Source organism: Pseudoalteromonas sp. SR43-7 (assembly GCF_014163785.1).
GTDB classification, from domain to species: Bacteria; Pseudomonadota; Gammaproteobacteria; order Enterobacterales; family Alteromonadaceae; genus Pseudoalteromonas; species Pseudoalteromonas distincta.
Window position 1 is genome coordinate 1 of sequence record NZ_JACJDY010000017.1, and the last position, 101,833, is coordinate 101,833.

Below are 101,833 nucleotides of genomic sequence, written 5' to 3' on the forward strand. Positions count from 1 at the left end.
CCCAGATAAACCCGATTCACCTGATGACCCAAAACCAACACCTGACCCAGATGCACCTAAACCACCAGATGATGCAGATGATACTGATAAAGATAATTCTTTAGATGGCATTAACCAGATTAATGATAATTTAAAAGTCATTAACGATAATATGAATATTGGTATTGAGTCACATACAGAACGCTTAGATAGAATGGCTAAGGAAACCCAAAATTCAAATGAATTATTATCTACCATAAAATCTAATACTTTAAATACTTACAAAGGTACTAAAGAAGCAACTGATGTAATACGCGACCAAATAAAGGAAACAACAAAAGTTACTACGGCTGTCGGTACTGCTACAACGGAGATAAAAAAAGGCAATACAGAAAGCACTAAACAAACAACCCTTTTAGAAGGTATTAAAGAAAATACAAAAACAGAATCTATATCAATTACTTCTTCACGTAAGAAAGGCGGGCTTAATGATATTTTTTCTGCTGACGAACTTGCTCAAGTAACTGCTGAAATAGAAACTAAAAAAACTGAATTAACTGATTATATAGAAACAATAAAATCAGAATCTGAATCAATTTTAGATTTAGATCCGAATATCTCAGGTTCTTATACTGACCACAAAGAAATAATTAAAGGTGTTGAGGTTGATTTGGGTATTGGTAGGTTTTCTAATTTTTATCAGATGATAGCCCCAGCTATTATTTTAATAGCATCGATTTCAGCTCTTTTTATAATATTAGGCGGTAACAAGGAATGATAAAAAAAACTATATTTTTAATTTTGCTTTTTTCACCGTTTTTCTTAATGGCCACTGCAACAGCTTCCACTCTTACTGGTGCCCAAGGTGCTGCAACAACTGCGGGAAATTTCATATCTGACTTTTGGGATTTCTTTGATAATGACGTTCCTAATTTTTTTGAAAGAGCTTTATCTTATGTATTTGAGAAAATTGTTTTGTTTAAAATCACAGCACAAATTGAATCACTGAAATTAGCTTGGTCTATATCAAAAAATATTATTGAAAGTTTTCAAGTAGGTTCAAAAATCGCAAGTGCTGCAAGTGGTTTACCACAAGACGTAAAAGCCGCCTTAGTAGATTTACGTTTATTTGATGGTTTAAATATTATCGTTCAAGCATTTATAGCTCGTTATGTAATGAGGTTCTTTTAATGTCTAGTTCAATTTTTCATGGTGCCCCAGGTTCTTTTAAATCTGCTAGTGCAACTTGGTTTGAGGTTTTACCAGCTCTAAGGAAAGGCCGTTTAGTTGTTACTAATATTGAGGGTATTTTACCTTTAGATGAAATTGAAACTGAGTTACAAGAAACTTTCCCTGAGAGCGCTCAGCTTTGGCGTTTATCTTCTCAGAACGAGGAAGGCCAATCACTTTGGCGTAATTGGTATCACTGGATGCCAACAGGCGCTTTAGTTTTAATTGATGAGGTTCAAGACGTTTACCCAACTGAATCCACTTTTAAACCTGAATCTTGTAATTATAAACATGTTGATAATTACAAAGATTTGATACCCGAGCATTGGTATAAATATCATTATGAACAATTAGAAAAGTTTAAACCTGAAAATTTAACTAGTGGCGATACTGACGATTTAGGAAGGGAGTTATTCAACGAACATGGCTACATTATATACCCCAAGACACTCAAAGAGTGCTACATGCGACACAGAAAATACAACTGGGATATTATCGTCTGTACTCCCGACATTACCAGTGTTCACAAATACATTAGAAACGTCAGCCAATACGCATATTCACACAAATATTTTGATGGGCTCGCAGGAATCCCTTATTACTACAGAAGGCCGAGAATCTTCGACCACAACCCAAAGCTTGACGGAAAAACCCCGACCAAAGCAAATACAATCACTTGGAAAAAAATCCCAGTTGAAGTACACAAGTGTTACAAATCAACAGCGACCGGAGGTATTACAAAAGGACAAGGTAAGAATTTCATTTACACTCCTATTTTTGCCTTTCCGCTTCTTGCTATCATTTTGTGCATATCTTATTGGTTATGGTATTTTACCGATAGTGAAACCGTTACTAATAATGATGAAAAGCCCAATGCAGAAATTGTGGAAGGTGTTAAAAAGGGTTCTAGTGTTACTGGCCCTAATGCTTCTATTCAGATTTCTAATGTTAACCCTGATTTTGTAGAGTTACCTTATGGTGCAACTGATATTTTCGTCACTGGTATACAGATAGTAAAACGAACTGATAGAACTCATAGGGAATATGTTTTTGAATTTATTACTGAAAAGTTTGGGGTTTTTAGTATTGATTCTTACGAGCTTGCGGGTATGGGTTTTACTATTCAATATTTTAGTTCTTGTAATGTTCTTATAAAAAATAAAGAAATATCTTATAGGGCACTATGTAGCCCTAACCCTTATGAACAACCAAAATCTGAATCTAATAAAAATTCTTTAGAGGTTGATACTTTATTCACATCGTTATAATAAAAATAAGCCGCCAAGCGAAGCCTGAGCGTAGCGGCTTATTTTATTAATAACCTTATAATCTTTGTGGTTACGTAATAATTTATTGCAATTATTACGTACCACTGGATAGCTTACCTTAGGAACTTATGAAACTTGTTTCATGGAAGGCCACAAACTAATGCTATTATTCCCAAAATGCTCGCTGGCCGAATCCAAGCGAAGCGCAAACCAGCTATTTAGTCTCTCAAAACCCGCGCTTGCGCCATTGATAAACCAATACGGAATTTCGAGTAATGATAATGCCAAGAAAAACACCCCTCCCCCCATATACTAATAGGGGGGGAGCGAAAATTAACACCTATGCCGATTTTGCATTGAGATTTTTTTAAAAGGAGTAAAAATCACAATGTTTAAATCAGAATTTCATAAGCAGTTTCTTTCTTTGTTTGGCTATGATTACGCAAAAGGTGCTAAAGAACTTGGTGTTAGTGAGAGGCAAGTAAGGCGCTACATAAAAGCGGGTAAAGCAAGTTTACCTGTAGAAAAATTAACAGCTATTATTTATCGGGGTTATTTACCTGCAACAGGTGCATGGGCAGACTGTAAAATTTCCGTAGATGATCATACAATGAGTACACCTTGGGGGAAGGTTAATCCCTCTGATGTTCAGTTAGTCCAACGCTATAAATGGTCTGCTAGAAAATCAGAATCTATGTACAAAATACTTAAAGAAAATCATAAAACTCAAGATGTATACTTATCAAATTTGCAGGACCAGTTGTTAGCAATTATTGGAGAGATAGCACATAGAACAGGTAGTTAACTGTCTATTCTTCATCTTCTAATACACTGTGTTCTGTAACTTAAACTAAATTTTTAAGGAACAAAAATGAAAGAACCAATCGTAATAGGTAAGTTTTCTATATCAGATCCAAAATTTAAATTTATTTCTTCTGGTATAATTGAAGACTTTAATCAAGCTCCTCAAATCGAAGGTAAACAATTAGAATCAATCAAAGTTGTGTGTTCATCGCATACACCACCTCATTTATTTACAGCCTATTTGAATAAAAATTTAGAACCATCAGCAGGTGGCTTTTATTATATAACCTGTAATGATGAGGATTGTGGTAACGCAGAAAATTTCTCTATTAAAGATATTTGTTAATTAACAATTATTAACTTGATAGGAACATATAAAGGGGCTTTTGCCCTTTTTACACACTTATAAACTCGTAGTCTCGTTTACAAAAAAAATTACTGGCTATTGTTTTCTAACTTTCAATATAACAGGGATTTAATAATGAAATATAGTAAGCTCCCCTCTGATAATGTACCGCTCAATTTATCTTTAATTTTGTCAATATTAATTGATATAATTATTTTACTATTTTCAAAAAACATCCCTAATCTATTCATTTGGGGTGATGAATTTGAAAAATTATTATTTAATTTATCTTTAGCTGTTATTTCTAGTTATATATTTTATGTAATTGTTGTCCATAGTAAAATTAAAAAAGATTCTGAAAACATTAATATATTTCTAGCTAAATTGACGATTAACCTTCTAAATTCTTATGAGTTCTTCATTGATTCAATAAAAGACAATGCAAATATAAAGTCTAATAATATAGACATTACAGTAGATGATATGAAAAAAATTTGTTCTGCTTTAGTTCTAAAGGAGCTGACGGATATTTGCCTCGATTTAAACATATCAAGCAGAATGAATTGGCAACAATTTGTTTATTTGTTTTTATCTAAGCAACAAAAAGATGCTCATGATATATATGTTTTAATGCCTTTTTTGGATAGTGTCTATATTAAGTTATTATCTGATTTCACCACTAACGCTTTATTCGATAAACTTCAAATTTTTGAACCAAATACATCTATTATTACCAATGAAAATTTTTCTAATTTCCATACCGAATTTTATGAATTGCATAGCTCATATGTTTCATTAAAAGAATATTATAGTATTAATTTATTACCCTAGCTTTCACAACAAAGACATTATCATTTATCAAATGTAGTAACCAAACTGTCAAACGTAAGAATCTAGTTAACTTATTAAAATAAAAGGGCTTTTCGCCCTTTTCTTATTTACTACATACCGTAATTTATGGGTTGTTATATACTAGCCTTTCTCTGGCTAAAACAAATTCATTAACTTCATTATTAAAATTAGTTCATAGATAAATAGTACTGCTATCTATCTTAAAATCGACTAGTTTAAAATTTTCAGCTTTTCTAATGCAGAGGCTCTTATCTTTTAGTGAGATACTGAATACTTTGTTATCAATTACTTCGATGTACTTATACTTTTCATTTTTAGTTGAGGTACAAATACCCTTTTCAAAAACGACATACTTCCCAGATGCTCTATCATTCAATATTTCATCCGACTTTAAAGTACCTCCAAAGAAAAAAACTGTTGGTAGAAATACCGCTGTAAACAACCCTATGTGAGGTAAGGTTTTTATATTCGTCTTTCTAAGATTCAACATTACAACAATATAAACTAGACATGATATAAACGGATATATTCCTTTCAACTTTTCATAGCCGCTTGCTGTAGTACCTTGTTTAATCATGATGAATATTATTAATGATGTATTTATAATAAAAATTATAGCTACAATAGAGTTTATTACTCTTTGTATTTTATTAGGGCCTTTTTCTAATCTTGTATTTTCCGTAATTGAATTACTACCTGCCGCTGTGCCTAAAAACAAAAGAAATATAAATACTGCAGGTAGCGCTGGGTATACGGTATTTTTTGCTATTTCAGTCAGTGTTATATAGGATAAAATATTTATATCAAATTTGAGCCAAAATCCCCATTGATATGAGATTGAACAGAATATTACATAAAAATATAAAATGGCTGTGATTGTTATTTTATTTTTTTCGATCATTACAGGATAACTCTTCAATTTATTATTTCCTATTATCGCAATAGTCTATATCTAGAACATTTTCTCTTACAGTTAATTTTTTATCAAACGCCTCGGCTAACTTTTCAGTTTCACTAAGCACGGTGTTCCAATATTTAATACGCGTATCTGCATCAAGATCGGTAAAGTCGTTTCTGTCTGGGATTTTTCCGTACGGTAAGCTTGCTACAAATTCTTTTGATGGAGTAATCATTACCACGTTGTCGTAATTAAGTGGTGACACTTTACGTTTTAAATTTTTATCGAACCACCCTGCTTTTGGCTCGCTATTAAAATGCGGATATAAAATAAGTCCTGGATTATTAATTTTTAAATCAAAGTGGTAGTCAATTATTCCGCCGTCGCGATATATTCCTTGCGGCGAGCCTGCAATATTTTTTATGCCTTGCATAACAAGTGGTATTGAACCCGATGCAAGTAATGCATCTTTTAAATTATTTTGAGTAAGCGCTATGTTTTGCGTTTTAAAATTGTAGCTGTCGGTAATTGATAAGTCACTTGTTGCTGGGCCAAATATAAAACGCTCATATTGCGAGCCTAATAATTTTCGGTTAACGCGGTTTAACATATAACTTTTTGATAAACCCATTAACTGTATTAATTTATTTTCGCTGGCGATAAAGCCATTCGATTTTGCTACTATAAAGTGCGCTTTAAATGTTGGGTTATTTATAATTTCGGTTACGCCGTTATCGCCAAAAACATCTTCAAGTAATGCGCGCGCTTTTATTGTTATTTCACTAGGTGTTGGTTTATTACTTGAATACCTAGTTTGCGAATACGATTTTGCTAAGCGCTCAATCGCAGCAACAGGATCGTTTTGTGCAAAACACGCAGAGCGAAAAGCGCCAGCAGATGATCCAATTAAATTAAGTGGTTGGGTACGATTTTTAAAAAATTCACCAAAAATATACTTATCCAACCCAAATAAAGTAAACCATTTAGGGCCGCCACTTGCACCTAAAAAAGAGGTGAAAAGTTCAGGTTTAAAGCCCTGTTCGTTAATAATTTTAGCCGCTGTTTTCCCTGCGTGAATCTCGATCATCTAAAAAATTGTGCCTTTTATTTTGATTGCTTTAGTTATTTTACAACACTGAAAGTGAATACTTATGCAAAACAAAAAGCGATTTTATGTTGCCATAAAACCGCTTTTTGTAGTTAAGTGTGCTTAAAATACGTGAGTTAGTCCCAAATGCCGTCTTCGCATTTGCCCTGTACTTTTACATCTTTTACTTTAAATTCGGGCTCTAAACCTTTGTCTCTTTGTGCGTGGTAATCGCTCGTGACAGACAAAATAGTCGGCGTTAACAGTATAATAGCGATAACGTTAACCACTGTCATTAACCCTAAGGCAATATCGGCTAAATCCCAGACTTCTTTTAATGTGGCCGACGCGCCCCACAACATCATTGATAAATAAAGCAAAGTGTAAATGCCGCGCCCTACTTTGTTGTCGAGCTTAAAGAGGTGCAAGTTACTCTCTGCATAGGCGTAGTTTGCCACCACCGATGTAAAAGCAAATAAGGTTATAGCGGCTGCTACAAAGTAAACACCACCTTGTGCTAAGTGAGCAGTCATCGCGCTTTGTGTTAAACGAATGCCTTCCATTTCACCGCTTATGTCTATATCGGCTAATAAAATGATCACCGCGGTACAGCTACACAGTACGATTGTATCGAAAAATACGCCTAGCATTTGTATGTAACCTTGCGTTACAGGGTGATTAGGAATTGGGCTGGCACTTGCTGAAGCATGCGGCACACTACCTGCACCGGCCTCATTAGAATATAAACCACGTTGAATACCGTTTTTAATGGCAGCGCCCATTGCACCGGCGCCTGCTTCTTGTAAACCAAACGCTGATAAAAATATATCTTTAAGCATGGCGGGTACTTGCGTGAAATTTATAATCGTAATAATTACCGCCGCAAGTACAAACACAATGCCCATTATTGGCACAACACGCTCTGCAAATCGGGCAATTGCTTTAAAGCCACCGAGTATAATTGAGCCTGCTAATACGGTAATAACCAGGCCTGAATAAAATGTAGGAACTTCAAACGCGTAGTTAAGTGCGTCGGTAATTGTGTTAGTTTGCATTGCGCTAAACGTAAATCCGTAACCTAAAAACAAACACGCGGCAAACACAATGGCAAACGCCCGGCTACCCAAACCTTGTTGAATATAATACGCAGGGCCGCCTCTAAACTCGCCGCCACTATCACGCACTTTATATACTTGCCCAAGTACACTTTCGGCAAAGCCTGTAGCCATACCCAATATGGCTATAACCCACATCCAAAATATAGCGCCGCTGCCGCCAAGTGAAATTGCAACCGCCACACCGGCTAAATTACCGGTACCTACTCGTGCACAAAGCCCTGTACACAACGCTTGGAATGAGGAAATGTCGTCTTTTTTACATTTGCTACTGCCTTTTAAAAGGCTAAACATATGTTTAAATTTAAGTATTTGAATTGCTTTTAGTCGTACTGAAAACCATATACCTGTAAACAAGAGTATATAAATAAGTACTTGCCCTTCTCCCCATAAAAGGTTGTTTACGCTTTTGACGACGGTATCGAACATTGCTAATTCCTTCTTATATTTTTTATATTAATACCCTTTTTGGGTATAACGGCATTTGCTTGCGACATCGACTAAAAATTTAATGCAAATAAGGCAGCTAAGCTGCCTTAAAAATATACATTATTTATTTTGCAAATGAACTCCTGCAATCATGCACCTAACTGAGCCACCAGCCGACTCAATAGTTGGTATTGGTAATGGCACAAGCTTAGCCGTTTTTTGTATAACTGTTATTTGTGCCGGTGTAATTGCATTAAACGCAGTTTGCGATAACGCTAAAATACGACCATTTTTACCCTGTAGCTCAATAGCATTGCCACAAAAGTTATTAATTTGCTCAAGCGTTAAATCGATAACTTGATGATGGCTTTTCAAAAAATGTTTAGCTAACTGCGCACGTTGATTAATTGGCACCATATTTAAACTGATCATTACAAATTTTGTAGCGATACACATTAAAACATTAGTGTGATAAACCGCAGTTCCCTGTTCGTCATATGCGTTAAACACTATGGGTGATAGTTTTAATTGCTCACATATTGTATTAACCACCGACTTTGTAGTTCTTTTTGATTCTACCGCGTAAGCGAGTTTATTTTGATGATCGATAACCAGTGAACCAGTGCCTTCAAGAAATGAATTTTCTTTCGATAAAAATGAATAATCAGTCACTGAAGACACTTTATAGTGATCCGTTAAAAAATCAATAATATCTTTTCGATATTCTAACCTTCTGTTTTCTACAAACATTGGATAGATTATTAATTGGCCACTTTGATGAGTTGAAAACCAATTGTTAGGAAAAACTGAATCGGGAGTGTGTGTTTGCTCATCTTCAAAAAGGTGAACTGTTACCCCTTCATTTTTTAATATTTGTACGGCATTAGTCACTTCTTTAAATGCTTGTTCACTTTGGTTTTGTGCTAAGCATTCACTTTGAAATGCGTTATCGAGCATTGTGTGTGGGTTAGATGTAAAGTGATGCGGTCTTAGCATCACTACAGCTCTGGGGGCTTGGTTTACTTCGCTCATGCCACGTGCTCTTTTACTAATGGTTGATCACTAAGCACTGAAAATAAATTACGAGGGTCCGCTTGTTGTGTAATTAAATCAAGCAAAGCAAACTCGCCCGTTTTAATTAACTCATCGCGTATAAATACCAGTGCTGTAAAGTCTTCGCTCGCAAAGCCAACGCCGTCAAAAATGGTTAATTCATCTTGGCTAGTACGACCAAGCGACTGCTTATTAATAACTTTATGAAACTCAGTTACTGTAAAGCCTGGACTCATTTGTTGAATTTCGCCCTCTATTCGAGTTTGCGGCTCGTACTCAACAAATACATTAGCACGCTCAAGCAATCTAGCATCTAACTCTGTTTTACCTGGGCAATCACCACCTATGGCATTAATGTGCACACCTTGTGGGATCATGTCGTTTGTTAAAATAGTGGCGTTAGTTTTATCAGCAGTACAGGTAGTGATAATATCAGCCCCTTTTACTGCCTCTTGTACACTATTACAAATAGCCACGTTTAATCCGCATGCACTTAAATTAGCAAATGCTTTTTTAGAGGCGCTTTTATCTATATCGTATAAACGAATATGCGTAATACCTAGTACCGCTTTAAAAGCGAGTGCCTGAAACTCTGATTGAGCGCCATTGCCTATTAAAGTAAGGGTTGTTGAGTTTTTAGGTGCTAAATATTTAGCTACCATTGCAGAAGTTGCGGCTGTACGTAGTGCTGTTAGTAAACACATTTCGCTTATCATAACCGGATAGCCACTATCTACATCGGCTAAAATACCAAATGCAGCGACTGTTTGAAGTTCTCTAAAGGTGTTTTTTGGGTGACCATTTACATATTTACAGCTGAACATTTGGCCATCACTCACTGGCATTAGCTCTATTACACCCTCTGGTGAGTGTGCTGCATAGCGAGGTGACTTATCAAACTCCGTCCAACGGGCAAAGTCGGTTTCTAATTTATGTGTTAGATCTAGCAAAACGTTTTCGACCCCTAAGCTATTTATATGCTTAGCCATTGCCTGAACGCTAATAAATGGAACGCCTTGTTTTGGCTGTGCTATAAAATGACTCATGTTAAAACCTCTTGAATAAATGTATTAGTTAATTTAAAACAAGTTTAGCGAGGCTTCGTGCTATTTAATACGGTAATTAATTACACAAATAGTACTAATTTTTATCATTTTGCTATGCAGTTATGTGCAATTTATGTATTTTGGTCAGTAACTTCTTTTAAAGGTTTGATTTATGACTCCCTATATTTATGACTCTCTTGATAATGCTTTAATAGCAGAATTACGAAAAGACGGCCGCGCTTCTATTTCAGCTTTAGCCGGATCTTTAAATGTATCACGCGGGACAGTGCAAAATAGATTAGATAGATTAGTTAACTCAGGCGCTATATTAGGGTTTACTGTACGCGTTCACGAACACATAGAAACAGAAGCCGTGCGCGCAATTATGATGATAGAAGTCGTTGGTAAATCTACCTCACAAGTAATTAAAACAATGCGCGGAATACCCGAGCTTATAAAATTACATACCACTAATGGTGCATGGGATTTAGTTGCAGAACTACAAGCTGCAAATTTAAGTGAGTTTGATGGAGTGCTAAGGCAAGTACGTGAAATTGACGGTATTTTAAATAGTGAAACAAGCATATTACTTTCATCAACTTAAGTTATTTTTAATATTTCAATTTAAAAATTTTGGAATGAATAATACTGCAACTTCAAGTTCCAGTATTATTCATGATTTGGGTATCCGATTGGCTTAATTGTAACGATACTCGCTTTGTGAGTAGTTATGCGTATTGCTGATCTCAAATTGGCTTTGCTTCGCTAAATAAGACCGACCTGCAGCCAAGCCTAATTTATGATCAAAACGTAAATCGTTATTTGAACTACCTAATAATTTGCTATGCAGTTTTTCGTCTGCAAAAATTTGTATTATTTCCACATCACTTGGTGGATTTGCAATAAACTCAAGCTCATCTAAATACGCTTTTTCGTGCTGTATTAAGTAGTCCAATGTTTTTGGACAATAGCCTGATGCTATAGCAAATGCTCTTAGCTTTTGTACCCATGCAGATTGCGCTTGAAAATTAGCGTCAACCGTTCTTATTACAACAATTTTACGAGCGCCTCGGTTGTAAGCTTCACGCACTGGTAATGGAGCGGCTAAACCACCGTCTAGATAAAAATCGTTCTGTGCTTGTTCTTCAACAAGATGTGTTTCATTCGCTGCTTTTGCGTTTAACCAAGGTGTTAACTTTACACCTTGTTTGTATAAAAACGGGAGTGCGCTAGAAGCCTTTAACAAATCACGCCATTGACCGCTATCACCTGTAGGCGATAAGTAATAAGCTTTTCTGTCTCGTGCATTTGTGGCTGTTATAAGTAGTTCACGCTCACCTAAACTAGTTTTCGCTGTTTTGAAATCTATAGCTCTGTTTACTTCAGTGGTTTTGTCAAAGTACCAATCTAGATCAACTATATGCTTACCCACTAATCCGCGACCAAGCTGAAAAAAACGCTTATTACGCGAAAGTCCTCTAATCAGGCGTTTAGCGTAGCCTTTTTGACGCGCTAAGTAGCTAGTTAAGTTTTGTGAACCCGCTGAAGTACCAATGAATAAATCAAAAGGGTCATAGCTTTGCTCTAACCACGCATCAAGTACGCCAGCTGTGAATATCCCTCGCTGCCCGCCACCTTCAGCAATCAGAGCAACTTTTGGCTGCGCTGTTTTGTTAACTGAATTAGCTGTTGCGGTGTTTAGAGAGTTCACGGTGTACCTGCCTTTAATTTTATGATGTCTGGTTTAATAGCTACATTATAAAAAACAAAAGTGATATCTTAAAATTGATTGTTTAAATCAGTTCAATTGAAAAAACAGAACGGTATATAAAGCAAAATATGTACTAAAAATAGCAATCAAATTTACTTCGAATATTTAAATAACAAATACAGACATCACTTAAAGTTAATAAAATGAGTTAAAAAAATTTAACTTTTGATGATGTCTGTATATTAACAAGCCCAGAGTGTACGCTTGCTTAACTAACTATATTTTAGTGTTTTATTTCCATTAAAATTTCGAGTGCACGGTGGCGTTTTTCACTATCAAACACATCATTCGTAAATATAAACTCATCAACTTCTAGCTGTTTAGCTATCATCTCTAACTTGTGTTTAATACTTACATGTCCGCCTACTACGCTTAGACTTAAAAAGTTCTCTACATGAGCGCGCTCTTGTTCGCTCCATAACCCGTCCATGCTTTCAACAGGTGGTTTTAGCCACAGCTCATTACCGCGTATAAGTTCGAGTACACGTTGCTTAGAAGTAGTCGACAAGTATTGCGCTTCATCGTCGGTGTCTGCTGCCACTAAAGGCAGTGCAAGCATTACGTATGGCTTATCAAGTACGCTTGATGCTTTAAATTCGCGCTTATACAACGCTATTGCATCGTGTACAAAGCGCGGTGCAAAATGCCCTGCAAATACGTACGGTAACCCTTTTTGCGCCGCTAGTTGCGCGCTAAATAAACTCGAGCCTAATAACCAAATCGGAACGTTTGTGTCCTCCCCCGGTATAGCACGTATAGGATGCGTACCATTGTAAGGACCTAACAATGTTTGCAGCTCAGTTACTTCACCTGGGAAGTTTTCTGCACGGCTCATATCGTTATTTAGTGCAAGACTCGTTACAGGGTCGCTACCTGGGGCACGCCCGAGTCCTAAATCTATTCGCCCTGGATATAAGCTCTCTAATGTACCAAATTGTTCAGCAACAACTAATGGGGAGTGGTTAGGCAGCATAATACCGCCCGACCCAACGCGTATCTTTTTGGTATTACCTGCAATGTGACCAACCAAAATTGAAGTGGCCGCACAAATTATACCTGGCATATTATGATGCTCAGCAAGCCAAAAACGGTTAAAGCCAAGCTCATCTGCACGTTGAGCGTATTTAGTACTTTTATGAAGAGTGTTAGTTACGCTGTCCCCTTTGATCATGGGGGCAAGTTCTAATAACGAAAAAGGAATGGAATTTAACAAAATAGCAGCTCCTAAAAATGCATGCTAACAATGTATTACATCATTAGCATAAAACACTTAAATGGGTCTGCTATTAGATCAATTCAAGTTACGCAGTGGTATTAGAGCAAAATAGGTATATGTTATTTTGCTCTAAGGTATTCAAGCAAGCTGTGCATCACGTTGGCGCAGCTTTTTATAGCCTTCTGAATCCACGCCTTTTTTCCAATACCCTGAGGAAACAATATTACCGCGTGGTATATTAAATTGCTCTGTTAGCAGTGCTTTTGCTTTACGAACAAGCCCAGCTTCCAATGCCATAAATACAATGGGAGGCTCTGCTGTAATGTGCAAATTTTGAAGCGCGCTAAGTAGCGCTTCGTCAGCATTGTCGGTAACAAGCCAATTAACATCGCGGCTTGTTTCTAAATCAATAATGTCTTTTTCGGTGGGTACATGTACAAAGGCATCAATTTTTGAAAATAAAGGTAATTGCTGTATATACCCCTTTATTGCATTTACCGAAGTTAAATCCCCTAGCAACACATAATGCGAATGCCCATAATTATCTAGCTTTTTAGGGCCTGGGCCTGCAATACCTACCTCATCACCTACTTTTGCAATTTTAGCCCAGTCAGTTGCCGGACCTTGGTGCATATTTATAACAAAATCAAGTGTTAACGCGCCTGTTTGTGCATCTACATGCCTTATTGTGTAAGATCGCATACACGCTGTTTTTAAGTTAAAATCTACTTCACCATTTTTTGGGATCAGTACTTTTACATAGTTACCAATGTGCTGTGAGGTTAAGTCGTTAAAATCATCAGAGCCTACAACAATGCGTTGTAGATGTGGTGTGATTTGCTGCGTACTTAATATGTTAGCTTTGCGAATTTGTTTACCCATGCATTACCTCGTTTTACAAAACTTGGACTTTAATACCAACTTGCATAAATCTTTGATCAATTTAATTAATTAAATTTCACTATAACGTTGTTAAAATTTTTTATTTAGAACAACTAGATACAAAAATTTTAGCCTAGTTCTAGCGTAATTTTCTTAACCTTAAATAGACCCCATATATAAGCAGATTGGTATAATAATTGTCTGCTATAAAAGCAGACATTGCACAACGCCCCATTGGTTGATAAAATCAACTATAACAAATTGATTGACTTTGTCAACTACATTGAGAGTTTTATGAATACACTTTTATCAAATACGCTGTTTGAATTGATGCAAAATTACCGCGTCACAATTCGTGAAGCAATTAACGCAGGCGAACTTGGTATTAATGCTATGCACGTACGCTGCATACATATTATTGCGAACGTAAATAACTGTACGGCTAACGATATTGTTACTAAAACGCAGCGCGACAAAGCGCAAATAGCACGTTTAATTAAAGATCTTATTGGCTTAAATTTAATAAATAAACAGGCAAGTGAGCACGATAAGCGCTGCTTTATTTTGTCGCTCACAGAGCAAGGTAAAGTTCTTTTTGATAAGTTATTAGCCTCAGAGCAGAAAATAAATAATCAAATGTGTAAAAACTTAAACCCTCAGCAAATCAAAGACTTTTTAGATATCGCACAGCAAATGATCAAAAATATGGATTGATCGGTTATACATTTCTTGGCATAACTTACACAAAACGAATATACTGTACACTTATACAGTATATGCGTTTTAGGTTGTGTTATGTTTGTCATTCCCATTTATATAGAAGCAGGCGTGTGTGGTTTTGAATCACCCGCAGCGCAGTACACCGAGCTAGGTGTAACCCTTGACGAGCTTTTAATAAAGCACCCAAATGCTACCTTTATTGGCCTAGCATCGGGTAACTCTATGCAAGAAGTCGGAATTTTTGAAGGGGACTTATTAGTTATCGACCGTGCAGAGCCTGCAGAAAATGGTGACGTTATTGTTGCTAACTTAAATGGTCTTTTTGTATGCAAGCTGCTTGATAAAACCAATGCGCGGCTGCTTTCAGCGTCTTCTTTACATAAGCCTGTACAACTCACCTCTGCAGACGAATTTCAGCTCGAAGGCGTAGTAACGCTATCAATAAGAATGCACAGGCAAAGCCCAGAGTTACTAAAATGTATGCCTTAGTTGATGCTGTGTCGTTTTATGCCAGTGCCGAAAAAGTATTCGACCCTGCTATTCGATCCAAACCCGTGGTTGTACTTACCAATAACGATGGCTGTGTATGCGCTATTTGCCCTATTGCTCGGCGCTTAAATATTCCTAAATTTGGCCCGTACTTTAAAGTTAAGCATTTACTTGAGCAAAACAACGTTGTTATTCGCTCTAGCAATTACGAGCTTTATGCTGATTTAAGCGACAAAATGATGAATATCATCGCTCGCTTTTGCGATACACAGCACATATACAGTATTGATGAATCGTTTTTGCACTTTAATGGCTACACATCATTAATTAAAGACTGGCATGAATACGGTCATACAATAAGGCGCACAGTATGGCGCGAAACAAAGCTTCCTGTAGGTGTTGGTTTTGGCCCGACCCCTACTTTAGCAAAAGCCGCTAACCATGCCGCTAAAAAGCTCAGTGGTTTTAATGGTGTTGCAGTAATAAATAGCGAACAAACTCGCCAAGCTATTTTACAAAGAATGAGCTGCGAAGATGTGTGGGGAATAGGCCGGCGGCTAGCTAAAAAACTTAAAATAATGAATATACACACCGCCTGGGATCTTGCTCAGCAAAACCCTAGAGCAATGCGCCGTGCATTTAGTGTGGTTGTTGAACGCACAGTAAGCGAGCTTAACGGAATAACATGTTTAAACTGGGATGATGTAAGACAAGATAAGCGGGAGATTTATTCGACCCGTAGTTTTGGAGAGCGCATATGTGAGCCAACAGCACTTAAAACAGCGCTAATTAACCATGTAACCACAGTGGCTAATAAATTAAGAGCGCAACGTTCGCTCACTCACCAGCTTTATATTTTTGCAGCCAGTGGCGCGCACGAAAATAAATATTATAAAAAATCGTTTGTGTATAAGTTCCCCTCACCCACTAACGACACCTGCGTGATGGCTAATGCTGTATCTGAGGTATTTAATAAGATTTACCAACCCGATATACGGTTTTATAAATGTGGTGTGGGCGCGGTAGAGCTAATATCAGAACAGTTTCAGCAAAATGACTTATTTAATAAAAGCCCTGATAATCCTAAACTTATGCAATGCTTAGACACAATTAACAATCGATACGGAAAAGGAATGCTAAGCCTTGCAAGTAGTAAATTAAATGACCGGTGGCACATGAACCGTGATTTTTTGTCGCCGCAGTACACTACGCGTTGGCGCGATATCCCTAAAATATACTGCGAATAATTTGCTACTTACTAGATGCTTTATTTGCTCTCATCTGCTTTTTTAAATGTGCACTCTACATTGGGTTCGCTCAATGTGTATTTGAGTGTGTTATCAGCTAAAAATTTGATACTTTGACTGATTGTTTTTTCGTTTGCTGGGCTTTCACAACGGCTCATTCTTAAGCCGTTTTCAAGACCATCACTTTTATATTTAAGCGTGCTGGTTATAAAGCAAAAGTTTGGTTTTTTAATGGTTCGGGTACCATTGTGGAGCGATCCAAATACAATTTGCTCACCAAGTTTAAAACCCGCACTTAAATCACTTTCATCTGTCAAACTCAAATTGCTGTTAACGCATAACCCTGAGTTGCTCGACACAACTTCGTAGGCACCTAATTTTGACTTTAAAAGCGGTATAAATCGTGTTTTATTACTCGGCTCAGAAAAAGCATTTGCACTTGTAAAAGCGACAGTTAATAAAGCGAGTGTTAAATATTTCATTTCGTGGGTGTATCCTCGTGAGTCAGCGTGTTAGATAATAGCAAAATGCCTAATCACTTAGCTTTTATAACTTTTAACAACTATAACAGAGATTTACTATAAAAGGAGAGAAGTCGTATTCAGGAACCAAGACACGAGCAGCTAAGGGAGCTTTGCTCGACTATTACTGATTTTTACATGTGGTGTAAGCCAGTAAGATAACGCAAGAGCAATTACCGAGCCCATTAGGTCACAAACCTCGTGCCACAAATAAACCCCTTAGATTGAACACATTTAAATCCACAAAGATTCCTCCTAGATACCACATTACAAACCATTTTGCTGTTAAGTACTTTAGTTAATACGTACTTAAACAACAAAACGATTTATATCAATGCGCTTACTTGTAGGGAAATTGAACTCATTAAATTGTTTAAATAGCACACAAATTACTATTTATTTTATTGCCAGTACTTTGCAAATAATAAAGGGTAGCTTTGCTTTAAAAACTTAGGTTTGTCTTTAAAACGTTTACCTTTGGGTTCATCACTGCCTGATGGAATAAACGGTAATTCATCTTCGCTGCGTTCTTCAAATAGTAAACCGGCTATTAAATCATACTCATCAATATACGGGTAAGGCTGCTCATTTAAGTAATAAACAGGTGTACACTGCGCTAACGAATCAGCATTTTCTAAAGCGTTTTCAAATACTGCTTTACCACGCGAAATTAACCAACATCTAAACTCGCTAAAACCGTAATCGTCGTTACATCCAGCCATCACAAAAGCGGCACCAAACAAATCCCAGGTAAAACATTTACGCATATGTATGCCAAAGTGTTTATCAAAATCAATAAGGTGCTGATCGCTTAAATCATTCAGTTTGTTTTTTAGGTTATCGCTCACACTTTGTGGATCGAGCCCTAAATCCGGCGTTGTTACCAAATCCCAAAAAGCCTGCTCTGTTAACGTTGCCATTATAAAATCTCTTTTACTCGGCCAACTTGACCATCTTCTAAACGTACTTTAATACCGTGTGGGTGATTTGGGGATTTTGTTAAAAGGCGCTCAACCACACCTTCTGTTAATGTGCCGCTGCGTTGATCTTCTTTTAATACAATATTTACTGTGGTACCTGGTGAAATTTGCGAACGCGAAGGAACAGCCATAATTTAAACCCTAAAAATAATTTATCTAATTATAACGTCCATGTGATGTCATACCAACTAAACCGCTGTTAATTGGCTAAAAATGAGATGTGTGCTGGTTTTACGTTCAACTTAATAGTTGCTAGCTGGCTAAGTATAATCTGCGTTAACTCATCAAGTTGCGGTTTTGCATCTTCACGGGCTATCTCATCAATAAAGTAACATTGTACTTTTAACGTGTTTACTTCATTATTTAAATCAACTGTATGCGTTAGATAATCAAAACCAATTACCATTTCTTTTATTGCTTCGCATGCATTAGTAAGCGCTAAGCGAATTTGCTTATCGCGCTGTTTTTGAGTTTTAGTCATAAATATAAAGGTTACTTATTTAGTCTGGGCTTGTTGCTGTTTTTTAAACTCTTCGTAGTTAGAGTCTTGTTTATCTAGGCATTCGTAATATTCTTTGTCAGCTTTATAGTTACACTCATCAAGGCGCGCCGATTGCAATTCATGAAAACGTGCATCAGAGCTGCAGCCAGCCAAAACACATGATCCAATAATAAGTAATGCGCTGCTTTTTAGTTTATTGATAAACATTAAATTTCCTTACACTTTCTATATCGAAAAAGCGTTAAATTATTACGATACTATTGTATATTAGCGCCATAAAATCTTAATATCCAAAGGATCTATTACTATGATGTCGCAGTTACAAAAGTTGTTTCAGCGTATAGACAAAAGCAAGATATTTCAATCATTTGTTATAGCTGTAATTATTGTTTCTGCCCTTACAGTAGGTGCACACACTTACTCACTACATCCTACCGTAGAGCTTGCTCTAAATTGGATGGACGTTGGCATTACTGCATTCTTTTTAATTGAACTAATAATCCGCTTTGTTGCAAGCAAAGGCATTAAAGACTTCTTTTCTAAGGGATGGAATATATTTGACACTATCATAGTATTGGGCAGTTTATACCCTGCTGCTGGCTCTACAATGTTAATTGCTAGGCTGTTGCGCATATTTAGAGTGTTACGATTGGTTTCGATGATCCCAGAGCTGCGCTTATTGGTTAACTCATTGCTTAAAGCAATTCCGCAAATGGGTTATATAGCCCTGTTAATGTTTGTTATTTTTTATATATACGCTGCAATGGGTAGCATGATGTTTGCTGAAATCAACCCTGTACTTTGGCAAGACGTCTCAATATCAATGCTTACCTTGTTTAGAATAGCAACGTTTGAAGATTGGACCGACATAATGTACGAAACAATGGCGGTGTACGAATTAAGCTGGATTTATTACCTTACGTTTATATTCTTAACTGCATTTGTATTTTTAAACATGATGGTAGGTGCAATACTTGAGGTAATGAGTGAGGAACACCGAAATGCCCGAGAAGAGCTTGCGGATAACGATTCTCTACCTGCAACACAAGGTCAGGTAAATGAGCTACAAGTTCAAATTGCAGAGCTTAAAGCGCTATTAAGTAAAGACAAATAGAAATATCTGAACTAAGTAACACCAACATCAATGATGTTGGTGTTACTTTGAGTTAAACGTTTAATTTGGGATATATAAATACATTAATTACTTTTATTACTTAAAGATTCATCACTCTTTGGATCTTCAAAAGAAATAACATTATCCACTTTCATTTTAAACGCATCAAAAAAAGCATTTTTTAAAACCGAAATAACGGCTTGGAAAGTCGAAACATCCGTATTATCTAATTGCCCCTCTATAGGAATGCGTGCAGCAACAAGTTTAGACTCATCGTTTTCAAGTATAGAGCCCAGTAAATCTACACTGCCTTCAAATATAGCAGTAAAGATACCGTCATCATCTTTTTCTATATCTTCTCGCCAAGAAAATACACTCAGGTTTTGAACACCCGCTTTTACATAACCATTTAAGTTATTATCTTTAGCCACAAGTTCCATTGCGCCATCAATACCCCCCGCTTCAATATCAAACGGTGTATACACTTTAAATACAGTGTCGAGATTTTTAACTGAGAAGCGCTGTACCTCTGCGTTAAAATCAAAATTAGCGTGTTTGCTAAAAGGGTCTAGTTTGCCATCAAGTTTTAATACGGCCTCCCCCATTAATGCCCCCTCTACGTTTAGAGTAGTCACAAGTGTTTTTGATAGGTTTTGCGCATTCGTTATATTTTCAATTTTGGCATTAATATTTGATATAAAAGTGGGTTTTTCACCGCTATTGGTAGAGTTAACTAAGGTTAACTTGCCTTGCTCAATTATTAAGGTATCAATAGAAAACAGTACTAAGTCATTCGCCAGTCCCACCCAAGTGGTTTCATCTTTTACTTGTTTATTTTGCTCAGAAGCATTGGGGTCTTTATCGTAAATAACTATCTGAGGACGCGTAAAAGCCATATTTGTGACTAAATTCCCTTTTAAAAGGGCTGACCACGCAAGTGAAAAATCGAGAGTTTGAATACTCAGTAAAGGCTTAGGAGCTGAAGTTGCATCAACAGCGTAAATTTCAACGTCGTCAATCGCGTAGGCACCGCGATATAAAAACAAATCTACATCACCAACATGCCCCGTAACACCTTGCGTATGTTTTAGCTGATAATTTACGTACTGCTGAAGCGCATAAGGTGCGGCTATTCTGGCAATAATAAGGACTAATAAAATAACCGCAAATGAGTTAAACCATTTGCTATGAAATACATTAGAAACCGAGCTCATTGTAATTTCCTTTACCTAATACTTTCAAATGAGCATTTTAAACATGTAAGAATTACGCAAAATTGTAACAACACTACGTAAATCGTATTTAAAATACATCGCTAATAGCCTAAGTGAAGTTAAAGTGGCTAATTTAAGTATTAATAGCAAAGGTTATACCAATTTAAAATTGCTACAAAAAATTGGGTTTATGCAGCAATGCTTAACTAAATAAAAACAGCGAGTACCTTTAATATATCAAGGATAGTGCTTGATCAAATCTAACTGGTTTACTGAATATAAAACCTTGGTATTTATCAATTTCTAAGCTTTGTAATAACGTTAACTGAGCGGAGTTTTCTACGCCCTCTGCTATTACTTGGCAACCAATCATATGCGACATGTTAGTTACCGCAGAAACAATACTTTTGTCTTTTGAGCACTCACAAATATTATCAATATAAGATTTGTCTATTTTAATGTAATCAACTGATAGCTCTTTTAAAACCGATATAGAAGAAAACCCAGTACCAAAGTCATCAATAGAAATACGCACACCGGTATTTTTTATGGCCGTAATCACTTTTGACAAATACGGTAAATTTTTAATCATGACTGTTTCTGTTATTTCTAAATGCACATTGTATGGTTTAACTGCGTATCTATTTAAAAGCGCAACTAAAAAATCTAAAAAGTTATGATTTTCTAGTTGCAGCACCGACACATTAATCGACAATCCAATATTACTATTTACGGCATTGAGCTTACTTAAGCTCGCAATGGCTTGCTCTAGTACAAATTCGCCGAGTATACTAATTTTTCCATATCGCTCTGCAATATCTATAAATTCTGAAGGGGGAATAAATTCATCATTAAACTGCCAACGAAGTAGTACTTCAAACGTAGTTATTTCATTTGTGCTTATATCAACAATAGGTTGATAGCACAGATGAAAGTCACCTTTTTCTACGCACTCTTTAATTGAGCTGCGAAGTACTTCTTCTCTTTTAAGCGATTCATGCATTCGCTCGTCAAATACCGATATTTCATTACGGCTTTTCTTACCTTCATACATAGCTACATCAGCGTATTTAATCGCCTCTGCAAGATTAAAATTTTCGCGCGTAAAATACAGCCCAACCTTAAAAGAGGGATTTACTTGGTAGCTGTCCATGCTTACTGTTTTCGTTAAGGTTTTAACTAATCTAAAAACACAGTCAAAAAGTTCGTCTTCGGTGTTAGTGCGAGAATAAAAAATAAACTCATCACCTCCCCATCGACAAGCAATAAAGTCGCCTTGGGTTTGTGTTTCAACTAATCGTTTACCTGTTTGAGCCAGCACAAAATCACCAAAATCGTGACCGTATTTATCGTTGATGATTTTAAAGTCATCCATATCTAAAAATAAAACAGCTTTAATATCATCATTTTGATTGGCTAAATCAAGTTCAACATTAGAAACAAAGCTCCCCCTGTTAAACAATTTAGTTAGGTTGTCTTTTTGCTCTAAAGAAATTATTTGTTCGGTACGAAGTTGCACTTCGTTTTCTAAGTTTTCAATAAATTGATCTAACTTAAGTTCGTTATTAATTGATGATTTTACATCTTTTGCACTACGTGAAGCCGTTATAAAACACAAAATAAACCATAAAACGAGCCCTAAAACACCTAGTACATTCTCATCTTCAATAGGCTGTAAAAGTAATAAAATACTAAAAGGAACCAATAAGCAGGTTATATACGACAAGGAGGAACGAATATCAGAAGCTAAAACGTTTACACCGCCACCAGCAAGGGAGCTAAAAACAACCAGTGATACAAATTTTTCCTGCATTTGCATGTTTTCATAAAACAAAATAGGAAAAGCAGCCCATGTTAAAGCCGTTAATAATAAACCTATAAAATACAGATGATATTTAAAAGCATGGGTGTTGTTAACAAATACATGGCTTGCTATTCGAAGTAATGAAATAAATGATAACGTAAAAAGCCAGTAAAGTTTTTCTTGTGAGGCGCTGTGGTTAATACTGCTAAAAATAAGAAAACAAGAAACAACCGTGTTTATAGCAATTGCAGAACTAAAATAGGAGCTAACAAATGCTAATCGCTTATTGGCAAAGTTATTTGTGTGAGAGGTCATTAATGTTACTTGAATAGGCTGTTGCACAATGTAAACAGTTTACTTAAGTTCAATAATAAACAAAAGTGAACATTCATAAAAAAGTATTATTTTAGCCTCTTAAGCAGTTTTATAAGCCATTGAACTAAAAAGGGCTAGCAAATTGCCAACCCCTTTTGTTAATACTGATTATATATTATACCAATTCGCTTAATTAAGTGATCTATTTTGAGGGAAGAAAATCGTGTCGATAAAAAGGCAAAAATTTCTTTATTTAGTTGTTCTATATCAGAAATATTTAACGTAGTTAGCGTCAGATTTAACCCCACAAATTGATTAAGTATTATTGCGAATTGGTATTACTCACCATCAACAATTATGCGTAACATACGACGAAGTGGCTCTGCCGCGCCCCATAAAAGCTGATCGCCTACTGTAAATGCGCTAATGTATTTTGGTCCCATCGCTAATTTACGAATACGCCCAACAGGAATGCTTAAAGTGCCCGTTACTTTAACCGGTGTTAAATCTGTGGCGCTAATTTCACGCTCGTTTGGAATTACCTTAACCCACTCATTATGAGACGCTAAAATTTCTTCAATTTTTTCTACACTAATATCTTCACGTAATTTAATGGTCATCGCTTGTGAATGACAACGCATAGCGCCAATACGTACACATAAACCATCAATAGGCACTGGTTGCTTAGAAGAACCTAAAATTTTATTCGCTTCAACCTGTGCTTTCCACTCTTCTTTAGACTGACCGCTTGGCATAGGTACGTCAATCCACGGGATTAAACTGCCCGCTAATGGCACACCAAATTGATCTTGTGGTAAGTCTTTTGACGCCATTGTTTCACTGACTATTTTATCAATTTCTAAAATAGCAGAACTTGGGTTATCTAATTGCTCGGCAACACTTGCATGAATAGCGCCCATTTGTGCAATAAGCTCTTTCATATTTCGTGCACCAGCACCAGAGGCTGCTTGGTAAGTCATTGGGCTTACCCATTCAATTAGGTCTTGCTCAAATAAACCGCCTAATGCGAGTAGCATTAGCGATACAGTACAGTTACCGCCAACAAACGTTTTAACGCCTTGCTCTAAGCCTTGTTCAATAACATCTTTGTTTACGGGATCTAGCACTATTATGCTGTCCTCACTCATACGCAGTGCTGAAGCTGCATCAATCCAGTAACCATCCCAACCCGACTCGCGTAATTTTGGATATACCGCATTGGTGTAGTCACCGCCTTGGCAAGTAACAATAATATCCATTTTAGCAAGTTCGCTAATGTCACTTGCATCTAGCAATGGTTTTGCGTCGCCTGCAATATCAGGGCCGAGTTGCCCCGCTTGTGAGGTGGTGAAAAAGGTGGTGTCGATATGGGCAAAATCACTTTGCTGCTGCATACGTTCTAATAACACAGAGCCAACCATGCCACGCCAACCGACTAATCCTACTTTTTTCATTGTTTGTTCCACTGTTTGATTCATAAAAGATGCCTTAATACATTAAAAATTAAATTCATTGCGTGAGATTTAATTTTCATTAACGTCAAAATAACACCACCAGCGCGCTAAAACTAGTGAATAAAGTAGAACTTAAATATTTTTCATAGTCATAAAAAAGCCCTGTATTAAATACAGGGCTAATAGGTAATTAGGTTTTATTATATCCCCCTTCCTTGGGTAGAAAATTAAAACTCGTAGCTAAAGCTTAAACTAAACTCAGTGCCTTCTTCTTGACGCCAAAGTGTTAAGTTTTCTTGTTCAATTTCTTTTTCTTGGCCAAGTATATTTTTAACTTTAAAATTAACTTTAGTATTAAAGTTAGGGAAGTAAGAATAAACTAAATCAAGAGAATGAAATGACTTTTCTTCTGCGTCTTCGTTACCACGCGTACCTGGTACGATTATGCGCGGCCCAAACACGTTATAAACAACTGAGGTAGAATGAAAACCATCAGCAGAGTCATAACCCATTTGTAAGTTTGCTACCCATTCAGAATGACCAACTAAACGACGTTTATTATTAGTAACAATGTTAGAAACAGAGTCAGCTTCCAACGCCTCTTTTAGTTGTTGTTCAAATAATGAATCAACCCCATCAGCATCGTTTATGCCAAGCTCAACACTTGAATCCGATAGAGTAACGTTACCTGATAAAAATATGGCAGATAAATCATTATGAATAAAACTAAAGTCAGTTAAAAAATCTACCTCAATACCTGTTAGTTCACCCGACTGCGCATTTGCTGTTAGTAATTGCGGAGCAGCTCCACCAACACCCGCTAACTCAACCATTTCAATTGGGTTTTCAATATCTTTATAAAACAAAGCAACTGATAGATTGTTTCCTGAAGGCATGTACCACTCAAACCTAAAGTCAGCATTTTTTAGCTTAGAGCTTTGAAGTGTAGGCGAGCCTCGCACTAAAAACTCTGTTAGTGGGTCAACATAATAAGTTGAGCTTACATCACGCATATCTGGGCGAATCGTCGTTTCACTTAAGTTTAAGCGAAACTGCATTTCTTCATCCATAATATAAGTAATTGCTAAAGAAGGAAAAAAGTTATCTTCTTTTATTGCAACTTCGCTCACTTCTTCAATTGTTCCATCAAAGAAATTAGTATGAGCCTGAAAAGGCACTGATATTTGAGAAAAGTCTTCCCAACGAATACCACCGGTTATACGCCATGTGTTTTCGTAGAAAAAGTCGGCCATAAAATAATAAGCGTCTAACTTATGTGCAGCGCTGTACTTATCACCATCGGCGGTACCATCATCAAAAATACCAGAGCCTGTAATACTTGTATAAAACTCACTATTAGCTAAATTTTCGTCAGAAAAAATTTGGTCTATGTTTGAGCCAAATGTAAAGTCATCTGTTATACCACGGTGCGTAATACCAAATTGAATATTACTTGCATCACGTTTTTTTTCAGAAAAATCGCCACCCATCTTAAGCTCTAACTCATAGCCATCACCATAAAACGGGATGCCCATATTCCAACCATATGTATCTACGTCATCATGCAAAGTTTGATAATCACGCGTTACGTTTGTTGCAGCAACATCTTGTAACTGCTCTGATTCAAATACACCATCATTTAAGTTAGTTTGAAAAACAACATCCAATGCGCCAGGAGCATCTCTGTTGGCGCGGCTTGTACCGGCATACCAATCAAAAAATAAATTTTCTAATTCAGGAAAGTTATGCGTCCCTTTGAGCTGCGTAGAGAACATTTCACGCTCTTCATACATAACGTCAACACGGCGTAACTCAGTAACACCTTCTTCTGACTCGTTAGCATCGAAAAAGTCACGATTACGCACTCTGTCACTCATATCATGAAGAGCTATATTCGTTAGTTCAAATTTATGGTTATTATTAAATTCATAACCTAAATTTAATGTGCCACTCCAACGAACGGTTTGTTCAGTAGATATGCCATCATAAGTTTGTGCAAAACATTTATCTTCGCAGCCCAAACTACCTAAATTTGTACCGCTTTGCTCTTTAACTACTTCCCATTCATTGTCATAGGAAACAGCGGCTAGAACGCCAAAAGTACCTACTTCAGACTCAAACCTATCACCTAGTGCTACTGAAAAATTCAAGCCTGGATCAACGTCTTTCTCATTAGGTCCAACTTGCCAATCTAGAGATTGTAAGAGCGCTTGACGCTGCTCAAGCGTAGTACTGCTGTCACCTTCAAGTCCTGCATCACTTTTAAGCGCTGTAGAAATTAATGAAGGCAAAGCACGTGTACCATCATCGCGCCCCATCCAATCATCATCACCACCACTGTAAAAATAACCGGTGTCACTGTTAGAGGTGTTATATGAAGTACCTAACTGTATTTTAAACAAAAAATCAGAAGGAATAGATTTGGTGCGTATATTTACATTACCACCACCAAAGTGCGCTGGCATATCAGGAGAAAACGATTTCTGCACACTTAAACTTTCAATAATATCCGATGGAAATAAATCCAGTGGAACAACTGATCGAGTGGGATCTGGGCTTGGAACATACATGCTATTAAGTTGGGTACTTGAATAACGCTCACCCAAACCACGAACATAAATATATTTACCATCGACTAAGGTTAAACCAGTCACACGACGAAGCGCTGAAGCTGCATCGCCATCACCTGTGCGTGATATTTGATCAGCACCCATAATATCAGCAACAAATGCCTGATTTTGACGCTCTTGTAGTACTGCGCCTGCACTACCTTTTAGTCGCTGGCCAACAGCAACTACTTCTTCTATTTCTTGCTCTTCGGCTTCGGCTGCTATAGCTGTGTTTACTGATAGCCCCATAATTGCAGCCATAACTGCGCAATTTAGTTTACATAGAACAAGAGAAGAGGGTTTAAAAGATTTCATTTTTATACTCCGAAACAAAACAAGACATTAGCCGAGCTTTCGCTCGGCTATAATGTGGTTTGGATTAAAGGCCTACCTTAACCCAACCTGCTGTCCAGTCTGTTTGTGCATCCATTGCACCAATGTAATCTACTGAATCAAAGTAACTATCTAGGCTTGAAGAATCAAAACCATTACCTAACAGTAATGACTCAGCCGAAGGCATATATCCGTTATCTGCTAAACCAAGGTCTGTGGCTGCTTGCACAGAGTTACCTGTTTGACCTAAGAACCAAGACTCAACATTACCAGTACCAATAGCTTGTGTACCAAAGTTATTTGCCGTTTCACATGCAACAACTGAGTGAGTAACAGTTAATGTACCATCCTCTGCGCGAGGAGCTGAATCTGAACCTACACGTAAACAATTTGAATAATCTGCCCCGCCTGTCACAACCACGTTTTTAAGCATACCCGCAGTGCCTGCACGTAGACGTATACCGTTAACCCCAACATTACCAATAATAGTAACATTAGAAATTGTAGGCATTGTGAGTGGAGTTGCACTTGAATCAAACTCAGAGTTATCCGCCTCAATTGCATTATCACCTGTTGAGTCAGCTTGCTTGATAAGTACGTATTGCGCTTTACCCGTCCAACCAAATGACCAATCTAGTGAGTCATCACCAATATTAGTTAAAACCAGGTGACTGATGTTTGCAGTACCACCGAAAAATTCAACACCATCGTCCAGGTTTTCATGAACGTGAATGTAATCAAGCTCTGTTTGACTACCAACACCAGCAAGCGTAATGCCGTTTAGCTCATCTCCGTTACCTAGCGTTTTACCTGCTTGTTTAACTGCCACGTATTTTAAAGTACCTGAGTTATCTTCTGGGTCATTACCACCAAATTGGCCAGCGTCACCTTCAGCAGACACACCACAGTTTGCAAGCTCATCAGCGGTAGCTTCGCCTTCTTGATCGCCACACGAGTTAGCCGGTGCATTACCTAAAAGCACTAAACCGCCCCATTGACCAATAGTCGTTTCGCCACCAGTAACATCTTCAATAGACGTCATAGTAATTGGCTGAGTTGCACTGCCCACGGCCTCTATTTTAGAACCACGGCGAACAACTAAGAAGTCATCACCCGATTCACCAATTAATGTTGTACCAAACTGAACATACAGTGTTGTGTTATCTGCGCGGTCATTACCCACAGCTGTACGGCCTTTTAGAATCCAATGTGCATCGTTAGTTAATGTTACGTCTGAAGTGAATACAACATCAGAAGTTAACTGATAAACTGGCTTGTCTGTGATTTCAGGAAAGCTTGCTGATACATCAGTAGCAAAACCCTGCTCTAAGGCGTTTTGAATATCATCAGGAAAACTTGGCGTTATAGCAACTGTCCAACCATCCATCCAGTTATTATCGCCATCAAACGCACCAATATAATCTGTTTTAGTAAAGAACGAATCAAGGTCTGACGAATCAACACCCGAACCTAATAATGGTGAGCTAGATTTAGGTGTAAAGCCATCGGTTGCTAAACTAAGGGCAGCAGCTGTAAGCGTTTGGTTACCTGTTTGGCCTTCAAACCAAGATTGGACGTTACCACCACCAATTGCTTCACTACCAAAGTTATTATCTTCACTACATGCCACTACTGAGTTTTCAATAGAAAGCTCACCAGATTCTGCATTTGCTACAGAGTCAGAACCCACACGTAAACAGTTTGAGTAACCTTCAGGTCCTGTAATTACTACATTACGTAGAACGCCCGCTGTACCTGCACGTAAACGAACACCGTTAGTGCCATCAGCACCTACAATTGTTACGTTAGAAATTAGTGGCTTTGTTAAAGGTGTAGCATTTGAATCAAATTCTGAGTTATCCGCTTCAATAGCGTTATCACCACCAACAGCACTTTGTTGAATATAAATATTTTGCGCACGACCTGTCCAACCAAACGACCAATCAAATGCATCATCACCAATATCAGTAAGTACTATGTTACGAACATTTACAGTACCACCAAAAAACTCAACGCCATCATCAAGGTTTTGATGAACTTGGATATATTCTACTTTTGTTGCAGAGCCTACACCCGCAAACGAAATACCATTAAGCTCATCGCCGTTACCAAGAGTTTTACCTGCGTGCTTAACGACAATATAACGAAGAACACCTGAGTTATCATCGCTAATATCGCCACCAAACTGACCAGCGTCACCTTCAGCTGATACACCACAGTTAGCAAGTTCTTCAGCAGTCGTTTCACCAGTTTGATCGCCACACGAGTTAGCAGGAGCATTACCTAAAAGTACTAAACCGCCCCATTGACCAATTGTTGTTTCAGCGCCTGTTACATCTTCAATAGATGTCATTGTAATAGGTGCAGTTGCATTACCATTGGCATTAATTTGCGAACCACGACGAACAACTAAAAAGTCATCACCTGATTCACCAATTAATGTCGTGCCTGCTTGAACATAAAGTGTTGTAGCGTCAGCACGGTCATTACCTACTGCTGTACGGCCATTTAAAATCCAATGTGCGTCATTTGTAAGTGTTACATCCGCTGTAAACGTTGTATCTTCAGCTAAGCGATATACTGGCTTATCTGTAATTTCTGGAAATTCGCTTGATACGTCTGAGGCTAAACCTTGTGATAGCGCATTATCAATATCAGTAGGGAAGCCACCATTGATACCAACAGTCCAACCTTCCATCCAATTAGTTGAGCCATCAAATGCACCAATTTGAGTATTTGCAATAAGTGGCGAGCCAGCAAGTGGTGTATAACCGTTGTCATCTAGCATTAAATCAGCTGGGGTAAGTGTTTGGTTAGCGTCTTGGCCTTCAAACCAAGATTGTACATCGCCACCGTTAATAACTTCGCTGCCAAAGTTATTCGCTGCAGTTTGACAAGCAACAATAGAGTTTGTAATCGTAAGTGTGCCATCCTCAGCACGAGGTACTGAATCTGAACCTACACGTAAACAGTTTTCATAAGTAGCTGGGCCCGTTACAAATACATTTTTAAGAACCCCAGCAGTACCCGCACGTAAACGAATGCCGTTATTGCCCTCAGCACCCACAATTGTAACGTTTGAAATAGTAGGTAAAGTTAATGGCGTGGCACTTGAATCAAATTCAGAGTTATCAGCTTCAATAGCGTTATCGCCTACGTTAGCCGCTTGCTGAATATAAACGTTTGTGGCTGAGCCCGTCCAACCAAAAGACCAATCTAGCGAATCGTCACCAATATTTGTAAGTACAACATTGCTTACATTAACGGTACCACCAAAAAACTCGATACCATCATCAAGATTTTCATGTACTTGAATATAATCAACCGTAGTTGCAGAGCCAACACCTGCAAACGTAATACCATTTAACTCATCACCATTACCTAACGTTTTACCGGCTTGCTTAACAAGTACATACTTTAAAGTACCTGAATTATCATCACTGATATCGCCACCAAACTGACCTGCATCACCTTCAGCCGACACACCACAATTAGCAAGTTCATCAGCTGTTGCTTCACCTTCTTGGTCGCCGCAAGAATTTGCTGGCGCGTTACCTAATAATACTAAACCGCCCCACTGACCAATCGTTGTTTCTTGAGCTGTAACATCTTGAATTGAGGTCATTGTAATGGGCTGACTTACAGTCCCTACCGATTCAATTTGTGAACCGCGACGAACAACTAGGAAGTCATCTCCTGTTTCGCCAATAATCGTTGTACCTTGCTGAATATAAAGCTTGGCGTTATCTGCGCGATCATTACCAACCGCAGTACGGCCATTTAAGATCCAGTGTGCGTCGTTTGTTAACGATACATCAGTAGTGAACACGGTATCTGCAGCTAAGCGATATACGGGCTTATCTGTAATAGATGTAAACTCACTAGAAACATCAGTTGCTAAACCTTGAGTTAGTGCATTATCAATATCAGTAGGAAAGCCAGTGGTAGCATTTTGTGAATCATCACGTGATAACGTTTCACCACTTGTATCGTCACCGCCTTCAATAACGTTAGTTACTGTATCACCTTCATTAATAGTTGTGTCGCCTTCAGATACTACTAAGTCTCCACCACAACCAGCTAAAGATACTGCAGTTGCAATCAAACTTACTTTGAATAAGTCAGATAATTTCATTGTTCACTCCGTTAAAGTATTTAATTATTTTTTAGGTGCTCAAATAAACTCAAGTCACCATAAAACACTTAAATAATGCTTTAAGGTCACTTGAGTTTAGCTGCGGTTACAATACGGGAGACTTATGACAAAGTAGTTACAGTTTAATAACCATAAGATGACAAAAGTAACTTATTTAAAATCAAACAATTGGATGCTTTTAGAGACGATAAAAACCGCCCTGAGGCGGTTTTAGTGTTGCGATTATGAACTGGTTTTACACGCGTTACTTGTTAATTAGTAAAGCGCTTTAAAATTTACAGTAAAGCTGTTCTAAGTGTTTCTGCATGCACTTTTTCGCGCTTTACATATTTGATCCACTGCTGTGCTAAACGCTGAGATTTTTTATGTTTTTCTGCCTGCTCAAACGCTAAAATTGATGCATCAAAATTTTGCATGTTGTACTGCGCCATACCCAGTGCAACAAATGCATTTGATTCAAAATCAAGACCACCTTTATCAAGTGCTTTACGCGCTGCATCGGCGGCTTCTTCATATTGCTCTGTATTAACAAATACTTCGGCTAAACGTTGATCGTATTTACCGTGTTCAGATAAATCAGCAGCTTTTGCAAAGTAGGTAATAGATTTTTCATCTTCTTTAGCTTGGATCATCGCCTCGGCAACAAAAGCGTAGTTTTTTGCTGTTTTTTCAGCAATATCTTTATCAATGGCATCGCTCATCACTTTTGCAGCTTTAAACGCTAAACCATTATATAAATACACTTGCGCTAATTGGCGTAAATCAGATTTAGAGGTTAAAAATCCTTGCTGGTAAGCCGCTTCAATTACCGCCAACTGTTGTTTCTCCCTACCTGTTTCACCATACATACCCGATAACTGCACCCAATACTCAGGCTTATTATAAAGCTTTACCATGCGCTCAAGCACTTCAACAACTTTGTCAGTTTGATTAAGCGAGTAATACATTGCACGCTGTAGTACTAACCAGTTTTCTTTAGGGGCTTTACCTTCGCTGTCGCTTAAAGCAATCACTTGAGATATGTACTCAAGCCCTTTTTTATAATCTTTTAACTGATAGTATGTTTGAGCTCTTAACAAGTAGTAGCCTTCTGTTTTAGGCTGAGTGTTAATACTGTCCCAGTCATCTAAAAAAGAGATAACTTTAGTGTAATCACTATTAGCCATAGCCAGTTGAGCCAAGCTAAATGTAGTGCTTAAACGAAGTGACTCAGGAATGGCTTCCTCTGCTACCACTTTTTCAAACGAGGCAATCGCTTTTGGTAAGTCGTTTTCGTTGTAATAAATAAACCCGTAAAAGTTATGCATCATTGCCACTTCGTACGAGTTCATGCTTGCAGCTCGCTCTTGAATGCTATCAAGCGCTTCAAGTCCACCTTTAACATCACCATCGTCAGCAAGTTTTTGCGCACGAGCAAGCTGGCTATAAACCTTTTCACGCAGTGCTGGTACACGTTTCGTTTTTTGTTCTTGCTCTGCATGTGCCGTAGCTACATTTAGCCCTGGAATTAGGCTTAGAGCACTTGGTGCAACAATACTTGTACTGATCGCAGCGGTACAAAATAGTGTTAACTTTAAAAGTTTAGCTGTAGGTAGTAATTTCATAATCGCCTCGCATTTCTGTCCGTTTACTCGTGGTTAATTACTAAATTAACCGCTAATTTGGAAAGATATTTTGTTCTGAACACCCGCAACTTCAACGGCTTCACCGTTTACTACGCGCGGTTTATATTTAAATTTAAGGGCTGCATCCATCGCAGCTCTATCAAAAAGTGACTCAGGCTCTGCTTTTACTACTTGTGGGTCGCGTACAGTGCCTTGTTTAGTTACTGTAAACTCAACAATAACGTAGCCTTCTATGCCACGAGATAACGCACGGCGCGGATAAACAGGGGCCACCTTTACAATCGGTAAGTATTCACCATCACTTGTTTCAAGTGCTAACCCGCCGGCTAAATTTACATCCGCATCTACATTGGCACCAAAGTCAAAGTTGTTAGCATTTGCTGTAGCATCACTATTTTGCATTTGCGGTGATTCCATTGGTGGTGGCGGCTCTTTTGGTGTTGGTGGCTTTTGTGGCTTGCGCTCTTTTTTTTGTACGGTTTCTTCTTTTTTCAAGCGAACAAAATCAAGTACGTTACCCTTAACCGGATCCGTCATAGCGCCTTCACCGCCAGTGATCAGTGCCTGCATGCCTAAAAACAACATAAAGGTCACTACACCGGCTATCACTAATGCAACTAAATATCGCAACATAACTAGCCCTTAAGACGCATCTTGTGCGGCAATTGATACATCAAATGCGCCCGCCGCGCGCGAGGCATCCATCACCTTAATTAACATTTCGGTAGTGGCTTTTTTATCCGCTTGAATCACAACGCTACCTTGTGGATTTTCTGCTTTTAAACGCTCGATATTGGCTTGTACTGCGCGTACATCAATTTGACGTTTATTAATCCATATCTCGCCTGTATCAGAAATAGCCACTAAAATATTAGCACGCTCTTTTTTAACAGCTGTTGCGGCTTCTGGGCGGTTTACATCAATACCGGCTTCTTTAACAAAAGAAGCAGTTACAATAAAGAAAATAAGCATGATAAATACAACGTCTAGCATTGGGGTCATGTTTATTTCTTCAGCTTCGTCTTCTTGAAATAGGTTTCCTAACGGGGCTCTCATTTTTATTCTCCTAGGATGAGCGGCTTTATAAGAGCCGCTTATCAAAATTTTGCTTAATGGTCTAAAACCATGCTGTCTTGTAGTAGTTCTACTTCGCGCTTAGCTTTTCGTTGTAAGTACGTTGAGGCAAATACCCCAGATAACGCACCTACCATACCTGCCATTGTCGGGATAGTTGCTTTAGATACCCCTGATGCCATTGAGCGGGCACTACCTGTGCCGGTAATTGCCATTACATCAAACACTTCTATCATGCCTGTTACCGTGCCTAACAAACCAAGTAGCGGGCACAAAGCAACCATCACGTTAATTAAAGAAAGATTGGTGTTTAAGCGCATACCAGCTCGCGATATCATCGCTTCGCGTATTTGCTCTGCATTCCAGCTATCTCGTTCTGCACGGTTAATCCAAGTGGCTTTAAGAGCGTGTTTATAGCTTCTAAAACCATTAAAAAAGTAAATAAATCGCTCGAGTATCAATAACCACATCGCGAAGATTAACACCCCGATGACCAAGAGAACTTGGCCACCAGTGTCGAGAAAATCACGGATAGCATTGATTGAATCAATCAATAGCACCATGGTTTATGCTCCCTTCTCGCTTCGCTCTGCAATAATACCGGCGCTCTGCTCTTGGATAGTTAACAAGATATTTTTAGCGCGCGTATTAAGTAAGGTGTATAAAAATACCGTTGGTATGGCGACCACTAAGCCCAATACCGTTGTTACTAGTGCTTGAGAAATACCACCTGCCATTAATTTAGGGTCGCCGGTACCAAATAAGGTGATTGCTTGGAATGTATTGATCATGCCTGTTACCGTACCTAATAAACCTAGTAGCGGCGCAACAACAGAGATGATTTTGATAAGTGTTAAATTACGCGTCACTTTTGGCATTTCACGTAAAATAGCTTCACTTAATTTAAGCTCCAGTGTGTCGTGTGAAACACTTGGAAATTGATCTTTTACTTTCATTACGCGTCCAAGCGGATTGTCATCACGTGCAACTGTATCTTTAAGCTGGCGACGAATTTTACCGCCCATAATCAATAGTGAGAAAAAACGCTCAAGTGATATAAGAAGTGCAATAACACCCACGCCTAAAATCACATAACCCACTGTGCCACCTTGATGAACACGTTCTTGTGTATCAGGTGCTTGTACTAATAAACCAAGAATAGAGCCGCCTGTTGGGTCAAGTGCGAATTGCACCACGCCACTTTTAGTGCTTTGTAGCTCTTCTGCTGTTGCAGTAAAGCGCGATACAGGTTGGCGAGTTAATTCACTCAAAGAATTAGTCGAGGAGTTAAACTCTAAATACTTACCGTTTGATATAAGGTTAAATGCGCCCACTCGCACAACTTCTTGCTGTGCTTTAGTACCGCCTTCAACAATAACACTTGCGTTAAAACGACTTACTTTGCCTTGCTCGGTCATTTCGCGTTGTAATTCAAACCATACTTTTTCAATATCTTCTATTGAAGCAAGTTTTGAAGTTGAACCCATCTTTTGAGCAAGGTCATCCATAAACATACTGCGCCCAGCAATCTGAGCAGATACTATTGATGTCGCAAACTTATTACTAGAATCCCCTGCAACTTGTTGAAGAACGCCAAACAACTCTTTAAGCGAACCCATGCGTTTAGAAAGCGTGTCTGTTAAGTTAGCAAGTTTTACTTCGTTTTCTTCAAATTGCGTTTCTAGACGTTCAGATTCCACCAGCATTTGATTGCGCTTTGCTTGGGTATTTTTAAGCATTTGTACTTGCTCATTTTGGCGAGCCGCAAACTCTTGTTCACGTTGTTTATTTTGCTCGCTTTGAGCTGATTTACCATTTTCGAGCGTTTTAAGTAATGAATCTAAGTTCATTGGCTCTGCCGCTATACTTGCACCAGTAATGCTTAGGCTTGCAGCAAAAAGAGCTATTTTTGTCATTTGATTAAACAATTTCATTTTCAACCTCTTATTCTGCTGCATGTACTGGCAGAGTTAACATATCTGGGGCAAGTTGTTTACGCGCAATGCGTAAACCTTTATTAATTTGGCTTATTGTAGAGTCTGGTAATGCTTCAAATGATTTTGTGTCTGCATTCCAACTACCTGCTTTTTTGCCATCGCGTGTTAAGTAAATAAGCTCTAAACGGCCAATGCGTAAAAAATCAACTTCACGCTCTTTGTCATCCACATTTAAAAGTGCGGTATAAGCTTCAATAGTGCGCCCGTAGTCAACTTCTACTTGATACGCTTCAAGTACACGGCGGAATTTTTCACTTGAGTTAATATCAGCACGATTCATCATTTCTTTTAAAGACGTAACGCGCTTTGTGCGCTCATCAGCTAAAAATGGAATATCTAAAGATACAAACTGCTCAAGACCTTCAATCATTCTAAGCATTAGCGGCGTAATTTGACGTTCAATAATAGAAACCTGATCCATTGACAGGTTTAAAGATTCCATCTCTTCTATTTGATTATTTAATTGTTTAGTTAGCTGGGCGTTGTATACAGCTAAACCATCAATCTCTTTATTGAGGGTTTTAAATTGCTGTAAACGTCCTTGCATTGAATCTGCAATCTTGTCTATTTTTGTTTGTGATTGCGCAGCTGATTTATTAATTTCACTGCTTTTATCAATAACCTTATCTAAATCGTTTGCGTGTACTGCTGCACTTGCGGCCACAATACCAGCTAAGATTAATGGTTTAACGCCTTTCATCGCATACACCTTTACTCGTTAGTTAGCGGATTTGCTAGTTTGTTTTTTAGGTCATAAACTTTGTTATATAAATAATTTATGACTTAATAATTCAATGAGCAGGAGTTTATAGATGAAACATGACAAGGATGTTGCGCAAAAAAGTCGCTTTTATGACAGTGGTAACAATTAAGACTTACGAGGAGGTTTTAACGCCAATAAGGGTACTTGCTGGCCAAATACCCCCTATTAATAAGATACAAGAAGGTGGTTAGTCCAAAATTGAATTAATTTGATTAAGAGAATAGTGCCAATCGGTATAATTAATTTCTATAGGGTAAACTTTATTATCTTTAATAAGCACTAGTGAGGGAAAACCTTGAATTGGTAAAGTGCGAACAAAGGATAACTCCGCTTTGAGCTCCTCATTAAGCTCGCTTGACGCTAGCTGCTCCGAAAACTCATCTTTATTTAAGCCAATTTTTTCAGCCAAACTAATTAATGTACTTTCATCAGACGGGTTTTGTGCGTTTAGATAATAAGCGTATTGAATAGCTGCCACCATTTGAGCTTCTTTACCCGCTTTACGCGCTATAAGTGCAGCTCTGCATGCGGGATACGTTGAACGCCTTGGCTGGCAGTTGCGCCAAAAATCATAATTAAATTGCGTACCTAACTGCGCAGAAATTTTATGCCAAGTCCCCTCAAGCATCTCTTTCATATTTTGTGGCATTGGGTCTTGGCTATCGGGTGCTAGGCCACCTACTTTATATTCTATTGCCACTTTACCAGCAAGCTCTGATTTTAGCTTAAGCCAGGTTGGTGAGTAACCCCAACACCAACTACACATTGGGTCATAGACATATATTAACTTACTTTGAGACATATTAATCCTTCAACTAGTTTGAGACGACTCTATTGCGACCAGCAGCCTTTGCACTATAAAGAGCTTCATCAGCTTGCTTTAACGAATCATCATAATCAGTTACTTTATTTACTTGGGAAATACCAATGCTACAGGTGATTGAAATACGCTGCTTGTCATCAGTAAATATAACATGCCCTGCCACGGCTTCTCGAAATTTGTTCGCAATTACAGAGGCTGCAGAGGCAGTGAGCTGCGGTAAAATAACAACAAATTCCTCACCGCCATAACGGGCCTTTAACGCAGTTGCCAAAAACTGAGACTCAAGAAGTTTGGTAAATTCTATCAATACCGTATCACCAAAATCGTGGCCATGCGTATCGTTTAAAGATTTAAAATTATCTAAATCAATTAACAAAATTGAAAAAGGTAAGTACTGCTCTGGGCGTGTTTGAGCAAGCTTTAAAAAATGAGAGGTAATAAAACGCCTATTTGCTATGCCAGTAAGGGGGTCAGTATAAGCATCTTGTTTTTGCTCTAGCGTAATATCGGCAATAGCCATGTGGCTTTTATGCCTAAAATACTCACCAATAAATGAGAATAAAAACACCATAGAAAAGGACGCTATAAAACGTGTTTTTTCTACGTTGCCATAGCTAACTTGACCAAAGTCAGGGCCGTATAAAATAACAATACAAGAAAACAGTAAGGTACAGCCTAACCAAGCACCTAATCTAACCCCTAAAGATGCAAACGTTACGACAGGATAAAACATTAGCCAATATAGCGCGGTATTATCTTTACCGCCGGTATAAACAAGTGCAACAAACATCATGCACACAATGCTCACACTTATTAATGCCACAACTTGCAGGTTACCCGTTTTTATAAAGTAGATAGAACAGCCTATATTTGTAATGTTAACGATAATTAATGAAGCGGTTAGTAGTGGCGAATAAAGCTTATAATTAAAAAACACTAATACTGCGATCAACACAATTGAAATCCCAATCATGGTAAATAAAGAAAACGCTTTGCGTTGCATGTCTGAGCTATAAACACTGTCGATATTTATTAGACTGAGCCAATTTGGTTTATTCACATTTTTTTTAGTCATTAATTTTATACTTTAAACTTTTGAACCATATTTTCTAAAGCACTAAACTGTTGTTTTAGTTTGGTACATTCGTCAAGCGTGTCATTTAAGTTGGCCTTGCCTTGTATACAAAGCGAATTAATTGTTTGAATATCTGTATCTAATAACTTAACAACTTGGTTTTGCTCATCTGTTGCAGTGGCCACAGAGTGATTTGCATCGTTAATTTGTTGAATCGCTTGTATAACATGGCTCATTAAATTGCCAACAGCATCGGCTTGTTGCACGCTTTTTTCACTGCCTTCAAGACTTGTTTTCATAAGCTCTACAGCAAGGTTTGAGCCTTTTTGCAACTGACTAACCGTGTCTTCAATCTCTTGCGTTGACTGTTGAGTGCGGTGCGCTAATTGGCGAACTTCATCTGCTACAACGGCAAAACCGCGTCCCGCCTCTCCTGCTCTAGCGGCCTCAATTGCGGCATTAAGTGCCAATAAATTAGTCTGCTCGCTTACACCTTTAATAACTTCAAGCACTTGGCCAATACTGGCTGTATGCGTATTTAAACTGTTTATAGTTTGCTGAGCTTTTTCCATATTACCCGAGAGCTGGTGGATAGTTGCAACACTGTGGCTTAATGCTTCTTGGTTTTGTGTTGAATGTTCATCTGCATTTTTAGCAAGCTGCGATGCACTCTCTGCATTACTTGAAATATCCATTGATGTGGCAGAAAACTGGTTGATAGCCGCTGCAACACTATCGGTTCGTTTACTTTGATCATCATACATAGACAGCGAAGAATGTGTTTGTGATACCAAGCTTTCAATAGCTGTATCTAATTGCTTTGTAGACTCTTTTACTTGCTCTATTGAATGCTGAATTTTTTCGATGAAAATATTAAATGAATAGCTTAAATCGCCAAATTCATCGTCGTTTTCAACGGTTAAACGCCTTGTTAAATCGCCCTCACCTTGTGCTATATCTTTAATAGCATCGTTTAAACGATTCATTGGCTGCATTAAATAGCGTAATAAAATCTGCATCATAATTATAATAGTGATAATTCCTATCACCATAAAAACAGCTGCAGTTTGGCCAAAATTAGAGACACTGGCATACGCTTTATCTTTGTCTATAACAACACCTAGGTACCAATCTACGTTTTCAATACCACTAATTTTTGTAAACGAAATAAGCTTAGACTCTCCGTTTATCTCGTACTGGGTAAACTCACTTTGTAAAGGCGTATTAGTGCCAAAGATGTCTGATGTATTTTTTAAGTTTAACTGAGCATTTGGATGGCTTAACACTTGGCCTTTGCTGTCGAGTAAAAAACCATAACCGAGTCCTAAAAAGTCAATATCGTTGATAATTTTTGTCACGGTCTGCATATCAATATCGGCACCTGCAACGCCGCTAAATTGGCCATTTTGGAGTATGGGTACTACCGCTGAAATTGTAAGCTCGTTAGTTGTCACATCAATATAGGGAGTTGTAAATGCGGTATTTGATTTGTTTTCGACTAATTTATACCAAGGGCGAGAAGTCGCATCAAAATCTGGAGGTAATACAACTGATTGATCGTTTAATATAAACGTGCCGCTGGATTTACCTATATACGTATTTTTAAAGCTTCCGGCAAGCTCTGCAGTATTTAATTGTGAAAGGGTGAGTGCTTTAGAATCATTAGCTTTATGGGTTTTAGCAATTGATATAACAATCGCCAACTTTGCATTTAACCAACTCGCTATATTTTGTGAAACAGATTCGGAATTTTGTTGTAATACTAGGCTTAACTGCTGCTCGGTTTGCTTGCGCATCGCAATGTAGTTATTAAAAGTAAATAACCCTAGCACCAAAACCAAAATTAAAGAGGCTGCAATAGTCACTTTGGAAGTAAATTTCAACGAGTTAAGCATATACATCCTTTTTATTATTTATCGTTATTAGCCTTACTGTTTTAGCAAAAATTTAGCTAAATGTCCTAGTAAAAGAGACTTACAGTTAGGTTATTGATGAAAAATAAGAATAAAGGATTGTAAAAAAAATAGGCTTTGGTGGGTAACTGGCTAATATTAAAATAATTAATGACTAGATTTATTATTTATGGAACGTTCCCATTAACTGTAGCTTTATAAGTGACTGAATACGTATTCAGTCACTCTTGTATAGTCTGTTATTTCCACTTATTTGCTAAGCGAACAACATTTAAACCGTACCATGCAATAAATACATAACATAACATTGGAACAAAAAAGCTTTGCTGTATATTTACTGTATCAGCTATAAACCCTTGTAGTAATGGTACAAGTGCACCACCAACAATTGCTAAACATAACCAACCAGAACCTTTGCTCGTCAATGATCCTAGTCGCTCGATTGCAACTGAAAATATAGTCGGGAACATAATTGAGTTAAATAAACCAATTGCCAATACTGAGTATAAAGCGACGTCACCTTGAGTAAAAATAGTGATCAATAATAGCGCAATAATACTAAATGCATTAAACGCTATAGCTTTAGAAGGTGCAATCTTTTGTAATAATACAGAGCCAATAAAACGCCCTACCATTGCCCCGCCCCAGTAATAACTAATAAGTGCAGCCGCAGTATGCTCTTCAAGTCCTGCTATGTGCGCCTCACCAAAGTAGTTAACTAAAAAGCTGCCAATGGCAACCTCCCCACCTACATAACAAAATATAGCAAGTACACCCATAGTTAAGTGCGGTGCTTGCATTAACGAACGAGATTCAATTGCTGTATTATTTTCCTCTTTGTGGGCTTCAATATCTGGAAGCTTTATAAAGACAAATACAATAGCGATAAGTAATAAAGCGCCAGCAAGCATTAAATAAGGCACTTTTACAGATTCAGCAGTTGCTGCAGATGCAGCTAAACTACCTGCCGTACCGAAAAATAATAAACCACCAACATAAGGCCCAACGGTAGTACCAAGCGCATTAAGTGCTTGTGCTAAATTTAGACGAGAAGAAGCTGTTTTTTCGCTGCCAAGAGCAGCAACATAAGGGTTAGCAGAAACCTGAAGTACTGTTACGCCTGCAGCAAGTACAAATAAAGCGCCTAAAAATAGCCAATATTCATGTACTACAACAGCAGGGTAAAACAACATACACCCCATTGAAGCCACAATTAAACCAGTTAAAATCCCTTTTTTGTAACCAAATTGCTTAACTAAAAGCCCCGCCGGAATAGAAACAATAAAGTAAGCCCCAAAAAAGCAAAACTGTACTAGCATCGCTTCAAAAAAGCTCAAATCAAATACGCCTTTTAAGCGTGGTATTAGTACATCGTTTAAAACAGTAATAAAACCCCATAAAAAAAATAGGGTCGTCATTGCAGTCAGTGGAAACAGATAATTTTTATTTGGCTGTTCGTTGACCGCAAATGATTGGTTTGTATTTATTTCACTCACGTCGTTTTCACTCCATTAACAAGTTGAAAACGATTTTACATGTTTAAATATAAATTAGTCAGCGCACTTATGGAACGTTCCAGCAATGTTATTCACATTGCGTGTTGGTCGCACTAATAATTCGGTCTATTTCGCCACTGTTATTAAACTGATAAAGCCCTTCGTTTATATCCTCTAATACTAAAAGCCAGTTATGCGCACGCTTACTAATGGCAAAATATAACGAGTTATATTGCAAAGGAATGCTTTCTTGCTCAATGGAAGAAAGCAAAGACTGTTTTTCAGGTTTAGTTAAAGAGGAGTAAGCCACAGATGATTTCAAAGCTTGAGGATCGCCTATAACCAAATCAACACGCTTAGCAGTCAGTAGCTTAACAAGCTGTAAATCATCAACAGAGGTGATAACTTCAAACTCGCCATTGTCCATCATGGCATCAAACTCTGGCGTATTTTGATACCCTCGAACAACACCAATCTTAAGCCCTTTGAGCGAGTTCAAGTTTCCTGTGAAATGGTCTGTATCGACTTTCCTTTTTAAAAAAGCAATTTTGCCACCTTTAAAGGAATTAGATAAGCCGAGTAATTCTCGACGTGTTTTACCATCAACATAATCGGAGGGGGCTGTATCTTCTATAAAGTATTCAGGCATTAGTATGTCAGCCCTGCCTAGTTCTACATTTCGTACCGCTCTTGCCCAAGGCAGAAATTCAATATATACGCTGTAGCCCTTACTATTTAACAAGGCAATTGAAAATTGATAAACCCAGCCTTTATTACATACATTATTACCAATATAGGGAGGCCAATCGAGTGTGGCTAGATGAAGTGTTTGTTTGGAGTTTTTAGCTTCATAGAGCACCCCTGATTTATGGGAATGCCCAGTTAAGGTGTGTTGAGTACCATTTTGAAAATACTCAACCGATGTTTCAGCAAAACTATTACTAGTTGTTAGCAATAATATAAAATAAAACCAGCGCATTTTAGTATCTATTTGTGATTAATAGTGTTTTTAAGTTTAGCTACTACTATCACTTTTGCACAAATAAACCTTAACTAATCAGCTTTTTTGCCACCTCATTTTATTGTTTGTATCACGAGAGCTAATAATAGTATCGTCACTACTCTCAACGCCGCCTAATTTAGCTAAGCGGTCATACAAAACTACATTACAGGTTGCCGCTAAGTTCATGCAGCCAATAGTTGGAATATATACCACTTCATCACACCACTTTAAAACGTCTTTTGGTACAGAGCCATCTTCGGGGCCAAATACATAAAATGCATTTTCAGGATGCTTAAACTCAGGAAGTGGCGTTGCCCCTTCAATAAGCTCAATGACAACAACGGTAGCACCCTCTGGTTTTACCGCTTCTAAACTATCAGTTTCGGTTAAAGGGATACGCTCAAGTGCGTTCTTAGTATCGGTATGAAATTTTTTGGCATTTAAGTAACGATTACCGGTAAAAAACACTTGTTTGGCGTCATAACAGCCTGCTGCACGCAATACACCGCCAACATTTGTCGGGCTTTTAGGATTGATTAAACCAATTACGGCTTGTTGTTTACTCATTAATCTACGTCCTTTGTTGGCCATTCTGCAATGTACAAATCAAAGTCGTCGAGCTTTACATCGCAATCTTTTACTGTTTTGTCTTTTACAGAAATACCTAGCTCATGCATCTTTGTTTTATCGCCACTATTTAATAATGGGTGCCAAGAAGCCAAACCACGACCTTCATGTAAACGACGGTAACTGCAGCTTTGTGGCATAAAAAAGATGTCTTTAAGGTTTTCTTTTGTGAGTTTTACACAAGAAGGAACAAGCGTTTGGCGGTTTTCGTACTCGCTACAACCACAGGTGTTGTTATCGAGATACTGACATACAATATTAGTAAATATTAATTGCTCACCTTCGCGTAACTGATCGGTGGCGGTAAATTCGTCTTCATCTTCGCTATCAATAAACGTATTTAAACAACATTTTCCGCATCCATCACAAATGGCTTCCCATTCGTTTTGACTCATGTCGCTTAAGCTTTTTTTAAGCCAAAATTGTGTATTTGCTAATTGTTGATCAAACATAGTTTTCTCGTGCCCCCTAAAGAGCGCGCATTCTACCGTATTGCTGTAAATGGCGCAAAGCCAATACCCTTTCAAAGTACTGGCTTTGCGCTACAAATTAGTTTTGAGATTTAACCCAACGCTTAATTTTTTTCTCAAGGATTGGCATTGGCAATGCGCCATCAATTAATATTTGCGTGTGAAACGCTTTAATATCAAATTTATTGCCGAGTTGTTTTTTAGAAAAATCACGTAATTCTTGAATTTTAAATTGCCCTAGCTTGTAAGAAAGCGCTTGCCCTGGCCATGCTATATAGCGCTCTACTTCAGCAATTACATCGCTCTTTGCCATAGACGAATTTGCAAGCATGTAATCTATACCTTGTTGACGCGTCCACCCTTTTGCATGAAAACCAGTATCAAGCACTAAACGCATTGCGCGTAATTGCTCATCCGATAAACGCCCGTACCACATATAAGGGTCGGTAAATAAGCCTAGCTCTTTGCCTAAGCTTTCTGCGTAAAGCGCCCAACCTTCGGCAAACACCGTATAGCCACCAAATTTACGAAAATCAGGTAAGCCCTCTATTTCTTGCTGAAGTGCTATTTGAAAGTGATGGCCTGGGGCTGCTTCGTGAATCGATAAAGTTTCGAGTAAAAATTTAGGCTGCGCTTTTAAGTTATAAGCATTGATATAAAAAATACCAGGGCGAGAGCCATCAGGCGCCGGAGATGCATAAGATGCACCTGCTGCCGACTGCGCTCTGTAGGCTTCAACTGCTTTTACAACGTAAGGTGCTTTGGGTGCTATGTTAAAAAGTAGAGGTAAACGCGCATCTATTTTTTTCTTAACGTTTTCATATGCCGCAATTAACTCCTCGGGCGTGTCGTAGTAAAATTCATCTGAATCACGTAAATGATCAAAAAATTCAGATAGCTCACCTTTAAAGCCTACGGTTTCTTTTACTTTTTTCATTTCGCTTAAAATACGCGACACTTCACTTAAACCAATGTCATGAATTTCGTCTGCAGATAAGCTAAGCGTTGTGTTTTTCTTAATTTGGTATTCGTACCATGCTTTACCGTTTGGTAAGTCACTGTAACCTACGCTTTCTCGACTATTAGGAATATATTGATTAGCTAAAAAGTCACTCATGCTTTTATAAGCCGGTACTAAGTGCTGCATAATCAATTGACGATACTGCGCTGTAATTTTTTGCTTTTGCTGTGCGCTAAACGATTCTGGTAATTTTTTAATTGGACCCCAAAATAGTGAATCTTCGGCATTTTTAACTACATGAGCTGCAAATTGTGGCTGTAATTTTTCAGCAAGTGGCTTTGGTAACGTAATACCTAGTTTAATGCCTTGCGCCATTGAACGCTCTACACTTGCAAGCCACTTTACAAAACCTTCGCTACGCGAGATAAAAGCGGTGTAATCTTCAACGGTATTAAACGGCTGAGCACTTTGACCTGAACCAAAACCTGCAAAGGTGTTATGCGCACCCGCCATTTGATTTATTGGTAGTAAATAATCAGGGAACTGCATGCCTTCTAATTTAAGTGCAAGGTCACGCTCTAATATTTCAAAACTTAAAAGCGATTGCCCTGTTAACTGTGCTTTATCTATAAAGTTTAATCGCTGTTGATATTTTTTATAAAAAGCTGCCTTTTTTGCTCTATTTTCTTTTGAAATCACAGGCGTGAATTGATCGTTAAACTCATTACGACCATTGTACGTTGCGCTGATGGGGCTATATGTGAGCGATTCATCGTAATACTGTGCAACAAGTACATCGAGTTGTTGCTCTGCTGAAAGCTCTGAAACAATACCTGCTGATGCGTTAGCTGTGTTTAACTGTGTACTGGTATTAGTGTGTGTACTAAGCTCAGTATTCATACAGCCACTTAAAGCAAACATAACGCCACTGGCAACTAATGCTAATTTAATTGATTTCATGATAATCCTTTTTAATATCGTTTTTTAATTATGCGCATTAAAGCGTGCTTAATAAAGAAATTACGATAGATTGCATTCATCGTATTAAATTTGCACTTTTATCTGAACTTGTTACATTTCTATTAATTAAAATATGATTTAAAAGAAAAATAAAATGAAAAAACAACTACTCAGCACCTCTATTGCCTTACTTTGCTTAACCGCTTTTAATACCCATGCAGTTACATACCTATCAGCTAAAGCCATGGTTGATGTTAAAGATGGCAAGCTCATTAAATCGCCCTTAATTACTATTGATGATGGCGTAATTACAAACATTGAACAAAATAAAAAACCAACGCTGACTAAAGATGATAAACATATTCAACTCCCTGATTTAACCCTTATGCCAGGTTTAATGGATATGCATGTGCATTTAACAAGCGACCCTACGGTTCCGCGCAGTGAACGTTTAGGCCAGTCAGTTCCTAGAATGGCAATTAAAGCGGCTCATTTTGCTAAAAGAACCTTAGAAGCCGGATTTACAACAGTTCGTAATGTTGGCGCAGAAGGTTACAGCGTTATAGCGGTGCGTGACGGCATAAATGCGGGTGACATAGTTGGCCCTCGTATTTGGGCTGCGGGGCCATCACTCGGAATTACCGGCGGGCACTGTGATAACAACCGATTACCTCCTGAGCTTAAATATACTTCAAGTGGCGTCGCAGACGGTCCATGGGCTGCGCGTATAAAAGTACGCGAAAACATTAAATACGGGGCAAACGCTATTAAGTTTTGCGCCACAGGTGGAGTATTTTCAAAAGGGACTAAAGTAGGTGCACAGCAGTATTCTTTTGAAGAAATGAAAGCCATCGTTGATGAAGCCCATATGCGAGATTTACCTGTTGCAGCTCATGCACACGGTACAAGCGGGATTAAAACAGCCATTAAAGCAGGTGTTGATAGCGTAGAGCACGCCAGCTTTTTAGATGACGAAGCGATAGCACTTGCCAAAGAGCATGGAACTTGGCTCTCTATGGATATTTATAATACCGAATATACGCTAACTTATGGCGAGCAAAACGGCGTAGACGAAGAAAACCTAAATAAAGAGCGCCAAGTGTCTAAAAGGCAACGTGATAGCTTTAGCCGTGCTGTAAAAGCGGGTGTTAAAATGGTGTTCGGTACCGATGCAGCAATTTACCCGCACGGAGATAATGCAAAACAGTTTAGCCGCATGGTTGAATTTGGCATGACAGAACTACAAGCCATTCAAGCATCAACTATTAATAGCGCTAAGTTATTAAAAATGGATACTCAGTTAGGACAAATTAAAACCGGATTTGCAGCTGATATAATTGCGGTAAAAGCAAATCCTCTTAAAAGTATTAAAACCTTAGAGGCAGTACCTTTTGTAATGAAAGCAGGTGTTGTTTATAAAAACCAGTTGTAAATACACGCTATTAAGGCTGAGTTTACCCAGCCTTAATAAAACTCTCACCTATATTGAATATGCCATAAAAGGGTCACCGCCCCCCTATTAGACTTGTTTTTGTTTGTTAATTATTCGAACAGTTTTATTTAATCAAATAAAATGAACTTTCTATTCACTTTAAAAACAATAACCATTATCATTCGCGCAAATTCAATAACGCGAATAGTTATCACTCTATGAAAACGTTTAAGTACTCTCTTATTACTCTTGCTTGTTTAAATGCAAATGTGGCATTTGCCCAAAATACACAAGTTGATGCTGATATTGAACGCATCAGCGTATACGAAAAGCAAAACCGTGTGGTGATGAGCTCTGGTCTTGCTACTAAATCAGACATGTCTTTAATGGAAACACCTGCACCGGTTGTAATTATTGACCGAGAACTGATTGAATCTCAAGGTGTAGACAGCTTACAAGATTTAGTTAGAAACGTAAGTGGCTTAACACAAGCAGGTAATAATTACGGTATTGGTGATAACTTAGTAATTCGTGGTTTAGATGCAAACTACACCTACGATGGTATGTATGGTGGTGCAGGCCTGGGTAATACATTTAACCCAACTCGTTCACTTACAAATGTTGAATCTGTTGAGGTTTTAAAAGGCCCAGCAACAGGTTTATATGGCATTGGTAGTGCAGGTGGCGTAATTAACCTAATTGAAAAAAAACCAGAGTTTGAAGAAAAACACAAAGTATCGGCTGAGCTTGGCCAGTGGGATAGCTATTCATTATCGTTTGATAGCACTAACGCTATAACAGATAATTTAGCTTATCGTGTAATGGCTAAAACAGCGTCAAGTGACGGCTTTCGCGATTTAAAAGAAGATCGCGACGAAATTTATACCTCGCTTAAATACGTGCTAAACGACAGACAAAACATCATGCTTTCTGCAGCCTATATAAAAGATGAAATAGCGGTTGATTCTATTGGTCACCCTATTCGTATTTACAACGCAGAAACTGCAAACGGTTTAAGCGCAGGTGAAGTAACCGGTGCCGATTTAGTAAACGATCCGACAGGAAGCGGCGTACAGTTAAGTGATGCACAACGCGACCAACTTGCTAATTCGCTATCTGCATCTGATGGCTTAACACCTTATAGCTTTGGCACAAATGGTATTATTTCACCAATGGCTGATGCCAACGAAGGTGAAGAGCTGCGTTTTAAATTAACGCATAACTACTACATTACTGACGATTTGTTTTTAAACCAGCAGCTACAGTACCGCAACTACACATCTAGTTTTGCACGCCAAACAGGTGCATATAACTACGTCTATTCAACGCGCAGTGGAATTATCAATAACGACCCCCGAGCTCCATTAGTTGAAGACGGTGTACTTTACCCATATGCAGCACGCCGCCAAGAATACCGCCAAGTAGAAGCAGATGAAAAATCATGGCAGTACTTCTTAGATTTACGTTATGACTTTATGTTAGGCGACGTAGATAACGAATTACTAGTTAACGCCAACTACGAAGATAGAGATATTCGTTTTAAACAATTCTCAATATGGGATCAAGATTACGTACTCACAAACAATGATGGTGATGTAACGTACCAAGGTTCTTTGCCGTATATTTACGATATAAGAGAACCAAATTGGCCAACCGGTAACTTTGAAAATTACGATCCGCTTAAAACAAGTGACTACAATAAAAAAGTACAAGCATGGGGCTTAGGTATTCAACATGTAGGCTACATAACTGAAGAACTTACAACGCGTATTGGTGTGGCATATAACCGAATTGAGCAAACTTATGAGCACTTTGGTGTTGATGAGCGTTACAGCTCTAGCCGTGCAGAGCCAACTCCTGAAGCGAGTACATCAGATTCTGGCTTAACGTATAACCTGGGTGCGACGTATCAGCCATCTGAAGATTTATCTGTATTTGTAAATCATTCAAAAGGGCGTACAGCGTATAGTGTATTAGGCTCTGTGGCAGGTAATGAAGCTGACCGAGAAGATTCAGAGTCTATAAGTAACGACCTAGGCTTTAGATTTAAAGCATTTGATGACCAACTACTCGCATCTGTTGTTATATTTGAAAGCTCTCGTACTAATTTAGAATACGCAAACCCGCTTTATGACGCTTTAACATCAAGCTCAGATGTACCTGAAAGCTATTATGATGGTAAAGAACAAACAAAAGGTGTTGAGCTTGATTTAAATGCTTACTTGAACGATAAATGGAAAGTAAACGTAAACGGTATTTATCAAGATGCACGTGACAAAAGTAATCCTAATAGCAGCAGTTACGATACACGCCAAAAAGGTGTGCCTTACGTAACAGCAAGTACATGGGTAACCTACTACGCAGATATGTTTAATTTACCTGAGGCTGTAAATATAAGTGGTGGTATTACGTTTGTAGATAACAGAAGTACTAATTCAAGTTCGTTTTCGATTCCTGATGGTTATGTACCAAGTTACACGACTTACGATACAGCTGTATCGTATACAACTGATAAATGGCATATGCAGTTAAACTTAAATAATTTGTTCAACAAAAAGTATTATTCAAAAGCAATGTTTTTAGGTGGTATGCTAGGGGAAGAGCGTAATGCAAAACTAAGTTTTAGTTACACACTTTAATTGGTTAACCTGAACTCTGGATAATAAATCTATCTCAAGCAGCTATTTTCAGCGCTCAGGTTAGTTAAATACTTAAAAAGCACGGTTTTCTAATTTAGAAGCCGTGCTTTTTTGTGTTTTATAAACGCTTAATCTAAATTAAATAGTAACCACTATGCGACCGTTGATTTCACCTTTGAGCATATCATCAAAAATTTCATTAATGTCCTCTAAACGCTTTTCTTCGATAATTGCTTTTACTTTACCTTGAGCGGCAAATTCCAAGCATTCTTGCAAATCTTTACGCGTACCAACAATGGACCCTACTACTGACACACCATTAAGCACAGTATCAAAAATAGGAAGCGGCATATCCTCTGGAGGTAATCCCACTAATACACATTTACCGCCACGGCGTACACTTTTATAGGCTTGTTCAAACCCCGCTTTAGACACCGCAGTACAAACAACACCATGCGCGCCACCGACTTGTTCAAAAATAGCTTCGCTTGGAACCACCTCTTTAAAATCGAGGGTGATATCTGCGCCTAGCTCTTTAGCAAGCGCGAGTTTTTCTTTACCTGTATCAACAGCTATTACATTAAAACCCATTGCTTTAGCGTACTGTACTGCTAAATGACCAAGCCCGCCCACACCAACAATAGCAACCCACTGCCCTGGTTTAGCACCGGATACTTTTAATGCTTTATAGGTTGTAACACCTGCACAAAATAATGGAGCAGCCTCAGAAAAACCGAGTTCTTCTGGTATTTTTACAACGTAGTCGCCATGCGCTAAACAATATTCTGCATAACTACCGTCAATGGAATAGCCAGTATTGTGCTGCGATAAACACAGTGTTTCTTTACCATCTAGGCAAAACTCACAGTGCCCACATGCACTATAGAGCCAAGGAATACCGACTCTGTCGCCAACTTCTAAGTGTTTTATATTGCTTCCGACTTTTTCGATAACGCCGACACCTTCGTGCCCTGGTACTAATGGCATTTTTGGTTTTACTGGCCAATCCCCATGACAGGCATGTAAATCGGTATGGCAAACGCCACAGGCCGCTATTTTTACTAAAACATCATTTATTCCCACCTCAGGAATTGGTAAGTCTGTTATTTCTAATTTACCTTTGTATTGAGTATTAATTGCAGCTTTCATAGTCATTCCATCGTATGTGAAAAAATTAAAAATAAGATTTTATTTACGTATTGTTGTGTACAACATATCCCAATATAGATGTATAAATATTAATCTAAATCATATTTTAGTCATTTAAATTAACTTATAAGCCTGCTAAGAACTTGCTATCCATAATGAGCGTGCTAGCATTTACTTTCTGAAATTACTGAAAGTTACTAAGCTATGAGTTTATCCGAAAAGAATTTTGCCTTTGTAATGCATTGTGGTGAGATGGGCAGCCGCTGGGGATTCAATCGTACGATCGGACAAATGTGTGGTTTGCTGATTATTACTAAAAACCCAATGACAGCTAATGAGATTGCAGATGCGCTTAGTATTTCTCGCGGTAATGTAAGTATGGGCATTAAAGAGCTGCAATCGTGGCAGTTAATTAAAGTACAGCATATTCCTGGCGATCGTAAAGAGTACTACGCCCCTGCTGGCGATATATGGGATATGGCAAATCGCGTATTTGAAGAACGTAAAAAGCGCGAAATTGAGCCCACCTTAACGCTACTACGCGATAACTTATTAGACGAAGCCAGTAACGACGATGAACTTTACGCACAAAAACAAATGGGTGAGATTCACAACCTACTTGAAACAGTCACTAAATGGTCATCAGAACTACAGCGTTTAACGCCAGAGCAACTTAATAAGCTAATGAAGCTAGGTTCTGGAATTGGTAAAGTTATTGACCTAAAAGAAAAGATATTCAAAAAAGAATAAAGCCGCAATTGCGGCTTTATTTATAGGTATATTTTAAAAATTAGATTTTTGGATAACCAATTCTATCCGACAAGTAACCTACACTAGTAGCAAAGTAATACGATCGATTCCAATGCATAAACACTTTGTAGTTATCGTACGCTAAGTACATACGGCCATTTATATCATCAGGCATAACCAGCGCAGCACTTACGTCTACATTAGGTAAATCAGAACCATCAGCTTTACGAACACCCAGTGCTTGCCAATCAGCTAATGAGCGCTCTGAGTCATTCCAATATTCTAACCACTGCTTGCGAGTTTTGGTACCACGCACTAAAACGTATTTACTATCAAAGTTTTCAGGTAACTGAACTTGGCGACCCCACGTAAGAGAGTCGTTCCAGCCTTCTTGCTTTAGATAATTAGCAATTGAGGCAAAAGCATCTTCTTTTGTAGTCCAAATATCTTTACGACCATCGTTGTTGTAATCAACCGCGTAAGCATTAAAAGAGGTAGGCATAAATTGCGTTTGCCCCATTGCGCCTGCCCAAGAGCCTTTAAATTTATCAAGCGTTATGTGGCCCGACTTTAAAATATCCAGTGCAGCCCAAAGTTGGCGCTTATAAAGTGCTTCACGGCGTCCATCAAAAGCAAGTGTCACTAATGATGAAATAACGTTATGACCGCCTTGAATTGTACCAAAGTTACTTTCAAGCCCCCAAAGCGCGACTATAAAGCGTGCTTGTACGCCAAACTCTTTCGCTACTTTTTCAAGTACCTCTTTGTTTTCTGCGTAAAGCTTACGTGCGCGGTCAATTTTCCATTGTGGTACACGTTTTGGTAAATACGTTTCAAGGGTTTCTTTTACTTCTGGCTGGTTTTTGTCAGCCGAAACCACTTTTTCTTTATACGTTGCTGTTGCAAACGCATCGTCAATAAGTTTGGCTTCGTAACCTTTTGCGATAGCTTCTTGCTTTAAATTCGCTAAATAATCTTGAAATTCAGCCTGAGTTTTTGCCATAACAGGTGAGCTTAAACATACACCACATAATATAACGATAAGTTTTTTAATCACTATCAACTCCATTGTCTTTTCGTAATTGGCTTAGCAAATTTTGCTCAGGTGGTGGAATTTGTAAGTAGTAGCCTTTATCAGGATTTGATAACGCTGCTTTTACAGTTTCTAAATCTGCCCCACCTAAATGCTCACGTTTTGCTAAATTGATGATCATCACATAAACAGGTTGACCAAACATAGTCATCAAAGGTTCCGGAACTTTGCTAAAATCATCTCTTTTTTCAACAAATAAGAACGTATCCGCTTTTTTCTTACTTTTATATACTGCAGTGAGCATTATGGCCCTATAAATTCTTGCTTAACAATGCCGCACACTATAACATGAGAGTAATAATAAGTTAGAAAAATTAGATTAGAAATTTCAATAAAGGCCCTATTCAGCCTACGTTTATCTAAAATTAATTTCTAATCAGACAAATCAATTGAGCGTGTATGTCGGACCAAATTTTTGAGTTAAAAGGGAATCTTTTTACGTTATCAGTTTTGCATCTTTATAGTACTGATATAAACCTTTTAGCAGAACAACTGTATGTAAAAATAGCCCAGGCCCCTAAGTTTTTTGAGGGTGCGCCTATTGTCGTTAATTTAATTGAAATTAAAAACAGTTCACTTGATTTTGTTCACTTAAAATCATTAATCGAGCGAATGAGTTTTAATGCGGTTGGTGTGTGTAATGGCTCAGATGAGCAACATACTCAAGCAAAGGCTGCTGGCTTATCTGTTTTAAATTATTCACAAGACGTTAAGAGCGAACCTGTTAAACAAGAGCCCAATACATCGATTGTAGAAAAAACGGTGCATTTACCAGCGCAAATTATCAGCGGTACAGTTCGCTCTGGACAACAAGTTTATGCAAAAGATAGAGATTTGATAGTACTTGGCGCAGTTAGTCATGGTGCGGAAGTCATTGCCGATGGGAATGTGCATATTTATGGCACGCTACGCGGCCGCGCTATTGCAGGCGCAAAAGGTTTTAAAGAAGCACACATTTTTTGCCAAAAACTTGAAGCCGAGCTGGTTTCAATAGATGGTAACTACTGGATCAGTGATTCGCTACAAGGTGAACATTGGGGAAATGCAGTGCAAATACAACAAAAAGACGAATCATTAGAAATTTCAGCTTTGGTTAAAGGATAAATCTCATGGCAAAAGTAATTGTCGTTACCTCAGGTAAAGGCGGTGTTGGTAAAACAACATCAAGTGCTGCAATTGGCACAGGCTTAGCGTTAAAAGGCTATAAAACAGTTATTATCGACTTTGATATTGGTTTACGTAACTTAGATTTAATTATGGGTTGTGAACGCCGCGTTGTTTATGACTTTGTAAATGTAATTAATGGTGAGGCAAACCTTAACCAAGCGCTTATTAAAGATAAACGTGTAGATAAATTATTTTTACTACCTGCTTCACAAACTCGTGATAAAGATGCTTTAACACGTGAAGGTGTTGAACGCGTACTAAATGAACTAAAAGAAGACTTTGATTACATAGTATGTGATTCACCAGCAGGTATTGAAGCTGGCGCTATGATGGCAATGTACTTTGCTGATGAAGCAATTGTAACAACAAACCCAGAAGTGTCGTCAGTTCGAGATTCAGATCGTATTTTAGGTATTTTACACAGCAAATCAAAACGTGCTGAAGAAGGCCTAGAAAATATTAAAGAACACTTACTATTAACACGCTATAACCCTGGTCGTGTTGAAAAAGGTGAAATGCTATCGGTAGAAGATGTGCAAGATATTCTGTCAATCCCATTATTAGGGGTTATTCCTGAATCGCAAGCGGTATTAAGTGCTTCAAACTCAGGCCAACCTGTTATATTGGATACAGAATCTGATGCAGGCCAAGCTTATTCTGATGCAATTAACCGCTTACTAGGTGAAACCGTCGATTTTCGCTTCTTAGACGTTGAGAAAAAAGGCTTATTTAAACGGATTTTTGGAGGTTAACGTGTCTTTACTTGACTACTTCCGCTCAGAAAAGAAAAACAGTGCGTCACTAGCAAAAGAGCGATTGCAGATCATTGTCGCGCACGAGCGTTCTCAACGAGGAACGCCGGATTACTTACCACAATTAAAACAAGATATTTTAGATGTGATCCGTAAATACGTGAACGTAAGTACCGATGCAGTTCAGGTTCAGTTTGATCAAAACGAAGACGATTTAGCCGTACTTGAGCTAAACGTTACACTACCTGATGAAGAAAAGAAGTAATTGAAGAAAGGGCGCTTTATAAGCGCCCTCTTTATTTTCATTTACTATGTAATAACTTTCTAAATATCTATGTTTTAATCCCTTGCATACAACTAAAACTTTTTCACTATGTAACACAAAAATTATAGATAATACCAATTCGCTTAATTAATTGATCTATTTTGAGGATGGAAAAACGTGTTGATAGTTAGGCAAAAAAAATCGCTATTTAGTTGTTCTCGGCAATTGCTCCTGCATTGCTCTACCTTCTGCATCCATGCAGTCGTAAATGAGATTTTTTTAACACAGGTAACGACACGTTTAGCGCCGCAAAATGATTAAGTATTATTGCGGATTGGTATAAGTATTACACAGTAAAAAAATATCCAGTCTTAAGTATCCCATTCTTTTAAAGCGTCTTTAACGTAGTTATAGCGCCAAGAGCTTAATAAATCAGGCTTAATATGGCTTTCTTTTTGTTTTGACGTTAACTTCCAATTCCAACTAATCAATTGATTAATTTGCTTTTTAGAGGCCATAACGTCTTCTGGTATATTGTGCTCTTTAGCGACTTTAGTGATCTTTTGTTTAATATCTTTGGCTACTTTTTTATAGGTAGGAAAATCAATTAAGCGCTTAAGTACATCAGGATGCTCAGCATCTGGTACTGCTTTGGCAACTTCAATACACTTGATTATATCTACACCAGAGCGATTAACTTCAATAGCTTCAACTCCTGGAATTTGACGTAGAGCATTTAAACTTGAAGGACCACGTTTGGCAATTTCAGTCATGTTATGTTCTTTTAACACAAAATTTAGCGCTAAATTTTTCTTAATGGCTTTGTTTCTGCGCCATACAGCAAGTTCTTTTAAAACCGCAAGTTCGTGCGGTTTGAGTTGCCATGCATTTTTAATATCTTTATATAAAAGCTCGTCTGGTGTTTGAAACGCACGTTTTTTAGCTATCAGCTCACTCTCGTTTATTACAATGTCAAAGAACCCAGCGGCATTAATACGCTCTATAATCAGCTCGAAACACGGCAATAAGTAAAAAGTATCTGCAGCAGCATAATCTAACTGTTTTTTAGTTAACGGACGTTGCAGCCAGTTAGTGCGTGACTCACTTTTATCTATTTCAATACCTTGCAACTCTTTTACCATAAGGGCAAAGCCCATACAGTTACCTTCCCCAAGTAACTGCAACGCAAATTGTGTATCAAAAAGTGGGGATGGAACAAAGCCTGCGTATTTTTGAAAAACCTCAATATCTTCTGAAGGAGAATGCAGTACTTTTAAAACACTAGGATCTTTTAGTATTTCCCAAAAATCGAATAATGAGAGCTCAGCTAACGGATCGATAAGCGCTAAATGCTCACCATCAAAAACTTGGATAAGTGCAACTTCTGGATACAAAGTGCGACGACGCATAAACTCAGTATCAATAGCTAAAATAGGCTTATTTTTTATTTGTTCAACAAAAGTGTTCAGTTGATTTTGGGTTTCGATCAATTGGTATTGCACTTAATCTCCTACAATAAAAAAGCCGACATATGTCGGCTTTTTTATAGGTTGCTAATCTTTCAAGGCTCTTCGGAGTATTTTACCTACGTTAGTTTTAGGTAACTCATCCCTAAACTCTACCAGTTTTGGGACCTTGTAATTAGTTAAATTATCACGACAGTGACTTATTATATCTTTTTCAGTTAAAGAAGGGTCTTTTTTAACAACAAAAACTTTAACTTGTTCACCACTTACATCGTGAGGAATACCAATAGCAGCAACTTCAAGCACACCTTCGTGCATAGCCACTACCTCTTCTATCTCATTAGGGAAAACATTAAAGCCAGATACAATGATCATGTCTTTTTTGCGATCTACAATAAAGAAGAAACCTTCATCGTCATAAGTTGCAATATCACCTGTTGCAAACCAGCCATCTTTTAAACATTCAGCTGTTGCATCTGGTCGATTGTAATAGCCCACCATAACCTGCGGGCCTTTCACACACATTTCACCCGGTTCACCTTTAGCGGCCTCTTCACCGTTATCAAGTATTAGCTTAATCTCAGTATTAGGCGCAGGCAAACCAATAGAGCCGTTATATGCTTCTAAATCATAAGGACTAATAGTTACTAATGGAGAACATTCTGTAAGGCCATAGCCTTCCATTAATTTTGAGCCAGTCACTTTTTGCCACTTTTCAGCAACAGGACGTTGCACGGCCATACCGCCACCAAGTGACATTTTTAAATGACTGAAATCAAGTTCAGCAAAACCTGGTGTGTTTAATAAACCGTTAAATAACGTATTAACACCAGTAATAGCTGTAAATTTATGCTGACCTAGCTCTTTAACAAACCCAGGCATATCTCGTGGATTTGTGATTAATATATTTAAACCACCGTACTTCATAAACGTCAGGCAGTTAGCTGTTAAAGCAAATATATGATAAAGCGGTAAAGCGGTAACAACAACTTCTGTACCACGATTTAACACTTTGTCTAAACAGCCTGAAACTTGCTCAAGGTTACCAACCATATTGCCATGGCTCAGCATTGCCCCTTTTGATACACCTGTTGTGCCACCGGTGTACTGTAAAAAAGCAAGATCGGACAAGCTCATTTCAGGACGTGTATATTTAGTTTCATCTGCAGCTAAAACGTCTGAAAAGTTAATTGTGTTTGGTAAGTTGAACTTTGGCACCATTTTTTTAATGTGCTTAACAACAAAGTTAACTATGTGCTTTTTAAGCCCACCAACCATGTCGCCTACTTGCGTTACTACAATGTGTTTAACATCAGTGTGTGCAAGTGACTTTTCAAGTGTGTCAGCAAAGTTTGCTAAAATGAAAATAGCGGTAGTGTCAGAATCCTTTAACTGATGCTCTAACTCACGCACAGTGTAAAGTGGGTTAACATTTACAACCACACAACCTGCACGTAAAATACCTAAAATGGTGACTGGTGTTTGTAGTAAGTTAGGCATCATTACGGCAACTTTGTCGCCTTTTTTAAGACCTAAATCATTTTGGATGTAGGAGGCAACCTTTTTAGTTGCTGTATCTATTTCGCTATAAGACAGCGTTTTACCCATATTAGTAAATGCAGGTAAATCGGTGTAGTCAGTAAAACTTTTTTCGAACACTTCGAGTAACGAGTTGTAATGCTCAGGATCGATTGTTTCAGGCATACCCTCTGGGTAGCGCTTAAGCCAGATTTTTTCCACTCTTAGCCCCTGTTTATAATTATATTTTTATTAACCTTAATCTAAGTAAGGCGCTTTAACAATTGAGCAAATACTCTAATGGAGGAATAATCCCACATTTTACGTAAACTTACAATTAACATGCACCATTTTGCAGCATAAAGTCTTGAATATGCTTAAAACATAGTTCACTACTTTGCATATGACAGTGGTGCCCACCATCTACATTAATTACCTTTAAGCTATTGTAATAACTAATATACTTTGCCAGATTTTGTTTTACAAACGAATAACCTTCGTTACCTAAAATTAATTGACACGGTGCAATTAAATCTTTTATTGCACCAATACATTGCGCCTCATCAAACCTAAAACCTGAGTGATTTTTAAGCTTTGGATCAGTTGTTAATGTATAACCATCTAAAACCGATTTTATATTTCGCTGCATTAAAAGAGCAATAAGCTCACTATTCAAATCGGTTGTTTGAGCACGTGCTTCATAAATAAGCTCTTTCGATTTATAAACTCTCTGCTTCTTATTTTTTAAACGCGCTCTATTTAATACTGCACTTTTTAGCTGTTCACATACGCTTTCGCTAGGAGTTGTAACACACCCAATCCCCTCAATAAAGGTAACAGATTTTACATAATCACCAAAGCAACTAGCAAAAATCCCTGCAACCATGGCTCCCATCGAATGCCCAACTAAATGAACTTTTTTAACACCAAGCGCATTAATAAGTTGGTACACATCATCAATATAATCAACAAAATAATAATGTGCATCATCACTTCGCCAAGATGATAAACCATGCCCGACAAAATCAATACAGTACCAAGTGTGCTTTGGCTTAGCTTTACTTAACATTGGTATAAAACTGTGGCAGTTATCTAACCAACCATGCAACGCTATTACTATTTCATCCCCAGAACCTACTTTTAAGCCATGAATATTCAAGTTATTGGTTTCAATATTAAATGGCTGCACGGCAAGTCCTTTATTAATTTAGAGCATCATTGTTTATAGCATACAAGTTGTCAGACCACTAACCGAGAAAATGGTGCAAAATTCGCTATTTAATTATCTTGATGATCTAAAGAAAGCAAAAAATATAAAATAAAATTTAAACAATATCATAAGTTTAATTACAAAAAAAAATAAGCTGATCTTTTTAAATATGTTTGCTTTGTATACCTTTTGAACAATTAAAAGGTGATAGCATTATATGTAGTTAAGCTATAACCAGTATAATTTAAATAAATAGAACTAACAGCGTTAACTACAATTCTATTCATATAACCCTAAATTATAAATATCTTAGATATTCATTTATTTATCATACTATCTGTATACAATATCAGCGGCTATTAAATAAGGTACACTCATAAGGTACACAACCATGAAAAAACAGATCAGCTTATTAGCGCTTTTATGCACCGCTTCTGGTGCTTACGCAGAATCAGCACCTAAAAATGTAATTTATATGATTGGTGACGGCATGGGTCCGGCTTACACCACGGCTTATCGCTATTTTAAAGACGACCCTGCAACAAAAGAAGTAGAAGGCACGGTTTTTGACACTATTTTAAAGGGTATGGCTCGTACCTACCCTGATGACCATACTTATGTGACAGACAGCGCAGCAGGTGCTACTGCACTTAGTAGCGGTCATAAAAGTTACAATGGCGCAATTGCAGTAGATACAGACAAAAAATCAGTTAAAACCATGCTTGAAATAGCAAAAGAGCGCGGTATGACAACAGCGCTTGTAGCAACTTCACAAATTAACCACGCAACTCCAGCAAGTTTTGCGGCGCATAATGAATCACGTAATAATTATAATGATATTGCCAATGATTACATCGACAATAAAATTGCGGGTAAATTACCGGTTGATTTAATGCTTGGTGGCGGTACTAAATACTTTATTCGTGATGACCGTAATTTAGTTGATGAATTTAAAGCCGCTGGTTATCAATATGGCGACGACATTAAAAACCTAGGGCAAATTACACAAATACCTGCAATTGGTTTATACGCACCTAAAGGCTTACCTTTTGCATTAGATGAAAACCCAACTCGTCTTACTCAGTTAACGTCTAAAGCACTTGGTTTATTAGATAATCAAAACAAAGAAGGCTTTTTTGTGATGATTGAGGGCAGCCAAATTGATTGGTGTGGTCACTCTAACGATATTGCCTGTGCAATGGCTGAGATGGATGATTTTGCTAAATCAATCGAAAAAGCAAAAGCCTATGTTGATAAAAACAAAGATACTATTTTAGTCATTACTGCAGATCACTCTACAGGAGGTTTAACCCTTGGCGCACATGGTCAGTACAAATGGGAAACTGATGTAGTAAAAGGTGTTAAAGCAACTGCTGGTAAACTAACTCAACTTTTACTAGATTCTGATGATTTAAAACCAGTATGGACTGCTAACACCAATATTGAATTTACAACTGAAAACCAAATAAAACTTGAGCAAGCTAAAAAAATGGGTGAAAAAGCGCTTAATTTAGCTGTTAAAAGCATTATTAGCGATGCAAGCTTTACTGGCTGGACAACCGGCGGACACACCGCTGTAGACGTGCAGGTATTTGCTTATGGTAAAGGCAGTGAACAATTTATTGGATCGCAAAACAATACCGATATTGCTGATAAACTAATCGGCTTTATTAAAAAATAAAAATTGCATTTAATTTTGAATGACAAAAAGCCCGAACACATGTTCGGGCTTTTTATTAAATCTTATAGCTATATTCAAGTAAAGCGCGGTAATGCACTTCAAGCGTATATATCAACGCCTATTAAATTTTGTACTTCTGCTCTGCGTTCTAAATTAGCAAATTCAGTATAAGTAGAAATCGCTTTGCTTACTTGAGCTGTCGGTTGGTCGTAAATTGTTTGGCTGTATTCATTGCTTTTAGCACTGCTTTTAAACAGCTGATTAGCCAGTTCAACACCCTCGACACTGCTTTTTACATAATCGGTATTCGTTTTTTTAGCAGCCGGTTGGTCTAATAAGCCCTGTGGTTTATTAGTAACAACTTTGGTAGAGCTAACCCTACCCGGAATATCTCCGGTAAAAAAACCTGAACCAATAGGCAGCGTCATTACGCGTCTCCAACCTTAATAATGCACAAAATTATGATTTAAAAACAACCAATTTGCAAATAATATGATTACTCACGTCCTGGTAGCTTTTTCCACGTTACCGTATCGCGCACATATTTAGGTTGAGCGTCACTCGCTTTTACAACGTCACCCGCTAAAAACGCGGCTTCAACATGCGCTAACATATAACGTGCATCAGGCAATGTAATATCAGTATTAATTGTCACGTTTTCAAAGTCATTAAGCGCATCAGGATAGGTTTTAAAACCTGTGCCCACTGCTACAGATGGCTCAGTGGTTGCTATATACTCATTGTTTAGTAAATCAGGTTTTATAACGCATTCTTGGTTAACTAAAAGCATTAGATTATTTTGCGCTTGGTAATGTGCAAAGTATATCTCACCCATACGCGCATCTATACTTGGATAAACACTCAGGCTGCCATTTTGTTCAAACGTTTGTTGAGCCATAGTTGCCAGTGTAGACACACCAACAAGCGGCAAATTAGTTGAATACGCTAAACCTTGCGCTATAGCAACACTAATACGTACACCGGTGAAACTACCTGGCCCTTGGCCAAAACCAATTACGTCTAAATCTTTTAATTTACAGTTTGCTTTAGTTAACAGTTCATCCACAAGTGGAAGTATTTTTTGGCTGTGCTGCTGCGGACACTCTTCAAAATGATGAAACGTTTGGCCCTGGTAATGTAAAACAATTGAAAGTGCTTCAGTTGAAGCATCAAGGGCAAGGATATTACTTTTGATCATTTTAGTACTCTAATTAATTTGTTTTAAAAATGTATTGGCATCTTCTAAGCTTCGCGTGCGGCGCATCGGTGGTAAGCTTTTCAAAAATACTTGGCCATATTGGCGTGTAACTAAGCGATTATCGCATATTACAAGTACGCCTTTGTCTTTACTATCTCGAATTAAACGCCCTACACCTTGCTTTAGCGCAATAACAGCCTGCGGTAATTGTATGTGTGAAAAAGGGTCTTTTCCCTGCATTTGGCAATCTTGCATTTTAGCTTGTAGCAATGGATCGTCAGGGGCTGCAAATGGCAATTTGTCTATAATAACACAGCTTAATGTACTGCCGCGTACATCAACACCTTCCCAAAAAGAAGCCGTGCCGAGTAATACCGCATTACCATGGCGAGTAAATTTCTCTAAAATTATACGCTTAGACATTTGCCCTTGCATATAAACTGGGTAGTCTATTTGTGTAGTTAGCCCTTCGGCCACTAAGTGCATCATTCGATAGCTAGTAAATAACACAAAACAACGCCCTTGTGCTGATTTTATAAGCTCAAGCGTTAGTTTTACAATTGCATGTGGCATATTATCAGCGTGCGATTCGGGTAAGTAGCGAGGTAAACACAGCAGCGCCTGATTAGGGTAATCAAATGGGCTATCTACCATCATACTTTGTTTTGGTTTCAAACCTAGGCTTGCATTAAAATGCTCTAGTTTGTTATCAACCGAAAGTGTGGCAGAAGTGAATACAAATCCTGCGCCCGTGTCTTGCATCATTTGAGCAAACTTAGCTGATACATTCAATGGCGTTATATTAATTGTTAAATAACGGCGCGTTGTTTCATACCAATAACTAAAGCCGGTTTGGGCTGTATCAAAAACCCGCTCTAACTGCCCTTTAAACGCAAGTGCACGTTCAAATGGATGCTCAATTTTGTCGCTTCTATCTAGGCAAAGTTTAAGTACTTGGTAAACAAAATCTAAATCACTGATCACACGATGGAGCGCCGCGCAAATTTGTTTATCGCTTAGTTTTTCTCGCCAATCGCCACGGCTGCCATCAACACCAAATTGTAAACGTAAATCAGCAACGCTTGTCTCAAGCTTGTTTAAGCTTTTACCAAGTTGCAGCATATCGGGTATTTCAGCTCTATAAATAGCACGTAAATCATTAATTAAATCTACCAACTTTTTAGTGCTAACACTTTCACCAAAGTAATCGCTGGCAATTTCGCTTAACTGATGGGCTTCATCAAATATGTAAGCATCTGCTTTTGGCATAAGTTCAGCAAAGCCACTTTCTTTTACAGCCATATCAGCAAAAAACAAATGGTGATTAATTACAACCACATCGGCATCGGCCGCAGTTAAACGTGCTTTGCGTATATAACAGCTTTGAAAATCTGGACAGTCTTTACCTAAACAATTATCGGCTGTTGAATTTACATAAGGCAGTACTTTGGCATCATCTTCTATACCTATACAATCAGCCAAATCGCCCGATTGTGTTTCGCTTGCAAACTTAGCTACCATAGCTAGTTGATGCATTACGTCAGAGTCGTCAGTAGGTACATGTGCAACATGTTGATTAAGTCGGTAGGTGCATAGGTAATTGGCGCGCCCTTTTAATAAGGCGGTTTTTTTTGAAGCACTTAAAGCTTTAACTAGTTGCGGTAAATCTCGGTGATAAAGCTGCTCTTGTAGAGCTTTAGAACCTGTTGATATTATCGTGCGCCCTTTTGACTTAAGTGCAGGGGCTAAATATGCAAATGTTTTACCCGTACCCGTGCCTGCTTCAACAACTAATTGCGAACTGTTTTTTAATGCATCCGCAACAGCTACTGCCATATCAATTTGTGGTTGGCGAGGCGTATACCCATCTAAAGATAACGCTAAAGGCCCGGTTGCACTAAACAGCTGTTTGATAATACCAATCACTTTAAAATAAATAATAGCGGGATTTTACGTAAGCAAAGCATTAAGGGCAAGTAATTACAAAACCCACTTTTACTTTACGAATTAATACGCACTTTAATAGTGAGATTAATCATTCGATTTTACAATACACTGTGTATTTATAACGTACATTTAATTTAATAATGACAATATTTACAAAGCCTAATTTTCTATTAACTCTTACTAAAAACAATCCGTATTAAAAGCTATATTTAGGCATAAAAACTGTGACTCTGAAATATTACAGGAGTACCATACGCGGGTTTATACTCCCCTTTTTCGTTTGTCGTTAAAAAATAGTAAGGTTAGCCAATGAATGCTTGGTATCTCATTTGTTTTCTCTCTGCCATTGCAATTTTTATTGCTTTTGCAAACCAATATATCCTCAAAATGCAAACTACAATTGCCATTACTACAGGCTCAGTTGTTATTTCTTTATTATTGATTATTGCCGTTAAATTATTAGGCGATCAAAATGCGTTAGCCATGACCCAAATTGTTTCCAGTATTAACTTTAACGAGTTATTACTCAAAGGTATGCTCGGATTTTTACTTTATGCTGGCGCATTGGAAATTAACCTTATGGCGCTTCGTAAACAGCGCTGGGAAATAACCGCACTAGTGCTATTTTCTACTATTGCTTCCACTTTTATAGTTGGTTATTTAAGTTTTTATCTATTTGCCTTATTTGGCTTTGATGTACCGTTTATATACTGTTTATTATTTGGCGCGCTTATTAGCCCAACCGACCCTATTGCTGTACTTGCTATTATTAAACAAATGCGAGCGCCAGAAGGAATCTCAGTTCAAGTAGAAGGTGAGTCGCTATTTAACGACGGTATTGGTTTAGTAATATTTACGACCATTTTTTCGGTTGCTTTTTATGGCACCGATGCACAATTTGGCGATATAGCAGAACTCTTTTTTGTAGACGCCCTAGGCGGCATTGCGTTTGGTTTGGTTATCGCTTTGGTTGGCCACTTTTTAATTATTAACAGCCGCGATGTAAACATTCGCTTATTGATAACCTTAACTATTCCTACCGCAGGTTTTGCTGCTGCAAATATTTGGGAAATATCAGGCGCACTTGCCATGGTAACGAGCGGCATATTAATGGGTAACATTACTCGTACTAAAGCAACTGAGCGCACGGGGCCTGAAGACACTCGTTACGTAAAAGATTTTTGGCATGCAACCGATAGCTTTTTAAATGCCCTACTGTTTTTAATAATAGGTATGCTAATAGTGACGATGCCAATCACGCTTGGTGAAATTGGCTTAGGCTTACTAATGGTACCTGCAGTATTACTAGCACGCTTTATTAGTGTAGGCGCACCCTTTGTTATCTTTAAACGCTTTAGAAGTTACGATAAACATAGTGTTAAAATTTTAACCTGGGGTGGGCTACGCGGTGGTCTTGCACTGGCAATGGCGGCAGCAATCCCACGCGAGCAAGTTTTTATAGGCGGCTCTGACCTACATAACCTAATCGTTATTGTTACCTACGTTGTGGTTATATTTTCTATTATTGTACAAGGCTTAACTATTTCGCCGCTTATTCAAAGCAGCATTAAGTCAGCTGAGCAAGCAAAGTAATAAATGCTTTGTGAGCAATCAACTCAGTAACCAAGTTATTATATAAATCACTTGGTTACTGTTACTCACGTGTTACAAAAACACTTTAAAGTTCTATAAATTGTTATCCTTTTTATTTATCTTCTTTGTTTAAATTAATCCGCTTGAAATGCAAATGAAAACAATTATAATTTTGGCTTTTCCTCTGTAGGGCTTTTCAATGTCCAAAAATAATTCTCACGTGTTTTTAAATTTGGTATCTCTGGGCAAACGACAATTTCATTGTTTTTTTGTGCTTTTTATAATGGCTATGGCAAGCTTTAATGTGTCGGCCTCACCTAATGAGCAAACAAAAATAAAACAAATTGCACAGCTTGCAGAGTATGTAGGTGTAGATTACGTGGCAGCTGTTGGAAATGGTGAAATACTAGACCCCGACGAATATCAAGAAATGACTGAATTTTCGCACGTTATTATTGAGCAAGCTGGACAGCTATCAAGCCAAACCAATGAGTTTGATACAGTAAAGGCACAAGCTAAAGCACTGCATACAGCGATTGCCAATAAAGCGAGTGTTGCCGATGTACGTGCAGCAAGCTCAGCGCTTCGTGAGTCGCTGCTTACCTTTATGCCACAACTATCGTTACCTACATCGCTGCTTCCGGTTGAGCAAACTAAAGCGCTTTTTGCTACTAACTGCTCAATGTGTCACGGCCCTAGTGGTCAAGGCGACGGTCCGCTTGCAAAAAATTTATCACCAGAACCTACCAACTTTACCGATGAAGAACGCGCAACAAACCGCTCATTAATGGGGTTATTTGACGCTGTAAGTAACGGCATTGACGACACACCTATGGTTGCTTTTACCCAATTTAATGAACAACAACGATGGTCTTTAGCTTTCTATGTAGGTAGCTTGGCATTTAAAGATGTTCAAAAACCACAAAATGTAGAACAAAACATTACCGCTTCGCAGATTGTAAACCTAAACCCTGCACAATTATCGGCAGGTCAAAGTGAAGCACAAGCACATTACGTTAAATGGCTTCGTGGTAATCCAGAGCTATTATTTAGCGCTAACAAAAATCCGATAACAGTTACTCGAACGCAGTTACTTGCAGCGCAAGCTGCGCATGCTAAAGGCAATTACTCACAAGCAAGTGATTTAGCAATTAGCGCATACTTAGATGGCTTTGAGCTTGTTGAAAACAACTTAAATGCCTACGACGAAACACTGCGTAAAAACATCGAAGTACAACTGATGAACCTGCGCCAAACATTCAAAAACGAAAAAGATACAGCCGTCGTTGCCGAAAAAGTAAATGCCGCACTAACACAACTCGCTAAAGCAGATAGCATGCTAAACGAAACCAAGCTAACTGATGGCGCTCTACTTTCTGCTAGTTTAATAATATTACTGCGAGAAGGCTTAGAGGCACTCTTAGTTATTATTGCCCTTATGACTGTGCTTATTAAAACGAAACGTCAAGATGCGCTTAAATACGTACATGTTGGCTGGGTAACAGCACTTATTGCCGGTGGCTTAACATGGGCTGCTGCGCAAACATTAATAGAAATAAGTGGTGCAAGTCGCGAAGTTATGGAAGGTGCTGGTGCATTGTTTGCCGCTGTAATCTTACTGTATGTTGGCGTATGGATGCACAGTAAAACAAGTGCGCAACAATGGCAAAAATATATAAAAGACAATATAGATAAGCGTCTTGAGTCGGGAACACTTTGGGGATTAGCGGGGCTTTCTTTTATTGCCGTGTACCGAGAAGTATTCGAAACCGTATTGTTTTATCAGTCTTTATTAACGCAAAGCTCGCCTGCTCAATATTCATCTATTGCATCGGGTTTTGCGATAGCTGTAGCAATACTGGCTATTATTACGTGGGTATTAATTAAGTACTCAATTAAATTACCGGTTGCTAAGTTTTTTGCAATTACCACTTACCTATTATTCGCACTCTCGTTTGTGCTTATGGGCAAAGCCGTTATTGCATTACAAGAGGCCGATATAATAGGTATTGCCCCGCTACCAATGAGCTTTGAAATAGCATGGCTTGGTATTAAGTCAACATGGCAAGGTATTGTAGCTCAGGTATGCGTGTTCGCTATATTTAGCTTTTATATATTTAAAAGCAAAAACCAATAGTAATGCCTATCTGCTTAAGAGTTTAAGCTAATTGGCATAAGCAAAATACATAGTAAAAAGGCCCGCAAGGGCCTTTTTAGTTAATTGCTTATGTATTTAGTAAAATTGGTATTATCAAGCCCATGTATCTAAATGGGGGTTTTCGTCATCATCTACGTTAGACTTTTTTTTACTATTTTGGTCGTCAAGCATATTGAGCTTTTTCTTTTTTTGTAACTCACGCCTTTTTTTATTCTCTAGCTCCACTTTTTCAGCGGCCGATCCACTTTGCACACCCGCAATATGAAAAGCACTTTTTGACTCAACTTCTAGCCTGGTTATTCTTCCTAAATAAGGAATCATGATATCCATACACACTTCCTTAGTTTACTGTTAAATTATCTAAACGCTTGGTTTGGCTAATAAACAAACAAATATATGCAAAAATTGCACTTCCCTTCTTAATATTATCGACAGTTATAAGATATGCTTTAATTAAGCTAAAAAAAACTTGCCATAATATCGCTGTTTATGTTTTTATGAATGCGAAATTTATTTAAACAGATAACAACTGAACGTTACTATAACAACGAGCAGTTACATAGGATAAAAAATGCGCTTAAACCTGACAACAGTACATCATCACCACCATTCACCGGAATAACCTGTCAGGTCTTTCGCTGAGAGGTTATTCCTAAAAGGAACCTCTGGCGATTCAAAAAACATTGATTCATTTTCGCCCTGAGGTTCCCCTCGGGGTTTTTAGTTTTTAAATTAAAGGAAAATGAATAATGAGTAACACAAATCGTCTACGTATCGCCATCCAAAAAGGCGGCCGCCTATCTAAAGATTGTCAAGATCTATTAAAACAGTTAGGTGTTAAACTTAACCTTCGTGAACAACGCTTAATTGCACACTCAACTAATATGCCAATTGACGTACTACGTGTGCGCGATGACGATATTCCTGGTTTAGTAATGGACGGTGTATGTGATTTAGGTATTGTTGGCGAAAACGTACTAGTAGAAGTTCAAGCAGAACGTGAACGCCAAGGTGTTCCAAGCGAAGTAAACAAACTTTCAAAACTAGATTTTGGTTACTGTCGTCTTGCACTTGCTTGGCCACAAGAGCTAGGCGCTCGCGATAAGAGCTGGTTTGAAGGCAAACGTATCGCAACTACCTACCCAGAAATTTTAACTCAGTGGTTAAAGCGCGAAGGCATCAACGCAAGTACAGTAATGCTTACTGGCTCTGTTGAAGTAGCACCACGTGCAGGTTTATCTGATGCAATTTGTGATTTAGTATCTACTGGCGCAACACTTGAAGCTAACGGCTTAATTCAAGGTGATACAATTTTAGAATCAAACGCATGTTTAATTCAAAATAAAGATCTGCAAGACGCTGACAAACTAGCACTAATCAATAAGCTTATGCCGCGCCTACGTGGTGTTAGACAAGCTAAAGAAAGCAAATACATCATGCTACACGCTCCAAAAAACAAGCTTGATGAAATTTGTGAAATCTTACCAGGTTCTGGTCAACCTACTCTACTTGCCCTTGCTGGTAACGAAGAGTACGTAGCACTTCACATGGTAAGCAGTGAAACATTATTTTGGGAAACAATGGAGCAGTTAAAAGCCCTAGGCGCTAACTCTATTTTAGTTATGCCAATTGAAAAAATGATGGAGTAAGTACCATGCTTCGTTGGAATGAGGAATCTTCACAAGTACAAGCAGCGGCGCTAATGCGCCCTGCAGTTTCTGTAAGCGCAAAGGTTGAAGCAATATGCAAAACAATTTTAGCTAATGTAAAAGAGCAAGGCGATGAGGCCTTACTTAGCATGGCCAAAGAGTTTGATAATAGAGCTAACCCACGTTTGCGCGTACCGCTAGATGAAATTAACGCATCTGAGCAAGCACTAAGTGCTGAGCTTAAATACGCAATTGACACCGCTTATGCAAATGTTAAACGTTTTCACGAAGCGCAGTTGCCAAAAGATATTAAATTATCAACCCAACCAGGCGTTGTATGTGAACTGAAATATCAAGCCATCGAAGCAGTCGGTATTTATGTACCCGGCGGCAGTGCTCCACTGCCATCCTCGGTTATTATGCAAGGTGTATTAGCACAGCTAAGCGGCGCAAAAACTGTTGTACTTGCTACACCAGTACAAGGTGATAAAGCCATTAACCCTGCTATTTTATATGCAGCTAAGTTATGTGGTATCACTACGTTAATAGAAAGTGGTGGCGCAGGCGCAATTGCAGCAATGGCGTATGGCACCGAATCGGTTCCTAAAGTGAACAAAATATTTGGCCCAGGTAATAGCTTTGTAACAATGGCTAAACAGCTCGTTGCGCAAACTATTCCAGGTATGGCAATTGATATGCCAGCAGGCCCATCTGAAGTATTAGTTATTGCAGATGAACGTGCAAATCCAGAATTTATAGCCGCCGATTTACTCTCGCAAGCAGAGCACGGCGCAGACTCGCAAGTTATTTTACTATGTAACAGCGAAAATATTATAGAACAAACTCAGCAGGCACTTACACGGCAACTAGCTAACTTAAGCCGAAAAGAGACAGCCGAAAAAGCGCTGGCTAACTCATCACTTATTTTAGTTGATTCAGTTGCACAAGCATTTGACGTATCAGCGCAGTACGGTCCAGAGCACCTAATTTTACAGTTAGCTGATTCAACGCCTTACCTAGATAAAGTTAAAAACGCAGGCTCAGTATTTGTAGGCGATTACACGCCAGAATCTGCAGGCGATTACGCATCGGGTACTAACCACGTGTTACCAACGTATGGCTACAGTGCAACGTACTCGAGCTTAAACTTGCTTGATTTTTTCCGTACATACACAGTGCAAACAATTACTAAAAGTGGTTTAACGCAGCTTTCAAAAGCAATTTTACCACTTGCAGATGCAGAAGGCCTTGATGCCCACGCTAATGCGGTTTCAATTCGTTTAGAGGCAATTAAAAATGAGCAATGAGAGCGCACAAGCGTCTAGCTTATTACCTAAGAATATTGCAGCCCTTGCTGCATACAGCTCTGCAAAAAGTGAAAAGCTAACCGGTACTACGTGGCTAAATGCTAACGAAAGCCCGTATGCTAAAAATCTTGAACTGAGTATTGAGGATTTAAATCGCTACCCCGACCCACAACCGCAACTGGTTATTGACCGTTTCGCCGCTTATACAGAACTTGAAAGCGAAAATGTATTAATGACGCGCGGCGCAGATGAAGGCATTGAGCTTTTAGTGCGCACATACTGTGAGCCAGCTAAAGATAGTATTGCGCTATTTTTACCAACCTACGGTATGTACAAAGTTACCGCCGATACACACAATGTTAGTATTAACGCGCTTACCCAAGAATTATTATTAAATGGCAGTGCTGACGAAATAGTTGCAGCTGTTGGCAGCTCAAAAATGGTATTTATTTGTAACCCAAATAATCCAACGGGCAGCCTAACACCACTTGATAAAGTAAAAGCGATTGCAACAGCACTTGCAGGTAAAGCATTAGTTATTGTTGATGAAGCCTATATAGAGTTTTGCCCAGAGCAAAGCGCGACTAAGCTTATTAATGAGTTTAGTAATGTAGTGGTTTTGCGTACGCTTTCTAAAGCCTTTGCGCTAGCAGGGCTCAGAACAGGCTTTACGCTTGCACAAGCAGCAACACTAGCGCCAATTCGTAAAGTCATTGCGCCGTATCCAGTATCTGGCGTTGTAGCAAGTATTGCAGCGCAAGCAATTGCACCCGATGCAATTACATCAATGCGCCGCCAAGTTACTATTTTAAATAGCTTAAAAGCTAAGTTGGTAGATTGGCTAAACGCCTCCCCTGCTGCATTAAAAATTCTCACTGGTGAAGGTAACTTTGTTACTTTAAAATTAGCCGATAAAAACTACTTTAAAATTGCACTTGAGCAAGGTTTGGTTATGCGCGCTTTTACACTATACGGTGAAGACGACTGGCTACGAATTTCAATTGGCAGTGAACAAGAACTTGAACAAGTAAAAATTTGGTTAGATGGCTTACAAACGCCGGCTACCGCAGCATCTTTAGCAGGAAACGAAGTATCATGAGTAACCCCTATTTATTTATAGACCGCGACGGCACTATTATTGAAGAGCCAATTACCGACAAACAGGTGGATAGCCTTGAAAAGCTAGCATTTTTACCTGGTGTTATTCCTGCGTTATTACAATTACAAGCCGCAGGTTACCGTTTAGTAATGGTGTCTAACCAAGATGGCTTAGGCACAGACAGCTTCCCGACTGCTGACTTTGATATAGCACAAGATAAAATGATGGACATAATGCAAAGCCAAGGCATTAGCTTTGACGAGGTATTAATTTGCCCACACTTTGACGAGCAAAATTGTGACTGCCGTAAACCTAAAACGGGCTTACTTACCGAGCTTATGCGCTCTGGCAAAGTAGACTTAGCGCGCTCTTTTGTTATTGGCGATCGCCAGACCGATATTGGCCTTGCTCAAAACTTATGTTGTGAAGGTATTTTATACGACGGCGATTGGAGTGCGATAGTGACAAAATTGACTACCGCAAACCGCGAAGGTCGTGTTACACGCAACACTAAAGAAACCCAAATTGATGTAGCCATAAACTTAGATCAAACTAAAAATGGCAGCATAGACACCGGACTTGGCTTTTTTGATCACATGCTTGATCAAATTCGCACCCACGCAAACATTGGTTTAAACATTAAAGCCAAAGGCGATTTACACATAGACGAGCACCACCTTGTTGAAGACATTGGTATTGCTCTTGGTGTCGCACTTAAACAAGCCCTTGGCACTAAATCGCAAATTGCACGCTATGGTTTTGCGCTCCCTATGGACGAGTGTAAAGCTGAAGCACAAATTGATTTATCGGGCCGTGCATCATTTGTATTAAACGCTAACTTTAGCCGCGAAAAAGCAGGCGACTTAGACGTGCAAATGGTTGAGCACTTTTTCAAAAGCTTAAGTGATAATGCCGCTATTAGCCTTATTTTATCAGTAAGCGACGGTAACTGTCATCACCAAGTAGAAGGCTTATTTAAAGCGTTTTCACGCGCACTTCGTATGGCCGTAGCACAAGACACGACCCAACAAACAGCCAGCTCTAAGGGATGTTTATGATTGCCATAATTAATACCGGTTGTGCCAATATAAATTCAGTGCGCTTTGCGTTTGAACGCTTAGGTCAAACGCCAACAGTAATTACTTCACCAGAGCAATTAGCGGGTTTTGAGCGCGCTATATTGCCAGGTGTAGGTCACGCGTCGGTTGCTATGAAACGCCTAGTAGATAACGGCTGGCAACAAGCTATAAATGAATACCAGCGCCCGCTTATGGGTATTTGTTTAGGTATGCAGTTACTGTGCGAAAGCACCGAAGAAGGTAACGTACAGTGCCTAGGTAAAATACCAGGGCAAGTAAAAGCGCTTGATGTAGGCAATTTAACGTCGCCGCATATGGGTTGGAATAACTTAAGCGTTAACAAAGAGCATGCATTAACTAAGGGGCTGACGCTTGATGAGCAAGTGTATTTTGTTCACAGCTTTGCGCACACCGTAAACGACGCCACACTAGTGAGCGGCGAATATGGTCAAACCTTTTCAGCCATTGTTGCTAAAGACAATTACGCAGGCATGCAATTTCACCCAGAGCGCAGCGCAAAAGTTGGCGCACGTTTATTACAAAATTTTGTTGATTGGCAGTTGTAAGCTGCCCATTAACTAACAAAAAAGAGATTATTTGTGATTATTCCAGCATTAGACGTTTTACAAAATCAAATTGTGCGCTTGTACCAAGGTAAATACGACACAGCACAGTTTTACCCTTTCGAACTTGGCGCGCGTTTAAAAGAATACGCCGACAGCGGCGCAGGTAAACTTCACCTTGTTGATTTAGAAGGTGCACGCGATCCAAGTAAAAAACAGTGGAAACATATTCAAGCTGCGACCAAAGCACTTAACGTACCGTACCAAGTGGGCGGGGGTATTCGCTCAGAGCAAGATGTAAGTGATTGGCTTAAAGCTGGTGCAAACCAAGTTGTTATTGGTTCAATGGCAGTAGAAAAACGCGAACAAGTAAAAGCCTGGATTGAGCAATTTGGCGCAGAGCATTTTGTAATTGCTCTTGATGTAAATAAAACAGCCACGGGCTGGGCACCAGCAACGCACGGGTGGTTAAGTGAATCTGAATTTGGTTTACTTGAGCTGGTAGATTTTTATGTAAGCTTAGGTGTTATTGATTTTTTATGTACGGACATCAGTAAAGACGGCACTATGACAGGTCCATCGTTTGAGCTTTACGAAGACCTAACTCGCCACAACAGCACAATCAAAGTGCAAGCTTCAGGTGGCGTAAGCTCACTAGATGACATTAAAAAGCTTAAAGAGCTTGGTGTGGGCGGCGTTATTTTAGGTAAATCATTGCTTGATGGCGCATTTAGCGTTGAGGAGGCACTGGCATGTTATCAAAACGCATAATTCCGTGTTTAGACGTTAAAGACGGCCAAGTAGTTAAAGGCGTTAAGTTTAAAGGCCATGAAATAGTTGGCGATATTTTAACAATGGCTAAAGCCTATAGCGAAGCTGGCGCCGATGAACTGGTTTTTTACGAAATCAGCGCAAGCGTTGAAAAACGCCTACTTGATGTGAATTGGGTAGAGAGCATTGCACGTAATATCGATATTCCATTTTGTGTAGCGGGCGGTATTAAATCAGTGGCTGATGCAGCGCGTGTACTTGAGCGCGGTGCTGATAAAATAAGCATTAACAGCCCTGCTATTGCGCGTCCTGAACTTATTAAAGAATTACACGATGAGTTTGGTAAGCAATGTGTTGTAGTCGGCATTGACAGCTTTTTTGATGAAATTACCGGCGAGTATTTAGTGTATCAATTAACCGGCGATCCTAATGCATCAAGCCGTACGCGCTATAAAACACAAGAATGGGTTAAACGCGTACAAGACCTAGGCGCAGGCGAAATTGTATTAAACTGTATGAACCAAGATGGCGTTCGTAACGGTTACGACAACGAGCAACTAAGTAAAATTCGCGAGCTGTGTGACATTCCTTTAATCGCCTCTGGCGGTGCGGGTAGTATGCAAGATTTTGTTGATGTATTTAAACAAAGCAAAGTAGATGGTGCATTAGCTGCCAGCGTTTTTCATAAAAATGTGATTAACATTGGCGAACTAAAACAATTTTTAACAGATAACCAAGTGGCAGCAAGATTATGCAAGTAACACAACAAAACCAAGCTCAAGTCGATTTCGCTAAAAGTGAAATGATCCCTGCTATTATTCAAGATGCCCGCTCTGGTGTTATTTTAATGCAAGGCTTTATGAACAGCGAAGCACTCGCTGTTACGCTTGATACCAATAAGGTAACATTTTACTCGCGTTCAAAATCGCGTTTATGGACTAAAGGCGAGTCATCAGAAAACTACTTAAACGTAGTATCTGTGCATACAGATTGTGACTACGATTCAATTTTAGTACTTGCCAACCCAGAAGGCCCAACGTGTCACTTAGGCACACAAAGCTGTTTTGGTGATGAAGCAAAACCAAGTTTAAGCTTTTTAGCACAGTTAGAAGATGTGATTGTTGCGCGTAAAAATGACGACCCTGAAAAAAGCTACACAGCGTCATTATTTGCAAAAGACTTAAGCCGTAGTTGTCAAAAAGTAGGTGAAGAAGGCGTTGAAGTTGCCCTTGCCGCTATGAAACACGATAACGATGAGCTAACAAACGAGTCTGCTGATTTAATTTATCACCTGACAGTATTACTACAACGCCAAGGCTTAGCCCTTGAAGATGTAGTTAAATGCTTGCAAGGTCGCCATAAATAGCATTAGTTGTAACTAACAAAGAGGCTCATATTTATATGGGCCTTTTTATTTTTACAGTAAATCACGTGTGATATAGTGCGTGGCTAAATTAATCGGTTACTGTGAACTATGAAAAACTATATTATTCCTTCTATTGTCGCGTTTATTTTAGCAGGCTGTACCAGCAAAACTAATCAGACTACAACAACCACTACTACAAAGAATCAGTCTGTAAAAACCACAGTAACACCCGATGAATGCAGCACCATAAATAACCTTATAAGCAGTTATGATTCTGGTTTTAATTCAATCAAAACAGATAAAGTAAATAACCAGTTTACTAATCAATGGCGTACTAATACTCATATAATTGGAGCAAACTGTACGGTTACTTTAAATAAGTCAGAGCAAGCAAGCTACCAATGCCAAACACCTGTTAAAACACAAACGCAAACAATAAAGTCTCATCAAAAACTGGCTAAGCAATTACGCCAATGCTTAACCAAAACAGGTTGGTTGGAAAGCCAAAAAGAAACAGCAAGTTCAATTTACAGCACCTTTGTACTTGATACTAAAACTCCAGTCATTACACTTGCTACTAATCAAGAAGGTATTGGGTTTTCTACTCGCTTTGAAATTGCACCACCGTTAGGACTTTAATATGCGCCAATTAAATCAAAACAAAAAACAATCTAAATTTAAAACTGATTGCCTAGGAATATGCGAAAGGCGCAGCGGTTACTGCACCGGGTGTGGGCGTACTAACGAAGAAATTTTTGATTGGATAATATTATCTGAAGATGAAAAAAAAGCGATATTAGAAACACCACGAGCAGACGCTAACTCATAACAAATAAAGCCCGTAAATGTTAAAAGTAACAGTTAATTGATTAACTAAAAACTTTTAACTTGTTGTGGCTATTCATTTTAGTTGCGCTAATACAGCTTTCGACTACTTGCTCAAATGAGTTATTAATATCTATATTTATAACATTGGGCTCATCTTCTTTTGGAACTTCTAGCGCTTCAAATTGGCTTTTGAGTAAATCAACAGGCATAAAATGTCCTTTTCTGTCCTGCATACGGCTTTTAACCAGCTCAAAATCACCAAAAAGATGTAAAAAGGTAATGCCTGTATTTCCATCACATATTTGTTCTCGGTATTTCTTTTTTAATGCTGAGCAGACTATTACCGCGACTTCATTTTTCTTTTCAATGCTAAATGCAGCATCACGTATTCTTTCGAGCCAAGGCACACGATCAGCATCATTTAAAGGCTGCCCAGATGACATTTTTAATATATTAACCTTGGGATGTAAGTCGTCTCCGTCGATAAATTTAGCGCCAATGCGCTTTGCTAATGCATCACCCACACTTGACTTTCCTGTGCTTGAAACCCCCATTACAATATAAATACGACCTACATTTGTGTTACTCATGTATTCACCCTCGCCTTAATTTAATAATTAATTATTTTCAATGTATATATTATATTGAGTTACGGGTAACATGTTACCCGTAACAAATACGAAAGTGAAGTTAAACACACACTAAACATCATAATTCACACTGAATATAAGTAGGGAAAAATGTCAGATTTATCATTAATACTAACAGCGGTAGGCTCCATATTTTTATTGCTTTTTTTAGTAATGAAAGTACGACTACATGCTGTCGTCTCTTTGATCCTTGTTTCTATGATTGCAGGATTACTCTCAGGAATGAGCCCAGAAATAATTGCCGCTACAATTCAAAAAGGAATGGCCGGAACACTAGGCTTTGTAGCGGTGGTGGTCGCTTTAGGCGCCATGTTTGGCAAAGTAATGGAAGAAACCGGCGCGCTGGATCGCATTGCCCACACACTTTTACACCGTTTTGGAGAAAAAAACGCTAATTGGGCGCTTACCTTTACGGGCTTTATTTGTGCCCTCCCCCTCTTTTTTGATGTGGCCGTTGTACTTTTAATCGGTATTGTTTTTGCTGTGGTACGAAAAGGCGGTGGCAGCGTTGTTAAAATTGGTATTGGGCTACTTGCGGGAATAGCATCTTGTCAGGCGTTTCTTATTCCTGCGCCAGGGCCGATTTTGGTTGCCTCTCAATTAGGCGCTGACTATGGTTATATGATTTTATTTGGCCTTATTGCTGCCATACCGGCAATGATTATAGGAGGTCCAATTTGGGGCTCTATTATTTCTAAATCTATTCATGTAGAACTCCCACAGCACGAACAAATCGATGATAACCAAAGAGTTGGTAAAGGGACGCCTAGTTTTGGATTAGCATTAGGTTTAATTGCTCTGCCGTTAATTATGATTAGTTTAAATACTATTGGTAGTCGCTTTGTTGAAAGAGACTCTGATTTATATAATTGGTTAGCCTTTATAGGACATCCATTTACAGCAATTTTAGTTGCCTGCCTAATGGCATTTTATTTGCTCGGTGCAAGGCGCGGTGTCCCGAATGCTAGAATCATGGAAATTTGTGGTAGTGCCTTACAACCTGCAGGAATTATTATTCTTGTCACTGGTGCCGGTGGGGTATTTAAACAAGTATTAGTTGATTCAGGAGTAGGTACTGCACTAGGTAATTACTTAGCTGGCTCAGGATTACCGATTGTAATACTCGCTTTTGTATTATCAGCCGCTGTGCGGGTTATTCAAGGCTCTGCGACAGTAGCTATGCTTACAGCGTGTGGCTTAATTATTCCAATGCTTCAGCCTTTAGGCCTTGATGGAGCGCAGCTTGCCGCTGTCACTATCGCTATTGGTGGGGGCTCTATTGTGCTCTCCCATGTAAACGACTCAGGATTTTGGTTAGCGAGTCGCTATCTCGGTTTGAGCGAAATGCAAACTCTTAAAACGTGGACGGTAATGGAAACTATTATTGGTACTGTTGGCGCACTTGTCGCTATGATTATTTCTCTGTTTTTGTAAAATTACAGTATGTAGAGTTATCATCACACATATAAAAATTACCTGAGCCTTTTGTTAATTAGGCTCAGGTAATTAGGCACAGGTAATTTAAGTATTTAAACACTCTCACCTAGATGAACTATATAACCAGAATCAATTACTTGCTTATAATTAATGCTAGTATCTAAATCGGAATTAATCCGGCTCAACAACTCTCTTCCCGCAACATTACCTATCTGATAACGAGGGGTGATCACACTTGCTAATTGAGGCACCATTGCCTGGCCAATATCATGGCCATGAAAACCCACAACCCCTATTTGGCTAGGCACTAAAATGTTGTTTCGCTGGCATTCAAAAATAGCCCCAATCGCTAAATCATCATTAGTACAAAACAAACAGTCAATATTTGGGTAGTCAGTACGCGCTTTTTGTAAAAGTTCAGCACCTAAACTATAAGATGAAGCTTGATCAGTCATCACACATTTAGGCGTAAAGCCTTTAGCTAACATAGCATCTGAATAACCTTGAAATTTTAGGCGTGTTCGTACATCGAGCCTTGCACCTATATAAACAATATTGCGATAGCCTTTATTTAAAAGTGCCGTCGTCATATCAAAAGCGGCTTTAACGTTATCAAAACCAATCGCTTGCTGCATAGGAGAGTGATGAGTATCCATTATTTCAATCACAGGTACGCCTGACGTTTCAATCATTTTTAGCGTTCTGTCTGTGTGTGTGGTTTCTGATAAAATTAAACCATCAACGTGATACGACAATAGATACTCAACCCGTTTTTCTTCAATTTCAGGGTTATAACCATAATGGGCTAACATTGTTTGATACCCTGCAGGCCCTGTTACATCTTCAATGCCTTTTATAACTTGAGCAAACACGTGATTCGTTAACGATGGGACTAGTACACCAATAGAGTAGCTTTTAGCATTAGAGAGTAAATCAGGGGCTTTATTTGCAATGTAACCTAGCGTATCAATAGCTGCACTAATTTTAGTGCGAGTAGACTCTGATACTTTTTCCGGATTACGTAAATAACGACTCACCGTCATTTTGGTTACACCAACCGCATCGGCAATATCTTGAAGAGAAGAACGTTTGTTTTTTTTCATCACACACAATTAAATAAAATGTTACTTGTAACATACCAACTATTGTGAAAAATCACTACTTTTAGCCATTTTTATTTAAGTTATCGCTAAGCGATTACCCAGAGATTTAAATAACCTAGACCTATTTTAATGAATAAACCTGTATTTGTACCAATAACATTAAACAGAGGCTCAGATACTCCGAGCCTCATCGTAATTAAAAACTTATAGCAATCTCAACAATTGCGAACCAGGTATGCCGCTTTGTGGTAATAACGCGGGGGTAACTGCAAATGCTTCTGGGATTTTACTTTTGATTTCATCCATCTTTTTACGGTTATTTTGTTTATCATAAACATAATATTTAAGGATATTTCCGTATACATCGTCTTTTGCATCAACCTGCTCTAAAGTTTTTAATGATTTATCGTAATCATTAAGGTAAATGTATGCCAGTGCTAAGTTATCAGCAGAGCCAACATGTAGCTTACCTTCAAGCTGTTTTGATAAATCTTCAAGCTCTGCAACAGCAAGCTCATAACGCCCTAGCTGTATATAGGCCGTTGCTAGTGAATTTTTTAAGAAGTAAGGTGGGTTACTGCCCGGCTCGTACCATTTTTCGTAAGCACTCAATATGTCTTCATATTGCTCAAGTTTAGAGTAAACGTGATTTAGCAGCCTAAAGCTTTGTAGTTTGATTTCAGCTTCTTCAAACCCCGTAAGTTTGTCTCTATTCAAGTGCCAATCTTGAATGCCTTGCGCAGCTTGGTTTAACAGTTCAGGGGTATCACTTTTTGCCCCAGCAGCACTTTTTAGAAGCTGTGCAAGTTGTTGATTATATTCTTCACTTTTAACAGGAGCCTGAGACGTATTATTACTTGGCTGCTTGTTATCTGAACTACCATCTACAATTTGCGCTGCAGCTAAAGCACTAAAAGACATTGCCGCCGCAACCATAACCAAATATTTACTTTTCATTGTTTTTTCCTTGTTTAACATTTTGATCCTCTGAATATTAAAGCTCTTTGAATGAGCAATATTCAAAAGTGGGGGGGTAAAAAAGTTAGGCGAGCTTTTAGCACTTTGCTCTTGTAGCAATAAACTGGCTAAATCCAATTGGTATTTACCTTTTAGCTTTTGCATACACAACTCATCACAGCTAAGTTCTAGTTGCTCTTTTGCTAAACCAGTTAACTTTAAGCAAATAGGATTCCACCAAAAAACGCTTTCTATAAAACAAATAAGCCACGTCCAATAAATATCGCCTTGTTGTAAATGAGTTACCTCGTGTTGAATGACTGAATCTAATTCTTCACGATTTACCATCGTCGACTCTAGCCAAATAACAGGCTTTATTAACCCGGTAGCAAAAGCAGGCTCTGTATGGGTTGTTAGTCTAATTGGATACTGATTGTTAATGTGTTTAAGTTCAGGACTTGGCTTTGAGTTAATGTATAAGTTTTTTATAAGCTTTACATAAAGGCTCATGCGTAATGAAAACAATCCAAAACCAGCTAAAACTAAAACCATAAAAACATTACTAAGTGATGGCAATAAGTCCCATATACCCATATCGCTTTGTAATTCGTCCTTAGTTGCTACTTGTTCAGCATTTGGTATTAATGCTTTAACATCGGGAATCAATTGCGCCACGTTGAATGTGTAACGATTTGCCCCTTCAAATAAGGATAACTGGGAAAAATATTGCCAAGGGACAAACCAACATGCCAAGGCAGTCATTAAAATGTAAAAGTTTAATCGTGCTGGGGCATTTTTTAGCCCTTTTACTGTAAGCAAAATACATAAGCTAATAAGTGTGCAAGTTAGTAAATAATCCGTCATTACCCTCTCCTTTAATCTAACTTCTTATTTTTTAAAAGCGTTTGTAAATATTCTATATCTTCATCATTTAGCTTTTCTTCTTTGATAAAGTGGGCAATTAAACTACGAGAATTACCTTTAAAAAATCGTTGCATAAAACTAGGCATAGCTTGCCCCGATAATGTGTCTTGAGTCACGATTGTTCTAAAAACAATAGCTCGACCTTCATGTCCACAGCGCTCAATCGCCCCTTTGTGTTCTAACCTATCTACAATAGTTTTAACTGTTGTATAGGCTACTTTTTTATCTTTTTGCTTATCAGCTAAAAGCACTTTATGTAGTTGACTCGCGGTACAGGGTTCTTCCTGCCAGAGCAGCTGCATAATATCCATTTCAAAATCACTAAGTTTCATTGTCGCTCCTATTACTACACTTGTAGTGGTACTGTTACAAATGTAGTAGTAAGTAATCTTAGTGTCAATACAAAATTGACATATGAATGAAAAACAAACGATAGAAATATAAAATTCTTAAGGAGTTTTTATGAAAAAGGTATATAAAATAAGGGTGTATAGTTGTTAATTGGTTTTAGAAAAGCATAAAAAACGATAGTTTATTTTCAACTAACGCTTTTTATGCTTTAAAGTTTTTATGAAAGGTAGTGAGGTAACTATGCTTTATCGAGCGCTTGGCTTACATCGGCAATTATGTCAGCAATGTTTTCAATACCGACTGACAAACGGATTAAATCGCGACTTACACCCGCATTAGCAAGCTCTTCATCATTTAATTGGCGGTGTGTAGTTGACGCAGGATGGCACGCAAGCGACTTGGCATCGCCAATATTAACTAAGCGTAAAATCATGTTTAGCGCATCAATAAAACGAGTACCCGCTTCTAGGCCACCAGCAATACCAAAGCTTAAAATACCCGATGCTTTACCACTGGTAATTTTTTGGCTCATTTCGTTATACGGGCTTGATTTAAGCCCTGCGTAATTAACCCAAAGCACTTTTGGATGATTTTCTAAATACTCAGCTAGCTGCTGTGCATTTTCGCAGTGGCGATCCATTCTTAAGCCTAAGGTTTCAAGGCCAATTAAAATGTCAGATGCGTTTTTAGGCGCAAGTGCTGCGCCAGTATTTCTAAGTGGCACTACTCTACAACGTCCAATAAATGCAGCTTCAGCAAAAGCTTCTGTATAAACCACATTGTGATACGACGGATCGGGCTCGTTCATCATTGCAAAGCGCGTGGCATTCGCTTTCCAATCAAATTTACCTGAGTCGACAATCATCCCGCCAATAGCAGTACCGTGCCCGTTTATATACTTTGTAAGTGAGTGAACCACTATATCGGCGCCCAGCTCAAATGGGCGGCATAAATACGGCGTAGCCACGGTATTATCAACAATAAGCGGCACACCTTTGCTGTGTGCAATACGTGCTAAACGTTCAATATCAACAATATTACCTGCAGGATTACCAATAGATTCACAAAAAACAGCGCGGGTGTTGTCGTCAATTGCATTCTCGAACGCGGTAAAGTCATCGGCTTTAATCATGCGTGCTTCAATACCTTGCCTAGGTAGTGTATGAGCAAATAAGTTATACGTCCCACCATATACTTGGCTGGTGCTGACAATGTTAGTACCGACTTCACACAAACATTGAATAGCATACGTAATAGCAGCCATCCCAGAGGCAACAGCCAGCCCACCAATGCCCCCTTCCATCGCGGCAATACGTTGTTCAAGTACGGCATTGGTTGGGTTCATTATGCGGGTGTAAATATTTCCAGGTACTTTTAAATCGAATAAATCAGCGCCATGCTGCGTGTTGTCAAATGTATAAGAAGAAGTGTGATAAATAGGCACGGCTGCCGATTTGGTCGTAGGCTCAGATTCGTAACCGTGGTGCAGTGCTAATGACTCTAATTTCATAATTATTTCCTTCAATTAATTTACCACTAACCTAGCACTTCTTGGTTATAAAATGCACATGAAATATATTAAAGGGTGTTGAAGTGATTTGATTTAAGTTAAAGGCGGTTAATAGCTATGAGTTCAAGGATTATGTTCTTTTGAACTTTTTAGAAAAACCATATAAAAAAACTTTATATGGCTGTGTTCTTCCATTAGGTAGTAAGTTATTTTAAGGTTATATTTAATGAATTAGTATTAAGCACTAAATAAAACAAGCTTAATCGAAATATGTATTAGAAACTTTAGAGGACAACATAAATTACTAATATTATTTGTATTGTATGGCTCGAATATATTCAATAAGTTGGTCAACAGGAAGCGGCTGTGAGAAAAAGTATCCTTGAATCCTAATACCTTTATATCTAGATAAGTGTGTAATTAGCTTTTCATCTTCTACCCCCTCTACTACCACTTTTTTGCCTAAGTCATAACAAACTTTGATAATGGTATCTAAAAGCTTTCGTTCTTTCGTATCTTTATCCGCTCCAAGAGTAAACTCTCGATCAATTTTAATAATGTTCGCGGGCTGATTAGCAAGATATGACAAACTTGAAAAACCAGTCCCAAAATCGTCTATAGCAACATTCAAACCTGAATTAATTAATTCAAGTAATGTTTTCTCTATAGATGTCTTTTCTTGAAAGGAAGACTCAGTGACTTCAACAGTGAAATTTTTATATGTGATGTTATTTTGAGTAAGTAAATGGAGTAAGTCGATAGAAAAATTGTCTTTAATAATCTGCTTAGTTGAAAAATTAACTGCTACGGTTATATTTTGCAGTTGCGAATGTTTTTTTATATCGTGAAGGACTTGATTTAAAACTTGTTTACCTACTTGAACTATTTGACCCGTAGTTTCTGCTACAGGGATAAATTTTGCTGGAGAGATCCATTCACCGTTACAACACCACCTAACTAGCGCTTCAACACCTACAATTTGGTTCCCATTCAAGTTATGTATAGGTTGGTAGAACACTTCTAATTCGTTGTTCTTTAGAGCCGTGTGTAAATTATTTCGGATAATAATTTTTTCGCTGTGTTTATCATCCATTATTTGTTGATAAAAGTGTATTTGATTCCCTCCAAGCTCTGTAGATTTTTCAAGGGCTATATTTGCTTGCTGAAGGTTAAGCTTAAAATTAAATAATTCGGGGGTTTGATAAAATACCACTCCAGCACTTGCAGTAAGATTGAAGTCAAATGTGTCTATACAGTACGCTTTAGATAAATCGAGTATTAGAGCCTCAATTTTTTGCTCAAGGATAGCTGGTGTAGTATCTGTAAAATATAAAACAAAGCTATCGTTAATTCCCTTAGAAATTAGTACTCGGTTGTCAACATTTATACTTATTCTTTCAGAAGCTTTTTTCAAAATTTTATCACTGATTTCATAACCTAAAGAGTTATGTATCTCTTCATAAAAATCTAGTTTAACTATTACAGTTGCAAAATTACTATATCCTCTAACCGAGCTAAGCTGCAGAAACTCTTCTTCCAAAGCTTTCAATCTCAGTAAACCAGTTAATTCATCATGCTTTGTACTAAACTCTAAGGCTCTTGATGAATCAGCTACCAGTACAAAAATAAATATAAATAGAAACGTAAACCATAATATTAATTGATCAATTATGGTATCAATGTGTATTGCTTCATAGTCATTGATAAAGGTATAGACATTATGTTCAACTAAACCCATCACATTTATTTTTTCAGTGATAAAATGGTTATAACGGCTAGTTAGCTTGTTTAAATCAGACTGAGTTTTATTTTTATAGTCTACTGAAAAGTATACATTTGGAGTTAATTCTAAATATGTATCATACCGACTAAGATATTTTAAATAACTTTTCTCTAATAATAAGTTCATATCTAGTAAATTTAATATATAAAAACGACTTTGATTCGCAAGTTTAACAGGGGCTAAAAACATTAAAATTGGTATATCGGAGTCTAGAGTTAATGAGTTAGCTGCAAATTGGACTTCCTCTATATCTCTTTTAAGCCATAATTTTATTGTAGGTTTTTCTAGCATTCCATTTAAGTAAAAACTGCTAGAAAAATTATCGCCTGAAATATAATTTAATTCATTATCAAGAACTAAAACACCTTTGATTATATTATAATCACTAATGTAATTTTTTGAGTCTATATTAATTAGACGCATAAAATCTTCAAAACTAACTTTTTCTACTCTAGTCTTTATTCTAGCTAGAGCTTTTTTCTGTGAAGCCAAAGAGCGGTTTATCATTGTTTCTAATAAGTGTATTTTTTCTCTTGCATTAGCATCTTGGGTTCTGACTAGATTCAAAGATGACTGATGCCACACAGTTGAACCGATTAATACAACTATAAATACGACTAATTTTATTTTTTTCATTTCATTTATTTTTATATTTTTATGAAAAGCTTTGATAGTAATTGCTGAAAAACAAGTAAACATAAAAATGGCGTACAATGATAAAGTAAATGGCTTGTTATCAAGGCTTCCCAGATCGAAATTAACCTGCATATGAAATAAAAAAGAAAACTGAATAAATAGAAAACACAATGCAGCAACTGTAGCTATTGCGATGCAATACTTCTTTGCATATAGACTTACTTTTTTTATGGTTGCTAAAACGCCTGCAATTAACAGTGAAATTATTGCCGTCGTGGGGCTTATCACCTTCATTAATTCATACCCAGAAAAAGTAGATTCAACCATTCCTAGTGCAAAAATAATACAGTGAAAATACAAAATAGCGCTATATAAAATACTAGTCGCACTTCTTGTCACATTCAATCTCATATCATAACCCATTAAATTTATCAGCTGCCCCAATGCAGTTTAAAAGGATTGCTTATATAATTCAATGCAAACATAAAGTATTACTTATTAATCATTTTTCTTGTGAAGTGGCCGAGAAATACACTTTTGATTGTAAGACCTCCAAGTTGACATCCATGTTTTCACTATATACGATACATGCATAAATCATATACGGTATATATAATGGGAATAGTAAAAATATCAGACGGGCTGCATGAAGAAATTAGAAAATCGAGTAATATCATGTCCAGATCTATCAATTCACAAGCAGAGTTTTGGATTAAAATAGGCATGCTTGCTGAGTTAAATCCAACACTTACTTACCATGAAATAATTAAAAAACAACTTATAAAAGAAAAGCTTACTATTCAGGATCTTTTGCATGAGTAAAGCAACAATAAAGACTGATGCAGAAATTGAGCTCATGAGAGAATCAGGAAAGCTTTTAGCTCAGGTATTTAAAATGCTTGATGATTTTATTTGCGAGGGCATAACTACGTTAGATATAGACACTAAAGTAGAAAGCTATATTACCAATGTGTTACATGCTCGTCCTGCCAGTAAAGGCCAATATGGCTATCGGTATTCATTGAACTCATCAGTTAATGACGTAGTGTGCCATGGTGTACCCAATAATATTTATAAATTAAAAAACAAAGATATTTTAAATATTGATATTACCTTAGAGAAAAATGGTTATATCAGTGATTCAAGTAAAATGTATACTTTTGCAGCGACAAGCTCAGAAGCCAAACGATTGGTTAAAACGACTTATGATGCTATGTGGGAAGGTATTAAGGTGGTAAAGCCAAAAGTAACGCTTGGTGATATTGGCTATGCTATTCAAAAGCACGCTGAATCTTCTGGTTATAGTGTAGTACGTGAATATTGCGGTCATGGTATTGGTAAAGAAATGCATGAAGAGCCGCAAGTTTTGCATTATGGTAAACCTCATACAGGGTTAGTGCTTGAAGCAGGTATGACCTTTACTATAGAGCCTATGATCAACCAAGGTTCCAAGAAGGTAAAAACTAAAAAAGATGGATGGACAGTCGTAACAAAAGACAAGAAACTTTCTGCTCAGTGGGAACATACCGTTCTAGTAACAGAAACGGGCTTCGAAGTTTTAACACTTCGCGATGAAGAGAAGCGTGCTTAGCAAAACTAAGTTATGCTACTGACGTATACAAACCGTAACCCATTATGATTAATAAAAAAGGCGCTTCCTTTACGGTAAGCGCCCTTCTGTTATCTCACTAATTACTTATTTTACGATTGTCATTTCGTCTAACAAGTTTTGTGCATTATCTACTTTATCCATTACCCACAGCATGTAGCGTGAATCAACGTGGATTGAGCGATTAAGCTCAGGGTTGTAATCCCAGTCACCAATAATACTTTCGTAAACACCGTCAAACAGTAATCCAACAAGCTCTGCTTTACCGTTAAGTGTTGGCGAACCTGAGTTACCACCGGTAGTGTCTACATTTGATAAAAAGTTAACGGGTACTGTATTCATGCCGCCCGTGTAATCACCGTAAAGCTTGGCTTTAATTTGCTCTTGTAACTTTTTGGGTGCATTAAATGGTTCAACATCGGTGTTTTTAGCGAGTAATCCTTCAAGCGAGGTAAAGGGTGTTGCTACCAAGCCGTCTTGAGGTGAATAGCCGCCTACAGTGCCATAGGTTACTCGTAGTGTGCTGTTGGCATCGGCGTATACAGGTTTGTTTTTAGCTTTGTTAAACGCAATTATTGCGCTCATTAGCTCAGGGCGAGCCGCTTGTAATTTACCTGCAAGTGCTTTTGATTTATCTTCCTCTGCTTTCATTACTTTAAATATTGCTTTAGCGTACTGCACAAATGGGTCTTGGCTTTGATTTAGCTGGCTAAACGATTGTTCAAATAATGAATTGCGAACAGTGGCATTATCGAGTCTTGACTGCTCATACATGCTATCAAGTAACGCGCTTTGGGTTGCTTTATCAAACCCATTTTGTACTTTAAATACGTTATCAACCTCGCTAAAACGCTCTTCTTTTGGAAGTGCTGCATACAGTTCTAAAAAGTGCAGTAAAATAGCTTTGTCTACTTTGCTATCATAACGGCGCGTCATGCGCTCAAGCCCTGCTTTAATGCGAGGTAAGTCACGTTCTTGATAACCAGATTCACGTTCGCTATTTGGCTTTTGCTTTTCATAAGCTAAGCGGTATAAACGTCGTGCTGTGCTGATCATCTGTGAGCGATGTACATAACCTAACATTCGGTCGCGTTCACTGTGCTCTTGTGATTGTGCAATTAGCTCAGATAGCTCACCTAATACGCTTCCGTATTGCTCTTTACGCTCACCATCGCTATTGATCCATTGTGTTAACTCTTGCTCAAACTGTTTTTTGCGCTCAAGCATAGTGCCTTTTTTGAAGCTTTCGATCATCGAACCATAGTTTTTAATATAGTTGTTATAACCTGCAATGGTGCTTTCGTAAGCAATACGCGCTTTACTGCCGTCTTCTGAGTTTTCTTCAATAAGCGACACGTATTTTGAGTTATGAACGCGTGCTTTAGGGTAGCTGTCGTTAAATACGTTATCTACCTCTGTTGCTATACGGTAGCGGTTAGTACGCCCTGGGTAGCCTGTAACCATTACAAAGTCGCCTTCTTGCACGCCTTTGGCACTTACCTTTAGGTAAGAGTCTGGTACGTAAGGTACGTTGTCTTCGCTGTATTCTGCTGGTTTACCATCTTTGCCTACGTAAGCACGGTAAAAACCAAAGTCGCCAGTATGGCGCGGCCACATCCAGTTATCTATATCGCCACCGTAGTTACCTACGCCCATAGCCGGTGCATAAGATAAACGTACGTCTTTAATTTCAAGTGACTTAATTAGGTAAAACTCTAAGCCACCATGAAACGAATACACGTTACAACGATAGCTTTCGTCGGCTTCACACTGGGCTACTAGCGCTTTTTCGTTTTTTACTATTGCGTCGTAGCGTGCTTTACCGCTTAATTTTTCGATACCTTTATTAACTTTATCAGTCACATTAGTAACTGTTTCTGTGACGTATACGCGTGAACCCGGCGTTGCTGGTAAATCCTCAGCAGGACTTTTAGCTAAAAAGCCATTTTCTAAAATGTTGTTTTCAGGTGTTGAATTGTATTGCACCGAGCCATAAACACAGTGATGGTTTGACACAACTAAACCCTTAGGCGATACAAACGATGCTGTACAGCCACCTAGGCTAATTACCGCATTCATTGGGAATTCGGTTAATTTAGAAATAGATTCAACATCAATTTCAAGCCCTTTGGCTTTTAAAATTGATTCTAACTCAGGAAGTTGGTGTGGTTGCCACATGCCTTCGTCGGCTATGGCACTACTTGAAAGTGATAAAGAAAATGTGGCTACTAATGTAGCTACAAGAGGTTTTAAACGCATTATAGAATCCTTTTTATTTGTTTCTATAACAGGTTACTCGTCAGTAGCTAATGAGGTCAATAGCCGTGCAATGATTTGTTACAATCGAGTGTTAAATCTTACTTTTTATCAAAATTCATCGAAAAATCAAGAAACTGTTTTGCTGGTATTGGTTTGCTAAAGTAAAAACCTTGCATAAAATCACAGCCTAATTTGTTCAATAAAGTAAGCTGCTCTTTTGTTTCTACGCCTTCGGCTACCACTGTCAGTCCTAAGCTGTGCGACATGGCAATAATTGCCTTTACGAGATTACGGTCTTCATTGTTTAGTACAATACCATCAATAAAACTTCTATCTATTTTGAGTACATTAAACGGATACTCCCTCAAATAACTTAATGACGAATAACCCGTACCAAAGTCATCCATTGATAAGTTAATGCCTAATGCTGTTATTTCAGTCAATATATCAACAACATTAGTGTGGCAACTCATCAGCACTCCCTCAGTTATTTCAAGCTCTAAATGTTCGGGATTTACGTTTGCTTCACTTAGTGAGTTTTGAATAAAGCTGAGTAATCCCACGTCTCTAAATTGACGAGGTGATAAGTTAACGGCAATAGTGTATTGCTGTTTTCGTTTACAAGTACTTTGCCATGTGTTTAAAAAATCTAATGCTTGGCTAATTACAAACTTGCCAATCGGTACAATTAACCCTGTATTTTCGGCAATAGGTATAAACTCATCGGGTGTTACATTACCTAGCACAGGGTTATGCCAACGTAATAACGCTTCTGCACCAATGATGTGTTTATTTTTGGCGTCAAATTGGGGCTGGTAGTATAACTCAAATTCGTCACGCTCAAGGGCGCCACGCATCTGCTCTTCTATTACGAGTCGGCGCTGAATAATTACGTTCATCTTTTTAGTAAAAAATGAATAAGTATTACGACCATATGATTTTGCTTGATACATTGCAGTGTCAGCGTTTCTTAATAAATCAGCAACGGTTGTACCATTTTCTGGGTATATGGCTACACCAATACTTGCTGTTAGTATGTGTTCTCGGCCTTCAATTTTAAAAGGGGCCCTAAAATTATTGAGCAGTTTTTCAGTGATTTTTAGCGCAGCATGATGATCAGTTATACCTCGTAATAATACAATAAACTCATCTCCACCTAGGCGCCCTACCGTGTCTTCTTTTCGCAGTGCATCTTGTAGCCTTTGCGCTGATTCAATTAAAAGTTTGTCTCCTGTTTCATGGCCTAATGAATCATTTATTTTTTTAAAGTCATCTAAGTCCAAAAACAGTACCGCAGCTTTTTCGTTATTTCTTTTTGCTTCAATAAGTAATTGCGACAAACGATCTAGTGCTAAAAAACGATTTGGAAGCGAAGTTAAACTATCGTAATACGCTTGATGTCTAATTAGTTCATCTGATTTATGCTGTTCTGTAATATCTCGAATAATAACCATTAACTGGTTATGTTCTGTTATTTTATTTATTCTTGCTTCAAAATAAACGAGCCCATGAGGCAAGGTCAACTCGTAATTAAAGCTCATCATCTGCTCTTTTTCTAATACGAGGCTGATATAAGTTTCAAATTTTTTGGCTACATCGCGAGGGAGTACATCCCCCATTTTTTTACCAATAAACAGCTTTGGCTTGGTGTAAAGGTCGGTCTCATTACTGGCATGATACTCAATAATAGTTCCATCATTTTCCATCAAGAAAAATAAGTCAGGAATTGCCCCAAAAATAGTTTTTAGCATATGCTCATTAAATGACGCATCTGCCTGTGCCTTTTTAACCTCAGATAAATCAATATCAATACAGTACATTTGCTTTGTATTATATTGATTTGTAAACATAACATGGCTAGAAAAAACGGATACATCATTTCCATTCTTGTCTTGTAAAATAATTTCAGATGCTGGAATTTCTATGTCTTTTTCTACCCAGTCACTATGCGCATTAATAACTAACTCACACATTGGCTCTGGAATTATAAGGTCTTCTATTTTTTGTCCTATGGCTTCTTCTTTGGTATATCCATAAAGTAGCTCACTGCCTTCATTCCAATAAATAACACGACGCTCATTGTCATAACCTTGAACAGAAATAACATTTACCGCATCAAACAACTGATGCAAATAGTCGTTAATTACAAATTGATGGGTTAAGTTTGAAGTCGGGTTATCTAATTTCATTTTAAGGCTATATCCATAAATAATTTTATTTAATAATAGGAAAATACTAAATAATAATTAAATTTAATTTTAATATTAAATCTCCATGTACATTTTATACGTCATTATGCAAAACAAAAAAAGAGCCGAAGCTCTTTTTTAATAATCGTTAACTATATTCAAACGCTATAAAAACTGAATTTATTTTTTTGTCACATCATTTGGATGTTCCACGCCAATCCATGCTTTAAATAGTGCTTTTTGCTCAGGCGTTGCCTCTTTATCAGCAACTACTTTTTTAGGCTTATCGAAATCTTCTGATAATACTAATGTTAAGCTTTCAAGTGCATCGCGACGAAGATAGTCAACGGTTACTTTATCGCCTGCCTTAAACGTTTCTAGGCTAGTTTTTAAATCTTTACCTACGTGATGTTTGTTTATAGCGACAATTTTATCATCGGTAGTTAAACCCGCTTTCCACGCACTGCCACCACGGCGTACATAACTTAACGTCAGTAACTCGCCCGTATTTTTAGCGGTAGCGTCAATACTTGCAAGCGCTTTTGCTTTATCAGGGCGCTCAAATTTTAAACCTACTTTAGTAAGTAAGTCGTCAAAGTTAATACTTGCAGGCGACTCAACATTTTCTTGCCACCAGCTTGAATAATCACGCCCTGTTAAATCTTTTAAAATATTAAGTACATCTGTATCTGTAAATCCTGCTGGCATTTTATGATTGTTATAAAGTGCTTTGTGTACGTCGCGGTAGCTTATTTTACCTTGGCTTTTTTCTAGCAAATCGATATCTAAGGCAAGTGAAAGTAACGAACCTTCTGAGTAAATATTAGTGCTGTAGTTACGTGCGTGATCGCCACCTTGATTAATCCATTTATCAAAGCTTGTTTCGCTTGCGCTTTGTACTTCACGGCCCGGTGTTTGCAAATGACGATTAATTGTTTTACTCATCACTTTAAAAAATTCATCCGTTGTTTGAATGCCTGAGCGCACTAATAAATGATCTTCAAAATAACTTGTTGAACCCTCTGCAATCCAAAGCAGTTTAGAGTAATTCATATTAGTGTAATCGTATGGCACTAAACCTTGAGGGCGATATGCTTTTACATTCCATGTATGAATAAATTCGTGTGCGGCTGTGCTAATAAAACCTAAGTAATCTTCGCGACTACCAAATCGGTCACGTGGACGTTGAATAATTGTTGAGTTTAGATGCTCTGTTGCACCACCAGCACCTGATGTTGCATGCACCATAAATACATAACGTTCATACGGGTAGTCATCCCAAATTACATTACCCGTGGCAACTAATTTTTTAAGATCTGTAAGCATTAGATCTACATCGTAGTTACCATCGCCCCAAACAACTAAGTCGTATTCACGCCGTTCTACTTCAAATGTGTGTAGTTGGTTAATACCCGTTTCGATTGGTGAATCAACAAGTACGTCGTAATCGGCAGCTTTAAATGAGTTTTTGCCTTTTAAATTGTCCATACCCGATACAGAACGCCACTTTTTAGGTACGTCTAAATTAACGGTTACAGGCTCTTGTCGAAACGAGTCACTGAACATAAAAAAGCCTGACGCATCTATAAATGCGTGGCTGTCGTCAATGTGGCGAGCACGTTTACCAAGCTCATTTGCATACACTTGGTAGTCAACATTAACTTCTGTAGGTTCATTAAGATGTACACGCCATGTACTGTGATCTATTTTTTCCCATTTTAGTTCTTTGCCATCTTCATCTTTGGCTTTGAAGTAGCGAATGCCATTTGCAAGGTTTAACATTTCGTAGCGACCCGTGCGCCACGCAGGAAGTTTTATATCAAGGTGTGCTTGCGCTGTTTTTGGAAATTCAACACTTACATCACCTAAATGATGCTGTGGCTGCGAAATTTCTAAAGAATAATTTACATCGGCAAATACAGGTGCAGAACATGCAGCTAAAATTGAAAGGGCTAATAACTTTTTCATAGAGACTCTTAGTGGAAACTTAATTGCTTACAAGACTAACAAGCCCCTATTTAAAAGTGAATTAAATACGATAAATGACCCTATATACGAGTTTATAAGTAGTAGCTTATTAAAATTTCTAAGTTTTTTACTAGATAACTACACATAATAAAAATTTGTTGTAAACTGAAGATAATGAAATTAATTTGATGGCGGTATGCTTAGGTGTCACAAAGATCTAACGCAACAGATAAAAAGCTAAAACAAGCAATTGATGCGCGTATGGCTGTTGAGAGTGCTCGTAAACATCAAGTAGATGTTCTATGTGACTTTACAGCTAAACTATCGTTGAGCTGTAAAGGACTAGATATCGAGTTAGATAATCGCCTCGCCAAATTTAGAAGTGCGCTTAATAAAGGCATGAGTTTTGAAAACCTTGCTCCCCTTATTAGTGAAACTTTAGTCCTACTTAAAAACCAAGAATCGATTCAACAAGCTCAGCAACGTAATTTATTCAACAGTGTGCAAAGTGCCGGTAAACAATTGCAAAAAACCAAAGGTTTACCTGACGATACTCGTAGAACTCTAAGAAATTTACTCGATCACGAGATTAATAACGTTCATTCAACTCATGGTTACATTCCGCTACTTGATCAACTTATTAGCTTTTATCATGAAGCGTTGCTTACCAAACAAGACCCTCAAGTTGATCAGCAGCGCCCAATAAAACAGGCGCGTGCAAAAAAACTGCTTGAGCTCGCAAATGAACTTATACTTGAAGAAGAAGCTACGCTACAAATTAATAAAATAAAAAATAATATTACAGAAAGTGACTCAATCGATTCATTACTCGATGTTGCAATTAGTATTATTGATGTAGTGGTAAAAAATATAAGTAAAGAGCGTAAATCCGCTCAAAGCTTTTTAGTTTCATTAAATCAAACCCTTGAAGATCTTCATAACTCTATAGTCTCAACTAGCAAGCACTCTGAGTCTATGGAAGTTGAGTTTGACTCACTTAATAAAAGCATTGAACTAAAAATCAAAAATCTTAATGAGCAAACGCAAAAAGCTACATCAATCTCATCTTTAAAAGAACTCGTAGATAACGAATTAAAATCAATAAGCGAAGATTTTATAGCAAAAGAAAAGTTAGAACGAAAAGACAGAGAAATGCTTAGCGCAAGCTTTAATGAAATAAATACCCGAATTGTTACTTTAGAAGATAAGTTAACAACTTATAAAAAACGCTTAAACGAACAGCGCTTTAAAAGCTTACTAGATGGGCTTACAAAACTGCCTAACCGGGCTGCATTTGACGAACGTTACAATCACGAAATGCATTTGTTTAATGTGCAGCCATCAGATGTTACGCTTGCAGTTATTGATGTTGACCACTTTAAATCTATCAATGATAGATTTGGCCACACTGCAGGTGATATTACCTTACAAGTTATATCAAAAGCGTTGCAAAAATCGGTAAGAAAGTCTGATTTTATAGCGCGTTATGGCGGTGAAGAATTTGTACTATTAATGCCAGGTGTGTCGCTAGAAAACGCAACATTACCCCTGGATAAAGTAAGAAAGGTAATAAAAAATATACCTTTTAAATTTAGAGAAAAACAAATTGAGATCACTATTTCGGTAGGTGCAACTCAATTTAAGAAAGGCGATACCCTATTAAAGGCATTTGATAGAGCTGATGATGCACTTTACGAAGCCAAAAATTCAGGGCGAGATAGACTTTGTACCAGTAAATAATGTCATAGCTATTATAACTTTTATGACAAGTAGTTTTACGATTTAGTAGTAGGAGCACGTCTATGTTAATACAGTTAAACCCAACTGGGGTTTTAGATTTACTGTCGCAATTAGAAGTTGATTTATTAGAGCAATCGTCTGCTAGTGAGCGTTATAAATTATTTAGAAACTGCGTACTTGCAGTCCTCAATGTAGGTAGCCATACCGACGACAGTAACGATATATACGACAAATACAAAGATTTTGATATTCGTTTAGTAAGCCGCGAACGAGGTATTAAAATTGAGCTTGAAAACCCACCCGAAACCGCATTTGTTGATGGCGAAATAATTACCGGTATTCACGAACATATATTTTCTGTTATTCGTGATATTTTGTTTATTTGTCAAAAATACGAAAAAGATTTAAAAGAGCAAAAAGCCATAACCCATATGGTGTTCGATATGCTCAGAAATGCAGGTGCACTGCGTGTTAAAAGCGAGCCTAACATGGTTGTTTGCTGGGGCGGACATTCAATAAACGAGGTTGAATATAAGTACACAAAACAAGTAGGTTACGAACTTGGTTTACGTGGATTAAATATTTGTACCGGTTGTGGTCCTGGTGCCATGAAAGGCCCAATGAAAGGCGCAACTATTGGCCACGCAAAGCAACGTAACACCGATAATCGCTACTTAGGTTTAACAGAGCCAAGCATTATTGCTGCCGAGCCACCAAATCCTATTGTAAACGAACTCGTTATTTTACCTGATATTGAAAAACGCCTTGAAGCTTTTATTAGAACAGCTCACGCAATTATCATTTTTCCTGGTGGCGCAGGTACTGCTGAAGAGTTGTTATATTTATTAGGCATATTGTTGCACCCTGATAATACTAAACAATGTTTACCTGTTATTTTAACTGGCCCCAAACAAAGCGAGGCGTACTTTAAAGAGCTATGCGAGTTCGTTGAAATGACACTTGGTAAGGAAGCGTTGGATAAGTTTGAAGTAATTATTGATAATCCTGAATTAGTCGGTCAAAAACTAAAGTCATCGATGGCTAATGTTCGTGATTACCGTAAAAGTGAAGGTGATGCCTACTACTTTAACTGGACATTAAAAATAGATAACGACTTTCAACAACCTTTTGCACCAACACATGAAAATATGGCAAGTCTAGATTTACACCTTGATCAGCCTAAACAGCTACTCGCGGCTAATTTGCGTAGAGCTTTCTCTGGTATTGTTGCTGGTAATGTAAAAGACGAAGGCGTTAGAGCCATTAAACTAAACGGTCCATACATTTTAAGTGGCGAACCTGCCCTTATGACAAATATGGATAAATTATTACAGGCATTTGTTCTTCAAGGTCGCATGAAGCTCCCTGGTAGTAAATATGTTCCATGTTACAAAATAAAAGCATGAGTTTTATAGTTTGAAACCCCATTTACTTCTTATTGATGCGCTTAATTTAATTAGGCGCATTTACGCCGTTGACGCAAATCAAAAACATCATAGCGACGAGCAAATGATACAAACGTGCTGTGCACGTGTAGCCCACGCCTGTAAAAAGCTTTTAGATACGAGTAATGCATCCCATGCCATTGCTGTGTTCGATGGTGACAAAAGCTGGCGTTATCATTTTTATAAAGACTACAAACATTCACGCGCGCCAATGCCCCAAGTATTAAAAGATGCTCTATTGCATTTTAAAGCCGCAATTGAAGAAACAGGTATTGTAGTATTTGAGCCTATTAACGATGAAGCTGATGATATTATTGCAACGCTTGCCTTTAAGGCATCAAATAATCAAATAACGAGCACTGTTGTTTCTACTGATAAAGGCTTTTTACCTTATATTGGCCCTTACATTACAGTTTACGATTACTTTAAAAAGCTCTATCTAGATGAGACAAGTATAAAAGAGCGTTTTGGTGTTGAGCAAAATAAACTCGTTGATTTTTGGGCATTAGCGGGCGATAAAACAAATGATATTCCGGGAGTTAAAGGAATAGGTACTAAATCTGCGCAGCAAATAGTTAATAACTATAACTCAATTGAACAAGCAGCCGAAGATGAGTCTCTAAGCCCGAGTATTAAAGCAAAGTTAGCCGCTAATATGGATATGTACGTAATTTCAAAGCACTTGGTTAGTTTACGCACCGATATAAATTTAGGTTTTAGTTTAAAGCAGTTAAGACTTAATTAGTCGCAAGTTAATAGCCTCTAAACATTACAAAACGTATACTGATATTAGTTACCGGAGTCAGAGTAAGCCATATTGAAAAAATTTATCCGATATTTAATTTTAGGTTTAGGGCTATATGCACTGATAGCTGCATTGGTGATTACCTTTTATAAAGACGATCCTCAAGCTATGATTTGGCAAGACCGAGAGGCTTTCAATAAACGTTACATCGAAAAACTATCACTTGAGAAGCCAACAACACTAAATAGTGTTCTTGATTACTTAGGCAGCCCCGATCTTACTTATGCCAAACGAGATGGTGAACAAGTATTTCAGATAGTTTTTTATCGTACACAACATAAAACATCTGACGGTATTACCACTATGGATGAATGTACTGGCCTATTATTTAAAAATGGGCAGCTGTTTTTATGGGGCCCGAGTGCATACAATAAATACCAAGAACAAAATTAGGTGAAGGTTTAATGGATGAAGCTGTTTCAACTACCTTAGAGCAGCTGCTTAATAATACGCAGCTGTTTTTAAGTTATTATAACAATAAACAAAAATGGACAGCTCTATATCCAATGGCAAGTAAGCTAGCTGAGCAATATAGATTGCTCTACAGCAAACAGCCACTCGCATTACAATCCCGATTAACGCTTTATAATCCAAGTTATTCTTATGCAACAAATTTAGTTGTTAGTCAGAGCGTCATAACTGCCGCACTGTGTAAGTCTCAAAATTATAATAGTGCCTTAAGTGAGCTATACATAGCCGCTACTCTCATTGAACATTTATGTGTTGGAGCGCAATTAAACAAGCTTTGCGAGCAAACACCTTTTCAAGATTCTGATAAAAAAATTTGGAAAATGCGTCATCAGTTAGCAGCAAAAGTAATGTTAGCTAGTGGCGATTCAGCCAAACCTGTTACGCAGTTACTAGCTAAATTAAATAAATATAAACAAGCATTGGTAAGTGCTCCTAAAATAATGCTTTACGATGGGGGCATAACGCTGATTGCTCTAGCAAATATTATTAGCATGAACATTACGAGCAATACGGCTAATAAACATATTAGCTTATATAAAGCACTTACCGATTTGTACATTCGCACACCTAACTTGTTCGCACTGCAATTAATTAAATCACTAATAGCGCATTTAGGGCCATTATTACCGGGAAGCCGCGTTTTATACGCTGAGCAAACCATGATTTATTTAGCAACTGATGCACAACAACGGCATGTTTTAATTAGTACAGAAAATCCAAATAAATTAACCTGGCACAGAGTAAAAGCAACGCTTAACGATAATCCAAAACAATGGCATTGCACTGATAAAACCATTAGCTTCAAAGTATTTAACAGTGAACATGTAAAACCACAAAGTGAGCTTGAGGTTGATAAGGCACAATCTTTACTTGAGCTAATAAGTAATATTAAGTTACAGCACGAATACAGCTATAAAGGATTAAGCCTGCTAATGGCGCCTCACCCTCTCGTAATTGCTAATTTATGCGAGGCTGTAAAACCATATAATAAAGAACACCAGCCCGCAAAAGACTTAAAACATAGTTTATCGATGGTCGGTTATTATAATGCACCTGCAATAATTCAACGGGTTGTTTTTGAACAATTAGTTAATGTTACCCCACATCCATTGCAAGCCTACGTGACTAACAGATTAAATGGATTAGTAAAAATAATGGCTTTATTGGTTAGTAAAAATGATCACGACCAGTTTGAGCACATCACTTTACCTTTATACGCTTACGCCCATTTTTTATTAACGCAATCCAGTACACAGCTTTCTCGTAAAACGCTGATTGACGACACACCAAATAAAACATTGAGTGCCCCTATTTGCTCATTTTTTGGGGTAAGTTCAATTAACACCGAACAACTAACACAACAGCTTACTCATTTATTGAGTGACAACCCATGGACTGCAGCACTCTTAGAAGCAGAGCAAACACCTAAAAAGCACTTAACTGAGGCCCATAAACTTTGGATCTCACTTAAGATTGTTGCTCAAAATGTGTTTAAACCTGAACTTTCGCTAACTCCGTGGCAGCAGCAAACGTTAAATGAACAGCTAAAAATACTCAAGTGGCATAACCAAGCTGATTTTTATCAACAATTAGAATCTCTTGAGTTGTTTAATAGTATTTAGTTTATTAGAAGCTATTTTATGTCTTTATACCCATTATAATTTTCGTGTATACCCAGTATTTTTTGTATAAACTAGCAAAATGGGTGATAAATTGGTATAAATGCGCCCTTAAATTTTCAAGCACGTTCACATAAATGTTCTAACAAGCGGTTACTCTCTCAGAGTAATAATTTATGTGCAAATCAAACTCTTTAAAGGAAAAGTCAATGGCCAAACAAACCATCACAGTGATCAAAGGCGACGGCATCGGTCCGAGCATTATCGACTCAGCACTTGAAATATTAAAAGCCGCAGGTTGCGACTTTGATTATGAATTTGTTGATGCTGGCCTAGCTGCACTTGAAAAAACAGGTGAGTTATTACCGCAAGAAACAGTTGATACAATTGCTAAAAACAAAATCACTCTTAAAGGCCCATTAACTACGCCTGTAGGTGAAGGTTTTACATCTATTAACGTAACACTTCGTAAGCAATTTGGTTTATACGCTAACGTACGTCCAGTTAAATCATTTGTTGGTACTAAAGCACGTTACGACGATATTGATATCATTACTATTCGTGAAAACACGCAAGGTATGTACTCAGGTGCTGGCCAAGTAGTAAGTGAAGACGGTAATGAAGCAGAAGCAAAATCGATAATTACGCGTGAAGGCGCAGAAAAAATCGTAACTTTTGCATACGAGCTAGCGGTACGCGAAGGTCGTAAAAAAGTAACTGCAGTTCATAAAGCTAACATTTTAAAATCAACATCTGGTTTGTTTTTAAAAGTAGCACGTGAAGTAGCTGAGCGTTACCCACAAATTGAATCAAATGAAATGATTGTTGATGCAACATGTATGAAGCTGGTAATGACACCTGAAGAGTTTGACGTAATTGTTACGACTAACTTATTTGGTGATATTTTATCTGACCTTTGTGCTGGTTTAGTTGGCGGTTTAGGTATGGCACCTGGTGCTAACATTGGTGAAGATGCAGCAATTTTTGAAGCTGTACATGGTAGTGCGCCTGATATTGCTGGCAAAAACCTAGCTAACCCAACATCTGTAATTTTAGCATCTATTCAAATGCTTGAGCATTTAAATATGGGCGATACTGCAGAGCGTATTCGTAGTGCTGTTGCTGATGTAATTAAATCAGGCGACCGTACAACTCGCGATTTAGGTGGCAGCCACGGTACAACTGATTTCACTCAATCAGTAATTGACCGTTTATAATTAATATTTGTTATTGATTTAAATAGCCCGCTAATTTAGCGGGCTTTTTTGTGTTTGCTAACTACGTTTACTACCTAGTGTATTTATGCAAGTTATACCAATTCGCTTAATTAAGTGATCTATTTTGAGGATGAAAAAACGTGTTGATAGCTAGGCAAAAAATTCGCTATTTAGTTGTTCTCGGCAATTGCTCCTGCATTGCTCTACCTTCTGCATCCATGCAGTCGTAAATGAGAATTTTTTAACACAGGTAGCGACA

General features: G+C 38.0%; 89 protein-coding genes and 1 pseudogene. 39 read left to right on the plus strand and 51 right to left on the minus strand.

What is annotated here, in order from left to right:
• The 6 genes and pseudogenes from H5087_RS13395 to H5087_RS13420 form a co-directional block, all read left to right on the plus strand.
• Positions 1 to 757: pseudogene (locus tag H5087_RS13395) on the plus strand (hypothetical protein); the annotation flags it as partial.
• Entirely contained in the window at positions 754 to 1,170 is a 417-nt protein-coding gene (locus H5087_RS13400) for a DUF2523 family protein (protein WP_182672339.1), read from the plus strand. The pseudogene H5087_RS13395 and the gene H5087_RS13400, both read left to right, overlap by 4 nt.
• Positions 1,170 to 2,477: a zonular occludens toxin family protein gene (locus H5087_RS13405; protein WP_182672340.1), complete on the plus strand. Its 1,308-nt coding sequence runs from the start codon at positions 1,170 to 1,172 to the stop codon at positions 2,475 to 2,477. The genes H5087_RS13400 and H5087_RS13405 overlap by 1 nt, the downstream gene beginning before the upstream one ends.
• A gap of 388 nt (positions 2,478 to 2,865) precedes the next feature.
• Positions 2,866 to 3,282: a hypothetical protein gene (locus H5087_RS13410; protein ID WP_182672341.1), complete on the plus strand. Its 417-nt coding sequence runs from the start codon at positions 2,866 to 2,868 to the stop codon at positions 3,280 to 3,282.
• Between the two features lie 66 nt (positions 3,283 to 3,348).
• On the plus strand, positions 3,349 to 3,627 hold the full coding sequence (locus H5087_RS13415; RefSeq protein WP_182672342.1) for a hypothetical protein: 279 nt from the start codon (positions 3,349 to 3,351) through the stop codon (positions 3,625 to 3,627).
• Between the two features lie 135 nt (positions 3,628 to 3,762).
• Positions 3,763 to 4,458, plus strand: a complete 696-nt coding sequence (locus H5087_RS13420) for a hypothetical protein (protein WP_182672343.1) — start codon at positions 3,763 to 3,765, stop codon at positions 4,456 to 4,458.
• 193 nt (positions 4,459 to 4,651) lie between these two features.
• On the opposite strand, the gene H5087_RS13425 is transcribed toward H5087_RS13420, so the two are convergent.
• From H5087_RS13425 to H5087_RS13445, 5 genes are all read right to left on the minus strand, one after another.
• Positions 4,652 to 5,380 (minus strand): hypothetical protein, encoded by a 729-nt coding sequence (locus H5087_RS13425; RefSeq protein WP_165725543.1) that lies wholly within the window; start codon positions 5,378 to 5,380, stop codon positions 4,652 to 4,654.
• 22 nt (positions 5,381 to 5,402) lie between these two features.
• Positions 5,403 to 6,464, minus strand: coding sequence for a patatin-like phospholipase family protein (locus H5087_RS13430; protein ID WP_182672344.1), 1,062 nt, complete (start codon positions 6,462 to 6,464; stop codon positions 5,403 to 5,405).
• A gap of 137 nt (positions 6,465 to 6,601) precedes the next feature.
• Positions 6,602 to 8,008: a sodium:alanine symporter family protein gene (locus tag H5087_RS13435; RefSeq protein ID WP_076924661.1), complete on the minus strand. Its 1,407-nt coding sequence runs from the start codon at positions 8,006 to 8,008 to the stop codon at positions 6,602 to 6,604.
• Positions 8,009 to 8,128: 120 nt separating this feature from the next.
• Positions 8,129 to 9,040 carry a citrulline utilization hydrolase CtlX gene (ctlX, locus tag H5087_RS13440; protein ID WP_182672345.1) on the minus strand — a complete coding sequence of 304 codons (912 nt, stop codon included), beginning with the start codon at positions 9,038 to 9,040 and terminating at the stop codon, positions 8,129 to 8,131.
• Positions 9,037 to 10,107 carry an ornithine cyclodeaminase gene (locus tag H5087_RS13445; RefSeq protein WP_182672346.1) on the minus strand — a complete coding sequence of 357 codons (1,071 nt, stop codon included), beginning with the start codon at positions 10,105 to 10,107 and terminating at the stop codon, positions 9,037 to 9,039. Before H5087_RS13445 ends, ctlX begins: the two co-directional genes overlap by 4 nt.
• A gap of 172 nt (positions 10,108 to 10,279) precedes the next feature.
• Here H5087_RS13445 and H5087_RS13450 point away from each other — a divergent pair, with 172 nt between their 5' ends.
• Entirely contained in the window at positions 10,280 to 10,711 is a 432-nt protein-coding gene (locus tag H5087_RS13450; protein ID WP_149606764.1) for an Lrp/AsnC family transcriptional regulator, read from the plus strand.
• Positions 10,712 to 10,804: 93 nt separating this feature from the next.
• Here H5087_RS13450 and H5087_RS13455 read toward each other — a convergent pair whose 3' ends face one another.
• The 3 genes from H5087_RS13455 to H5087_RS13465 all read right to left on the minus strand — a co-directional run bounded on the left by H5087_RS13455 (position 10,805) and on the right by H5087_RS13465 (position 13,976).
• The gene (locus tag H5087_RS13455; protein WP_182672347.1) at positions 10,805 to 11,818 is read right to left on the minus strand and encodes a patatin family protein; all 1,014 of its coding nucleotides are present in this window, start codon (positions 11,816 to 11,818) and stop codon (positions 10,805 to 10,807) included.
• Between the two features lie 283 nt (positions 11,819 to 12,101).
• Positions 12,102 to 13,091: an LLM class flavin-dependent oxidoreductase gene (locus H5087_RS13460; protein WP_182672348.1), complete on the minus strand. Its 990-nt coding sequence runs from the start codon at positions 13,089 to 13,091 to the stop codon at positions 12,102 to 12,104.
• A gap of 141 nt (positions 13,092 to 13,232) precedes the next feature.
• Positions 13,233 to 13,976, minus strand: a complete 744-nt coding sequence (locus H5087_RS13465; RefSeq protein WP_182672349.1) for a siderophore-interacting protein — start codon at positions 13,974 to 13,976, stop codon at positions 13,233 to 13,235.
• A gap of 294 nt (positions 13,977 to 14,270) precedes the next feature.
• Between H5087_RS13465 and H5087_RS13470 the strand changes: the two genes are divergently transcribed.
• The 3 genes from H5087_RS13470 to H5087_RS13480 all read left to right on the plus strand — a co-directional run bounded on the left by H5087_RS13470 (position 14,271) and on the right by H5087_RS13480 (position 16,432).
• Positions 14,271 to 14,690 carry a MarR family winged helix-turn-helix transcriptional regulator gene (locus H5087_RS13470; RefSeq protein WP_182672350.1) on the plus strand — a complete coding sequence of 140 codons (420 nt, stop codon included), beginning with the start codon at positions 14,271 to 14,273 and terminating at the stop codon, positions 14,688 to 14,690.
• Positions 14,691 to 14,771: 81 nt separating this feature from the next.
• Complete coding sequence (locus H5087_RS13475) at positions 14,772 to 15,185, plus strand: S24 family peptidase (protein WP_004334808.1); 414 nt, start codon at positions 14,772 to 14,774, stop codon at positions 15,183 to 15,185.
• Complete coding sequence (locus H5087_RS13480; protein ID WP_182672351.1) at positions 15,173 to 16,432, plus strand: Y-family DNA polymerase; 1,260 nt, start codon at positions 15,173 to 15,175, stop codon at positions 16,430 to 16,432. The genes H5087_RS13475 and H5087_RS13480 overlap by 13 nt, the downstream gene beginning before the upstream one ends.
• A gap of 20 nt (positions 16,433 to 16,452) precedes the next feature.
• Here the strand turns inward: H5087_RS13480 and H5087_RS13485 are convergent, their stop codons facing one another.
• From H5087_RS13485 to H5087_RS13505, 5 genes are all read right to left on the minus strand, one after another.
• Positions 16,453 to 16,914 (minus strand): hypothetical protein, encoded by a 462-nt coding sequence (locus H5087_RS13485; RefSeq protein WP_004334802.1) that lies wholly within the window; start codon positions 16,912 to 16,914, stop codon positions 16,453 to 16,455.
• Positions 16,915 to 17,354: 440 nt separating this feature from the next.
• On the minus strand, positions 17,355 to 17,873 hold the full coding sequence (locus H5087_RS13490) for a DUF4240 domain-containing protein (RefSeq protein ID WP_182672352.1): 519 nt from the start codon (positions 17,871 to 17,873) through the stop codon (positions 17,355 to 17,357).
• A complete protein-coding gene (locus tag H5087_RS13495) occupies positions 17,873 to 18,064 on the minus strand; it encodes a YwbE family protein (RefSeq protein ID WP_004334795.1) in 192 nt (63 codons plus the stop codon). Before H5087_RS13495 ends, H5087_RS13490 begins: the two co-directional genes overlap by 1 nt.
• 68 nt (positions 18,065 to 18,132) lie before the next feature.
• A complete protein-coding gene (locus H5087_RS13500; RefSeq protein ID WP_182672353.1) occupies positions 18,133 to 18,414 on the minus strand; it encodes a hypothetical protein in 282 nt (93 codons plus the stop codon).
• A gap of 15 nt (positions 18,415 to 18,429) precedes the next feature.
• Positions 18,430 to 18,642: a hypothetical protein gene (locus H5087_RS13505; protein ID WP_004334789.1), complete on the minus strand. Its 213-nt coding sequence runs from the start codon at positions 18,640 to 18,642 to the stop codon at positions 18,430 to 18,432.
• A gap of 100 nt (positions 18,643 to 18,742) precedes the next feature.
• On the opposite strand from H5087_RS13505, the gene H5087_RS13510 reads away from it, so the two are divergent.
• The gene (locus H5087_RS13510; RefSeq protein ID WP_004334787.1) at positions 18,743 to 19,549 is read left to right on the plus strand and encodes an ion transporter; all 807 of its coding nucleotides are present in this window, start codon (positions 18,743 to 18,745) and stop codon (positions 19,547 to 19,549) included.
• A gap of 83 nt (positions 19,550 to 19,632) precedes the next feature.
• Here H5087_RS13510 and H5087_RS13515 read toward each other — a convergent pair whose 3' ends face one another.
• The 19 genes from H5087_RS13515 to H5087_RS13605 form a co-directional block, all read right to left on the minus strand.
• Positions 19,633 to 20,763 carry a DUF748 domain-containing protein gene (locus tag H5087_RS13515; RefSeq protein ID WP_182672354.1) on the minus strand — a complete coding sequence of 377 codons (1,131 nt, stop codon included), beginning with the start codon at positions 20,761 to 20,763 and terminating at the stop codon, positions 19,633 to 19,635.
• Between the two features lie 229 nt (positions 20,764 to 20,992).
• Complete coding sequence (locus tag H5087_RS13520; protein WP_220491573.1) at positions 20,993 to 22,882, minus strand: bifunctional diguanylate cyclase/phosphodiesterase; 1,890 nt, start codon at positions 22,880 to 22,882, stop codon at positions 20,993 to 20,995.
• 338 nt (positions 22,883 to 23,220) lie between these two features.
• Positions 23,221 to 24,360 (minus strand): aspartate-semialdehyde dehydrogenase, encoded by a 1,140-nt coding sequence (gene asd, locus H5087_RS13525; RefSeq protein ID WP_004334779.1) that lies wholly within the window; start codon positions 24,358 to 24,360, stop codon positions 23,221 to 23,223.
• Between the two features lie 203 nt (positions 24,361 to 24,563).
• Positions 24,564 to 27,260, minus strand: a complete 2,697-nt coding sequence (locus tag H5087_RS13530) for a TonB-dependent receptor domain-containing protein (protein ID WP_182672356.1) — start codon at positions 27,258 to 27,260, stop codon at positions 24,564 to 24,566.
• Positions 27,261 to 27,324: 64 nt separating this feature from the next.
• Complete coding sequence (locus H5087_RS13535) at positions 27,325 to 31,413, minus strand: hypothetical protein (protein ID WP_182672357.1); 4,089 nt, start codon at positions 31,411 to 31,413, stop codon at positions 27,325 to 27,327.
• A 296-nt stretch (positions 31,414 to 31,709) separates the two neighbouring features.
• A complete protein-coding gene (locus tag H5087_RS13540; RefSeq protein ID WP_182672358.1) occupies positions 31,710 to 33,038 on the minus strand; it encodes a lipopolysaccharide assembly protein LapB in 1,329 nt (442 codons plus the stop codon).
• Positions 33,039 to 33,083: 45 nt separating this feature from the next.
• The gene (locus tag H5087_RS13545; protein ID WP_024597386.1) at positions 33,084 to 33,689 is read right to left on the minus strand and encodes an energy transducer TonB; all 606 of its coding nucleotides are present in this window, start codon (positions 33,687 to 33,689) and stop codon (positions 33,084 to 33,086) included.
• A gap of 12 nt (positions 33,690 to 33,701) precedes the next feature.
• Complete coding sequence (locus H5087_RS13550; RefSeq protein ID WP_004334764.1) at positions 33,702 to 34,115, minus strand: biopolymer transporter ExbD; 414 nt, start codon at positions 34,113 to 34,115, stop codon at positions 33,702 to 33,704.
• 53 nt (positions 34,116 to 34,168) lie between these two features.
• Complete coding sequence (locus H5087_RS13555; RefSeq protein WP_182672359.1) at positions 34,169 to 34,696, minus strand: MotA/TolQ/ExbB proton channel family protein; 528 nt, start codon at positions 34,694 to 34,696, stop codon at positions 34,169 to 34,171.
• 3 nt (positions 34,697 to 34,699) lie between these two features.
• Positions 34,700 to 36,067, minus strand: coding sequence for a MotA/TolQ/ExbB proton channel family protein (locus H5087_RS13560; protein ID WP_182672360.1), 1,368 nt, complete (start codon positions 36,065 to 36,067; stop codon positions 34,700 to 34,702).
• 10 nt (positions 36,068 to 36,077) lie between these two features.
• Complete coding sequence (locus H5087_RS13565) at positions 36,078 to 36,830, minus strand: DUF3450 domain-containing protein (protein ID WP_004334751.1); 753 nt, start codon at positions 36,828 to 36,830, stop codon at positions 36,078 to 36,080.
• Positions 36,831 to 37,080: 250 nt separating this feature from the next.
• Positions 37,081 to 37,695 (minus strand): DsbA family protein, encoded by a 615-nt coding sequence (locus tag H5087_RS13570; RefSeq protein WP_182672361.1) that lies wholly within the window; start codon positions 37,693 to 37,695, stop codon positions 37,081 to 37,083.
• A 13-nt stretch (positions 37,696 to 37,708) separates the two neighbouring features.
• Complete coding sequence (locus H5087_RS13575; RefSeq protein WP_182672362.1) at positions 37,709 to 38,791, minus strand: GGDEF domain-containing protein; 1,083 nt, start codon at positions 38,789 to 38,791, stop codon at positions 37,709 to 37,711.
• A 5-nt stretch (positions 38,792 to 38,796) separates the two neighbouring features.
• On the minus strand, positions 38,797 to 40,686 hold the full coding sequence (locus H5087_RS13580) for a methyl-accepting chemotaxis protein (protein ID WP_182672363.1): 1,890 nt from the start codon (positions 40,684 to 40,686) through the stop codon (positions 38,797 to 38,799).
• Between the two features lie 257 nt (positions 40,687 to 40,943).
• Positions 40,944 to 42,200 (minus strand): sugar MFS transporter, encoded by a 1,257-nt coding sequence (locus H5087_RS13585; protein ID WP_182672364.1) that lies wholly within the window; start codon positions 42,198 to 42,200, stop codon positions 40,944 to 40,946.
• An 88-nt stretch (positions 42,201 to 42,288) separates the two neighbouring features.
• The gene (locus tag H5087_RS13590; RefSeq protein WP_182672365.1) at positions 42,289 to 43,179 is read right to left on the minus strand and encodes an ABC transporter substrate-binding protein; all 891 of its coding nucleotides are present in this window, start codon (positions 43,177 to 43,179) and stop codon (positions 42,289 to 42,291) included.
• 78 nt (positions 43,180 to 43,257) lie between these two features.
• Positions 43,258 to 43,770, minus strand: a complete 513-nt coding sequence (locus tag H5087_RS13595; protein WP_182672366.1) for an RNA methyltransferase — start codon at positions 43,768 to 43,770, stop codon at positions 43,258 to 43,260.
• Positions 43,770 to 44,282, minus strand: coding sequence for a YcgN family cysteine cluster protein (locus H5087_RS13600; RefSeq protein ID WP_149592900.1), 513 nt, complete (start codon positions 44,280 to 44,282; stop codon positions 43,770 to 43,772). Before H5087_RS13600 ends, H5087_RS13595 begins: the two co-directional genes overlap by 1 nt.
• 97 nt (positions 44,283 to 44,379) lie before the next feature.
• Positions 44,380 to 46,221: a DUF885 family protein gene (locus tag H5087_RS13605; RefSeq protein ID WP_182672367.1), complete on the minus strand. Its 1,842-nt coding sequence runs from the start codon at positions 46,219 to 46,221 to the stop codon at positions 44,380 to 44,382.
• Positions 46,222 to 46,375: 154 nt separating this feature from the next.
• On the opposite strand from H5087_RS13605, the gene H5087_RS13610 reads away from it, so the two are divergent.
• Together H5087_RS13610 and H5087_RS13615 are read left to right on the plus strand one after the other, a co-directional pair.
• A complete protein-coding gene (locus tag H5087_RS13610; RefSeq protein WP_182672368.1) occupies positions 46,376 to 47,653 on the plus strand; it encodes an amidohydrolase family protein in 1,278 nt (425 codons plus the stop codon).
• Between the two features lie 218 nt (positions 47,654 to 47,871).
• The gene (locus H5087_RS13615) at positions 47,872 to 50,292 is read left to right on the plus strand and encodes a TonB-dependent siderophore receptor (RefSeq protein ID WP_182672369.1); all 2,421 of its coding nucleotides are present in this window, start codon (positions 47,872 to 47,874) and stop codon (positions 50,290 to 50,292) included.
• Positions 50,293 to 50,430: 138 nt separating this feature from the next.
• Here the strand turns inward: H5087_RS13615 and adhP are convergent, their stop codons facing one another.
• Complete coding sequence (gene adhP, locus H5087_RS13620; RefSeq protein ID WP_182672370.1) at positions 50,431 to 51,441, minus strand: alcohol dehydrogenase AdhP; 1,011 nt, start codon at positions 51,439 to 51,441, stop codon at positions 50,431 to 50,433.
• Between the two features lie 204 nt (positions 51,442 to 51,645).
• Here adhP and H5087_RS13625 point away from each other — a divergent pair, with 204 nt between their 5' ends.
• The gene (locus H5087_RS13625) at positions 51,646 to 52,191 is read left to right on the plus strand and encodes a GbsR/MarR family transcriptional regulator (RefSeq protein WP_024596846.1); all 546 of its coding nucleotides are present in this window, start codon (positions 51,646 to 51,648) and stop codon (positions 52,189 to 52,191) included.
• 40 nt (positions 52,192 to 52,231) lie between these two features.
• On the opposite strand, the gene H5087_RS13630 is transcribed toward H5087_RS13625, so the two are convergent.
• A complete protein-coding gene (locus tag H5087_RS13630) occupies positions 52,232 to 53,248 on the minus strand; it encodes a lytic transglycosylase domain-containing protein (RefSeq protein ID WP_182672371.1) in 1,017 nt (338 codons plus the stop codon).
• Positions 53,241 to 53,528: a YcgL domain-containing protein gene (locus H5087_RS13635; RefSeq protein WP_008134235.1), complete on the minus strand. Its 288-nt coding sequence runs from the start codon at positions 53,526 to 53,528 to the stop codon at positions 53,241 to 53,243. The genes H5087_RS13630 and H5087_RS13635 overlap by 8 nt, the downstream gene beginning before the upstream one ends.
• Before the next feature lie 155 nt (positions 53,529 to 53,683).
• On the opposite strand from H5087_RS13635, the gene minC reads away from it, so the two are divergent.
• Genes minC through minE form a run of 3 tightly spaced genes read left to right on the plus strand, consistent with a single transcriptional unit; the run spans position 53,684 to position 55,468 of the window.
• Positions 53,684 to 54,388 carry a septum site-determining protein MinC gene (minC, locus tag H5087_RS13640; protein ID WP_024596847.1) on the plus strand — a complete coding sequence of 235 codons (705 nt, stop codon included), beginning with the start codon at positions 53,684 to 53,686 and terminating at the stop codon, positions 54,386 to 54,388.
• 5 nt (positions 54,389 to 54,393) lie between these two features.
• The gene (gene minD, locus H5087_RS13645; protein ID WP_004334708.1) at positions 54,394 to 55,203 is read left to right on the plus strand and encodes a septum site-determining protein MinD; all 810 of its coding nucleotides are present in this window, start codon (positions 54,394 to 54,396) and stop codon (positions 55,201 to 55,203) included.
• Position 55,204: 1 nt separating this feature from the next.
• Complete coding sequence (gene minE, locus H5087_RS13650; RefSeq protein WP_004334706.1) at positions 55,205 to 55,468, plus strand: cell division topological specificity factor MinE; 264 nt, start codon at positions 55,205 to 55,207, stop codon at positions 55,466 to 55,468.
• A gap of 371 nt (positions 55,469 to 55,839) precedes the next feature.
• Here minE and rnd read toward each other — a convergent pair whose 3' ends face one another.
• The 3 genes from rnd to H5087_RS13665 form a co-directional block, all read right to left on the minus strand.
• Positions 55,840 to 56,970 (minus strand): ribonuclease D, encoded by a 1,131-nt coding sequence (rnd, locus tag H5087_RS13655; protein ID WP_182672372.1) that lies wholly within the window; start codon positions 56,968 to 56,970, stop codon positions 55,840 to 55,842.
• Positions 56,971 to 57,021: 51 nt separating this feature from the next.
• Positions 57,022 to 58,674: a long-chain-fatty-acid--CoA ligase FadD gene (gene fadD / locus H5087_RS13660; RefSeq protein ID WP_182672373.1), complete on the minus strand. Its 1,653-nt coding sequence runs from the start codon at positions 58,672 to 58,674 to the stop codon at positions 57,022 to 57,024.
• A gap of 115 nt (positions 58,675 to 58,789) precedes the next feature.
• Positions 58,790 to 59,641 carry an alpha/beta hydrolase gene (locus tag H5087_RS13665; RefSeq protein WP_182672374.1) on the minus strand — a complete coding sequence of 284 codons (852 nt, stop codon included), beginning with the start codon at positions 59,639 to 59,641 and terminating at the stop codon, positions 58,790 to 58,792.
• A gap of 412 nt (positions 59,642 to 60,053) precedes the next feature.
• Between H5087_RS13665 and H5087_RS13670 the strand changes: the two genes are divergently transcribed.
• Positions 60,054 to 61,343: an alkaline phosphatase gene (locus H5087_RS13670; RefSeq protein WP_182672375.1), complete on the plus strand. Its 1,290-nt coding sequence runs from the start codon at positions 60,054 to 60,056 to the stop codon at positions 61,341 to 61,343.
• 98 nt (positions 61,344 to 61,441) lie between these two features.
• Here H5087_RS13670 and H5087_RS13675 read toward each other — a convergent pair whose 3' ends face one another.
• The 3 genes from H5087_RS13675 to H5087_RS13685 form a co-directional block, all read right to left on the minus strand.
• The gene (locus H5087_RS13675) at positions 61,442 to 61,771 is read right to left on the minus strand and encodes a hypothetical protein (RefSeq protein WP_182672376.1); all 330 of its coding nucleotides are present in this window, start codon (positions 61,769 to 61,771) and stop codon (positions 61,442 to 61,444) included.
• 68 nt (positions 61,772 to 61,839) lie between these two features.
• The gene (tsaB, locus tag H5087_RS13680; RefSeq protein WP_182672377.1) at positions 61,840 to 62,541 is read right to left on the minus strand and encodes a tRNA (adenosine(37)-N6)-threonylcarbamoyltransferase complex dimerization subunit type 1 TsaB; all 702 of its coding nucleotides are present in this window, start codon (positions 62,539 to 62,541) and stop codon (positions 61,840 to 61,842) included.
• Positions 62,542 to 62,550: 9 nt separating this feature from the next.
• The gene (locus tag H5087_RS13685) at positions 62,551 to 64,467 is read right to left on the minus strand and encodes an ATP-dependent DNA helicase (RefSeq protein WP_182672378.1); all 1,917 of its coding nucleotides are present in this window, start codon (positions 64,465 to 64,467) and stop codon (positions 62,551 to 62,553) included.
• 330 nt (positions 64,468 to 64,797) lie between these two features.
• On the opposite strand from H5087_RS13685, the gene H5087_RS13690 reads away from it, so the two are divergent.
• Both H5087_RS13690 and H5087_RS13695 read left to right on the plus strand, forming a co-directional pair.
• On the plus strand, positions 64,798 to 66,081 hold the full coding sequence (locus H5087_RS13690; RefSeq protein WP_182672379.1) for a sodium:proton antiporter: 1,284 nt from the start codon (positions 64,798 to 64,800) through the stop codon (positions 66,079 to 66,081).
• A 283-nt stretch (positions 66,082 to 66,364) separates the two neighbouring features.
• Entirely contained in the window at positions 66,365 to 68,218 is a 1,854-nt protein-coding gene (locus H5087_RS13695) for a cytochrome c/FTR1 family iron permease (protein ID WP_182672397.1), read from the plus strand.
• Between the two features lie 114 nt (positions 68,219 to 68,332).
• Here the strand turns inward: H5087_RS13695 and H5087_RS13700 are convergent, their stop codons facing one another.
• Positions 68,333 to 68,569 carry a hypothetical protein gene (locus H5087_RS13700; protein ID WP_002960256.1) on the minus strand — a complete coding sequence of 79 codons (237 nt, stop codon included), beginning with the start codon at positions 68,567 to 68,569 and terminating at the stop codon, positions 68,333 to 68,335.
• A gap of 419 nt (positions 68,570 to 68,988) precedes the next feature.
• Here H5087_RS13700 and hisG point away from each other — a divergent pair, with 419 nt between their 5' ends.
• From hisG to H5087_RS13750, 10 genes are all read left to right on the plus strand, one after another.
• Positions 68,989 to 69,888, plus strand: coding sequence for an ATP phosphoribosyltransferase (gene hisG, locus H5087_RS13705; RefSeq protein ID WP_002960257.1), 900 nt, complete (start codon positions 68,989 to 68,991; stop codon positions 69,886 to 69,888).
• 5 nt (positions 69,889 to 69,893) lie between these two features.
• A complete protein-coding gene (gene hisD, locus H5087_RS13710; RefSeq protein WP_182672380.1) occupies positions 69,894 to 71,195 on the plus strand; it encodes a histidinol dehydrogenase in 1,302 nt (433 codons plus the stop codon).
• Positions 71,185 to 72,294, plus strand: a complete 1,110-nt coding sequence (hisC, locus tag H5087_RS13715) for a histidinol-phosphate transaminase (protein ID WP_182672381.1) — start codon at positions 71,185 to 71,187, stop codon at positions 72,292 to 72,294. Before hisD ends, hisC begins: the two co-directional genes overlap by 11 nt.
• Positions 72,291 to 73,352, plus strand: a complete 1,062-nt coding sequence (gene hisB / locus H5087_RS13720) for a bifunctional histidinol-phosphatase/imidazoleglycerol-phosphate dehydratase HisB (protein WP_008138596.1) — start codon at positions 72,291 to 72,293, stop codon at positions 73,350 to 73,352. Before hisC ends, hisB begins: the two co-directional genes overlap by 4 nt.
• Positions 73,349 to 73,939: an imidazole glycerol phosphate synthase subunit HisH gene (gene hisH, locus H5087_RS13725; protein WP_002960265.1), complete on the plus strand. Its 591-nt coding sequence runs from the start codon at positions 73,349 to 73,351 to the stop codon at positions 73,937 to 73,939. The genes hisB and hisH overlap by 4 nt, the downstream gene beginning before the upstream one ends.
• Before the next feature lie 33 nt (positions 73,940 to 73,972).
• Positions 73,973 to 74,707: a 1-(5-phosphoribosyl)-5-[(5-phosphoribosylamino)methylideneamino] imidazole-4-carboxamide isomerase gene (locus H5087_RS13730; protein WP_002960267.1), complete on the plus strand. Its 735-nt coding sequence runs from the start codon at positions 73,973 to 73,975 to the stop codon at positions 74,705 to 74,707.
• Complete coding sequence (gene hisF / locus H5087_RS13735; protein ID WP_002960269.1) at positions 74,689 to 75,468, plus strand: imidazole glycerol phosphate synthase subunit HisF; 780 nt, start codon at positions 74,689 to 74,691, stop codon at positions 75,466 to 75,468. Before H5087_RS13730 ends, hisF begins: the two co-directional genes overlap by 19 nt.
• Positions 75,459 to 76,073: a bifunctional phosphoribosyl-AMP cyclohydrolase/phosphoribosyl-ATP diphosphatase HisIE gene (gene hisIE, locus H5087_RS13740; RefSeq protein ID WP_024594330.1), complete on the plus strand. Its 615-nt coding sequence runs from the start codon at positions 75,459 to 75,461 to the stop codon at positions 76,071 to 76,073. The genes hisF and hisIE overlap by 10 nt, the downstream gene beginning before the upstream one ends.
• A gap of 108 nt (positions 76,074 to 76,181) precedes the next feature.
• The gene (locus tag H5087_RS13745; RefSeq protein WP_039487696.1) at positions 76,182 to 76,712 is read left to right on the plus strand and encodes a hypothetical protein; all 531 of its coding nucleotides are present in this window, start codon (positions 76,182 to 76,184) and stop codon (positions 76,710 to 76,712) included.
• Position 76,713: 1 nt separating this feature from the next.
• Complete coding sequence (locus H5087_RS13750; protein ID WP_165723885.1) at positions 76,714 to 76,902, plus strand: DUF1289 domain-containing protein; 189 nt, start codon at positions 76,714 to 76,716, stop codon at positions 76,900 to 76,902.
• A 40-nt stretch (positions 76,903 to 76,942) separates the two neighbouring features.
• Here the strand turns inward: H5087_RS13750 and H5087_RS13755 are convergent, their stop codons facing one another.
• Positions 76,943 to 77,491: a gluconokinase gene (locus H5087_RS13755; protein ID WP_182672382.1), complete on the minus strand. Its 549-nt coding sequence runs from the start codon at positions 77,489 to 77,491 to the stop codon at positions 76,943 to 76,945.
• Positions 77,492 to 77,641: 150 nt separating this feature from the next.
• Here H5087_RS13755 and gntU point away from each other — a divergent pair, with 150 nt between their 5' ends.
• Complete coding sequence (gene gntU, locus H5087_RS13760; RefSeq protein WP_182672383.1) at positions 77,642 to 78,985, plus strand: gluconate transporter; 1,344 nt, start codon at positions 77,642 to 77,644, stop codon at positions 78,983 to 78,985.
• Positions 78,986 to 79,080: 95 nt separating this feature from the next.
• Here gntU and gntR read toward each other — a convergent pair whose 3' ends face one another.
• The 5 genes from gntR to H5087_RS13785 all read right to left on the minus strand — a co-directional run bounded on the left by gntR (position 79,081) and on the right by H5087_RS13785 (position 86,663).
• The gene (gene gntR, locus H5087_RS13765; protein WP_182672384.1) at positions 79,081 to 80,091 is read right to left on the minus strand and encodes a gluconate operon transcriptional repressor GntR; all 1,011 of its coding nucleotides are present in this window, start codon (positions 80,089 to 80,091) and stop codon (positions 79,081 to 79,083) included.
• A 204-nt stretch (positions 80,092 to 80,295) separates the two neighbouring features.
• Complete coding sequence (locus H5087_RS13770; RefSeq protein WP_182672385.1) at positions 80,296 to 81,912, minus strand: M56 family metallopeptidase; 1,617 nt, start codon at positions 81,910 to 81,912, stop codon at positions 80,296 to 80,298.
• A gap of 11 nt (positions 81,913 to 81,923) precedes the next feature.
• Entirely contained in the window at positions 81,924 to 82,304 is a 381-nt protein-coding gene (locus H5087_RS13775) for a BlaI/MecI/CopY family transcriptional regulator (RefSeq protein ID WP_004586391.1), read from the minus strand.
• A gap of 257 nt (positions 82,305 to 82,561) precedes the next feature.
• Positions 82,562 to 83,833, minus strand: a complete 1,272-nt coding sequence (locus H5087_RS13780; protein ID WP_101162859.1) for an O-acetylhomoserine aminocarboxypropyltransferase/cysteine synthase family protein — start codon at positions 83,831 to 83,833, stop codon at positions 82,562 to 82,564.
• Positions 83,834 to 84,143: 310 nt separating this feature from the next.
• Positions 84,144 to 86,663, minus strand: a complete 2,520-nt coding sequence (locus tag H5087_RS13785; RefSeq protein WP_220491574.1) for a bifunctional diguanylate cyclase/phosphodiesterase — start codon at positions 86,661 to 86,663, stop codon at positions 84,144 to 84,146.
• Between the two features lie 204 nt (positions 86,664 to 86,867).
• Between H5087_RS13785 and H5087_RS13790 the strand changes: the two genes are divergently transcribed.
• Both H5087_RS13790 and map read left to right on the plus strand, forming a co-directional pair.
• Positions 86,868 to 87,074 (plus strand): ParD-like family protein, encoded by a 207-nt coding sequence (locus H5087_RS13790; RefSeq protein ID WP_024596935.1) that lies wholly within the window; start codon positions 86,868 to 86,870, stop codon positions 87,072 to 87,074.
• Positions 87,067 to 87,843, plus strand: a complete 777-nt coding sequence (gene map / locus H5087_RS13795; protein ID WP_182672386.1) for a type I methionyl aminopeptidase — start codon at positions 87,067 to 87,069, stop codon at positions 87,841 to 87,843. Before H5087_RS13790 ends, map begins: the two co-directional genes overlap by 8 nt.
• A gap of 105 nt (positions 87,844 to 87,948) precedes the next feature.
• On the opposite strand, the gene H5087_RS13800 is transcribed toward map, so the two are convergent.
• From H5087_RS13800 to H5087_RS13810, 3 genes are all read right to left on the minus strand, one after another.
• Entirely contained in the window at positions 87,949 to 90,120 is a 2,172-nt protein-coding gene (locus tag H5087_RS13800) for a S46 family peptidase (protein WP_182672387.1), read from the minus strand.
• Positions 90,121 to 90,218: 98 nt separating this feature from the next.
• Positions 90,219 to 92,309: a bifunctional diguanylate cyclase/phosphodiesterase gene (locus H5087_RS13805; RefSeq protein ID WP_182672388.1), complete on the minus strand. Its 2,091-nt coding sequence runs from the start codon at positions 92,307 to 92,309 to the stop codon at positions 90,219 to 90,221.
• Between the two features lie 180 nt (positions 92,310 to 92,489).
• Positions 92,490 to 94,277, minus strand: a complete 1,788-nt coding sequence (locus H5087_RS13810; protein WP_182672389.1) for a M61 family metallopeptidase — start codon at positions 94,275 to 94,277, stop codon at positions 92,490 to 92,492.
• Positions 94,278 to 94,481: 204 nt separating this feature from the next.
• Here H5087_RS13810 and H5087_RS13815 point away from each other — a divergent pair, with 204 nt between their 5' ends.
• The 6 genes from H5087_RS13815 to H5087_RS13840 all read left to right on the plus strand — a co-directional run bounded on the left by H5087_RS13815 (position 94,482) and on the right by H5087_RS13840 (position 101,574).
• On the plus strand, positions 94,482 to 96,017 hold the full coding sequence (locus H5087_RS13815; protein WP_182672390.1) for a GGDEF domain-containing protein: 1,536 nt from the start codon (positions 94,482 to 94,484) through the stop codon (positions 96,015 to 96,017).
• Positions 96,018 to 96,079: 62 nt separating this feature from the next.
• Positions 96,080 to 97,423: a nucleotide 5'-monophosphate nucleosidase PpnN gene (gene ppnN, locus H5087_RS13820; protein WP_182672392.1), complete on the plus strand. Its 1,344-nt coding sequence runs from the start codon at positions 96,080 to 96,082 to the stop codon at positions 97,421 to 97,423.
• A gap of 10 nt (positions 97,424 to 97,433) precedes the next feature.
• Positions 97,434 to 98,207 carry a flap endonuclease Xni gene (xni, locus tag H5087_RS13825; RefSeq protein WP_182672393.1) on the plus strand — a complete coding sequence of 258 codons (774 nt, stop codon included), beginning with the start codon at positions 97,434 to 97,436 and terminating at the stop codon, positions 98,205 to 98,207.
• Between the two features lie 69 nt (positions 98,208 to 98,276).
• Complete coding sequence (locus H5087_RS13830) at positions 98,277 to 98,660, plus strand: DUF3192 domain-containing protein (RefSeq protein ID WP_182672401.1); 384 nt, start codon at positions 98,277 to 98,279, stop codon at positions 98,658 to 98,660.
• Between the two features lie 11 nt (positions 98,661 to 98,671).
• Positions 98,672 to 100,360 (plus strand): hypothetical protein, encoded by a 1,689-nt coding sequence (locus H5087_RS13835; RefSeq protein ID WP_182672395.1) that lies wholly within the window; start codon positions 98,672 to 98,674, stop codon positions 100,358 to 100,360.
• A gap of 206 nt (positions 100,361 to 100,566) precedes the next feature.
• Positions 100,567 to 101,574: an isocitrate dehydrogenase gene (locus H5087_RS13840; RefSeq protein WP_039487666.1), complete on the plus strand. Its 1,008-nt coding sequence runs from the start codon at positions 100,567 to 100,569 to the stop codon at positions 101,572 to 101,574.
• The last annotated feature ends 259 nt before the right edge of the window (positions 101,575 to 101,833 follow it).

Excerpts from the sequence above, each read along its gene's own strand:
- H5087_RS13400 (WP_182672339.1), top strand. The coding sequence starts at position 754 with ATGATAAAAAAAACTATATTTTTAATTTTGCTTTTTTCACCGTTTTTC.
- H5087_RS13405 (WP_182672340.1), top strand. The coding sequence starts at position 1,170 with ATGTCTAGTTCAATTTTTCATGGTGCCCCAGGTTCTTTTAAATCTGCT.
- H5087_RS13410 (WP_182672341.1), top strand. The coding sequence starts at position 2,866 with ATGTTTAAATCAGAATTTCATAAGCAGTTTCTTTCTTTGTTTGGCTAT.
- H5087_RS13415 (WP_182672342.1), top strand. The coding sequence starts at position 3,349 with ATGAAAGAACCAATCGTAATAGGTAAGTTTTCTATATCAGATCCAAAA.
- H5087_RS13420 (WP_182672343.1), top strand. The coding sequence starts at position 3,763 with ATGAAATATAGTAAGCTCCCCTCTGATAATGTACCGCTCAATTTATCT.
- H5087_RS13425 (WP_165725543.1), bottom strand. The coding sequence starts at position 5,380 with ATGATCGAAAAAAATAAAATAACAATCACAGCCATTTTATATTTTTAT.
- H5087_RS13430 (WP_182672344.1), bottom strand. The coding sequence starts at position 6,464 with ATGATCGAGATTCACGCAGGGAAAACAGCGGCTAAAATTATTAACGAA.
- H5087_RS13435 (WP_076924661.1), bottom strand. The coding sequence starts at position 8,008 with ATGTTCGATACCGTCGTCAAAAGCGTAAACAACCTTTTATGGGGAGAA.
- ctlX (WP_182672345.1), bottom strand. The coding sequence starts at position 9,040 with ATGAGCGAAGTAAACCAAGCCCCCAGAGCTGTAGTGATGCTAAGACCG.
- H5087_RS13445 (WP_182672346.1), bottom strand. The coding sequence starts at position 10,107 with ATGAGTCATTTTATAGCACAGCCAAAACAAGGCGTTCCATTTATTAGC.
- H5087_RS13450 (WP_149606764.1), top strand. The coding sequence starts at position 10,280 with ATGACTCCCTATATTTATGACTCTCTTGATAATGCTTTAATAGCAGAA.
- H5087_RS13465 (WP_182672349.1), bottom strand. The coding sequence starts at position 13,976 with ATGGGTAAACAAATTCGCAAAGCTAACATATTAAGTACGCAGCAAATC.
- H5087_RS13470 (WP_182672350.1), top strand. The coding sequence starts at position 14,271 with ATGAATACACTTTTATCAAATACGCTGTTTGAATTGATGCAAAATTAC.
- H5087_RS13475 (WP_004334808.1), top strand. The coding sequence starts at position 14,772 with ATGTTTGTCATTCCCATTTATATAGAAGCAGGCGTGTGTGGTTTTGAA.
- H5087_RS13480 (WP_182672351.1), top strand. The coding sequence starts at position 15,173 with ATGTATGCCTTAGTTGATGCTGTGTCGTTTTATGCCAGTGCCGAAAAA.
- H5087_RS13485 (WP_004334802.1), bottom strand. The coding sequence starts at position 16,914 with ATGAAATATTTAACACTCGCTTTATTAACTGTCGCTTTTACAAGTGCA.
- H5087_RS13490 (WP_182672352.1), bottom strand. The coding sequence starts at position 17,873 with ATGGCAACGTTAACAGAGCAGGCTTTTTGGGATTTGGTAACAACGCCG.
- H5087_RS13495 (WP_004334795.1), bottom strand. The coding sequence starts at position 18,064 with ATGGCTGTTCCTTCGCGTTCGCAAATTTCACCAGGTACCACAGTAAAT.
- H5087_RS13500 (WP_182672353.1), bottom strand. The coding sequence starts at position 18,414 with ATGACTAAAACTCAAAAACAGCGCGATAAGCAAATTCGCTTAGCGCTT.
- H5087_RS13505 (WP_004334789.1), bottom strand. The coding sequence starts at position 18,642 with ATGTTTATCAATAAACTAAAAAGCAGCGCATTACTTATTATTGGATCA.
- H5087_RS13510 (WP_004334787.1), top strand. The coding sequence starts at position 18,743 with ATGATGTCGCAGTTACAAAAGTTGTTTCAGCGTATAGACAAAAGCAAG.
- H5087_RS13515 (WP_182672354.1), bottom strand. The coding sequence starts at position 20,763 with ATGAGCTCGGTTTCTAATGTATTTCATAGCAAATGGTTTAACTCATTT.
- H5087_RS13520 (WP_220491573.1), bottom strand. The coding sequence starts at position 22,882 with ATGACCTCTCACACAAATAACTTTGCCAATAAGCGATTAGCATTTGTT.
- asd (WP_004334779.1), bottom strand. The coding sequence starts at position 24,360 with ATGAATCAAACAGTGGAACAAACAATGAAAAAAGTAGGATTAGTCGGT.
- H5087_RS13530 (WP_182672356.1), bottom strand. The coding sequence starts at position 27,260 with ATGAAATCTTTTAAACCCTCTTCTCTTGTTCTATGTAAACTAAATTGC.
- H5087_RS13535 (WP_182672357.1), bottom strand. The coding sequence starts at position 31,413 with ATGAAATTATCTGACTTATTCAAAGTAAGTTTGATTGCAACTGCAGTA.
- H5087_RS13540 (WP_182672358.1), bottom strand. The coding sequence starts at position 33,038 with ATGAAATTACTACCTACAGCTAAACTTTTAAAGTTAACACTATTTTGT.
- H5087_RS13550 (WP_004334764.1), bottom strand. The coding sequence starts at position 34,115 with ATGAGAGCCCCGTTAGGAAACCTATTTCAAGAAGACGAAGCTGAAGAA.
- H5087_RS13555 (WP_182672359.1), bottom strand. The coding sequence starts at position 34,696 with ATGGTGCTATTGATTGATTCAATCAATGCTATCCGTGATTTTCTCGAC.
- H5087_RS13560 (WP_182672360.1), bottom strand. The coding sequence starts at position 36,067 with ATGAAATTGTTTAATCAAATGACAAAAATAGCTCTTTTTGCTGCAAGC.
- H5087_RS13565 (WP_004334751.1), bottom strand. The coding sequence starts at position 36,830 with ATGAAAGGCGTTAAACCATTAATCTTAGCTGGTATTGTGGCCGCAAGT.
- H5087_RS13570 (WP_182672361.1), bottom strand. The coding sequence starts at position 37,695 with ATGTCTCAAAGTAAGTTAATATATGTCTATGACCCAATGTGTAGTTGG.
- H5087_RS13575 (WP_182672362.1), bottom strand. The coding sequence starts at position 38,791 with ATGACTAAAAAAAATGTGAATAAACCAAATTGGCTCAGTCTAATAAAT.
- H5087_RS13580 (WP_182672363.1), bottom strand. The coding sequence starts at position 40,686 with ATGCTTAACTCGTTGAAATTTACTTCCAAAGTGACTATTGCAGCCTCT.
- H5087_RS13590 (WP_182672365.1), bottom strand. The coding sequence starts at position 43,179 with ATGCGCTGGTTTTATTTTATATTATTGCTAACAACTAGTAATAGTTTT.
- H5087_RS13595 (WP_182672366.1), bottom strand. The coding sequence starts at position 43,770 with ATGAGTAAACAACAAGCCGTAATTGGTTTAATCAATCCTAAAAGCCCG.
- H5087_RS13600 (WP_149592900.1), bottom strand. The coding sequence starts at position 44,282 with ATGTTTGATCAACAATTAGCAAATACACAATTTTGGCTTAAAAAAAGC.
- H5087_RS13605 (WP_182672367.1), bottom strand. The coding sequence starts at position 46,221 with ATGAAATCAATTAAATTAGCATTAGTTGCCAGTGGCGTTATGTTTGCT.
- H5087_RS13610 (WP_182672368.1), top strand. The coding sequence starts at position 46,376 with ATGAAAAAACAACTACTCAGCACCTCTATTGCCTTACTTTGCTTAACC.
- H5087_RS13615 (WP_182672369.1), top strand. The coding sequence starts at position 47,872 with ATGAAAACGTTTAAGTACTCTCTTATTACTCTTGCTTGTTTAAATGCA.
- adhP (WP_182672370.1), bottom strand. The coding sequence starts at position 51,441 with ATGAAAGCTGCAATTAATACTCAATACAAAGGTAAATTAGAAATAACA.
- H5087_RS13625 (WP_024596846.1), top strand. The coding sequence starts at position 51,646 with ATGAGTTTATCCGAAAAGAATTTTGCCTTTGTAATGCATTGTGGTGAG.
- H5087_RS13635 (WP_008134235.1), bottom strand. The coding sequence starts at position 53,528 with ATGCTCACTGCAGTATATAAAAGTAAGAAAAAAGCGGATACGTTCTTA.
- minC (WP_024596847.1), top strand. The coding sequence starts at position 53,684 with ATGTCGGACCAAATTTTTGAGTTAAAAGGGAATCTTTTTACGTTATCA.
- minD (WP_004334708.1), top strand. The coding sequence starts at position 54,394 with ATGGCAAAAGTAATTGTCGTTACCTCAGGTAAAGGCGGTGTTGGTAAA.
- H5087_RS13670 (WP_182672375.1), top strand. The coding sequence starts at position 60,054 with ATGAAAAAACAGATCAGCTTATTAGCGCTTTTATGCACCGCTTCTGGT.
- H5087_RS13675 (WP_182672376.1), bottom strand. The coding sequence starts at position 61,771 with ATGACGCTGCCTATTGGTTCAGGTTTTTTTACCGGAGATATTCCGGGT.
- tsaB (WP_182672377.1), bottom strand. The coding sequence starts at position 62,541 with ATGATCAAAAGTAATATCCTTGCCCTTGATGCTTCAACTGAAGCACTT.
- H5087_RS13690 (WP_182672379.1), top strand. The coding sequence starts at position 64,798 with ATGAATGCTTGGTATCTCATTTGTTTTCTCTCTGCCATTGCAATTTTT.
- H5087_RS13695 (WP_182672397.1), top strand. The coding sequence starts at position 66,365 with ATGGCTATGGCAAGCTTTAATGTGTCGGCCTCACCTAATGAGCAAACA.
- H5087_RS13700 (WP_002960256.1), bottom strand. The coding sequence starts at position 68,569 with ATGGATATCATGATTCCTTATTTAGGAAGAATAACCAGGCTAGAAGTT.
- hisG (WP_002960257.1), top strand. The coding sequence starts at position 68,989 with ATGAGTAACACAAATCGTCTACGTATCGCCATCCAAAAAGGCGGCCGC.
- hisD (WP_182672380.1), top strand. The coding sequence starts at position 69,894 with ATGCTTCGTTGGAATGAGGAATCTTCACAAGTACAAGCAGCGGCGCTA.
- hisC (WP_182672381.1), top strand. The coding sequence starts at position 71,185 with ATGAGCAATGAGAGCGCACAAGCGTCTAGCTTATTACCTAAGAATATT.
- hisB (WP_008138596.1), top strand. The coding sequence starts at position 72,291 with ATGAGTAACCCCTATTTATTTATAGACCGCGACGGCACTATTATTGAA.
- hisH (WP_002960265.1), top strand. The coding sequence starts at position 73,349 with ATGATTGCCATAATTAATACCGGTTGTGCCAATATAAATTCAGTGCGC.
- hisF (WP_002960269.1), top strand. The coding sequence starts at position 74,689 with ATGTTATCAAAACGCATAATTCCGTGTTTAGACGTTAAAGACGGCCAA.
- hisIE (WP_024594330.1), top strand. The coding sequence starts at position 75,459 with ATGCAAGTAACACAACAAAACCAAGCTCAAGTCGATTTCGCTAAAAGT.
- H5087_RS13745 (WP_039487696.1), top strand. The coding sequence starts at position 76,182 with ATGAAAAACTATATTATTCCTTCTATTGTCGCGTTTATTTTAGCAGGC.
- H5087_RS13750 (WP_165723885.1), top strand. The coding sequence starts at position 76,714 with ATGCGCCAATTAAATCAAAACAAAAAACAATCTAAATTTAAAACTGAT.
- H5087_RS13755 (WP_182672382.1), bottom strand. The coding sequence starts at position 77,491 with ATGAGTAACACAAATGTAGGTCGTATTTATATTGTAATGGGGGTTTCA.
- gntU (WP_182672383.1), top strand. The coding sequence starts at position 77,642 with ATGTCAGATTTATCATTAATACTAACAGCGGTAGGCTCCATATTTTTA.
- gntR (WP_182672384.1), bottom strand. The coding sequence starts at position 80,091 with ATGAAAAAAAACAAACGTTCTTCTCTTCAAGATATTGCCGATGCGGTT.
- H5087_RS13770 (WP_182672385.1), bottom strand. The coding sequence starts at position 81,912 with ATGACGGATTATTTACTAACTTGCACACTTATTAGCTTATGTATTTTG.
- H5087_RS13775 (WP_004586391.1), bottom strand. The coding sequence starts at position 82,304 with ATGAAACTTAGTGATTTTGAAATGGATATTATGCAGCTGCTCTGGCAG.
- H5087_RS13780 (WP_101162859.1), bottom strand. The coding sequence starts at position 83,833 with ATGAAATTAGAGTCATTAGCACTGCACCACGGTTACGAATCTGAGCCT.
- H5087_RS13785 (WP_220491574.1), bottom strand. The coding sequence starts at position 86,663 with ATGAGATTGAATGTGACAAGAAGTGCGACTAGTATTTTATATAGCGCT.
- H5087_RS13790 (WP_024596935.1), top strand. The coding sequence starts at position 86,868 with ATGGGAATAGTAAAAATATCAGACGGGCTGCATGAAGAAATTAGAAAA.
- map (WP_182672386.1), top strand. The coding sequence starts at position 87,067 with ATGAGTAAAGCAACAATAAAGACTGATGCAGAAATTGAGCTCATGAGA.
- H5087_RS13800 (WP_182672387.1), bottom strand. The coding sequence starts at position 90,120 with ATGCGTTTAAAACCTCTTGTAGCTACATTAGTAGCCACATTTTCTTTA.
- H5087_RS13805 (WP_182672388.1), bottom strand. The coding sequence starts at position 92,309 with ATGAAATTAGATAACCCGACTTCAAACTTAACCCATCAATTTGTAATT.
- H5087_RS13810 (WP_182672389.1), bottom strand. The coding sequence starts at position 94,277 with ATGAAAAAGTTATTAGCCCTTTCAATTTTAGCTGCATGTTCTGCACCT.
- ppnN (WP_182672392.1), top strand. The coding sequence starts at position 96,080 with ATGTTAATACAGTTAAACCCAACTGGGGTTTTAGATTTACTGTCGCAA.
- H5087_RS13835 (WP_182672395.1), top strand. The coding sequence starts at position 98,672 with ATGGATGAAGCTGTTTCAACTACCTTAGAGCAGCTGCTTAATAATACG.
- H5087_RS13840 (WP_039487666.1), top strand. The coding sequence starts at position 100,567 with ATGGCCAAACAAACCATCACAGTGATCAAAGGCGACGGCATCGGTCCG.